This is a genomic window from Pseudomonas sp. IT-P100 (genome assembly GCF_949767185.1).
GTDB lineage: Bacteria > Pseudomonadota > Gammaproteobacteria > Pseudomonadales > Pseudomonadaceae > Aquipseudomonas > Aquipseudomonas fluorescens_B.
On the sequence record NZ_CATKQK010000004.1, the window covers coordinates 55,080 to 167,857 of the forward strand.

Here is a 112,778-nt window from a genome sequence, read left to right on the forward strand (position 1 = left end):
CCGAGCCACCGGTGGTGGTTTTCGAGCCGATGCCGGTGCCGGCGTTATCGGGTGTCTGGGTGTCGGGCATGTTCATGCCACCCTGACGGCCCGCGTCGTTTCCCTGGATCCGCGGATCGGTGCCCGTGGACGGCGGCAGGCTGCTATCGACACCGGAACCATTGGTATTGATGCCGGGTGCGCTTTGAATGGCGGGGGATTTGGGTTTTTCCACCGGGTCGGTCGGGCCGGTACCGGAGGCGGTGTTCGCGGCAAGGGCAGCAGAGGACAGCAGGGTAGCGAGAGCGAGGGCGGTCAGTCGGGACATGATCATGGTGTCGTCTCCATTTAATTAGAGTCCTTACCTGATATTGGTCCGCCCCCCATCGGGTTGGTGCCTGATGAACGACGAACGGTTCAGGCCTGCTGCGGCGTCTTGACCCTGAAGCGGCGCCAGAGCAAGCGGCCCACGGTGATCAGCCAGTTCAGCAGCGCGACGCAGAGAACGGTGAGCAACAGTGTGGTCATCCCGTATTCAACGATGATCTGTCCGGCCAGCAACGGAAAACCGAACACGCCGATGAAGTACGACAGGCTGAACAACAGCAACGATTGCGCAGTGGTGCCGCTCGGCGCTTCGTTCGCGGCCAGGCCGTTGATCACCGAATACGTCAGCCCGTAACCGACGCCCAGCATCACCGCGGCCAGCACGTAGCTGAAGCCGCTGTCGACCACGAAACCGAACATCACGATCGAGCCTGTCATCAGCCCCGACAACAGGCAGGATGTACGGAACGGATCGCGCTTGACCACCAACCCGGCAATCAACATCCGACTGCTGATCGCCGCGCCCATGAAACCGAAAAAGAACAGCGAGTAATCCAGAGAGCGAGACGCCGCGTAACTGGTTTGAAAACTCGACAGGCCACCGAACACGCAACCGCCAAGGCCGACCATGATGATCGGGAACACCGCTCTGGACGACAGCACTTGAACCGTTGCACGCCAGGAAATACGCGCGACCGAGGCGGTGGGCGAAGGTGCCTTTTTCAGTTGCGCATCCAGGCGCCAGAACAGTACAACGCCGATCAGGCTGGCGAGTGCTGCGAGGTAAAACGCCGCCGTCACCGGATAGCCGAGCGCACTGGCTGCGCGCCCCAGCAGAGGGCCACTGCCGATCCCGGTCATCATGCTGCCCGACAGCAGCGCAAAATATTTGGCACGCTGCGCGGGCGTCACCAGGCTCGCGACGATGATCGGCCCGAGCGTGTAGAAAACGCCCCAGCCCAACCCCAGCAGCAACCCGAACAGGAGCAGCAGAGGGCCGAAGCCCGGCGTCAGCGCAAAGCCCAGGCTGGCCGCTACCAGCAGCACGCCGAACAGCGCAATCGAACGCGCTGCCCCGAGTAGATCAGACAAATGCCCAGAGACAATCACCGCTGCAAACGTGCTGAGCATCGCCGTCGAAATCACGCTGCCGGCATCGTGTTCGTTGCCGCCACGGGAGCCGATCAGCAACGACAGCAAAAACGTCGCGCCGTAAGACAGCGACAGCAAATAGCTGGCGAGGCAAAACAGGCCGAACAGCTTGCTGGAGACTTGAGGTGGTGCGATGGACATGACGCGGTTCCTTGACCCGATAACGGTGAGTGTCATCTGTCTATCATGCGAGGCGCGGATGTTAGGTCCGAGGTTATCGATTTCAGGGTTAGTGCTGGCCGGAGTAATGCCTGTACATGATCGCCTTGTAGCTTTTGTGGCGAGGGAGCTTGCTCCCGCTGGGCTGTGAAGCAGCCCTAAAACAAGCGACGCGGTATTTCAGGCAGGCAGGGGTCGACCTGGGAAGGGACTGCTGCGCAGTCCAGCGGGAGCAAGCTCTCTCGCCACAGACTGCGAGCCGACTTAGTATGGCGTTTTCCACTTTTGACGAAGGCACGTCCATGACGATCGAAATCCGCCCGGCGACCCCCAGCGATGCACCGCAAATCCTCGGGTTCATCACTGAACTGGCCGATTATGAACGTGCCCGCCACGAAGTCATCGCCAGCGTCGCCGACATCGAGCGCAGTCTGTTCAGCGAAGGCGCCACGGCCCACGGACTGATCTGCCTGCGGGACGGTTTGCCGATTGGTTTTGCGGTGTTCTTCTTCAGCTACTCCACCTGGCTCGGCAGTAACTGCCTGTACCTCGAAGACCTCTACATCACCCCCGAACAGCGTGGCGGCGGCGCGGGAAAAACCTTGCTGCGCCACTTGGCGAAAATCGCCTGCGCCAATGATTGCGGTCGGTTCGAGTGGAGCGTGCTGGACTGGAACAAGCCGGCCATCGAATTCTATAAATCCCTGGGGGCGCAGCCGCAGGAAGAGTGGGTTCGGTACCGGATGGATGGCGCGGTATTAAGGGATTTTGCCGCGGGCAATTGAATCCTTAAAAGATCGCAGCCTTCGGCAGCGCCTACAGGTGTAGGTGCTATCGAGGCTGCGATCTTTTTTTGCCGTTATCCCAAAATATGGGATGTATATTTATATATTGAGATTTGTCCGCTTTCGGGTTTATAGTCCAGCTCACTCACTGCCAATAAACAAAACAGGTGAAGCGATGCTGGCGCAATTGATCGCGCTCGATTGGGGGACAACCTCATTACGTGCTTACAAACTCGCCGCGGGTGGCCAGGTGCTCGAACAGCGTTCGCTGTCATCGGGGATCATGCAGCTGCCCCGGACGCCGCGAATCATTAACGGTCAGGTATGCACAGACGGTTTTGAACTGGCCTTTGACGAGGCTTGCGGTGACTGGCTCGATGAACAACCCGCTTTGCCGGTGATTGCCTGCGGTATGGTTGGCAGCGCGCAGGGCTGGCGCGAAGCGGCCTACTGCGACACGCCGGCGAACGTCGCCAATCTCGGAACTTCCCTACAAACCATTCGCAGTCTTCGCGGTGTCGATGTGCACATCGTGCCGGGCGTGATTCAACGTTCGCGGCTGCCGAACGTGATGCGTGGTGAAGAAACCCAGGTACTCGGCGTGCTGCAAAACCTGCCGAGCGGGGTGGGCAGTGATCTGTTGATCGGCCTGCCGGGCAGTCATTCGAAATGGGTGGAAGTGGCCGACGGCTGCATCGTGCATTTCGATACCTTCATGACCGGTGAAGTCTTCGCCGTGCTCAGTGAACACAGCATTCTGGGACGCACTCAGCAGCGCGGCGCATCCTTCGATGGCGACGCGTTCGACCGGGGTGTGCAAGTGGCCCTGTCGGTGGACGGCGAGGTCGGCCCGTTATCGACGCTGTTCAGCGCCCGCAGCCTCGGGCTGACCGGCGAGTTGAGCGGCAGCGCGCAACCGGACTATCTGTCCGGCCTGTTGATCGGTCATGAGCTGTCGGCGCTGGCCACTGTTCAGCGGCGTCGGCGCAACAGCGTCCATCTGCCGGCAATCATCCTCATCGGTAACTCACAACTGTGTGCCCGCTACAGCCGGGCCCTCGACGCCTGCGGTTTTGCTCGCGTGACGCTGGCCGAACACGCCACCGAACGCGGGCTGTGGCAGTTGGCGCTCGCTGCCGGACTCGTCACCCCACATCCATCCCGTTAAACCTGACTGGAGGTCTGACATGCTCAAGCAAGCCCTGGCGCAAAACGGCCTGATCGCAATCCTGCGCGGCCTGCGCCCGCAGGAAGCGGCGGCTATCGGAGAAGTCCTTTACGCAGCCGGATTTCGCGTCATCGAAGTGCCGCTCAATTCCCCCGAACCGTACGAAAGCATCCGCATCCTGCGCAGTACTTTGCCCGCCGATTGCCTGATCGGTGCCGGCACGGTGCTGACGCCGGAGCAGGTCGAGCAAGTGAAAGCCGCCGGCGGGCAGGTGATCGTCATGCCCCACAGCGATCCCAAGGTGCTTCGTGCAGCGAAAGCGGCGGGGCTGTTCCTGTCGCCGGGCGTTGCGACACCGACCGAAGCTTTCGCCGCACTGGCCGAAGGGGCGGATGTGCTGAAGATGTTTCCGGCCGAGCAAATGGGGCCGGCGGTTGTAAAAGCCTGGCTGGCGGTGTTGCCTGCCGGAACCATTCTGGCGCCGGTGGGCGGGATCACCCCGGAGAATATGCAGGTGTTTATCGACGCCGGCGTCAAAGGCTTCGGTCTCGGGTCCGGGCTGTTCAAACCGGGCATGACGCCGGAGCAGGTGGCGTCCAACGCCAAAGCCTACGTTGCTGCATGGAACGCTCTGCGTTAAGACTTTTTTGGCGCCGAGCGCGCTGCATCTAACAAGAGAGAGAAGAGATGAAAATCACCAAACTCACCACTTTCATCGTTCCGCCGCGCTGGTGCTTCCTCAAGGTCGAAACCGACGAGGGCGTGACCGGTTGGGGCGAGCCCGTGGTCGAAGGCCGTGCCCACACCGTGGCAGCGGCCGTTGAAGAATTATCCGACTACCTGATTGGCAAAGACCCACGCAACATCGAAGACATCTGGACCGTGCTGTACCGCGGCGGCTTCTACCGGGGCGGCGCGATCCACATGAGTGCCCTGGCCGGTATCGATCAGGCGTTGTGGGACATCAAGGGCAAGGCGTTGGGTGTGTCGGTCAGCGATCTGCTCGGTGGTCAGGTGCGGGACAAGATTCGTGTCTATTCGTGGATCGGCGGTGACCGTCCGGCAGACACCGCGCGTGCAGCGAAAGAGGCGGTGGAGCGTGGTTTCACTGCGGTGAAAATGAACGGCACCGAAGAGCTGCAATTCCTCGATTCCTTCGAGAAAGTCGACCTCGCCCTGGCCAACGTCGCAGCCGTGCGTGACGCGGTCGGGCCGAACGTCGGCATCGGCGTGGACTTCCATGGCCGGGTGCACAAGCCTATGGCCAAGGTGCTGATGAAGGAGCTCGATCCGTACAAGCTGATGTTCATCGAAGAACCGGTACTCAGCGAAAACTACGAAGCGCTGAAAGAACTGGCGCCGCTGACCAGCACGCCGATCGCCCTGGGTGAGCGCCTGTTCTCGCGCTGGGATTTCAAGCGCGTGCTCAGCGAAGGTTACGTCGACATCATCCAGCCCGATGCTTCTCACGCTGGCGGCATCACCGAAACCCGCAAGATCGCCAACATGGCCGAAGCCTACGACGTCGCGCTGGCGCTGCATTGCCCGCTGGGCCCGATTGCCCTCGCGGCGTGTCTGCAACTGGATGCGGTTTGCTACAACGCGTTCATCCAGGAGCAGAGCCTGGGCATTCACTACAACGAGAGCAACGACCTGCTGGATTACGTCAAGGATCCGCGGGTGTTCGATTACGACAAAGGCTTCGTGAAGATTCCGAATGGTCCGGGCCTGGGCATCGAGATCAACGAGGAGTATGTGATCGAACGCGCGGCGGTCGGGCACCGCTGGCGCAACCCGATCTGGCGGCATGCCGATGGCAGTTTTGCCGAGTGGTGAGTTCTGTCTGACCCATCGCAAGCCCTGTGGGAGCCAGCCTGCTGGCGATTCGGTCAGCACATCCGGCATGGATGGTGACTGATACACCGCGATCGCCAGCAGGCTGGCTGGCTCCCACAGTTTGATCTCCATGGACACGGAGATCTGCAGTTTCACATCGACCTCAATAAACATAAGAAGAGGCAATCCCCATGCAACCGCAAACCCTCACCGGGCAGGCGTCGTTGGTGGCGCCCAGCCGCAAGCGTTTTTTCATCATGGTCCTGCTGTTCATCACCGTGGTGATCAACTACCTGGACCGCAGCAACCTGTCCATCGCCGCCCCGGCGCTGACCAGCGAACTGGGCATCGACCCGATCCACGTCGGGCTGATTTTCTCGGCGTTCGGCTGGACCTACGCCGCCATGCAGATCCCCGGCGGTTGGCTGGTGGATCGCGTCCCGCCGCGCATTCTCTACAGCGTCGCGTTGCTGCTGTGGTCGATCGCCACGGTGATGCTCGGTTTCGCCGCCAGCTTCATCGCGCTGTTCGTGTTGCGCATGGCAGTCGGTGCCCTGGAAGCCCCGGCGTATCCGATCAATAGCCGCGTGGTCACTACCTGGTTTCCCGAACGCGAACGCGCCACAGCCATTGGTTTCTACACCTCCGGCCAGTTCGTTGGCCTGGCGTTCCTTACCCCGGTACTCGCGTGGTTGCAGCATGAGTTTGGCTGGCACATGGTGTTTGTCAGCACCGGCGCGGTGGGCATTCTTTGGGCGGTGATCTGGTACTTGGTGTATCGCGAACCACGGGATTTCAAAGGTGCCAATGACGCTGAAATCGAGCTGATTCGCGAAGGCGGCGGGCTGGTGGATATCCAGGCTGAGCAAGCGAAGGTCAAGGCTAAATTCAGCTGGACTGACCTTGGCATCGTGCTGACCAAGCGCAAGTTGTGGGGCATCTACCTCGGTCAGTTCTGCCTCAACTCGACGTTGTGGTTTTTCCTGACGTGGTTCCCGACCTACCTGGTGAAATACCGCGGCATGGACTTCATCAAGTCCGGCCTGTTGGCGTCGCTGCCGTTTCTCGCGGCTTTCGTCGGCGTGCTCTGTTCCGGGTTTTTCTCCGACTTCCTGATCCGCCGCGGGTACACGGTGGGTTTCGCTCGCAAGTTGCCGATCATTGGCGGCTTGCTGATTTCCACCTCGATCATTGGCGCCAACTTCGTCGAGTCGACGCCGCTGGTAATTGCCTTCCTCGCACTGGCCTTCTTCGGCAATGGTCTGGCTTCGATCACTTGGTCGCTGGTCTCAACGCTGGCACCGGCACGGTTGTTGGGGCTGACCGGCGGCGTGTTTAATTTCATCGGCAACCTGTCGGCGATCACCACACCGATTGTCATCGGTTTCCTCGCCACCGGTGATTCGTTCGCCCCGGCGATCACCTACATCTCGGTTCTGGCGTTGATCGGTGCGCTTTCCTACATTCTGCTGGTCGGGAAGGTCGAGCGTATCAAGTTGTAGTCGCAGCCGTCGGGCGACCATAATGCCGCCCGTTCCCTCGCTCAACGGTAAAGGCTGGATATGCAGGAAGACGCCCCAAAAATCGCCAAGGACGCCGCCCCGACCGGCACCCAGACACTGCTTCGCGGTCTGGGTGTGGTTCAGGCCGTGGCCAGTGGCGCCCGCGATCTCAAGGAAATCGCCCGGCTGATCGGCACGACGCGCAGCACCACCCATCGTCTGGCCAGTTGCCTGGTGGACGAGCGTTATCTGCGCGTGGTGCCGCAAGTCGGGTATCTGTTGGGGCCGAAGTTGATTGAGTTGGGTTTTCAGGCTCGCGAGGAATTGCCGCTGGTGACGTTGGCCGGGCCATATCTGGATGAGTTGTCGGCGTTGACCGGCGACACCATCCACCTGGCGATTCGCGAGGGCGACGAGGTCCTGTACCTGCACAAGAATCCGGGGCGCAATGGCCCGGAAATGCGCTCGCGGGTCGGCCATCGCATGCCGTTGGCGCGCACCGGGATTGGCAAGGCCCTGATGCTCGATGACACGCAGGAAGAATGGCAACGGCTGTACGAAGTCAGTTTGCCTGCGGGTGGGAAAAATCAGTTCTGGCCGCAGCACCCGGAGCAGTCCTGGGAGCAATTTCAGCAGCGCATGGTCGAGTACGTGGCGGGCGGCTACGCCTTCGATCTGGAAGATAACGAACCGTCGATCCGCTGCGTGGCGGCACCGATTCGTGATGCCAGCAAGCGCATCGTTGCCGGCATCAGCATCGCCAGCACCGTGCCGTACATGCCGCTGGAAAAAATGGCCGAGCTGATTCCCCTGATCAAAGGGGTCACGGCCCGGCTCTCGGCAGAACTGGGTGCGAAGGTTTAGACCTTCAGCGTCGCCATGTCGATGACGAAACGGTACTTCACGTCACCGGCAATCATGCGGGCGTAAGCCTCGTTGATCTGGCGGATGTCGAGCATTTCGATGTCGCAGGTGATGTTGTGCTCTGCGCAGAAATCCAGCACTTCCTGGGTTTCGGCGATGCCGCCGATCAGCGAGCCGGCCAGTACGCGACGGCTCATCACCAGTTTGCCGGCGTGGACCGCTGGATCGACCGGTTCGATCAGCCCGACCAGAATGTGCACGCCGTCGAAACGTAGCGTGTCGAGGTAGGGATTGAGGTCGTGCTGCACCGGAATGGTGTCCAGCAGAAAGTCGAAATGGCCTGCTGCTGCCTTCATCTGCCCGGCGTCGGTGGACACGATCACATGGTCCGCACCCTGGCGACGACCTTCTTCAGCCTTGCTTGCCGAACGGGTGAACAGCGTCACTTCCGCGCCCATCGCCTTGGCAAACTTGATACCCATGTGGCCGAGGCCGCCCATGCCGAGAATCCCGACCTTGTCGCCGGCCTTGACGCCGTAGTGTTTGAGCGGCGAGTAGGTGGTGATGCCGGCGCAGAGAATCGGCGCGGCGCTGGCCAGATCGAGCTTTTCCGGAATGCGCACGACGAAGTGTTCACTGACGACGATGCTGTCGGAATAGCCGCCCATGGTGTTGCTGCCATCCACTCGGTCGGGTGTGGCGTAGGTCATGGTCGGACCTTCGAGGCAATATTGCTCGAGGTTGGCCTGGCAAGCTTCGCAGCTGCGGCAGGAATCGACCATGCAGCCGACGCCGACCAAGTCGCCGACTTTATGTCGGGTTACGTTCGCACCGATGGCGGTCACTTTGCCTACGATCTCGTGACCGGGCATCAGCGGGTAAACGGCAATGCCCCACTCGTTGCGTGCCTGGTGGATGTCGGAATGGCAGACGCCGCAATAGAGAATGTCGATCGCAACGTCGTCGGCGCGGGGGCTGCGGCGCTCGAATTTCATGGGGGCGAGGGGAGTGGTGGCTGATTGAGCGGCGTATCCGATGGCGGTGTACATGATGAACCTCGCAAAAGCGGTGACAGGTGAGGCGGCGCATTCTGGGCGCGGTGCCGGTCACCGGCCATGGCGATTCCTCCGGGTGTCATGCCTATTCCTCCGGCATCAGCGTTCGATGGATCAAATGCGCGATCAGACCTGCGATGATGTTTTCATCCCGATTTCCGCGACTTTTTTGTGAAGAGCTCCCATGTTGTTGACCCGTCATCTCGATGCCAATGCCACGCTGGTTTCGCTGATCCAGCCTTTGACCACTCGCGATGGTTTTGCGCCGACAGCATTGCCGGGCGTGCAGGTTTTGCGCGCCAGCTGTGATGTGGCACGCGGTCCGCAGATCTATGAACCGAGTCTGGTCATCATCGCCCAGGGCAGCAAACTGGCGTATCTGGGGGCTCGTACGCTGGAGTACGGTGCCGGGCATTACCTGATTCAGGCATTGCCGGTGCCTTTTGAGTGCGAGACTTTCTCGGCGCCTGATGGGCCGATGCTTGGGGTTTCGATTGCCATCGATCGGGTGCTGCTCGGTGAGTTGGTGTTGGCCATGGGGCTGGCACCGGGGCGCAATATTCCTGCGCAGACACCCGAGTCGATGACCTCGGCGGTGCTCGACGATGCGATGCGTGGTTGTGTGGAACGGCTGTTGCGTTGCCTGCACGATCCGCTGGAATGCCAGATCATGGGGCCGGCGCGGTTGCGGGAATTGTTGTTCGTCGCGTTGCGTGGTCCGCAAGCGGATGTGTTGCGCGCGCTGGTGGAACAACAGGGCCAATTCGCTCGGGTTGCCGCTTCGCTCAGTCATCTGCACGCGCATTACACCGAGCCATTGAACGTCGAGACCCTGGCCAGTTGCGCGAACATGAGTGCGTCGACCTTTCATGAGCATTTCAAGCGCAGCACCTTGTTGTCGCCGGTGCAGTACTTGAAGCGATTGCGTTTGCTGAAGGCGCAACAGTTGTTGCTCACCGAAGGGTTGGGTGTGGCGCAGGTGGCGCATCGAGTCGGGTATCAGAGCACGTCGCAGTTCAGTCGCGAGTACAAGCGCTACTTTGAGCGCAATCCCGGGGATGAGCGCGCCGCCTGATAAATCGTGGGCAACAAAAAAGGCCCCCATTTAGGGAGCCTTGTTGTTCACTTAAGAGTGTCTTGAATCAAAGGAAACTTGTGGCGAGGGAGCTTGCTCCCGCTTGAGTGCGTAGCACTCACAAAACTCGGCAATAGTTGTCAGATTTTTGGGGCCGCTACGCAGCCCAGCGCGAGCAAGCTCGCTCGCCACAAAGGTATGCACGATCCAAGAGCGCGCTTAAGTGAACAGCATTGCCCATTTAGGGAGCCTTGTTGTTCAGCGATTCGACTTACATGTTCGGGTAAGTCGGTCCGCCAGCACCTTCCGGTGCCACCCACGTGATGTTCTGTGCAGGGTCCTTGATGTCGCAGGTCTTGCAGTGAACGCAGTTCTGGGCGTTGATCTGGAAGCGCTTCTCGCCGTCTTCCTTGGTCACCACTTCGTACACGCCGGCCGGGCAGTAGCGCTGGGCAGGTTCATCGTACATCGGCAGGTTCTTGCTGATCGGGATGCTTGGATCGGTCAGCTTCAAGTGGCAAGGCTGTTCTTCTTCGTGGTTGGTCCCCGAGATGAACACCGAGCTGAGTTTGTCGAAGCTGATCTTGCCGTCCGGTTTCGGGTAGTCGATCTTCTTGCAGTCGGCCGCCAGCTTCAGGCAAGCGTAATCAGGCTTGGTGTCGTGCAAGGTGAACGGCAGTTTGCCGCCGAAGATGTTCTGGTCCAGCCAGTTGAAACCACCGCCGACGATGGCGCCGAATTTGTGGATCGCCGGGCCGAAGTTGCGGCTGGCGAACAGTTCGTCGTAGAGCCAGCTCTTCTTGAATGCGTCGACGTAAGTGGTCAGCTCTTCGGTGCCGTCTTTTTCGGCGAACAGTGCCTCGGCGACGGATTCAGCGGCGAGCATGCCGGACTTCATCGCGGTGTGGCTGCCTTTGATCTTGGCGAAGTTCAGGGTGCCGAGGTCGCAACCGATCAGTGCGCCGCCCTTGAAGACCATTTTCGGCAGCGAATTCAGGCCGCCTTTGCAGATGGCGCGGGCGCCGTAGCTGATGCGCTTGCCGCCTTCCAGGTACTGCTTGAGCACCGGGTGATGCTTGAGGCGCTGGAACTCGTCGAACGGCGACAGGTAGGTGTTGCTGTAGGAAAGATCGACGATCAGACCGACCACCACCTGGTTGTTTTCCAAGTGATAGAGGAAGGAGCCGCCGGTGTTCTCGGTGCCCATGATGTCCAGCGGCCAGCCGGCGGTGTGCACCACCAGGCCTGGCTGATGCTTGGCCGGGTCGATTTCCCAGATTTCCTTCAGGCCGATGCCGTAGTGCTGGGCGTCGGCTTCGCTGTCGAGGTTGAAGCGCTTGATCAACTGCTTGCCGATGTGGCCGCGGCAACCTTCGGCGAACAGCGTGTACTTGCCACGCAGTTCCATGCCCGGGGTGTACAGGCCTTCTTTCGGATGACCTTCGCGGTCAACGCCCAGGTCGCCGGTGATGATCCCGCGAACTACGCCGTTCTCGTCGAACAGCGCTTCTTGTGCGGCGAAGCCCGGGTAGATTTCCACGCCCAGGTTTTCGGCCTGCTGAGCCAGCCAGCGGCACAGGTTGCCCAGGGAGATGATGTAGTTGCCTTCGTTGTGCATGGTCTTGGGCACAAAGAGGTCAGGAATTTTCTGCGCACTGTCGGCGTTCTTGAGAACGAAGATGTCGTCGCGTGTCACCGGCGTGTTCAGCGGGGCGCCGAGTTCTTTCCAGTCCGGGAACAATTCGTTCAGGGCGCGTGGTTCGAACACGGCACCGGACAGGATGTGAGCACCGACTTCGGAGCCTTTTTCGACCACGCAGACGCTGATTTCCTTACCGGCTTCAGCAGCCTTCTGCTTCAAGCGGCAGGCGGCGGAAAGACCAGCGGGGCCGGCACCGACGATGACCACGTCGAATTCCATGTATTCGCGTTCCACAGGTTATCTCCTACTCAAGGCTCAACAGTTTTTTTTCTAATTGGAGGTTTGGTGTCGCATCCATGAATTCCTGCGTAATGCAGGAAGAGGACAATCGATGAACCACCTTTCTCTTTGGGTGGCGCATTATATCTACACCACTCCTAGCGTCCAATACAAACGTTTGTTTGAATCGGCTCAAAGCCAGAGAAATCAAAGTCACGCGGCTTATGACTGGCCATTTTGCCGTATTGACCGGAATAGGCGTTCCGGTCAAGATACGGTCGGTTTTGCGCTCGCCGTAGGCTGACTGTTGGTTTCAAGAGCACCTCTAAAGACAGGGCGATGGCAGTACAAGGTGATGCGCGGTGCAATGTTGGCGCGCAGTTTACACGCCGCGATATTGAATGACTTGTTGGTCACCACTGACGAACGGTCATCAACTTCATGAGCGATGGTCACTTGACACGTATGCCGGCGTTTTTAGAGGTGCCCTTGCGCCCGATGAGCATCAACCGCCAGGTTCGCCTAGGCGACTTTCTTTTCACCGGAGAGTAACGAGGAATCCATGAAGGTTCTTGTAGCTGTCAAACGCGTTGTGGATTACAACGTCAAGGTTCGCGTCAAGGCGGACAATTCCGGCGTCGACCTCGCTAACGTGAAGATGTCGATGAACCCATTCTGCGAAATCGCCGTGGAAGAAGCCGTACGCCTGAAAGAGAAAGGTGTTGCGACTGAAATCGTCGTCGTTTCCGTCGGCCCGTCCACCGCTCAAGAGCAGCTGCGCACCGCGCTGGCTCTGGGTGCCGACCGCGCCATCCTCGTCGAATCCGCTGAAGATCTGACTTCCCTGGCCGTTGCCAAATTGTTGAAAGCGGTTGTCGACAAGGAACAGCCTCAGCTGGTGATCCTTGGCAAACAGGCCATCGACAGCGACAACAACCAGACTGGCCAGATGCTCGCTGCACTGAGCGGTTACGGTCAGGGCACCTTCGCTTCGAAAGTCGAAGTGTCCGGCGACAGCGTTGCCGTGACCCGGGAAATCGACGGCGGCGCGCAGACCGTTTCCCTGAAACTGCCGGCCATCGTCACCACCGACCTGCGTTTGAACGAGCCGCGCTACGCGTCCCTGCCAAACATCATGAAAGCCAAGAAGAAGCCTCTGGAAGTGCTGACTCCGGACGCTTTGGGCGTTTCCACCGCCTCCACCAACAAGACCGTGAAAGTCGAAGCGCCGGCTGCACGCAGCGCGGGCATCAAGGTCAAGTCGGTGGCTGAACTGGTCGAGAAACTGAAAAACGAAGCGAAGGTAATCTAATCATGACTATCTTGGTAATCGCTGAACACGACAACAAAGTGCTGGCCCCGGCCACGCTGAACACCGTGGCCGCTGCTGCCAAAATCGGCGGCGACATCCACGTGCTGGTTGCCGGTCAAGGCGCTGGCGCCGTGGCTGAAGCCGCTGCGAAAATCGCTGGCGTGGCAAAAGTGCTGGTGGCCGACAACGCCGCCTACGCTCACCAACTGCCGGAAAACGTTGCGCCGCTGGTAGCCGAATTGGGCGCTGGCTACAGCCACATCCTGGCTGCCGCGACTTCCAACGGCAAAAACATCCTGCCGCGCGTTGCCGCCCAGCTGGACGTTGACCAGATCTCCGAGATCATCTCGGTCGAAAGCGCTGACACCTTCAAGCGCCCGATCTACGCCGGTAACGCCATCGCGACCGTTCAGTCGAACGCTGCGGTCAAAGTCATCACCGTTCGCGCCACCGGTTTCGATCCGGTCGCGGCTGAAGGTGGTTCGGCTGCCGTTGAAGCGGTTGCTGCTGCGCACAACGCCGGCACTTCCAGCTTCGTTGGTGAAGAACTGGCCAAGTCCGATCGTCCGGAGCTGACCGCTGCCAAAATCGTCGTTTCCGGCGGTCGCGGCATGCAGAACGGCGACAACTTCAAACACCTGTACGCCCTGGCCGACAAGCTGGGCGCTGCCGTTGGTGCTTCCCGCGCCGCGGTCGACGCAGGTTTCGTACCCAACGACATGCAGGTCGGTCAGACCGGCAAGATCGTTGCTCCACAGCTGTACATCGCCGTCGGTATCTCCGGCGCGATCCAGCACCTGGCCGGCATGAAAGACTCCAAAGTGATCGTTGCGATCAACAAGGATGAAGAAGCGCCGATCTTCCAGGTGGCCGATTACGGCCTGGTGGCGGACCTGTTCGAAGCCATCCCTGAGTTCGAGAAGCTGGTCTAATCCAGCGGCTTGACCTATAAAGAGCCCGACCTTTTGGTCGGGCTTTTTTTTGTTCCGGATTTGAGTGGGAGAGTGTCGCCATGGATTTGCGCCGAGTGTTCGGTTGGTCATTGCTGTTGGGCCTGACGGTGTTGCCAACACTGTCTGTCGCCGCGGGCAAGTGCGAACGCCTGGTGGTCACCGGCAGCCCGGATGCGCCGCCGTACCTGTGGCAAGACCCGCAAAATCCCAAGCACCTGATCGGCGCCAGTGCCGATTTGTTGCAGCACGTGGCAGGGGAGTTGGGCATCAAGGTCGAGTTGCTGTACGCCGGCAAACGCTCCCAGGCCCTCGATGAAGTGCGCAGCGGGCGCATGGACATGCTGGCGGATGCGCCGTTGACGGTCAGCGAACTGGAAACCCTGGATTACATTCATCCGCCGTTGCTGGAAAACGATTACCTGGTCTGGACCCGAAAGGATTCGCCACTGGTCTACAACGAAGCCCAGGACCTCCACGGTCATCCCGGCGCAGTGTCGGAAAAGTTTCGGATGACCACGGCATTTGGGACGTTCGCCGAGCAGCAATTGACCCTCATCCGTACACCAAACCTCACCCAAGCCCTTCAGAAACTGCTGTTGGGCGAGGTGGAATTTGTTCTCGCCGGACGCTACTCCGGCATGGCGGCCGCGCAGGCACTGAGCATGGCCAACGATCTGGTGGCGCGTCCACAACCGGTCGACAAACCCGGCCTGTACCTCGCGGTTTCCCATAACTCCGCCTGCAACGATCCGTGGTTGCGCGGACAGCTGGCCAAAAAGATGACAGAATTGCCCGCGTCCGGACTGACGGAAGCCGCGCTGCAACGCAACATCGAGCGTTGGAAAGCGCAGCAACAACAACCCGCCAGTACCCCAAAACAGTAGGGATTTTTAGTGAGTATTCGACCTCTTTTCGCAGCCCTGGCCGTTCTGGCTCTGGCGGGTTGTGCAGCCGATCCGGCGCCGAATGAACAAATTCGCCTGACCGAACAGGCCTTGATACAAGCCAAAGCCGTGGGTGCCACTGCCGACGAGGTGCCGGAACTGAAACTGGCCGAAGACAAGTTCAGCCGTGCCCAGGGCGACATGGCGGACGAGTCCTACAAGCATGCGCGGATGCGCGCTGAACAGGCCGAGCTGGATGCGCGTTTGGCCGAAGCCAAGGTCCTGACCCTTAAAAGCGAGGAGCAGTTGAACGTGCTCAATACCCGTATCACCCGTCTGCGCAAGCAAGTGGGAGATGCCCAATGAGCCTCAAGTCCCGCGCCATCGGCGGATTGATCCTGGCGGGTTGCGCCAGCCTGTATGGCTGCGCCGGCCAGCACAGCGAAACCGCATTGCAAAACGCCGGTGCCGACTTCCAGAAGGTCAAGGAAGATTCCAACGTGCTGCGAATCGCGCCGAAAGACGTGATTCGCGCCGGAGAGTCCCTGGCCCGCGCCGACCGCCTGTCCAGCTACTGGGGTAGCGGTTCGGACGTGGTCCATTACGCTTACCTGAGCCGGCGCTACAGCGAAATCGCCCGAGAGCACACCAATCAGGTGCTCAATGAGGAGCGCGCGGCGAAGCTCGAACTGGAGCGTCAACGCCTGCAACTGGCCTTGCGCGAGTCCAAGTTGCTCAGCGTGCAGCAACAGGGCAAGTGGCTCGAAGAACAGATTGTCGCGCTCGCCACGACCCAGACCGACCGTGGCCTGGTGATGACCCTGGGCGACGTGCTGTTCGATACCGGCGAAGCGGAGTTGAAAAACTCGGCGAACCGCGTGGTGTTGAAAATCGTGCAGTTCCTGCAGCTCAACCCCAAGCGCGTCGTACGCATCGAAGGCTACGCCGACAGTACCGGTGGCAAGCAGGAAAACCTCAAGTTGTCCCGTGACCGCGCGCAATCGGTGGCCGATGTGCTGATGGACCTGGGCATCGACGATAAACGCATCCAGGTCGAAGGGTATGGTGACGAATACCCGGTGGACGTGAACGCCTCCGAACGGGGCCGTGCGCAGAACCGGCGGGTGGAAATTGTGTTCTCCGACGAAAAAGGCCAGCTCGGCGCCACCCGGTAGGCGCTGGCAGCCCCTGCGATCTTTTGATCTTGCTCTTGATACTCAAGTGGGCCTGGAAAGATCGCAGCCTCGTTTCACTCGACAACACCTACAACCCGGCCTGCCCGTCAGCGCCGGTTTTTTTTTGCGTGCCGATTGCCGCACGCTTTCAGTAAAAAACAGTACAGTTTTTGCTGACACTGCACTGTACCGTCGACTATTGTGGCAACTGTCCCCGTACACTTCTAAACTGTTCCGGTATTGTTTCACACAAGAATAAAATGCCCGTGAAATCGAGTGCTGCGTCATGACCAATCTCTTGCTCTACCAACGTATTGCTCAGCAACTGGCCGAAGACATCCGTCGTGGTGTCTATCAACCGGGGGAGCGCGTGCCTTCGGTGCGCAAGATGAGCTCGCAGCTCAACGTCAGCCATGCCACGGTGTTGCAGGCCTACGCCAATCTCGAAGATCAGGGGCTGATCCGCGCCCGGCCGCAGTCGGGTTACTACGTGCACCAGACACCGGCCCTGACTGCGCCGACCCCGGACATCGCTCGGGTAGAGCGCCCCGGTCTGGTCACCCGCAGCAGCATCATTCAACAAGTATTGGTCGAGTCCCGCCGCGAGGGCGTGTTCCCCTTGGGCGCGGCCGTGCCGAGCGTCGATTACCTGCCGGTGCGGGCGTTGCATCAGCAACTGGCCAAGGTCACCCGTTTCCATAGCCCGCGCGCTTTCAGCTACATGTTCAGCCCCGGTTTCGAGCCGCTGCGCCGCCAGGTGGCCATTCGCATGCGCGACGCAGGTGTGGTGGTCGATCCGTCCGAAGTGGTGATCACCCACGGCTGTGTCGATGCCTTGCAGATGTCCCTGCGCGTGCTGACCCGGCCGGGGGACTTGATCGCCGCCGAGTCGCCGACCTATTACGGTTTGTTGCAACTGGCTGACCTGCTGGGCCTCAAAGTCATCGAGATCCCCAGCGATCCGGCCACTGGCATGAGCCTTGAAGCGCTGCAACTGGCAGCCAATCAATGGTCGATCAAGGCGCTGGTGCTGACCACACGCCTGAGCAACCCGCTCGGCGGCACCATGCCCGAAGAGCGGCAGAAACAACTGCTGCGCCTGGCCTCGGATTTCGACATCCAGGTGGTTGAGGACGATATCTACGGCGAACTGATGTTCGAACAGGGCCGCACCAAGTCACTCAAGGCTTACGACCGGCTGGATCGGGTGATCTATTGCTCAAGCTTCTCCAAGACCCTGTCGCCAGGCGTGCGGATCGGCTGGATGATCGCCGGCAAGTACCAGCAGGAAATCCAGCGCCTGCAGACCTTCAGTACGCATTCCGCTTGCAGCGTCACGCAGATGGGCATTGCGGCGTATCTGGAAAATGGTGGTTACGACCGACATCTGCGCTACATCCGGCAGGAATATCGCAAGAACCTCAGCGCTTTCCAGCTCGCGGTGCAGCAGTATTTCCCGGAAGGCACGCAGATGACCCGGCCGACCGGCGGTTTCATTCTGTGGGTGAGCCTGCCAGGCCGGGTCAACACGCAAGAACTGCATGTACGGGCTTTGCAGCAAGGCATCAGCATTGCGCCGGGGCTGATTTTCAGTAACACCGAGCAGTTCAATCACTGCATCCGGCTCAATTGCGGTACGCCGTGGAACCGCGAAGCCGAGCGTGCCTTGATGACTCTGGGGATGCTCGCCACGCAACTTTGCCAGGAGATGGCGGGCGGCATTTGAGGGTGCGTTTCCCACCCGAGCTTGTCATGTTGCGTCCAACAAGCGAGCATATGGCACTGCCGATAGTGCCGCTCGCTCCGTTGGGTCCATGAAACCGATTTTTTCCGCCGTCTGGCTTTCGATCTGCCTGTTGATGACCTTCCAAGCGGAAAGCATCATGGCGGCTTCCGTTCCGGAAAAAAACGCCGCAAGCACGGCTTCGAAAAAAGCCGCACCGGTCAAGAAAGCTGCTCCGGCCAAAAAGAACGTGGCCAAGGTGAAGAAGCGTCCGCCCATTGCGTCCAAGTCCAAGGCTGCCAGCGAGGTCGTGAAAACCCGACTGCCTTCGGCTGACCTGGATTTGAGTCTGCCCGAAGAGATGGCCGAAGAGTTAAAGCCGATCGGTACAGTTCCATTGCCCCGGCACGACGCCGTGTTGCCGCAAATGTTCGGTGACAAGGCCGGCAGCTCCCCCTTTCAGCTCAACGGGCGACTGATCAGCAACGAAATGAAGTTGCAACTGCGTAACGAAGAACGTCGTGACGTTGATGGTGCCGCGCTGGAGTTCGAGTTCAAACGATAATTTCTTTGCTCTGTGACCCATTCGCCAGACGCTTTGTCGGAGACTGGTCAGTCACGTTCGATCAAGCGTAAAAACCCTGCCTCCGGCAATTTAAAACAACTGTTTTAGCGGTTACTCTGTGCCCCGTCCTTTAACACATCGCCCTTCGCGAGGAGCTCGTCGTCATGAAATGCCGTGAAGGCTGTGGCGCCTGTTGCATTGCCCCTTCCATCAGTTCGCCGATTCCCGGCATGCCCAACGGCAAAGCCGCCGGAGAACGTTGCGTACAACTCTCTGTCGAAAACCTGTGCAGTATTTTCGGCCAACCGGAACGTCCTGCCGTGTGTTCGGCGTTCGAAGCCGACGTCGAAGTCTGCGGAAGCAGCAGTGACGAAGCGATCAGATTGCTGGGCTGGTGGGAGCAGATGACGGCTGCGTGATGTGTTCTACGAACGGAACTTCAACAACAAGGAATAAGACTATGGGTTCGCTGCATCGTATGGCTGTGTTGTGTGGTTTGACGGTGGTGTTGGCGACTTCCGCCGCACAGGCCGAAGACTGGAAGGTGGCCAAGAATGAAGACGGCATCAAGGTGTCCTTGAGCGAAGTGGCCGGCTCCGACTACAAGGCTTATCAGGGCGTTACCCTGATGAAAACCACCATGGCCAAACTGCGCGCACTCCAGGAAGACGTGGCAGGCGCCTGTACCTGGATTCACGAGTGCAAAATGCAGAAGCTGCTCAAGCACGAAGGTGACCAGAGCTGGACCTACACCCAGTTCAATACCCCATGGCCGGTGACTGCGCGTGATTCGGTGCTGCATATCACGACCACCGAAGGCCCCGATGGCAGCCTGACGCGCAAGCTCGAAGGGGTGCCGAAGTACATTCCCGAAGAGAAAGGTTTTGTGCGGGTTACCAAGGTTGAGGGGTTCTGGAGGTTGGTGCCCAAGGGGGATCAGGTCGAAGTGACTTATCAGGTTCACACTGAACCGGGTGGGAGCATTCCGTCGATGGTGGCCAACAAGTTTGTGGTTGATGCGCCGTTCAATACTTTGAAGGCGCTGAAGGAGCGGGCTGAGAAGTAATTGCCTTGGGGGGTGGGTGTACATATCCATTGCTGCGGCGGCGGCTATTGGTTCCGCCGTCACCAAAAAAACGGATATGCCCAAGGTAGAAAACACCTCCCAAGACAGCTACTCGCTGATCTTTTTTATGTTTCCGAATATGCGTTGCACGAAATTTTCACAAAGCCTCCAAGACAATTCGCCCGCGCCAGTCGTGCTGGTCAGTAATCAATGGCAATGCCGCGATTGATCGTGCAACATTTGCGCACCGCGCAAACCCCGGGGCCGATAACTGGCCGACAGAGGGCAGGGCGCAGCTTTATTTTGAAACTTCAACTTCCAATGGGTCCTAAAACGAAATGGCAATCCCGGACGCCCTGAGTCAGCAGCGAGCTTCTAGTCGCCTGCTGCAACCGACCGTCAAATCGCATCTGGCCTACACGTTGCTGTGTGCCCTGGTCATGATGGTCATGTTCAGCCTGCTGCGCGTGGCGCTGCTGCTCTACAACCGCGAGATGATCCTCGACACCCCGGCCTCGACCTTTTTGGAAGCGTTCGCCAACGGTCTGCGCTTCGACCTGCGCCTGGTGGTCTACCTCAGCATCCCGCTGTTGTTGGCTCTGTTCAGCGCCCGTGCCATGGCGGCCCGAGGGTTCTTCCGTTTCTGGCTGACCATCGCTTCGAGCATCGCGTTGTTCCTCGGCCTGATGGAGATGGACTTCTACCGCGAGTTCCACCAGCGCCTCAACGGCCTGGTCTTCCAGTATGTGAAGGAAGACCCGAAAACCGTGATGAGCATGCTCTGGTACGGTTTTCCGGTAGTTCGCTACCTGCTGGCCTGGGCCGTGGGCACCTTGATCCTGACCCTGGCGTTCAAGGGGGCCGACCGTGCAACCCGTCCTCGCGGCCCGTTCAGCGGCGGCAGCATCGGCACTCGCCAGATCGCCCCGTGGTACGCGCGCATTACAGTGTTTGTGGTGTGTTTGCTGGTCTGCGTGGTCGCGGCTCGCGGCACCCTGCGCCAGGGTCCGCCACTGCGCTGGGGTGACGTCTACACCACCGACTCGAACTTCGCCAACCAGTTGGGCCTGAACGGCACGCTCTCGCTGATTGCGGCAGCCAAGAGCCGGATGTCCGAAGAACGCGACAACATCTGGAAAGCCACACTGGAGCAGCCACTGGCCCAGCAGACTGTGCGTGACATGTTGCTGACGCCCAGCGATAAACTGGTCGATCCGGAAACGGCCGCTGTCCGCCGCAACTACACCCCGAATGCCGACAAGACCCTGCCGATCAAAAACGTCGTCGTGATCCTGATGGAAAGCTTCGCCGGTCACTCGGTGGGCGCGCTGGGGCGTCCGGGCAACGTCACGCCATACTTCGACAACCTGTCGAAAGAAGGCCTGTTGTTCGACCGCTTCTTCTCCAACGGCACGCACACCCACCAGGGTATGTTCGCCACCATGGCCTGCTTCCCGAACCTGCCGGGTTTCGAATACCTGATGCAAACGCCGGAAGGCAGCCACAAGCTGTCTGGCCTGCCGCAATTGCTCAGTGCCCGTGACTACGACGACGTGTATGTCTACAACGGCGACTTCGCCTGGGACAACCAGTCGGGCTTTTTCAGCAACCAGGGCATGACCAACTTCATCGGACGTAACGACTTCGTTAACCCGGTGTTCTCCGACCCGACCTGGGGCGTGTCCGACCAGGACATGTTCAACCGTGGCCTGGAAGAGTTGAAGGCCCGCGACGGCAAGGACAAAAAGCCCTTCTATGCCTTGCTGCAAACCTTGTCCAACCACACGCCATACGCTTTGCCGACTCCGTTGCCGGTCGAGCGCGTGACCGACCGTGGCAGCCTCAATGAACATTTGACCGCCATGCGTTACTCCGACTGGGCGCTCGGTCAGTTCTTCGAGAAGGCGCGCAAGGAGCCTTATTTCAAGGAAACCCTGTTCGTGATCGTCGGCGACCACGGCTTCGGCAATGAGCAGCAGATCACGGAAATGGACCTCGGCCGTTTCAACGTGCCGATGTTGCTGATCGGGCCGGGCGTGCAGGACAAGTTCGGCCAGGTCGACCACACCGTCGGCACCCAGATCGACATCGTGCCGACCATCATGGGCCGTATCGGTGGCGACGTGATCCACCAGTGCTGGGGCCGTGACTTGCTGAACCTGCCGGAAGGCGACAAGGGTTTCGGCGTGATCAAACCGTCGGGTAGCGATCAGACCGTAGCGTTGTTGACCGCAGACCGCGTGTTGGTACTGCCCAAAGAGATGCCGCCGAAGCTGTATCAATACGAACTCGGCGCCAATCCGAAAGGCGAATTGATCCCGGCGTCCGCTGACGAAGCGGCCCTTAAACAGAAACTCGAGTCGTTCATCCAGACGGCGACCAAAAGCCTGATCGACAACACCGCCGGTGTGGTTGACGGCAAGCCGGACTAAGTTTTCGGCGCAATAAAAAAGAGGCCCTTGAAGGGCCTCTTTTTTTTTGCCTGTTAACTTCTTATATCTTGCCGAGTAACAGCAGGATCAACAGCACCACCAATACCACGCCGATGATACCCGACGGGCCATAACCCCAACTTCTGGAGTGTGGGAATACCGGCAGGCCACCTACCAGCAGGAGGATCAGAATAATGATTAAAATTGTGCCCATGTCGATTTCCTTGTTGGAAGTGTTCTGGAATTACCTGGCTATAAACGTTCAGCTGGACTGCAATAAACCCAGGCTGCTTACAAAGTCCGACTGCCGTAGATGAAAGAAAATTCCAAGTTTTTTTAATGTTTTTCGAAGATAGGCTTATTTCGTTTGAGAGAGATTAAGTTGATCCGCCCGCTTGCACGGTTTGCTCAGGCCATTCAGCAATCTGATGGAGCGTGGGTTGGGCGATGTCCTTCGCTACACTCGACGCATCTTCCCCGGAACAACAAGGCTGTTTGCTATGCAAAATCGCATGATGATCACTGGCGCGGGCTCGGGCCTGGGTCGCGAAATCGCGCTGCGCTGGGCGCGTGAAGGCTGGCAACTGGCCTTGTCGGATGTCAGCGAGCCTGGTCTGCAGGAAACCCTGAAGCTGGTTCGCGAAGCCGGTGGCGACGGTTTCATCCAGCGCTGCGATGTGCGCGATTACAGTCAGCTCACCGCTTTCGCCCAGGCCTGTGAAGTCAAACTCGGTGGCATCGATGTCATCGTCAACAACGCTGGCGTTGCCTCGGGCGGGTTCTTCAGCGAACTGTCCCTGGAGGACTGGGACTGGCAGATCGCAATCAACCTGATGGGCGTGGTCAAGGGCTGCAAGGCGTTCCTGCCGCTGCTGGAAAAAAGCAAAGGCAAGATCATCAACATCGCGTCGATGGCTGCGTTGATGCAAGGCCCGGCCATGAGCAACTACAACGTGGCCAAGGCCGGCGTGGTGGCATTGTCGGAAAGCCTGCTGATCGAACTGGCGCAGCAGGAAATCGGTGTGCACGTGGTGTGTCCGTCCTTCTTCCAGACCAACCTGCTGGACTCCTTCCGCGGCCCGACGCCGGCCATGAAAGCCCAGGTCGGCAAATTGCTGGAAAGCTCGCCGATCACCGCGACCGACATTGCCGACTACATCTATCAGCATGTGGCCGCCGGCGAATTCATGATCCTGCCCCACGAACAGGGGCGCATGGCGTGGGCGCTCAAGCAGAAGAATCCGCAGCTGCTCTACGATGAGATGACCATCATGGCCGATAAAATGCGCGCCAAGGCCAAACAGACCGCAGGCTGAACTTGCCCGTTGGCACCGTGATCGCTAGGGTGGCCGCCATCGGTCATCCTCGCGGGACGCTTTGCATGCTCAATTACCTGTGGTTTTTTCTCGCCGCCCTGTTTGAAATCGCCGGCTGCTTTGCCTTCTGGATGTGGTTGCGCCAGGGTAAAAGCGTCTGGTGGGTTGTGCCGGCGTTGCTGAGCCTGACATTGTTCGCGCTGCTGCTGACCCGTGTCGAGGCGACTTACGCCGGACGCGCCTATGCCGCCTACGGTGGCATCTACATCATTGCGTCGATTGGCTGGCTGGCGGTGGTCGAACGGATTCGTCCGCTGGGTTCGGACTGGATTGGCGTGGCGCTGTGTGTGATCGGTGCGAGCGTCATCCTGTTCGGTCCGCGTTTCTCCGCAACCTGACGCAAACCCACAGTGTGTAAGACGTTTCCTTAAGGGGGTTCGTCTTGTGCTGTAGGGCAGGACTGTTTTGCGCTCGTCGCATTGAAGGCCTGTGGCGCGCCGGGCATCTTCAGGGTTCGATAACCTTGAAGGACGAATGCCATGCTTGTACTCAGCCGCGTTGTAGGCGAAATGATTTCCATCGGTGACGACATTTCAGTGCGTATTGTCGGCGTCAACGGCAACACGGTGCGCTTTGGCGTCGAAGCGCCGCAGAGCGTCAATGTGCACCGTGCCGAAGTCTACAAGCGCATCCAGGCCCAACTGGAAAAAAGCAAAGGACGATGAAACATCAATCGAACAGATGTTTGGGCACGTCGTGCTTGAGCATCAACTGGCACTGCTCGCTTTCCGGGTCGAAGACAATCAGCGCCTGGCCCTTGGTCAACGCCTGACGAACCCGCAATACGCGGGTCTCCAGCGGCGTGTCATCGCCGTTGTCGGTGCCGTCACGGGTCACGAAATCCTCGATCAGGCGGGTCAGGGTGTCGACTTCAAGTTGGTCGTGGGGAATCAGCATAGGCACCTCGGCTAAACAATGGGCGCGATGCTACGGCGAATGGACGGTTGCGGCTAGTCTGTGGTTATAGCGTCGCCTGGCGATCCACCAGGCGACCTGCAATCCGTATCAGCTCTCGGACCGCTGCCCCACCAGACTGTCCACCGAAGGCACCCTCGTATCGCTTTCCATCTGCGTGTCATGTTCGATTTGATGGCTGAACCGGTCCAACGAGCCCTTGGCCGGCTGCGCATCGCTGGCGAACACTGGCGGGCTGAGAATGTAGGCGCCGAGCAGGCGACTGAGTGCCGCGAGGCTGTCGATGTGCGTGCGTTCATAGCCATGAGTCGCGTCGCAGCCGAAGGCGAGCAGGGCGGTGCGGATGTCATGGCCGGCGGTGACCGCCGAATGCGCGTCGCTGAAGTAATAGCGGAACAGATCGCGGCGCACCGGCAACTCGTTATCGCTGGCCAGTCGCAGCAAGTGCCGGGACAAGTGATAGTCATAAGGCCCGCCGGAATCCTGCATCGCCACGCTGACCGCGTGTTCGCTGGAATGCTGGCCGGGCGCGACCGGCGCGATGTCGATGCCGACGAATTCGCTGACGTCCCAGGGTAACGCCGCCGCCGCGCCGCTGCCGGTTTCCTCGGTGATGGTGAACAGCGGATGGCAGTCGATCATCAGTTCTTCGCCGCTGTCGATGATAGCCTTCAAGGCCGCCAGCAAGGCGGCAACGCCGGCCTTGTCGTCAAGATGACGGGCGCTGATGTGGCCGCTTTCGGTGAATTCCGGCAAGGGGTCGAAAGCCACGAAATCGCCGACGCTGATCCCCAGGGAATCGCAATCGGCACGGGTGGCGCAATAGGCGTCCAGGCGCAGTTCGATGTGATCCCAACTGATTGGCATTTCATCCACCGCAGTGTTGAACGCGTGTCCGGAGGCCATCAGCGGCAACACACTGCCCCGAATGACGCCGTTGTCGGTAAACAGGCTGACGCGGCTGCCCTCGGCGAAACGGCTGGACCAGCAGCCGACCGGCGCCAGCGTCAGGCGGCCATTGTCTTTGATGGCGCGAACGGCCGCGCCGATGGTGTCGAGGTGGGCGGAAACGGCGCGGTCCGGGCTGTTTTTCTTGCCCTTGAGCGTGGCGCGGATCGTGCCGCGGCGGGTCATCTCGAACGGAATGCCCAGCTCTTCAAGCCGCTCGGCGACATAGCGCACGATGGTATCGGTGAATCCGGTGGGGCTGGGAATGGCGAGCATTTCCAACAGGACTTTTTGCAGGTAATTGAGATCTGGTTCGGGGATTTTGCTAGTCATGGAAACTCCTGATGAGTTGAGCGCATCGATGGTTTCGATGAGGAAGATTTGTGTCGACTGAACTGACGCCTTGGCGAGCAGGCTCGCTCCCACATTTGACCGCGTACCCCTGTGGGAGCGGGCTTGCCCGCGAAAGCGTCAGCCCAGATAACACATGATTAGGAAATGGCTGGCTGACTGTGCGGAAACAACAAATCCACAAACCGCTCGGCCGTCGGCTGCGGTTCATGGTTGGCCAGCCCGGCGCGTTCATTGGCTTCGATAAACACGTATTGCGCTTGATCCGCCGCGAGCACCATCAGGTCGAGCCCGACCATCGGAATGTCCAGCGCTCGCGCCGCGCGCACGGCTGCATCCACCAGTGTCGGATGCAGGATCGCCGTGACATCTTCAAGCACACCGCCGGTATGAAGATTGGCCGTACGCCGTACAAACAAATGTTCGCCCGCCGGCAGAATGCTGGTGTAGTCGTAACCCGCTGTCTGCACAGTGCGTTCGGTTTCGTGGTCCAGCGGGATTTTGCTTTCACCGCTGGTGGCCGCCTGACGTCTGCGACTCTGGGCTTCGATCAGCGCGCCGATGGAGTGCTGCCCATCGCCCACCACTTCCGCCGGCCGGCGAATCGCCGCGGCGACCACTTCAAAACCGATGACCAGAATCCGCAGGTCGAGGCCTTCGTGGAAGCTTTCCAGCAACACGCGGCTGTCGAACTGGCGGGCGGATTCGATGGCTTGCTGCACCTCTTCAATGGTCCGCAAATCCACCGCCACCCCTTGACCCTGCTCGCCATCCAGCGGTTTGACCACGACCCGTTCGTGCTCGTCGAGAAATGCCAGGTTGTCGTCGGCGTTGCCTGCAAGCAGTTGCGCCGGCAGGTTCAGGCCGGCATTTTTCAAGACCTTGTGGGTCAGGCTCTTGTCCTGGCACAACGTCATGCTGATGGCGCTGGTCAGGTCGCTCAGTGACTCACGGCAACGGACCCGCCGACTGCCATGGATCAGAGTGAACAGGCCCGATTCGGCATCATCGACCTGGACTTCGATGCCGCGCCGATGGGCTTCATCAACGATGATTCGCGCATAAGGATTGAACGCGGCTTCTGGACCAGGGCCCAGGAACAAAGGCTGATTGATCCCGTTCTTGCGCTTGATCGCAAAGGTCGACAGGTTGCGAAAGCCGAGTTTGGCGTAAAGACTTTTCGCCTGGCGGTTGTCATGCAGCACTGAGAGATCGAGGTAACTCAGTCCACGGCTCATGAAGTGTTCGATCAAATGCCGCACCAACACTTCACCGACGCCGGGTCGCGAACAGTGCGGATCGACCGCCAGGCACCAGAGGCTGCTGCCGTTTTCCGGATCGTTGAATGCCTTGTGATGATTGAGGCCCATGACGCTGCCGATGATCGCGCCGCTGTCCTCGTCTTCGGCAAGCCAATACACCGGGCCGCCCAAATGACGCGGAGTCAGCAGGCTGGCATCGATCGGCAACATACCGCGGGCCTGATACAACTGATTGATCGCCTGCCAGTCCGCATCGCTTTGTGCGCGACGAATGCGAAAACCGCGGAACACTCGGGTTGCCTGACGGTAATCGCTGAACCACAAGCGCAAGGTATCCGACGGATCAAGAAACAACTGTGCCGGCTCGAGCCCTAGTACTTGCTGGGGGGCGGCGACATACAGGGCGATGTCTCGCTCGCCCGGCTGCTCATTGAGCAATTCCTGGGCGAGGCTCGACGGATCGGGGAATGTATGGCCGATCAGCAACCGGCCCCAGCCGCAATGCACGGCAATCGGTGCGGCGCCCAGTTCACTGCCGTCTTCGGCCAGGCGCGCCTGCAAGCGTTCGTACGAGGGCGCCTGACCGCGCAACAGGCGTTGGCTGTACGCCGTGGCGTGAGGTTTCATCGATCAGATTCCTTGTTCACTGAGCCACAGGTTCAGTGCCGCCAATTGCCACAGCTTGGAGCCGCGCAAAGGGGTCAACTGGCCTTGTGGATCGGTTAGCAGGCGGTCCAGCATCGCCGGGTTGAACAGGCCGCGATCCTGGCTTGGATCCAGCAGCAATTCGCGCACCCAGTTCAGCGTGTCGCCTTGCAGATGCTTGAGGCCCGGCACCGGGAAGTAACCTTTCTTGCGGTCAATGACTTCGCTTGGAATCACCAGTCGTGCGGCTTCTTTCAGCACTTGCTTGCCGCCGTCCGGCAGTTTGAATTTGCCCGGCACCCGCGCTGACAACTCCACCAGGCGATAGTCGAGAAACGGCGTGCGGGCCTCCAGGCCCCAGGCCATGGTCATGTTGTCGACACGTTTGACCGGGTCGTCCACCAGCATCACCGTGCTGTCCAGACGCAACGCTTTATCCACCGCCGCATCGGCGCCAGGTTGTGCAAAATGCTCCTTCACAAAGTCGCCGGCGGCGTCATTCGCGGTCAGCCATTTCGGCTGTACGGTGGCGGCATAGTCCTCGTAGCTGCGGTCGAAAAACGCCTCGCGGTATGCCGCATACGGATCGGCCGCACCATCGACCTGCGGATACCAGTGATAACCGGCAAACAGTTCGTCGGCACCCTGGCCGCTTTGCACCACTTTGCAGTGCTTGGCCACTTCGCGGGACAGCAGGTAAAACGCAATGCAGTCATGGCTGACCATCGGCTCGCTCATGGCGCGGAATGCCGCCGGCAGTTGCTCGATGATCTCTTTTTCGTCAATGCGCAGTTGATGGTGCTGCGTGTTGTAGTGTTTGGCGATGAGGTCCGAATACTGGAACTCGTCACCGCGTTCGCCGCCGGCATCCTGGAAACCGATGGAGAAGGTCGAGAGGTTTTCCACGCCGACTTCACGCAACAGACCGACCAGCAGGCTCGAGTCGACACCGCCCGACAGCAGCACGCCGACATCCACCGCCGCCCGTTGACGGATCGCCACGGCGTCGCGGGTGCTGTCGAGGACACGGTCGCGCCAGTCTTCGAGGGTCAGGTTCATCTCATCGGCGCGTGGGCCGTAGGGCAGGGTCCACCAGGTTTTCTGCTCGGTACGGCCATCCGCTTCGATGCGCATCCAGGTGGCCGGTGGCAGCTTTTCAATGCCGGCCAGCAAGGTGCGCGGCGCCGGGACCACCGCGTGGAAGTTCAGGTAATGATTGAGCGCCACCGGATCGAGGATCGGGTTGATGTCGCCGCCCTTGAGCAATGCCGGCAAAGCGGAAGCGAAGCGCAGGCGTTGGCCGGTGCGCGACAGGTACAGCGGCTTCACGCCGAGACGGTCACGGGCGATGAACAGGCGCTTGGCGTCGCGCTCCCAGATGGCGAAGGCGAACATGCCATTGAGCTTGGGCAACAGCGCTTCGCCCCAGGCGTGATAGCCCTTGAGCAGCACTTCGGTGTCGCCGCCGGAGTAGAAGGCGTAACCGAGGCTTTCGAGCTCGGTGCGCAGTTCCGGAAAGTTGTAGATCGCGCCGTTGAAGGCCAGGGACAGGCCCAGTTGATTGTCGACCATCGGCTGCGCCGAGCCGTCCGACAGGTCCATGATTTTCAGGCGACGATGGCCCAGGGCAATCGGCCCCTGGCTGTGAAAGCCCCACGCGTCAGGGCCGCGAGGTGCCAGGTGATGGGTGATTCGTTCAACGGCTGCAAGGTCCGCAGGTTGATGATCAAAGCGTAACTCGCCAGCTAATCCGCACATAAAGTCCTTACCGGTTTTTCCGTTGGGGAGGGTCAATCGATACCCGGCCAAAACGACGGGTACTCAGAAACTGACCCGCTGGGATGGTGGGAGTTTTAGATCGATAAGTAATAAGCATCTGTGGCTGGGAACGACAGCCCTGGCAGAAATGCGCATTGCTGTGGTGGTAATTATTGAAGTGATGCATAGAAGTTGCTGTTGGGATGCACGCTCATTCGACCCGGTATTCGAATTATCAAATGCCTGTCGAGCTTCATAGACTGAAGGCCTCTCAACGCAATAAGGATATTGCTCATGCTGGCTACGACTTCCAAAACCGCCCCCGTGGCGGTGCCCATGACATCGGCACAGCGTCTCGAAGCGTTGTTGGAGCACACAGGCGACCTGGACAAGGCGCAAGTGCTGCAGGCGTCTATCCCACAATGGCTGGCGACGGCGGATCTGAATGAAGTGCAGGCGCTGAAGGCTGCGTTCGAACAGTCATTTGCTGCCCAAGGCAAGGTCATGGAGGTGCTCAAAAAACTCAAGCCGCTGGACGAGTTCTGCAAAGAGCAACTGACCGGGTTTCTCAAGGGCAAATGGACGATCGATTTCGACGTCGAGCGCGACACGCTGGACATCACCAAAATAATCTACACCTCAACGGGTGTGCTCCCGGTCCTTGGCGGCAAGAATAAAGAAACGACCACCTCACGCAGCCTGCTCCAGGCGGCCATGGAAAACTTCACTTCTGCGGAAGCGGCGGGCGGCGGCATTCCGCACTCGGTCGTACGAATCAATAGACAGGCGCAATCAGGCGCTGAAGCAACCCCTGAAAAGTTCGCTGCACTCTGTCGTGAACTCGACCTTGGCGCCCGCTATCAGCGCCATATCGAGCAGGTCCTGGCATTGCCGCCCAGACTCGCACGTGGTGTGCCTGTCGATGATCAGGCCTCCGCGGCGGACATCCGGCGGTTGAAGGTGTTGGACATGCAAGTCGCCCTCCACATGGCCTCCCTGAAAAAGAACATCACGCCCGCGGTCTACACGATGCTGCTGAGTGTGATCGATCAGGATCTCCCGGCTGCTCAAACCAGAGGCGCGCTGTTTGATGGCGGGCCGGTGCATTGGCAGGGCTTGATGATTCATGACGCCTGCATCTGTGGGGCACTGGTATTTACCAAAGTCTCCATCGATACCGAGCCGAAGGCCCGGTGTGTGGTTTATATGCCGAACGAACCCAGACGACCGCTGTATGAATACGCCTCGCTGGATGAATTCAAGGTCTACCTGACCCTCCATTTGCAAAGCAGACGCTACCGGAAGTCTTTCGCCGAGCAGTACCTGCACGGACACGATAAAACCGGGTTTTTTAGCCAGTTTGACAAGGGCAAGACCTTGGGCCCGCTCGCTGCCGCTCCGGCCGATACCTGCCTTGGCGATTTTTTCTTCAGTACTTTTGTCAGTACCACGCAAAAAGACGCACGAGTGCTTGCCGTGCCGACTGAAGATGTCGATGAACAACAGCGGGAAACAACCATTCAGGCAGTGCTCGATGGGGGGCTTCTGCTGTTGAACGTAGCTGCTTTTTTCGTCCCGGTGATCGGCCAATTCATGCTGACTGCGGCAGTCGTCGACATCGTCAGTGAGGTCTATGAAGGTGTGGAGGACTGGACGCACGGCGAACGGGCCCAGGCGCTGTCCCATTTGCTGAGTGTTGTGGAAAACGTCGCGCAGTTGGCAGCGTTTGCCGTCGGCGGAAAAATCATCGCGACAGCAATGGGCAAGGGCGCGAAGGAGCAGGAGGCATTTTTCGACGGTTTCGAAGCCATCACTCGCGCTGATGGCAAAGCAAGGTTATGGAAACCCGACCTCGAACCCTATAAACAGACCACAGCGTTGCCAGGCGACATGCAGCCTGATTCGCAAGGGCTTTACCGACATGGCGGACGGACGTCGATCGTCATGGCAGGAACACCCTATCGCACCACCCGTAACGCCGCAGGGTCGGCATGGACCCTCAATCATCCTGTGCGCACTGACGCCTTTGCGCCTGCCGTCGAGCGAAGTGTGGAAGGTGGCTGGCGGCATGCCTATGAGCATGCGCACGAGTGGCGCGACGGTGCTTACGCGCTGGGGCGCACGGATCCGCGCCTCGGCGATCTCGGCACTGATCTGGAAGCGATTGCCCGCATCACCGACATGACGCCTGACACGTTGCACCTGCTCCATGAAAGCAACCTCAAGCTACCGCAGCGACTGAATGATTGTGTCGAGCGCTTCAGGATTGACCGGCGCATCACCGCGATGGTCGCGGCAATGGAACGGGGAGAGACCGCGAACAAGGACTTCATTCAGGAGCAACTGCATACACTGCCGAGGCTGCCCGGCTGGCCGGCCGATCGCTTCATTGAAGTCCACGACGGGGCGGACCAGGTCGTCTCGCGCTTCCCCGAAACCGCCCCTCACGATGATGACGTGAGCAGCGTGCACGTCCTTCAGTCGGATCTGGACTCGGGGAAATTGCTCGATACCGTCATCAGTGGCCTCTATCCGGCAGAAGTGGAGGGCATCGTTGGTCGCGCGACGACTGAATCGAAATCGCAGCTGCTGGCAAAGAAGATCGCGACAACGCTCAAGAGCAATCGCCAGCCGCTGTTTCAGTGGCTCTATAAATCGTGGGACGGCACCGCCACCGGTGACGTTGCGACGCTGGGCGAACACGCCGCGGACCTTCCTGTCCGCGTGCGACAGGAATTGCTGGATAACGCTTCTGGCAGGGATCGCCGTTTTCTGCGTGAGCGCAAAATCCTTGGGATGGATCTCGCTCGGCAGGTCAGTGAGGCACAGGCGCTGATCAGGCAGGACCGTGCGCTCACCGGGTTGCATCTCCCGCACCTGGCCAATGCCGACACCGACAGACTGACGCTCGGGTTGATGGACAGGGTGCAAGGCTGGGATGACAGCTGCCGACTGGAAGTGCGACAGGGCTCAGTGACCGGCACCTTGCTGGACAGCGTGGGCGAAGCGGAAGCGCTGTCGCGCGGGGTGATTGTCAAGACATCCACCGGGTATCAGGTCACCCAAACCAACGGCAATGTGTCTTCCACGCTGACGAGCGAGACGCTGCTTCCATCGATAGTGGATGCCTTGCCTGACAGCGCCCGTACCCGTCTCACCGACGACGATACGCTGGATGTCCCGACGCTACGATCTCGGCTGTTGAGGGCCGCCGCCGGCGATCCGGCACGTACCGCGCGGGTGTTGCGGGGGGAAATCAGTGAAACACCCAAGCACCTTTTTGCCTGTGTCCAGGCCGATCCCCCCGCAGCGGGCACTTATGCCAGAGGCTTGATCCGTAAAGTCAGAAAGCTCTATCCACTGTTCACGGATGCCCAGGTTTCGTCGTTTCTCGACAACGCCGGCAGCACCCAGATGCAGCGGGTGAATCGAATCAAGGAGCTGCAGCAACAACTGAAAAAACTGCTCGGCGTGTTGCACACCTGGCGTGACGATGAAGTGCAAATGAAGAAGTTACCGGGGCAGATCGACGATATCCGCGCCGGCCGTCGTCAGGTGGCCGAAGCCATCGAAAACTGCTGGCGCCGGGTAGAACTGCGAAATCAGCCTTCTACATCGCTCGTGCTGGAGTGCAACCCCGTCGGTCCATTGCCATCGCTGACCGAACCGGATGTCGCCCATGTGCGCAGCCTTTCAATCAGAGACATGCAGGCCGGTGATGAACTGGCGTATTTCCTCGCGCCGTTCAAAGGGCTGGTCACTCTGGAGCTGGACCGCAATCAACTCACACGATTGCCTGAGGCGTTGTCGCATATGCCCGACCTCCAGCACTTGAGGCTGGAGGGTAATCAGCTTCAACTGACTGAATACACCCTGCGCAAACTGGCTGATATGCGCACTTTGCGCACGTTGGGGCTGAGCGGCAATCGCTTGGGAGCCACGATTGATGTCAGCAAAATGCGGGATCTGAAAGAACTGCTACTGCGCGATACTTACGCGACGGAACTGCCTGTCGGGCTGTCCCGCTTGCCGTATCTGGACTTCGTGGACTTGCGAGGAAATCAGATTAGGGAGTTGCCGCAATGGCTGTTCCAACTTCCTCAGCGATTCGCTTTGGCGATCAACCTGCGTCATAACCCCATATCCGAGACGAGTCGAACTGCGCTGGAGGCCTATCGGAGCCGTACGGGCATCGGGATGGGGCTGCTGCAGAATGAAACGGCGGTGCTCAATGATCAAAGGGCTCGAGACCTGTGGATGCCAAAACCGGTTGAAGAGACCTATGCCAGTCGTAATCGTGCATGGCTGGCGCTGAAGAACGAACCCCGGGCGAAAGAGTTCTTTGAACTGCTGGCGGAAGTCGGGAGCTCGGCGGATAGCCGTTTTGTGAACGAAGACATGACCCGGCGCGTCTGGAGTGTCATTGAGGCGACACGGACGGACTCGGCGTTATGCACTCAATTGCTGTCGATGGCAGTGAAAGCCAATTGCGCTGATGATGCGGCGACGATCTTCAGTAACCTCGAGGTCGCCGTCGAGATCGGCAGGGTGGTTCGACAGTCCGCCAATGCCCATGATCAGGCCGCTCGGTTGTTGAAACTGGGGCGAAGCCTGTTCCGTCTGGATTATCTTGGCAGAATTGCTCGGGAACAGGCCCAGGCCAATCCTGCGCTCGATGCGGTGGAAGTGGAGCTGGCTTATCGCACCGGCCTGGCTGACCGGCTCGAACTGATCGGCCAGCCCCGGCACATGCGTTATGCGTCGCTCAGTGGCGTAAAGGCTATTGATCTGGACGTTGCCTACAACAAGGTCATTGCCGCAGAAATCTCATCTGAACTTTCGACTTACATCAGTGGCCGCACGTTCTGGAGCGACTTTTTGCGACAGCATCATGGCCAACAGTTCACCGACCTGACGGCACCCTTTCACGTGCGGATGGAAACAGCCTTCGAAAATGAGGCGACGCTGGGCTCGGACTATCGTCCGCAGGTTGACGGCATCGCCGATGAGTTGAAGCAAGCCGAGACTGCGTTGCTGAAGCGTCTGACCGAGGCGGCCTTGATGGCTGACGAGTCAAGGACTTGCTTTGCGCTGGATTGAGCGCCTCAGGCCTTGCCCCGGATCAATCGGCGCAAGGCAAACCGGTTCGGATGGCACGCCTCGGCCACGGCTCTGGGCACTGGCAACGGTTCGTTATCCAGCCACGCCGCCAGCAACTCGCCTGACAACGGAGCGGTGATCAAGCCTCGGGAACCGTGGCCGCTGTTGACGTAAAAACCGTCCAGCCATGGACAAGGGATGTCCGGGGTTTGCCGGGCATCCTTGCTCAAGGCGCTGTAGGCGTCGACGAACGCCTGGCCGTCGGCCAATGGACCGACAATCGGCAAGTAATCCAGGCTGGTGCAGCGAAACGCTACGCGCCCTTCAAGTGCTTCAGGCTGCAATCCATTCGCGCCGAGCCGAGCGACCAGGTCTACGGAGATTTCTTCGAGCATCTGCAGATTGCCTGCATGTTCGGCAGCGGTCGGCGTCAGGTCGTCGGAGTTGAAATCAAAACTGGCGCCGAGGGTGTGTTCACCCAAACGAGCCGGCGCGACGTAACCTTCGGCGCAGACGACGGTGCTCAGCGCCTGGCTTTCAGAGGTCTGTGGCAGGCGAGTGATTTGCCCGCGAATGCGTTTGAGTGGCAGCTCGCTGCTGTAGGAGAAACGCTTGATCTCGGCAGCGCCGGCCAGTACCACCACCGGGGCTTCGGCCAGCAGGGTTTCGCCATCCAGGGCTTGCCAGTGTCCCTGCACTCGGCGCAACTCCAGCACATCGTGATGGGGCAGGATCTGTATGTTCGGGTGCGCAGCTTGCCATTGGCACAGGGCGGGCGGGTGCACCCAGCCGCCTTCGGGGTAGAACAGGCCACCCGATTGCAGCGCGATGCCGGCACGGATTTCGGCCTGCGTTTGATCGAGCGTGTGCAGCAAGTCCTCGGGAAACGCCGCGGCCAATTGCGCCTGACGCTCGGCTTCCTTGGCGTTGAAGGCCAGTTGCAGCACGCCACAATCGTCCCAGTCGAGACCTCGATGCAAATGCTCAAGCAAGCGTCGGGTGTGGCCGAACCCGCTGACGATCAATTGCGACAACGCGGTGCCATGTGCGGATAGCTTGAGGTACAAAACCCCTTGAGGATTGCCCGAGGCTTCCTGCGCCAGTGCTGCATGACGCTCCAGCAGACTGACCTGCCAACCCCGGGCCGCCAGGCTGGCGGCTGTCGCGCAACCGGCGAGACCGGCACCGATCACCAGGGCACGACGTTCGCTGGTCAAGGAGGCCGGACGGGCAAACCACGGTTTCGCCATGGCGGGCTTCGCGGCCTCCTCAGGCCAACCGAGAAACACCCCGCGCAGGATTTCCCATTTGTGGCCGATGCCGGGCGTGCGCTTCATCTTGAAGCCTGCAGCATTCAACAGACGACGCACCCACCCGGTGCTGGTGAAGGTGCTGATCGTCGAGCCGGGCGCCGCCAGTCGGGCCAGCTCGGCAAACAGTTCGGCGGTCCACATGTCGGGGTTTTTCGCCGGGGCGAAACCGTCGAGAAACCAGGCATCAATCTGCGCATCCAGTTGCGGTAACTGTTCCAGCGCATCGCCGATCAACAGCGTCAGGGTAATGCGTCCCTGGTCCAGAATCAGGCGCTGAAAGCCTTGATGGATTGCCACGTATTGCGCCAACAGTTGATCGGCAAACGGTTTGAGCTCTGGCCACAAGGCCAGCGCCCGCTGCAGATCGGGCAGGCTCAGCGGGTACTTTTCGACACTGACAAAATGCAATCGCGCACCGGCCACCGCGTGCTGCTCGAACAACTGCCAGGCGCACAGGAAATTCAGCCCGGTACCAAAGCCGGTCTCGCCAATCACCAGCCTCCCGCCCACCGGCAATGCGGCAAAGCGTTCACGCAGCGCGTTCTGTTCGAGGAAGACGTAACGGGTTTCGTCCAGCCCGGACAGGTCGGAAAAATACACGTCATCGAACACCCGCGAACGCGGGAGCCCTTGGTCGTCCCAGTCGAGCTGGGCGTGGGGCAATACAGGTTTCATGGCAGGCTCGGCAACGGCAAGGCGGCCATTCTAGCCGATCGCCGCCGACGTGCTTGATCCATGGCAAGGCTTGCCGATCTGGATCAGCGAAACTTCCAGGCCGGGAGGGGCGCTTTGTGGTGAGGGAGCTTGCTCCCGCTCGGCTGCGAAGCAGCTGTAAGCTGGATCTGCGTGTGCGTTTACTGATGTCGGGACGGCTTCGCCGTCCAGCGGGAGCAAGCTCCCTCGCCACAGTTTTCATCTCGGCCAACAAAGATGGATTTCTGCCACGCAGCAGAGGTCAATCCGCTAGTCTTGTTCAATCCTGGAAGGAGCCGTCCCATGTTCGAATCTGCTGAAATCGGTCACGTTATCGACAAAGAAACCTATGATGCCGAAGTGCCGGCTCTGCGTGAGGCACTGCTCGATGCGCAGTTCGAACTTCAGCAGCAAAAGCGTTTTCCGGTGATCATTCTGATCAACGGCATCGAAGGTGCCGGCAAGGGCGAGACGGTGAAACTGCTCAATGAGTGGATGGACCCGCGGCTGATCGAGGTCCGTACCTTCGATCAGCAGACCGACGAAGAACTGGCGAGGCCACCGGCCTGGCGTTACTGGCGGATGCTCCCGGCCAAGGGCCGCATGGGGGTTTTTTTCGGCAACTGGTACAGCCAGATGTTGCAGGCTCGGGTTCACGGCGTGATCAGGAGTCCCAGGCTCGATCAAAGCATCAACGGTGCTGAACGCCTGGAAAAGATGTTGTGCGATGAAGGTGCGCTGATCTTCAAGTTCTGGTTCCACCTCTCCAAGAAACAAATGAAAGACCGCCTCAAGGCCCTCGCCGACGACCCGCTGCACAGCTGGCGCATCAGCCCGCTGGACTGGCAGCAATCGGAGACTTACGACAGGTTCGTCAAGTATGGCGAACGCATTCTGCGTCGCACCAGTCGCGATTATGCACCGTGGCATGTCATCGCCGGGATGGACCCGCGCTATCGAAGCCTGGCGGTTGGCAAGATTTTGCTCGAGGGCCTGCAAGGTGCCTTGAAAAGACCGAAGATTCACCCGGACAAAGTCAGTGCCGCGCCCTTGGCCAGCAGCGTCGATCACGTCAACCTGCTCGACAGCCTCGACCTGTCCCTGCATCTGGACAAGGGCGATTACGAAGAGCAGCTGATCACCGAGCAGGCGCGGTTATCGGGATTGATGCGCGACAAACGCATGCGCCGCCACGCCTTGATTGCGGTATTCGAAGGCAACGACGCAGCCGGCAAGGGCGGGGCGATCCGCCGGGTTGCCGCAGCACTCGATCCCCGGCAATACAGCATCGTGCCGATTGCGGCTCCCACCGAGGAGGAGCGGGCACACCCGTACATGTGGCGTTTCTGGCGGCATATTCCGGCGCGGTCGAAATTCACCGTGTTCGACCGTTCCTGGTATGGCCGGGTGCTGGTGGAGCGCATCGAAGGCTTTTGCAGCCCGGCGGACTGGCTGCGCGCCTACAGTGAGATCAACGACTTCGAAGAGCAGATCGCCGATGCCGGGGTGATCGTGGTCAAGTTCTGGCTGGCCATCGATAAAGAAACGCAAATGGAGCGCTTCGAAGAGCGCGAGCAGATTCCTTTCAAACGCTTCAAGATCACCGAAGATGACTGGCGCAATCGCGAAAAGTGGGATGCCTACCGGGCTGCGGTCGGCGACATGGTCGACCGTACCAGCACTGAAATTTCACCTTGGACGCTGGTGGAAGCCAACGACAAGCGCTGGGCGCGGGTCAAGGTTTTGCGCACGCTCAACCTGGCGCTGGAAGCGGCGTTCGAAAAGTCCGACAAGCATGAGAAAAAGCTGAAAAAGCTGAAGACTTGAGCCGATGGCTGCGCATACGCGGGGTGAATGATTGTCGCGACCGGTCACGGGTGGACTTATGCTCGGTCCACTCTTCTCAACCGATAACAACAATGAGGTATGCCATGCGTGAAGTGGTGATCGTCGACAGCGTGCGGACCGGCCTGGCCAAGTCCTTTCGCGGCAAGTTCAACCAGACCCGTCCGGACGACATGGCGGCTCATTGCGTCAATGCACTGCTGACACGCTCGGGCATCGACCCGGCCAGCGTCGAGGATTGCATCGTCGGCGCCGGCTCCAACGAAGGTGCCCAGGGCTACAACATCGGCCGTAACGTCGCGGTGCTGTCGCGCCTGGGCACCGGCACCGCCGGAATGACCCTCAACCGCTTCTGCTCGTCGGGCTTGCAGGCGATTGCCATTGCGGCCAACCAGATTGCTTCGGGTTGCAGCGACATCATTGTCGCCGGTGGTGTCGAGTCCATCAGCCTGACGATGAAAAGCGTCAACACCGACAACCTGATCAACCCGCTGCTGAAAGAGCAGGTGCCGGGCATCTACTTCCCCATGGGCCAGACCGCCGAAATCGTCGCCCGTCGTTACAACGTCAGCCGCGAAGAACAGGACCTGTACGCCCTGCAAAGCCAGCAGCGTACCGCTCAGGCGCAGGCCGCCGGTTTGTTCGACGATGAAATTGTGCCGATGGCGGTGAAGTACCGCGTTGAAGACAAGGCCACCGGGCAGGTGCAGATCCTCGACGGTATCGTCGATCGTGACGACTGCAATCGTCCGGACACAACGCTGGAAAGCCTGGCGGGATTGAAACCGGTGTTTGCCGAAGACGGGTCGGTCACGGCGGGCAACTCGTCGCAGCTGTCCGACGGTGCTTCGATGACGCTGGTGATGAGTCTGGAAAAAGCGCTGGAACTGGGGCTGAAACCGAAAGCGTTCTTCCGTGGTTTCACCGTGGCAGGGTGTGAACCGGATGAAATGGGCATCGGCCCGGTGTTCTCGGTGCCAAAGTTGCTCAAGGCCAAGGGGTTGCAGGTGGCCGACATTGATCTGTGGGAGCTCAACGAAGCGTTCGCGTCGCAATGCCTGTACAGCCGCAACCGGCTGGGAATCGATAACGAGAAGTACAACGTCAATGGTGGGTCGATTTCCATCGGCCACCCGTTCGGCATGACGGGCTCGCGTCAGGTTGGGCATCTCGTGCGGGAATTGCAGCGGCGGAACTTGCGTTACGGCGTTGTGACCATGTGCGTTGGGGGCGGGATGGGGGCCACGGGGTTGTTTGAAGCGGTGCAGTAATTGCCTTGGTATTTGTAGGGACAGTTACATAGTCATCGTGGGCAAGTCGGATCGTCGTACCGCCGCTCCGACTTGCCCACGATGCAGGCGCCTCGGTCTATCGGCTGGCGCTCAAAAGCTGCATCCGCGCGACATAAGCCTCAATCTCCCGCGCCGCCGCCTCCGGGTTTTCAAACGGCCCCTCTTGCGTGTTTTCCCGGGTGCTGAAATACAATTCCCCGTTTACCCGACACATCCGGTCGCTGCGAAAGTGTGTGGCGGGGGCGTTGTCCTGGGCGCGCATGCCATACATGGCGGTCTCCTGAAGGTGGGTGGATCCAATGAGCTTATGCATGAACCGCTTACCGCGCCTGGCCAACCGATCGACGGCAAATCGCCAATTTATTGCTGCGACCCGCACAGTTTCATTTGCGTCTGCTTGCCAACTGTCCCTGTGTGCCAGGCGCCGCTGAGCCTAGAATGACGATTCTTGCCATCTGGCCTTGGGGTACGCATGCACATTTCATCCGGTCGCTGGGTTTACGGTCTGTTCCTGGCCTTGTTGACCGCGTTGTTGTGGGGAATCCTGCCGATCAAACTCAAGCAAGTGCTGCTGGTGATGGACCCGGTCACGGTGACCTGGTTTCGGCTGATGGTGTCCGGCGGATGCCTGTTCATTTACCTGGCCGCCACCAGGCGCCTGCCGAGCCGCAAAGTGCTCGGGCCGCGCGGTGGTTGGCTGGTGCTGATGGCGGTGCTCGGCCTGGTCGGCAACTACGTGTTGTATTTGATGGGACTGAACCTGCTCAGCCCCGGCACCGCGCAACTGGTGGTGCAGATGGGCCCGATCATGTTGCTGATCGCCAGCCTGTTTGTGTTCAAGGAACGCTTCAGCGTGGGGCAGGGGATTGGCCTGGTGGTGTTGCTGATTGGTTTCGGGCTGTTTTTCAATCAGCGCCTGGCCGAGTTGCTCACCTCGTTGACTGACTACACGGCGGGTGTGCTGCTGGTGTTGCTGGCGTCCACGGTCTGGACGTTCTACGCCCTGGGGCAGAAACAACTGCTGACGGTGTGGAATTCATTGCAGGTGATGATGGTGATCTATCTGTTCTGCGGGCTGTTGCTGACGCCGTGGGTGCATCCACTGGAAGCGTTGCAACTGACTCCGCTACAGGGCTGGCTGTTGCTGGCGTGCTGCATGAACACGCTGATTGCGTATGGCGCGTTTGCCGAAGCGCTGGCGCACTGGGAAGCCTCGCGGGTGAGTGCGACGCTGGCGATCACGCCGTTGGTGACGTTCGCTGCGGTGGCGACGGCGGCGTGGTTGTGGCCGGACTATGTGCAGGCCGAGACGATCAATGGTCTTGGGTATGGCGGGGCGGTGCTGGTGGTGCTGGGATCGGCGCTGGTGGCGTTGGGGCCGTCGTTGATTGCGGGGCTCAAGGCCCGGAAGGTTCGGATGGCGGCAGGGTAATCCGCGTCATCGTTCTTCGCGAGCAGGCTCGCTCCCACAGGAGTACTCGGTCAACTGTGGGAGCGAGCCTGCTCGCGATGACTGACTAAAGGCCGCCCAAAATCTTAACCCTTCGCCCCGGCCTCCAGCATATTCTCCGGCCTTACCCACGCATCAAACTGTTCATCCGTCAGGTACCCCAGCTGCAACGCCGCCTCCCGCAACGTCAGGCCCTCGGCGTAGGCTTTCTTGGCAATCTCCGCCGACTTGTCATACCCGATATGCGGGTTCAGCGCCGTCACCAGCATCAAACCACGCTCCAGATGTTCAGCCATCTTCTCGGCATCCGGTTCCAGTCCTGCGATGCAATGCTGCTGGAAGTTGCTGCAGCCGTCGGCCAGCAATCGGATTGATTGCAGCAGGTTGTGGATGATCACCGGTTTGAACACATTCAATTGCAAGTGCCCCTGACTGGCGGCGAAACCGATGGCAACGTCGTTGCCCAGCACCTGACACGCCAGCATCGACAGCGCTTCGCACTGGGTCGGGTTGACCTTGCCGGGCATGATCGAGCTGCCGGGTTCGTTGGCCGGCAATTTCACTTCGGCAAAACCGGCACGCGGCCCGGAGCCCAGCAGGCGCAGGTCGTTGGCGATTTTCATCAGGGTCACGGCCAGGGTTTTCAGCGCGCCGGACAAAGTGGTCAGTGGTTCATGGCCCGCCAGTGCGGCGAACTTGTTGGGGGCGGTGACAAACGGCAGACCGGAGAGCGCAGCCAGCTCGGAGGCGATCGCTTCGCCAAAACCGTGCGGTGAATTCAGCCCGGTGCCGACCGCGGTGCCGCCCTGGGCCAGTTCACACACGGCAGGCAGGGCGCTGCGGATCGCCCGTTCGGCGTAATCCAGTTGCGCGATGAACGCCGAGAGTTCCTGACCGAAGGTGATCGGCGTGGCATCCATCATGTGCGTCCGACCGGTCTTCACCAGTTTCATGTGACGTGCGGACAACTCGGCCAAACCTCCCGACAGCTCGCTGATCGCCGGTAGCAAATGGTGCTGCACCGCCTGCATGGCGGCGATGTGCATCGCAGTGGGGAAGCAGTCGTTGGAGCTCTGGGAGCGGTTGACGTGATCGTTGGGATGCACCGGCAACTTGCCGCCTCGCGGGTTGCCAGCCAGTTCGTTGGCGCGCCCGGCGATCACTTCGTTGACGTTCATGTTGCTCTGGGTGCCGCTGCCGGTCTGCCAGACCACCAACGGGAACTGGTCATCGTGGCTGCCGTCGAGCACTTCGTCGGCGGCCTGTTCGATCAGACGGGCGATGTCGGCGGGCAGATCCCCATTGCGGTCATTGACCCGCGCCGCGGCCTTCTTGATCAACGCCAGTCCATGCAGCACCGCCAGCGGCATACGCTCGTTGCCGATGGCGAAGTTAATCAGCGAGCGTTGCGTCTGAGCACCCCAGTAGGCCTCATCCGGCACTTCCACCTCGCCAAGGCTGTCGGTCTCGATACGGCTCATCATGCACACTCCTGTCAGTCTGATAGCGCAGTTTAGGCCGTGATCGCCGGCCGTGGTTCCATCGGTCTGGATTATGACCATTCAACCCCTCTAAATCAGGCCCGACAAGGCTTGGGGTTGAGCGACACACTTTTTTAGGCGCAGAATGGATGCCCTTGGGGTTTGACCTCGCCTGCTAGAAAAGGAAACTCGATGACTCGTCTTCGTGCCATCTGTACCGCGGTTGCACTGGTTTGCGCCAGCGGCCCTGTTTTTGCCGATACCGCCAGCCACAACGCCAGTGCCGAAGCTTTCCTGACCCTGGCGCACGCTGACAAATTGGGCACTCCGGTGTACATGCAAGTGCAGCAAATGTTCGCTCAGCGCTTTGAACAGACCAAAGCCCCTGAATCGAAAAAAGCCTTGCTGGAAACCTACCAGGCCAAGGCCAACGCCGCCCTGGACGCAGCCATTGGCTGGAAAAAGCTGAAGCCGGACATGGTCAAGCTCTACACCACCAACTTCAGCGAATCCGAGCTCAAGGACCTGGTCGCGTTCTACCAGTCGCCACTGGGCAAGAAAGTCCTGGAAAAAATGCCGCAGCTGACCCAGCAATCGGCCCAGATGACCCAGGCCAAGCTGGAAAGCGCGGTGCCTGTGGTCAACAAATTGCTGGCTGACATGACCAACGAGCTGGACCCTAAAGCCGGTGCTGCTGCTCCTGCTGTCAAGAAAAAGCCTTAAGCGGAGCCCGGTATGACCATGCAACAACGCATCGAATCGACGCTGGGCCTGTTACAGCCCGAGCACCTGCAAGTGCTGGATGAAAGCCATATGCACAGTCGTGGGTTGCAAACCCATTACAAGGCCGTGGTGGTCAGCCAGCAGTTCGAGGGGCTCAACCGCGTCAAGCGTCACCAGAAAGTCTACGGCACGCTCGGTGAGCTGATGGGCGAGTTCCATGCGTTGGCGCTGCATACCTACACGCCAGAGGAATGGGCACAGATCGACGCGGCCCCGGCCTCGCCGACCTGTGCTGGCGGTAGCAAACATTGATGTGAAAGGTTGATGGGCTGAAAACCTGAAGGTCAGAAGCGCAGAAGCGCAGAAGGGCAGAAGGGCAGAAGGGCTGTTGTGGCGAGGGAGCTTGCTCCCGTTCGGCTGCGCAGCAGTCGTAATGCTGGCGACTCCACTCTTTCAGACAGAACCCTGTTGCAGGTTTTGGGACTGCTTCGCAGTCCAGCGGGAGCAAGCTCCCTCGCCACAAGGCAACTTGCAGTCCTAAAACCACACCGTTTTTGCTAGAATCCGCAACGCGCCGCTTACCCGGCGCGTTTTTTTTCGCATCCGGTTCACCCCTTACGAGGGTAGCCACCTGGAGAATCACCCATGACACAACAGATTGTCGTGGCGGCACTGTATAAGTTCGTCACCCTGGAAAATTACGTCGACCTGCGCGAGCCACTGTTGCAGGCGATGGTCGACAACGGCATCAAAGGCACGTTGCTGATCGCCGAAGAAGGCATCAACGGCACCGTCTCCGGCAGCCGCGAAGGCATCGACGGGCTGATGGCGTGGCTCAAGAACGACCCGCGCATGGACGACATCGACCACAAAGAGTCGTATTGCGACGAGCAGCCGTTCTATCGCACCAAAGTCAAACTCAAGAAAGAAATCGTCACCCTCGGCGTCGAAGGCGTGGACCCGAACAAAAAGGTCGGCACCTACGTTGATCCAGAGAACTGGAACGCGCTGATCAGCGATCCGGAAGTGCTGTTGATCGACACGCGTAACGACTACGAAGTCTCGATCGGCACTTTCGAAGGCGCCATCGATCCGAAGACCACCAGCTTTCGTGAATTCCCCGATTACATCAAAGCCAATTTCGACCCGGCCGTGCACAAGAAAGTCGCGATGTTCTGCACCGGTGGCATTCGCTGCGAAAAGGCCTCGAGCTACATGCTCAGCCAGGGTTTCGACGAGGTCTATCACCTCAAGGGCGGCATTCTGAAATACCTCGAAGAGGTGCCGCAGGAAGAAACCAAGTGGCAGGGCGACTGCTTCGTCTTCGATAACCGCGTGACCGTGCGCCATGACCTGAGCGAAGGCGACTACGATCAGTGCCACGCCTGTCGTACGCCGGTGAGTGTCGAAGACCGCGCGTCCGAGCACTACGTGGCTGGCATCAGCTGTCCGCATTGCTGGGATAAGCTGAGCGAGAAGACCCGTCGCAGCGCCATCGATCGGCAAAAACAGATCGAACTGGCCAAGGCTCGCAACATGCCGCACCCGATCGGCTACAACTACAAGCAAACCCCTTCCGAGGCTTGAACCATGTCTGCTCGCCGCCTGCTCTATGTGATGGACCCGATGTGTTCCTGGTGCTGGGGTTTTGCGCCAGTGGCCAATGCGCTGGTCGAACAGGCGCAGGCGGCGGGTGTGGACGTGCATTTGGTGGTGGGTGGCTTGCGCACTGGCAGTGGTTCGGCGCTGGAGCCGACCACCCGGCGTTACATTCTTGAACACTGGCAAGCCGTCACCGAGGCCACCGGCCAACCCTTCAAGACCGAAGGCGCGCTGCCCGAAGGCTTTGTGTACGACACCGAACCCGCCTGTCGGGCGTTGGTGACGGCGCGCAGCCTGGCACCGGATTGCGCATGGAAACTGCTCGGTCTGATCCAGCATGCGTTTTATGCAGAAGGCCGCGATGTCACCCACGCCAGTGTACTGGTGGAACTGGCGGAGCAGGCCGGTTTGCCACGCATCGAGTTCGCGGCCGCGTTTGACCGCGCCGATCAACATGCCGCGACAGCGGCCGATTTCACTTGGGTGCAGGACCTCGGCATCGCCGGTTTCCCCACCTTGCTGGCGGAGCGTGATGGTCAATTGGCGTTGTTGACCAATGGCTATCAGCCTCTAAGCGTTCTGTCACCGCTGCTCGGCCGTTGGCTGGAGCGCGCTGCCTGTGCATGACCAGCCTGACGACACCGCAACCGCTACACGTGTCGACCGTCTGAGCTGGGCGGAAATCCGCCGACTGGCCCTGCATCACAAGAAAGCCCTGTGGATCGCCAACGGCGTGGCCGTACTGGCAACGTTGTGCAGCGTGCCGATTCCCTTGCTCTTGCCGTTGCTGGTCGATGAAGTGCTGCTGGGGCATGGCGACTCTGCGCTGAAGATCATGAACCACGCGCTGCCCGAAGGCTGGCAGAAAGCGGCGGGGTACATCGGCCTGATGCTGCTGGTGACCTTGTTGCTGCGCTGTGGTGCCTTGCTGTTCAACGTGGTGCAGGCAAAGTTGTTTGCGGCACTGGCCAAAGACATCGTCTACCGCATCCGCATAAGGCTGATCGAACGGCTCAAGCGCATCTCGCTGGGCGAGTACGAAAGCCTGGGCAGCGGCACGGTCACCACGCACCTGGTCACTGACCTGGATACCGTGGACAAATTCGTCGGTGAAACCCTCAGCCGTTTCCTCGTCGCCATGCTGACCCTGGTCGGTACGGCGAGCATCCTGATCTGGATGCACTGGAAACTGGCGCTGCTGATCATGCTGTTCAACCCGTTGGTGATCTACGCCACGGTGCTACTGGGCAAGCGGGTCAAACACCTGAAGAAACTCGAGAACGACAGTACCTCGCGCTTCACCCAGGCGCTCACCGAAACCCTCGATTCCATCCAGGAAGTGCGCGCTGGCAACCGTCAGGGCTTCTTCCTCGGGCGCCTCGGCCAGAGAGCTCGCGAAGTACGTGATTACGCGGTGACTTCGCAGTGGAAAACCGATGCCTCGAACCGGGCCAGCGGTTTGCTGTTCCAGTTCGGCATCGATATTTTTCGCGCCGCGGCGATGCTTACGGTGTTGTTTTCCGACCTGTCCATCGGCCAGATGCTCGCGGTGTTCAGCTACCTGTGGTTCATGATCGGTCCGGTGGAACAGCTGTTGAATCTGCAATACGCCTACTACGCCGCCGGTGGCGCGTTGTCGCGGATCAACGAACTGTTGGCCCGTGCCGATGAGCCGGAATACCCGGGCGGGGTCGACCCGTTCAACGGTCGTGAAACCGTGGGTATCGAAGTCACGGGATTGAGTTTCGGTTACGGCGACGAGCTGGTGCTGAACCAGATGAACCTGTCCATCGCTCCCGGTGAAAAAGTCGCGATTGTCGGCGCCAGCGGGGGCGGCAAAAGTACGTTGGTGCAGTTGCTGCTGGGTCTTTATACGCCACAGGCAGGAACCATCCGCTTCGGTGGTTCGACCCAGCAGGAGATCGGACTGGAAACGGTTCGCGAGAATGTCGCGGTGGTCCTGCAACATCCGGCGCTGTTCAACGACACCATCCGCGCCAACCTGACCATGGGCCGTGAGCGCAGTGACGAAGCCTGCTGGCAAGCACTGGAAATTGCACAACTGCACAACACGGTTCGGGAATTGCCCAACGGCCTGGACAGTATCGTCGGGCGTTCCGGCGTGCGCTTGTCCGGCGGCCAGCGCCAACGCCTGGCGATTGCACGGATGGTGCTGGCCGAACCGAAAGTGGTGATCCTCGACGAGGCCACTTCAGCGCTGGATGCCGCCACCGAATACAACCTGCACCAGGCATTGGCGCGGTTCCTCAGCCACCGCACCACCCTGATCATTGCGCACCGCTTGTCAGCCGTGAAGCAGGCCGACCGAGTGCTGGTGTTCGACGGCGGGCAGATTGCCGAAGATGGCGACCATCAGCAACTGATTGCCGAGGGTGGTTTGTACGCCAAGCTGTATGGGCATTTGCAACAACATTAGATCAGTGCCACAGGACGTTCAGCGCATTTTCACCGCCGTCGAAACCGAATTCCTTGATAACAACCGAACAGGATTCGCAGGGTGGCATGGTCGTGGCGACGTTAACCGTTTCGATCGATCCGGGATCGGGGTACTTTTCGCGAATCACGCTGATCAGCTTGCTTTCACTGTCCAGTGAGGTGGGTTTGTGAGTCAGTATCGGGGTATAGCTTTCAATATCTTTTATTGTCGCCGGCACCGCGAGTAATTTGCCTTCATCCGATACTCGGAGTGATGTGCTGGGAAAAACTTCGTTCATATCAACATTGAAGTAGGTCGCTGCACCCACCTTGACCTGAGAGGCGCCAAGATTACTTCTGAACAAAGGCAGATATCCCGTCGTTCCCTGTGCTCCCGAAACGCTTACATAAACTTCCCGCGTCCCGGTGGCGGTGACGACTTCGGCATAAGCGATGTTTCTGGGGCTGAACGAGCGCTGGTGACGAGGGATAAGCTTGTGAAGCTTTTTCATCGTGCCGTCGATCCTCAATGCGTTGTCGGCATTTTTCAGCACGATGCTCGGCTCAAGGAACAATGTATCGAAAATTTCCACTGTTCTTTGACGCAGGGCTTCTGATGCGACCTTGCTGCGCGACCAGCTTGTTGCACCTTTGGGCAGCTGGGTGACGATCATTCGCGTCGAGTGATCGAACAGGACCGCCTCGCCTGGGCTGGTATCGACCTTGATCAATCTGAGCGTATCGGGTGGATTGGCATGGCCGCCTATGGGTATGGCGATCTCTTCCATCGTTTTTAGCGCGCGCTCAACCCGATCCACACCATAAATATTCGCTATGTTGTTGGCATTCAACGAGCCGGTGTACACCACCATCAACTCGCGCCGCAGTTCGGCGGACAAGGTTGACGCCTGCTTGAAGACCAATGCCTCACGCAGGTTTTGCCCTTTCGCCAGCTCGGCAACGTAAAAATCCCCTGCATCGAGACGTGTGAAAACATACTGTTTCGATCCGTCGACCGAGTCGGCGATGACGGCTCCGGAGTGGAAGGTATCGGTCACACCCTTTTCAGTGAGGTTGACTTTGACCCGTCCGTACATGCCTTTGCGGAATTCCATCGTCGCGTCGAGTGTTGTGTGAGTGGCCAACGAAACCCTTGTCAGGGGCGCGTCGGCAGCGCCCGGTGTGTAAATGCTGTCGCCGAACCAGGTGGCCCAGCCCCTGGTTTCATCGAACGTGCCCTCCGCGGGTATCGGGGCCGGGTCTCGCATGACATAACGGGTTGTGCACACGTCTCCCGGGGCGCGTCGCGGTCGGCAAGGGATCGATTTCAGCCAATCGCTCGGGTCAATCAAGTCAGCACGATACAGCGTGTCGCCTTTCAGTCGATACGGTACGTCATCGATGAACAGCGTGGTTCGGCCGTCCACTTCAAGTACTTCGCGTACGTGGCGAGTGTTGGCTAGCTCCACAACCGATTGCTGATTGCCGCTTTCCAGGGGGCTGTAGTGCGATTGTCCTGGCGAGAAATCACTGGCGCGGGTGTTTAACGAAGGGCCGTAGGGCTTTGAGGACAATGGATCGACCAAGCGCATGTCCGTCTTGCCAGAGGCGCCGATGTTGCGTATTGGCACATCGTGCAGGCCTTTAATGCTGGCTAACTGATCAACCCGCGTTGCAGGCATCCAGCGTCCGGCGTCGCTCAACTGAGGCAAGCTGCGCACGTACTCGTAGTAGCGGATTTTTCCCGCAAGTTGGTTGAATCTGAACGTGACGCCTTTGTAAGTGTACTGCGCCGTTTTTCCCAAACCTTTGAGCAGCGCGGGAACAATCTCAAGCGGGTTCAACGCTCGTAGCGTCGATACCAACAGCGTTTTTGTCAGCGTGGTGAATGAAGGAAGCGTTGCTCGAGTGGCCAGCTGGCCCGCGTTGCTGATCAGTCTTATCGATCCCGTGGCGAATTTGCCAATGGGGATCACAAACGAAATCACGTCGAAAAACAGGCCGACTATTCCCAACGCGATGCGGTTCTTATCGTCTGACATCAAGTCTTCGACTGGCCCCCAGAACGGCACAAACATCTTTGCGATCATCAATATCTTTCTGCGTTGAGCGTCTTCCCGTTCAAACTTGGTCTGACCCTTCGCAAACGTGCGCAACGCTTGCGGGTCAACGAACAGGAGTTCGGTGGCTATATGTCGGCTGATTGCCGCTGAGCGGCTGGAAGACAGGGTCAACGGGGCGCGTTGATGATTCTCGGTGACCTCGGAAACTGCGCTGAGCGCCGGTGGCAGTTGATCGATTATGGCCTCGCAGAAGGCCGATGCCTTAGGCTGGGTGCCGTTTGAGTGCGCGTCCCAGTCGAAGGGTAAATGCCTGTCGCGGATGACATCCATATAGGCACCACTGGAGGTGGTTGCCATTGCCCCGATCCGGGGAGTCAACAACGTCGCATCAAAGTTTTCGAGACGACGTATCACACCGGCTTTTGGGAGAAGCTCGTAAAAAGTGGTCGCGCCAACCGCGGCTTCGTCCCCGATGGGTTCTTTTATTTGGGTCGCTTGCAGTATCACGCCGTTGCGCGCTCTGAGCGGCAAGGTTATTTCGGGCGTCTCGTCCTTGGCGGCGACTTTCCTGGTTTCCTTGCGCAGGCTGTAAATCTTCACTTCGCCCACCTCCAGGGCCAGGCGGTCGGCATATGGAAGTGAGGTTAACAGCGTTCTAATCAATGTTTGATAGGCCGCCGTGATTGTTTCCAGATGCTGCTTGAAGGCTTCGTCAAACAGCGCAGGAACATCGGGAATTTTGCTCCACGGTGACAGAACTGGCCGAAGGCGGTTTTCCCAGTTGCGACCGGGAACCGGCCACGGCCCCTCGGTTTTTACATACCGGTCCCCGTCCATCCTGATCCATTGTTTGCTTAAGGTCACGCCGTCGGCCTTAGTCACAAACCAACGTTGCCGATCGTCGAACATGCCGGACGCCAACACATCGGCGAACGAGTAATATTTGTATTCCTTGCCCCTGAGTGGCGGTGGGTCGCGAAAGCCGATCGAAGCCAACTCGTCATACCTGGCCAGTTTGCGTCCATCGGTAGTGAAGGCTTCGTTTCCGAACAGCGTTTGTATTTCAGCCTTGGCAATGGACAGGCGTTTGGGTGGCTCCTCATTGATGCGCAGAACCGCTTGATTGACCTCTTTCGAGTGTTTTTCCAGTTCGGAGCAGGCTCGTTCGATGTCGGCTTGCGTGTAGTCCTTGAGGGGCTTTTGCGCAATGAAACCGAGGGTGGTGGCCCAATCCAGCGTGGGAGGCAGCCTCGTGAGACTGATGAGATTCAATTCTTCCGTCGTTGCCACTTCGGTCCGGTGCATGGGCACGTTGACCAACTGCTGGAAGCTCAGCCTGTCCAGTAATTCAGGTGAGACGGCGTTTACGAAATTGACTCCATTGACGAAGTTGACCCAGACGGCCGAACTCCGATATGCAAGATCTTCCGGAATATCCCTGACGCGAAACTCGATCGGAAACCGGGGTAAAAAAAGTTGGGCCATGACGATTGTTTCTTTTACCGTGGCTGCCAATTTTGCAGTGCGCAAATGGGTTTCAAATTCGTTGCGGATAGCCTTGTATCCCTTTCCCCAATTGGCGCGGGACTGCAGGTCATAACCGGCGATCAAAGCGGGGTTGTCCTGGGTCTGTGCAGAAAGCCAATACTGCAGCGCGTTGGCGACCAGTCTGGTCCGGATGAATGGAGAGGTCTGCTCGTCCGCTTCTCCGCCGTACCACTTCATTGTGCTCAGTAAGATGTCGGCCAGCTTTTCAGCCTCAGGGCTTCGCAGGATTTTTTCCAGATAAACAGTCGGTGTCGCGCGGACTTGCCCGATCGTTTCCGAGGAAAGAATGCTTTTGGCTAAATAGTGCAGTAGTAACGGTTCGTTCTCAGGAAGAAACAGATTAACTGCGTCAATTATTTCGGCGCGAACCTGATCGTTATGGAGTAGTTGCACATCGAGTGGAGTGTCAGGAGACGCTTGCTGGAGAAGCTGAAATTTTTCCCGATCCTGTACCGTGAGCGGGCGCTTTAGATCGAGCGCGTCGAAATCGTATTCCAGCCTCAAGCGGTGGATGGCGATTTTTTCTTCAAGGGCTGCGATAGCAGCGGGATGTTCCTGCGGATGTAGCCGCCTCCACGGGGTAAGCCCGTAAAACTGGCATATCCTCTCCATAGTGATATAGCGGTTAGAGTGTATCGCTCCTCCCAGTAACGTCGCGGCCCGTTCGATCCGGACCTTCAGCGCCTGCCATTTTGAAAACTCCGTCAATGCCAAAGAAACTCGGTTGCCATCGGTATCCCAGGCTTGATAGATAAAGTTGCCATCATTGAAGCTAGCGTAAAGATCAGAGTGCTGAAGCTTGAGCTTTATACACATAGCTATGTAGTCGTTATCGCGCAGTAATTGCCACAACGCGTTGTACCCGTCCTCGCTCACTCTATGTAGCGGTGAAAAACGCCGAATCGGTATTGAGTTGTGCAGATTGACGTCACGCATCGCCGTCAGCATGAGTTCGTAATCTTCTAACTGGCCTTTATGCATTTGAGCATGTGAGGGTGAGGAGGGATGTGTCGCGCTTGGAGTGGCTGTTGGCATTAGTGGGCTTTCTCTTGATTATTAGTGGGGCGGTGCATCGCTCGACAGCGATGTAGACGTGGTCCGATTTCAAGAGAAAATGAGCAAGAGGGAGCGGTACATAGTTATGTGATGGCGTTTTTTTTCGGGGAACTGGTGCGCGTGGTGTGTCTGCATCTCACTGAAAACAGTTATTTACTGACAGTTGCCCATAGAAAGGGCTGCCCGCTTGCCGGGATCGAAAACGCACCCTAGTCTAGCTGTAGCGATCACGTTGGATGATGATCGGGCAGTGCTAAAACAAGGGACCTCATGAATCGAACGCGGACTCTCGGAACGCCCCGGTTGTTGGGCATTGTCTGGCCATTTATCGCCGTCGTGCTGTTTCAGGCCTTGCTGGGCGGCGTCAGCCTTTATGTACTTTCGGCGGTGCGCGGCTACGTCGCTGGCGAAAGCCTCTGGTCCAAGGGCCAGAAAGACGCCATCTATTACCTGAACCTCTACGCGGACAGCCGCGACGAGAGGATATTCCTCAAATACCAGAACTCCATCGCCGTGCCTCAGGGCGGCCACGAGTTGCGTCTGGCGCTGGACCATCAGCCTCCGGACATTGAAGCGGCACGCCAGGGGGTTCTCAAGGGTGGGAACCACCCGGACGACGTGTCCAGCGTGATCTGGCTGTACCTCAATTTCCGGCACTTCAGTTACCACGAGAAAGCCATTGACCTCTGGAGGGTAGGCGACGCGTATCTGGTGCAACTCGATGACATTGCGCGGGAAATGCATCAGCGCATCACTACCGGACGGGCCACCGATGCCGATATCAAGCGCTGGAAAGATCAGATATTCGTCATCAACGAAAGTGTGACACCGGCGGCGAAGGCCTTCAGCGATGCCTTGGGTGAAGGCTCGCGGATGATCCTGCGGCTGTTGCTGGTGACCAACCTTGCTACGGCGCTGGGCTTGATTGTCCTGGCCCTGATGCGCACGCACAAACTGCTAAAGCAGCGCCATGCCTTCGCCGACGCGCTGCAGCTGGAAAAAGAACGCGCGCAGATCACTCTGCAATCGATTGGCGATGGCGTGATCACCACCAATGTCGACGGCGCAATTGCCTACATGAACCCGGCCGCCGAAGCGTTGACGCACTGGAAGGCCGAGCAGGCGACAGGGTTGCCCTTGGCAGCGCTGTTCAATCTGCTGGACGAAAACGCCCAGGCCGACGGCTTTACGCTGATCGAACACATCCTGAGCGGCCAGCTCAGCGGCGGCAGCGAACACTCCAAACTGATTCAACGCCTGGATGGCAGCACAGTGTCGGTCACGCTGGTTGGCGCGCCGATCCGTAATGCCGGCAAGGTCAGCGGAACCGTGCTGGTCTTGCACGACATGACCCAGGAGCGGCAGTACATTGCCAATCTGTCCTGGCAGGCGACCCATGATGCCCTGACCGGTCTCGCCAACCGCCGCGAATTCGAGTATCGGCTGGAGCAGGTGCTGCATAACCTGACGCGGCAGGTGGGGCGCCATGCCCTGATGTTCCTCGACCTGGATCAGTTCAAACTGGTCAACGACACCTGCGGCCACGCGGCGGGAGACGAGTTGTTGCGGCATATCTGCGCGTTGCTGCAATCGGGGCTGCGCGAAGGCGATACCCTGGCCCGCCTGGGCGGCGACGAGTTTGGCATCCTGCTGGAGAGTTGTGCGCCGGAAGCCGCAGAGAAAATCGCCGAGGGCCTGCGCCAGACCGTGCAGAACCTGCACTTCGTCTGGAAAGGCCGGCCGTTCGTGACCACCGTGAGCATCGGGCTGGTGCATATCAATCAGCACCCGACCACCCTCGAAACGTCGCTGCGCGCCGCCGACATGGCCTGCTACATGGCCAAGGAAAAGGGCCGCAACCGGGTCCAGGTCTATCACGCCGATGACTCTGAACTGTCCCTGCGCTTTGGCGAAATGGCCTGGGTGCAGCGCTTGCACATGGCGCTGGAAGAGAACCGCTTTTGTCTGTATGCCCAGGAAATCGCCACATTGGGTCATGTCGAACAGGGTGGCGGTCATATCGAAATCCTGTTGCGCCTGCATGATGAAGCCGGGCGCATGATATTGCCCGACAGCTTTATTCCGGCGGCGGAACGTTATGGCCTGATGACTTCGCTTGATCGTTGGGTTGTGCAGAATGTTTTCAAGATCATTGCCCAATGTATAGCGGAGAAACATAAAGGGCCGTTGGCGATGTGTGCGATTAATCTGTCAGGCACAACTATCGGAGATGAGGCATTCCTGGACTTCCTGCGTCAACAGTTCATTACTTACTCCATACCGCCTGAAATGATTTGTTTTGAAATTACTGAAACCAGCGCTATTTCCAATCTTGGAAGTGCAATTAGATTTATTAATGAACTCAAAGGCTTAGGTTGTCTCTTTTCGTTGGACGACTTTTGCGCCGGTATGTCCTCATTCGCCTACTTGAAACATTTGCCTGTAGACTTCCTGAAGATCGACGGGAGTTTCGTAAAGGATATGCTGGACGACCCGATTAACCGCGCCATGGTCGAAGTGATCAATCACATCGGGCATGTCATGGGTAAGCGTACGATTGCCGAGTTTGTTGAAACACCCCAGATCGAGCAGGCATTGCTTGAGATCGGGGTGGATTACGCTCAAGGGTATGTGATTGAGCGCCCGCATCTGTTTACCTGCGATAGTTTGCAAAGTCGTCCTGCCAGGCGACAGCCGTTGTTATTCAAGGCGCCTGGCACGTTCCGTTGAAATCTCTTGCTGATCCTTACAATCACAATCAAAAGGAACCCGACAGTGATCGACACATTCAACAGAACCGGCCCCCTCATGGAAGCTGCAAGTTACCCCGCCTGGGCTCAGCAACTGATCCAGGATTGCAGCGAGAGTAAACGCCGGGTTGTCGAACACGAACTGTACAGGCGCATGCGAGACAATAAACTCAGCGCCAAAACCATGCGTCACTACCTGATTGGTGGTTGGCCGGTGGTCGAACAGTTCGCGTTATATATGGCCCAGAACCTGACCAAGACCCGTTTTGCCCGCCACCCCGGCGAGGATATGGCGCGCCGCTGGTTGATGCGCAACATCCGTGTGGAATTGAACCACGCCGATTACTGGGTGCACTGGAGCCGCGCTCACGGTGTCAGCCTGGAAGATCTGCAGGCGCAACAGGTTGCCCCGGAACTTCATGCCTTGAGCCACTGGTGCTGGCACACCAGTTCGGCAGATTCGCTGATCGTTGCCATTGCTGCCACCAACTACGCCATTGAAGGCGCGACAGGTGAGTGGTCGGCGCTCGTCTGCTCCAGTGGTGTCTATGCGGCAGCGTTCCCCGAGGAAGATCGCAAGCGGGCCATGAAGTGGCTGAAGATGCATGCCCAGTACGACGACGCCCATCCATGGGAGGCGCTGGAAATCATCTGCACGCTGGCAGGATTGAATCCGAGCAAGTCCTTGCAGGCGGAGTTGCGTCAGGCGGTGTGCAAAAGCTACGACTACATGTTCCTGTTCCTGGAACGCTGCATGCAGCTTGAACCTGTGGAGAAGGCTCCGGTCGCGGCGCGTGAGCGCAGGGTGCTGGCTGAAAGCTGATCGGTTTTTCATGTCGGTGAAAAAGCCCGCTCCCCCGGTATTGCCGGGGGAGCGGGCTTTTTATGAGCCGGCAATGGCTAGGTGCTGACTTTCAATCCAATCAACCCGGCAATGATCAACGCCACACTGGCGAGCCGGAACAGCGCCATGGACTCACCAAACAGAATGATCCCGGCGATGACCGTGCCGACCGCACCCACGCCGGTCCAGATCGCATAAGCGGTGCCCAGCGGCAGTTCCTTCATGGCAAGGCCGAGCAGGCCAAGGCTGATGGCCATGGCGGCAACGGTCAATGCGGTGGGAAGAGGGCGGCTGAAACCATCGGTGTATTTCAGGCCGACAGCCCAGCCTACTTCGAACAGTCCGGCGAAAAACAGAATGACCCAGGACATGAGAGACCTCCATCGATTGACGGGGTCGTCCCCAGATTAATGACTCGATCGAGCCGCGAGGTCGTCCTCGCGTTGCGCAATATAGTGCCCATCATTAAACCGGGGATCAAGCTGGTCGCTTATTCGGTTGCTTGTCGAGCTGCTGTCTCTCGATCTTCTTTCTCGCTCATCCGGCGGAAATACGTCGAGAGAAGTGCTCCGGAAATGTTGTGCCACACACTGAACAACGCACTCGGCACCGCCGCCAGCGGTGAGAAATGCGCGCTGGCCAGCGCGGCGCCCAAACCGGAGTTCTGCATGCCGACCTCCAGTGCCAGGGATTTGCGCTGGGCCAAGGGCAGCTTGAACAGACGCCCGGTGAAGTACCCGAGCAAGTAACCAAAGCTGTTGTGCAGCATGACCACGGCCATGATCAGCAGGCCGGACTCTGCGATTTTCGCCTGGCTGGCAGCGACGACAGCGGTGACGATGATCACGATGCTGACCACGGAAACCAGCGGCAACACTTCCACCGCGTGGCGAACCCGAGCGCCGAGCAGGCGCTGAGCGACCACGCCGAGCACGATGGGCAACAACACCACTTGCAGGATCGACCAGAACAGCTCCATGAACGACACCGGCAACCAGGCCGAAGCCAGCAGCCAGATCAATGCAGGGGTCAGCAGCGGAGCGAGGAGGGTGGTCACGGCGGCGATGGCAACCGACAATGCCAGATCTCCACGCGCCAGCCAGGTCATCACGTTCGACGAGGTGCCGCTCGGGCAGCAGCCGACGAGAATCACGCCAACGGCGATTTCCGGCGGCAAGTGGAAAACCTGGCAGAGCAACCATGCCACACCGGGCATGATCACGAAATGTGCAACGACGCCCAGGGCCACACGCCACGGATGGCGGGCGACTTCAGCGAAGTCTTCGAGTTTGAGGGTCAGGCCCATGCCGAACATCACCAGCCCCAGCAACGGGACGATGGCGCCTTTCAGGCCGATGAACCACGTCGGTTGCAAGAAGGCCACGACGGCGAAAATCAGAACCCAGTAAGCGAAGGTGTTGCCGACAAAACGACTCAATGCAGCCAGTGCACGCATGGCCTGATCCTTATTGTAAGAAAGCGTTAGGGAGCTAAGCATACGCCGCTGGCAAAAAAAGATCGCAGCCTGCAGCAGCGCCTACAGGGAAACGCATTCCCATGTAGGCGCTGCTGCAGGCTGCGATCTTTTACAGGCGCCGCCGATTTGTAGAATCAGATGCCTTGAGGTGTCTCTTCCCCACCCAACGCCTCAACCAGCGCCGGCAGGAAATCACCAAAGGTCAGCATCATCAAGGTGAAGCTGGCATCCAGTTGGCCGAGGGCTTCTTCGCCGCCGTCCTGTTCCGCCTGATCCTGCAGCAGATCCTCGAACTTCAGGCGCTTGACCACCATCTTGTCGTCGAGGACGAAAGACAGTTTGTCTTGCCACGCCAGCGACAGCTGGGTGACCACTTTGCCAGTGCTCAAGTGCAACTGGATTTCTTCGCTGGTCAGGTCCTGACGCTTGCAGCGCACGATGCCGCCGTCTTCGTGGGTGTCGCGCAGTTCGCATTCGTCCAGCACGAAGAAATCGTCCGCGGCTTTCTGGGTTGTGACCCATTCAGTCATGGTGGCGGTCGGGGACATTTTCACGGTCAGTGGACGCACCGGCAGTGTGCCAATGACTTCGCGCAGGGTGGACAGCAGGTCCTCGGCGCGTTTCGGGCTGGCCGAGTTGACCAGAATCAGACCTTGTTTCGGTGCGATGGCTGCGAAGGTCGACGAACGGCGGATAAAGGCGCGAGGCAGGAAGGCCTGGATGATTTCATCCTTGATCTGGTCGCGTTCCTTTTTGTAGACCTTGCGCATTTGTTCGGCTTCGATCTCTTCGACCTTTTCCTTCACGGCGTCGCGCACGACGCTGCCCGGCAGGATGCGCTCTTCTTTACGCGCGGAGATCAGCAGGAAGTCGCCGCTGACGTGCACCAGAGGTGCATCTTCGCCCTTGCCGAATGGCGCGACGAAACCGTAGGTGGTCAACTCCTGGCTTGCACAAGGACGCGCCAGTTTGGTGGCCAGTGCAGTTTCCAACGCCTCGGCATCAAAAGGCAGATCTTGGGTCAGGCGATAGATAAGCAGGTTTTTGAACCACATGGGGCGAGTCTCTCCTTTATACAAAGTGGGGCATTATTCTCTTCGTGGCGCCATAGGCCAACCCTTCTCTAAGCCTTTGGAAGGCCTGAAAAAATTATTTAAAAAAGTGCTTGCCAGAGGTGAGGTCGCTCCGTAGAATGCGCGCCACACCGAAAGTGAAGGGTGATTAGCTCAGCTGGGAGAGCGTCTGCCTTACAAGCAGAATGTCGGCGGTTCGATCCCGTCATCACCCACCATTCGCTTCAAGTGTTACGCGCAGCGGTAGTTCAGTCGGTTAGAATACCGGCCTGTCACGCCGGGGGTCGCGGGTTCGAGTCCCGTCCGCTGCGCCATATTCGGTAACCTGGAACGCTGAACGCCAGGTCACCACGGAAAAGCCCGCTAACGCGGGTTTTTTTCTGCCTGAAGTTCCTGCAGGATGCGTCGTTTCACCGGTTTTCAGATTTTTTTGAGTTATTTATCAATTAAATCAACACGTTATGAAAATCTGTGGCACAATGCGCCCCGCAACGAAGGTAAAGGGTGATTAGCTCAGCTGGGAGAGCGTCTGCCTTACAAGCAGAATGTCGGCGGTTCGATCCCGTCATCACCCACCACTTACTTTCAACGCTACGCGCAGCGGTAGTTCAGTCGGTTAGAATACCGGCCTGTCACGCCGGGGGTCGCGGGTTCGAGTCCCGTCCGCTGCGCCATATTCGGTAATCTGGAACGCTGAACGCCAGGTCACCACGGAAAGCCCGCTCAATGCGGGCTTTTTGCTGTCTGGAGTTTGGCTTTGCTGGCTTCCATTGAAAAAGCGACCCGCGGGTCGCTTTTTTCGTTTCTGCTTACTGCTCGGCGTTTCGACTGTGCCGGTAGTCGCTGACCGCTTCGTACACGGCTTTGCGCAGCCGGTTGATACCGCCAATCGGACGATGAGCCTCCAGGCCGAACCATGGATTGAATGACAGGTTGTCGCATTGCAGATTTTGCGCCGGGGTGTCGAAGTCCTGAGGGGGCAGGGTGATCCGGGCCACGGTTTCGAACGGCGCATCCTGCTCGCGCCACTCGATGCTGGTGTCTTCGATCGGCATGAACCTGTTCGCATCCTGGCGCTGGATCTGCAAGACAAAACACGCCGGCACCCGGTCCGTGGACAACTGTTGAGTCAGGGCGCTGCGCAGGAAGTTCGGCAGATCCTGGTTCTGCTTGGGCAAGGTGTAGGCCGGGCAGTTGTCCGAATCCGGCATCACCCGGAACTTGGCGTTGGCCTCGCCGAATTTATACGGCGATACCGAAAAATAAGTGGTGCGTGTCGGGCTTTCCGGCGGCGGGGACAGTGTCGCCAGGGCGATGAACAAATGACGGACCTGCCAGGTGCGCGGATCCCAGCCAGGAAAAAACGCCATGATCTTTTTTCCGTCAGCCTGAGCCGCGACATTCTGACGGTACTCGGCGACATCGCTGACAAAGAAGTTCGGATGGCTGAACATCACAAAGTCCTGCTCGTGTTGCCCTTGGCGATCGCCCAGCAGTGGCTTGCCCGGCACATCCAACAATTTGATCGCCATGCCCCGGGCATCCCGAATGCTGTCGAACTGCGGATAAGCGTTGCCGTTGGACAGGCGCATGGTCGCCTGCCAGCGCTTGCCCGGTTCGCTGAAGACGCCGCGGCGCAGGTCCTGCGCCAGTTCCGGCAACACCTGTACCTCGGCTTTCACGCAGCCATGGGCCTTGGCGTGGGCGTCGCGCAGGTAGCGGGTGCTTTCACGGTGCTGGTCGACAATGCGCACGGCAGTCTGAATCACATCCCGGGTCATGGCGGCTTCGCCCTCCGGAATCTGCTCCAGTGCCGAGACCGGGCCGCGGTGCTGCCAGGCATACCAGGCAGTGACCAGCGCCCATCCGAGCAGGCCGACGCACAGCAGAATCAGCAGGGTTTTGCCGAGCAGGCGGCCCAGCCACAACCAGAATCGGGCGAGCATCGGCAAATCCTTTTTGAAGGTGGTCATGATCATGGCAGTTGCGCCTCCAGCGGGCCGCCCAACACTTTCAGGTACTCCAACAGCGCCCAGCGCTCCTCGGGTTGCAACAACCGGCCGATCACTCCGTTGCCACGCTCACCGGCGCGGAATTCGTGGCCACTGTTGTGGTTGCCGGTCAAGCGCGTGTCGAAGAGGAATGCGTTGGTGAAGGCTTCGGTGCGATAGCCCAGGTGTCGCGGGTCGTAGTCGAACGTGCCTTTGTAGAAAGTGGTCGCGCGTTCATCCTGGGGCGATAGCAGTTGGTAAATGCTCGGCACCGAACCGTTATGCAGAAACGGCGCCGTCGCCCACACGCCCGCCAGTGGCCGCGCCTTGTAGGCCACTTTTTCTCGAACGCCGATCGGCAGGCCGAAACCGTCGAGCTTGGGTTTCTCCTCCGCTGTGACCTTGGCCTCACGGTAAGCGCGGTTTTCTACGAACGCAGTGACGTAGGCCAGGCCCTTGGCCACTGACAGCTGGCTCAGATCCAGCGGTTCCTTGGGTTCGGGGTGCAACTTGACGTCCATTTGCGCAAGCTCCGCCGGGTCCCATTGCAGAGCCGTCAGATCGAAACGGTGGTTGGCGATGTTGTTCGCGGCAGTCGGATCGGTGCCGATGACGTCGACGGGCAGCATGTGCAAATGCTGTACCCAGCGTTCGCCTTCCTGGGTCGCCCGCGGAACGTGGCAACCGGCGCAGTTCTCTGCAAACAGCGCACGCCCCTTGGCCGCCAGCGGTTTGTCGATGGCACCCAGCAGGGCTTCCGGCCAGGCCGGCGGCTTGAGTCGCTGCAGGGTTTCTTCGATCTGGTGTAAATCGCGCACCCGGACGCTGGACGGGTAGCGATTGTCGCCCTTGAGGGGCTGCCCGTTGCTGTCGAAGAAGTTCAGCGTGGCGCCTACCCCCAGGGCCTCACCGATATTGCGCGCCATAGGCTGCTGTGCCGAGCCGTTCCACTGGACCCAGTCAAAGGTCCACATGTCCCACAGTTGTGGATAGTCGACCGGCGCGTTGGCTACCCGATAGTTGGTGGGTGATATCGCGTCACCGAAACTGGCGTTGGCAATGCGTCCGAACGCGTCGGTACGGCCAGGGCCTTCCTCGGTCGGGTAGAGCCCGCGGTGGGTGTCGTTCCAGGCGACTTTCAGGAAGGTGTCGAGAGAGGTCTTGAAGTCTTTACGCAGTTGTTGATGCCGGGCGTCGTAGTCCTGGCCCAGCACGTTGCGAGCGAAACGTTCGAATTTCCATGGGTTGTAGTATGTCGAAGCGAGACTGGCGACCAGTGCCTGTCCGAAACTGCCACCGCGCAGTGTCGGAACGCTGGAAGGCAAGACGTGCTGTGCCGAACCACCATCGATGCGGATAGCCTGGCCGTTGAAACGCAACTCGCCGGTGTGGCAGGCGGCACAGGTAATGTCCAGAAACTGATCCGGGCTGCCTGGGTTTTGATGACGGGCAAAGCCCACGGGCAGGTTGCCGGGGTTATTGGGCGTGGCTTTCTGCGCGGGATCGACCAGAAAACCGAAGCGTGCGAGGTATTCCGGAGCGGCAAAGCGCTGTTGCGAAAAAGGCAGTTCGAGCGCGTTGAACCAGTCGTAGCGCAAGCCTTTGACTTGGGTGCCTTGAGGCGTGAAGTAGTAGGTCTGGCGGTCCGTCGCGCTCCACTGCTCGAGATAATGCACCTGCTGCGCAGGTGTCCAGGTCGGCAATTTCGGGTTGGCGACGTAATACAGAATCACGGCCAGGCACACGCCCAGCAACAGTACGATCAGAACCAGCAAGCGATAAAAGAGGCGCAAGATAAACATCCTTGTCGATTTGTCGCTCTCTTATGCCTCAGCTACAGGCGTGCGGCAAGTGGCCATTACGCCAGATGTTGTGGGACTGCTCAGTTGTGTCTGTGAGGCGAAGATGACAGAGGCTTCATCATCTGATTCCGGAAATGCGTTAAAACACCTGAACTTATCAGAAGTTTCCTGCTCTCATGCCGGTAGCCATTGGTCGTGGCCGCCTGATAAGCTCGCGGCTTTACTCGATTGCCCTTTAGGCGCATGAACAAGGAAATAGCATGAAACAGCATCGGTTGGCGGCGGCGGTGGCCCTGGTTAGCCTGGTACTTGCGGGTTGTGATTCGCAGACCAGCGTAGAGCTGAAAACCCCGGCGCAAAAAGCTTCCTACGGGATTGGCCTGAACATGGGCAAGAGCCTGGCTCAGGAAGGCATGGATGACCTGGATTCCAAAGCCGTAGCCCAGGGCATCGAAGATGCCGTCGGCAAGAAAGAACAGAAGCTGAAGGACGAAGAACTCGTCGAAGCCTTCGCCGCGCTGCAAAAGCGCGCTGAAGAGCGCATGGCCAAAATGAGTGAAGAGTCGGCAGCCGCCGGCAAGAAATTCCTCGAAGACAACGCCAAGAAAGCCGGTGTCACCACCACTGCTTCGGGCCTGCAATACGAAGTGATCAAAAAAGCGGATGGCCCACAGCCTAAGCCGACTGACGTGGTGACTGTTCACTACACCGGCACCCTGACCAACGGCACCGTCTTCGACAGCTCCGTCGAGCGCGGCAGTCCGATCGATCTGCCGGTTAGCGGCGTGATTCCGGGTTGGGTCGAAGGCCTGCAACTGATGCACGTTGGCGAGAAGTACAAACTGTACATCCCTAGCGAACTGGCTTACGGCGCCCAAAGCCCAAGCCCGGCGATTCCAGCCAACTCGGTGCTGGTATTCGACCTGGAACTGCTGGCGATCAAGGATCCAGCCAAGCAAGACGACGCCGCGAAGTAATCAGCGTCTGCTCTGACAACAACGCCTCGCTTATGCGGGGCGTTGTTGCATCTGGCGGTTGGTGAGGGTAAACAAAGCGAACGGACGCGGTACGCTGGAGTCATAGCCATTGAGGACGCCCGCGCTAACCGCGTCAGAGCGCCAAGTCAATGAAATCTTGGGTTTTTTTATGTGAGTAAAAAACGCCCGATCTGAGCAAAGCCCTTATGAAACGGGGCTTTCAGCCGTGAAATGCAGGTCTGTTCACAAGGTTATCCACAATTTGTGTGGATAACATTTCAGTGGGAGGAATGATGAAAGCACCCTGGAATTTCGCTCGTTTCCTGCCATTGGCCGGCCGCCTGCTCGCCCGCGGACGATTGCCGACGCTGTTGTTCGCGGTGGCCAGCAAAGGCGCCAGCCAGGGCAACCGATTGGGCAAGCTCAAAGACGACCTGCGCCTGCTGCAGGCGCTGTGCCTGGCGTACTGGCGTGGCGAGTACCGCGCCATCAGCCCGAAAGCGCTGATCTCGGTGGTGGCAGGCCTGATGTACTTCCTGAGCCCGGTGGATGCGATTCCGGATTTCATCCCGGTGTTCGGCATGCTCGATGACATCGCCGTGCTCGCCTGGCTGATGAAAGTCCTCGATGACGAACTCAATGCTTTCCGTGCATGGCGCAACCGCCAGTTGCCGGAAAAACTCGCGGTGGTCGAGCGACTGCCCGACACCCCGGAGCAACTTCAGCTTCAGGGACCGAAAAAAAACTGAGCCGATTCAGGATCATCCCTATATTCATACCCCCCGCGACCTTGGCCGCTGTTAGGATTACACTTCTAGGGAAAAGCGCCGACTCGCTAAGTGTCGTTGTCCTACGGGGAAGTCATGGATATTCAGATAATCACACGCGAAGGCGAGCCCGAATATGCGGTTCTGCCGTGGGCTCAGTATCAGGCTCTACTGAAAGCAGCAGGCATCAATGAACAACCGGCACCTGACGCGCCAGTGCGTCACGCCGCAGCACCAGACCAGATTCTTCCAGGTCTGGATCAACTACGCAGTTTGCGCGAAGGGAAGGGCATCGCCATTGAGGCGCTCGCCCGCACGGTAGGCATCAGCCCGTCTTATCTGGCCTTGATCGAAAGTGGTGAGCGTCAACCCGACGCTGCGATTCGCCGCAGCCTGGCCTGGGAATTGACGGTGCCAGGGTGGAGGGAAGAATCGTGAGCGTACGCATCAGTCGTCAACATTGGGACGGGTTGCTGGGCGAGCTGGATCAGGCGCGCCGCCAGCGCCATTTATTGACCTATCGAGCGCTGCTCGAGCGTTTGCAATTGCCCACGCCGGCAATGCAAACCCTGACCGCCGCCCTTGAACACCTGGCCGCACTGGACGCCAAGGCCGAGCAGCCATTGCGCAGCTCGCTGGTGATCAGTCAGGGCGCCAGTCGCCTGCCGCGCACTGGGTTCTTCGAATGTGTCGAGCGCCTGGGGCGTTTCTCCGGGCCGTCCGATGGTGTTGCTGCCGCCTCGTGGCATGCCTCGGAAGTGGTGCGAGTCTTCGAATACGAATACCCCGAATCGGCGGAAGCCTGAGTGTTTTTAAAGCTCAAGGCGCGAGCCGGTTACTGGTTGGCCCGCAGGTTGTTTCATTGGACATGGTTCGTGCGCCAGCCCCGTGGCTGGCGCTGGCTCGAAGGCCAGTTCGCACGCATGGCCAATCTGGGTGACGTCAGTGCTCAAAGCTTCTATGGCCACATCCTGGCCTTTCGCGGCGTTGGCCTGGGGGCTCGTGAGGAAGGCGTTCGCTTGCTGCGCCTGGCGGCGTTGGCGGGGGATGGCAAGGCGGCGTATCAGGTGGGCGTGATCTGCCTGGCCGGGACGGCGAGCAAGGCGCCGGATCCGGTTGAAGCGGCGCGATTTTGGGAAATGGCCGCGAAGGCCGGGCATCCGTTGGCTGAGATGAAGCTGAAAGAGTTGGCGTCTCGCGGTTAAGGGTGAACCTCTTGATCTGAGTCGGCCGGTCTGACGCCTTCGCGGGCAAGCCACGCTCCCACAGTTCTTGTGTCGATGGTGAATGTTGCGTTCGACACCAAACCCTGTGGGAGCGAGCTTGCCCGCGAAGGCTTACGCCCAGTCATCGCTGCCCCATCAGCACTTCATCCTCTCGCGCAGGCAGCGCCAAACTGTCAATCACATGCACGCTGTACCCCGGCACATTCTTCGCGTGATGCTTGGCCTGCGACGCCATTTCCGCCAACTGGCTCGCATCGAGTTGTCCACAGGCCTGTGGATGTAAATGCACCACGCCGATCGACAGTGACAGCAGCGCAAATTCCTGCCGTACTCCCTGGCGGTTCGGGGCGATGAAGCAGCCTGCCTCCAGATGTTCACTGCGGTAGAAGCGCCGGCACTGGCTCTGGAAATCGTCTAGCAACTGGTTCAAGCGTTTACGCCAGTCTTCCGGGCCGAGCACCAGCAGGAAATCATCGCCGCCGATATGGCCGACAAAGTCGCGGGAAGGGTCGACGCGATCATTCAGGCATTGCGCCAGGCACAGCAGGACTTCATCCCCACGACCGTAGCCGTAGATGTCGTTGAAGGGCTTGAAACTGTCAATGTCCACATAGCAGATCACCGATTCCCGTTGCTGTTGCAGCAGGCGCGTCAGGCACTGCTGGATCGGTACGTTGCCCGGTAGCAGGGTCAGCGGATTGGCGTAGCGGGCCTGCTGGATCTTCAGTTCGGTAATCAGCTTCAGTACGTCGATCACCCGACCCAACCCCAGATACCCGCCGTTCAGGGTAATGATGAAGTCTTCTTCAATGCGTTGTCGGGCGCGGCTGGTGATCAGGCGGCTGACCTGTTGCAGCGACTGGCTCATCTCGACGGCGAGAAAGTCATCGTTCATCAAGCGGCTGATGGGCTTGCGGGCGAACAGGTCGGTGGCAAAGGGTTTGAGCAGGGCGTCCGAGAGCGAATGCCTGTGAACGATGCCACAGGGATGGCCGTGTTCGTCGAGCACCGCCAGCGAGTTCAGGTTGGCCTGGCGACGGAAGGCTTCCAGTACCGTCGCGGTCGGCGTATCCCGCGCGACCGCTGGCTGATCCTTCAAAAGGGCACTGAGGTCACTGCCTTCGTCATTCAGCGCCACGGCGGAGCTGTCCTGCTTGGGCATCAGGCTTCGAGCATCCCGGGGCGGATGTTCCTGGGGCCGACAGAGCAAATAGCCCTGGACCAGATCGACGCCCATATCGGTCAATATGGCCAGTTCCTCAGGCAGTTCGATACCTTCGGCAATCACTTGCGCCCGGGAGGCTTTGGCGATTTGCATGATTGATCCGACAAATTCGCGCTTGAGTGCATCCTGATGAATACCGTCGATGAAGTGCCGATCGATCTTCACATAGTCAGGCCGCAGCTCGGACCACAGGCGCAAGCTCGAATAACCCGCCCCCAAATCATCCAGTGCAATGGAGAAACCCATTGCCCGATAGTGGTGCAGCGCGTTTTGCAGCAGCTGGAAATCATCGATCGGGGTCTGTTCGGTGAGTTCGATAATCACCTGGCTGGGCGGTATGCCGAAATCCTGTAGCAGTTGCAGGGTTCGACCCGGCTGGTGGGCGGCTTCGAGCAGGGATTCCGGCGATACGTTGAGAAACAGTTTGCCGGGCAGTTGCTGTTCATTGAACCGTCGGCAAGCGCTCTCGCGACAGGCAATTTCCAGCTCGTTCAAACGGCCGGCCTGGCGGGCGACGGCGAACAAGGCGACAGGCGAGTGCAACGGGCTGTTGGAGGGGCCGCGGCTGAGGGCTTCGTAGCCGATAATTCGTCGTTCAGAGAGCGAAATGATTGGCTGGAACAGGCTGTGCAAACCGCTTTGAGTCAGTATTGAACTCAACGCACCCAGCTGTTCGGTAGTGGTCATGGCGATCTCTGGCGATAAAAAAAGGACTGGGAGCGCTCTTGGATAAAAAGAGGCTCCCAGTCCTTTATTTCACGACAGAATGATGACTGTTTGATGACGCTACGGGAGCGTCAGCATTAAATTGCCATCATCTTGCTTGTCACCACTCAGTGCTTGGCGACCGCGGTATTGAGTTTCAGGTAGTCCAACAGAATCCGACCCGTCTCGCTCAGGTAGGCATCGTCTTCTGGTTTGGTCTTGTCCGGCTCGGCCGCGAGTGCGTCTTCGTCCTCTTTCTTCAGCTCTTTGAGCGGCTCTTCGCCTTTGGCCTTGCGACGGATATTTTCCATCACCAGCTGCTTGGCTTCGATATCGGTATGTTGTGCACGACGATCGGCTTCATTGAGGCTGACGGTTTTTTCCGCCATCAGTTTCTGCGCCAGGGCGAGTTTGTCGCGGATGAACACGAACTCCGCATCCTTGGCCGTGCGCACGTCATGCTCGGATTTGAGCTGGGTGATGTACGGTTTGAACGGATCGCTCGCCGGCTTGATCGCCGCGCGGATGGTGTCCCACGGCATGGCTTCCGGCAGGGCGCTTTCGCCGATTTCCTTGGTGTCGATGATCGACGGGTAATCGATGTCCGGCAGAACGCCTTGATGCTGTGTGCTCTGACCGGAAACCCGATAGAACTTGGCCAGGGTCAGTTTCAGTTCGCCATGGTTCAGCGGCTGAATGGTCTGCACGGTGCCTTTGCCGAAGGTCTGGCCGCCAATGATCAGCGCGCGGTGGTAGTCCTGCATGGCGCCGGCAAAAATCTCCGAAGCCGAGGCGGACAAGCGGTTGACCAGCAACGCCATCGGGCCTTTGTAGAACGCGCCCGGGTTTTCATCTTCCAGCACATCGACCCGGCCGTCGGCGTTACGCACGAGAACGGTCGGACCTTTGTCGATGAACAGGCTGGTCAGCTCGGTGGCTTCCTGCAGGGAACCGCCGCCGTTGTTGCGCAGGTCGATGACCACGCCGTCGACTTTGTCCTTCTGCAGCTCGGTCAGCAGTTTCTTGACGTCGCGCGTGGTGCTCTTGTAGTCAGGATCGCCGGCACGGAAGGCCTTGAAGTCCAGGTAGAAGGCCGGTATCTCGATGACGCCGAGCTTGTAGTCCTTGCCGTCCTGTTTCAGGTTGAGGACCGACTTCTTGACAGCCTGGTCTTCAAGCTTCACCGCTTCGCGGGTGATCGGCACGATCTTGGAGGTCTGGTCGTTCGGCGCATTGCTGGCCGGGATGACTTCCAGTCGCACCACGGTGCCTTTCGGACCACGGATCAGCTTGACCACTTCGTCGAGGCGCCAGCCAACCACGTCGACCATCTCTTTGTTGCCCTGGGCAACGCCGATGATCTTGTCGGCCGGTGCGACCTGCTTGGTCTTGTCGGCCGGGCCCGCAGGCACCAGGCGCACGACTTTCACCTGATCGTTGTCGCTCTGCAACACGGCGCCGATGCCCTCGAGGGACAGGCTCATGTTGATGTCGAAGTTTTCCGCGTTATCCGGCGACAGATAATTGGTGTGCGGGTCGTAGGACATGGCGAAAGTGTTGATGTAGGCCTGGAAGATGTCTTCCGCGCGGGTCTGGTCCAGACGTGCCAATTGGTTCTTGTAGCGCTTGGTCAGGGTTTCCTGGATCTGCTTGGAGTCCTTGCCCGCGATCTTCTGCCGCAAAACCTCGTCCTTGACGCGTTTGCGCCACAGGTCGTCGAGCTCTGCGGTGGACTTGAGCCAAGGAGCGTCCTTGCGGTCGATCAGCAAGGTTTCCTTGGCGGTGAAGTCGATCTTGTCGACGCCCTTGTTCAGCTCTGCAAGGGCAAAGTCCAGACGCGCTTTTACGCGGTCCAGGTAGCGCTTGTAGATGGTGAAACCGGCATTGAGGTCGCCGCTTTTGAGGAAGTCGTCAAACTGGGTTTTCCATTTGTCGAATTCGGCAATGTCGCTGGCCATGAAGTAGCTGCGCGACGGATCCAGCAGCTTGAGGTAGCTGTCGTAGATGATCACGGAGCGTGCGTCATCGAGCGGGGGCTTGCTGTAGTGGTGGCGCTTGAGCAACTCGACGACATTCAGGCTGGCGATCACTTCGTCACGATCAGGCTGAAGCTTGTCCCAACTATTGGCTGCGAACGTATTGCTCGACATCGGCATCAGGCCGATACCAATAAATAGGGCGAGGGCGGTGCTGGGGAACAGATGCTTCATGCTGATTCGACGCGGGGACAATTGATAACGCATATTAGGCCGTCTTTGAAGTCGCCGGTTCCACAAGGGCCGGTCGCATAATGCAAAAAGCCCGGCGATACAGCTTCGGGCTCAGTCCAGACTCACTATGGAGGCACTGTGAAAGCATTGCAAGGCGTGGAAGGTCAAGTGGAGTGGCTTGATGAGCCCAGTCCTACATGTGATGTAGGGCAAGTTCGCATTCGGGTGGCGGCAGCGGGCCTCAATCGCGCCGATTTGTTACAGAAGGCGGGACTTTACCCGCCACCGCCGGGGGCCAGTCAGGTACTGGGTCTGGAGTGTTCCGGGGTGATCAGCGAGGTCGGCCCGGGGTCGTCATGGCAGGTGGGTGATCGGGTCTGCGCCTTGCTGGCCGGGGGTGGGATGGCCGAAGAGGTGGTTGTCGACGGACGGCATGTGCTGGCAGTGCCCGAAGGATTGTCCTTGGTAGAGGCGGCAGCGCTACCCGAAGTCTATGCGACCGTTTGGTTAAATTTATTTCATCTGGCGGGGCTCAAGCCCGGTGAGAAAGTTCTGCTGCACGCCGGAGCAAGTGGAATCGGTTCAGCCGCCATTCAGTTGTGCAAGGCGTTCGGTAGCCCGTGCTGGGTCAGCGTCGGTTCTGCCGAGCGGCTGGCTTACTGTGAAGCGCTGGGTGCCCAAGGGGGCGCGGTACGCACCGACGAACTTGAAAGCTTGAGCGACCTGGGGCCGTTCGATGTGATTCTCGACCCGGTCGGCGGTAACTACGCCGCACTGAACCTGAAACTGCTGGCCCGCGATGGCCGTTGGGTGCTGATCGGCTTGATGGGTGGCCGTGAAGCGAAGCTGGATCTGGCGCAGGTGCTGGCCAAGCGTGTGCAGCTGCTGGGTTCGACTTTGCGCAGTCGTGACGATCAGTTCAAGGCGGATCTGTTCAGCGATTTGAGCCAGCATGTCTGGCCGCTGTTTGCCGAAGGGCGGTTGAGTCCGCAGTTGGCGAAGACTTTTCCGATCAAGGATGCGGAAGCGGCGTTTGCCGAGTTGGCGACCAATCAGGTGGCGGGGAAGTTGGTGCTGGTGATCGACGAAAGCCTGACCTGAGATCGGGGATGCTTTGAAAAGATCGCAGCCTTCGGCAGCTCCTACAGGATGTTCGTCATTCAAGTGTAGGCGCTGCTGCGGGCTGCGATCTTTTGCTTTTATTTCCAGGTATGGATCGGCCAGCCAGCCTTTTCAGCGTGCTCAAGCAACACCGGATCGGGGTTCACCACGTGTGGGAATTCTACTTTCAGCAACAACGGCAAATCATTGCGTGAATCCGAATAGAAACTCGCGCCTTCCAGGTTTTCCTCTTCCGCATCCAGCCATTCCAGCAAGCGCGTGATCTTGCCTTCGCGGTAGGTCAGCGTGCCAACGGTGTGGCCGCTGTAAACCCCATGCAGCACCTCCAGTTCGATACCCAGAATCTCGTCGATGCCCAAGCGATCGGCAATCGGCCTGACCAGGTGCGTACCCGACGCCGAGATCACCAGAATCCGGTCACCCGCCTTACGGTGCGCAGCGATGGCCTTGGTGGCGTCGCTGAAGATGATCGGTTCGATGAAGTCTTCCACCCACGGCCCCACCAGATGGTCGATCTCTTCCGGCGTGCGTCCGATCATCGGCTCGAGGCTGAAGGTCATGTATTCCTCCATGCGCAGCTTGCCGTGGCTGTAAGCGTCCATCAATTCGTTGTTCTGCCGCATGAACGACTCGGGATCGACCCAGCCCAGGCGGCCCATTTGCTCGCTCCAGAGGGTGGCGCAGTCGCCGTGGATCAGGGTTTCGTCCAGATCAAAAATTGCCAGGGCCATCAGTGCAGTTCTCTCTTCAACATCAGCAAAGGCATCAGGCTACCTTACACAGGGCCGTCGGATCGATGGAAAGCGCCAGACGCTGACCATCGGGATGCAGATCGGCCGCCGAGCGGTTGAGCACATCCACCACCAGTTCCACGCCACGGGCCTCGACCCGGTAGCGGATCACGTTCCCCAGCAGGCTGTGGCTGCGTATTTGTGCATCGAGTTCGCCATTCAGGCTCAGTTCGATGGCTTCCGGGCGAATCGCGATGCGATGCGCGATCGGTCGTTGCAGCAGTTTCGTGGCGCTGTCGGCGTCCAGCAGGTTGTAGTTACCGATGAAACCGGCGGCAAAAACATCCACGGGCGCGGTGTACAGGGTTTCGGCGTCGCCGCTCTGTACGATCTTTCCCTGATTCATCAGGAAAATCCGGTCAGACATGGTCAGCGCTTCTTCCTGATCGTGTGTGACGAAGATCGTGGTCAGGCCGAGTTCGCGCTGGATCTGACGGATCTGTTCGCGCAAGTGCTTGCGAATTCGCGCATCGAGCGCTGACAGCGGTTCATCGAGCAACAACAGACGTGGGCGAGTCACCAATGAGCGGGCGAGGGCGACACGCTGGCATTGCCCCCCCGACAACTGATGGGGATAACGCGCAGCAAAGTCATTCAGCTCCACCAGTTTCAACACGTCGGCAACGCGCTTCTGGCTGTCGTCGCTGTTGACCTTTTGCATGCGCAAACCGAAGGCGACGTTTTGCTCAACGGTCATGTTGGGGAACAGGGCATAGCTCTGGAATACCATGCCGATCCCGCGCTTCTGCGGGCTCAGCGGTACGAGATCGTGTCCATCGAGCAGGATCTTGCCGCCATCCACCGATGTCAGGCCGGCGATGCAACGCAGAAGCGTGGATTTGCCACAACCGGACGGGCCGAGGAGGGTGACGAATTCACCCTTCTGGATTTCGCAGTTGATGTCGCTGAACACCGTGGTGCCGGCGTAGTTTTTCTGCAGATGTTGGACGCTGACATAGCTCATTCGCTTTTGTCCTTGTTCAAGATATTGGCCGCCCAGGTCAGAACCAGCACAAAGAAGAAGTAGGAAATCACCACCGCACTGGTGAAGTGGCCGCTGCTGTTACGCATGTTGTTGAGGTAGACCTGCAGGGTTTCGTAGCGGGTGCCGACGAGGATGTTGGCGAACACGAACTCACCGAACAGGAACGAGAACGACAGCAGCAACGCCACCATCAAACCCTTGCGCAGGTTCGGCAATACGACCAGGAACGCTGCTTGCCAGGTGCTGGCACCGAGCAGTTGGGCAGCGTCCATCAGGTCGTGCAGGTTGATGGCTTGCAGGTTGTTGGTAATGGCCCGGTACATGAACGGCAGCGCCACAGTGAAATAGCAGCCGATCAGAATCCAGGGCGTGCCGACCATCGCGAACGGCCCCGACCCGTAAAGCTGCAATAACCCCACCGACGACACCACCGGCGGCACCGCGAAGGGCAGCAGGATCAGGATGTTCATCCACGCGTCGAGTTTCGGGAAGTGGTAATGCACCACGAATAGCAGCGGCAAAATCAGCACCACCGCCAGGATCAGCGAACCGACGCAGACCAGCAGCGATTGACCGAAAGCACTCAGGAAACGCGGATCGCTCCACAACTGCACGTACCATTTGAAGCTGAAACCGCTGGGCAGAATGGTTGCCGACCAACTGCTGGAAATCGAGTAGATAAAGGTGCCGACCAGCGGCAGTAACAGAATGGCAAACAGCAGGTACACCACGACGCGGTGATAAACACCGGCCGGGCCCAATTCAGCGCGAGACATGGTAGCTCCTCTTCAACAGCAACTGATGCACGACGGTCACCAGCGTCATCAACGCCACCAGTACCACGGCCAGAGCGCTGGCCAGGTTCGGGTCCAGGGAAATGTCGCCCGAGACCATCGCCGCAATACGGATCGTCATCACGTTGAAGTTGCCGGTGGTGAGGGCGTACACGGTGGCGTAGGCGCCGAGGGCGTTCGCCAGCAGGATCACGAACGTGCCGAGCAGCGCAGGCGTCAGCACCGGCAAACCGATGTGTCGCCAGAATTGCCAGCCGTTGGCGCCAAGCAGTTCGGCGGACTCGCGCCAGTCTTCACGCAGGGCGTCGAAGGCCGGGTAAAGCAGCAGCACCCCCAGGGGAATCTGGAAGTAGGTGTAAAGAATGATCAGCCCGGTTTTCGAGTACAGGTTGAAGTCCTGAATGATCCCGGCCTGCTTGAGCATGAGGGTGATGCTGCCGTTGAAACCCAGCAGGATAATGAACGCGAAAGCCAGGGGCACGCCGGAGAAATTACTGGTCATGTTGGCGAAGGCGTTGACGAAGTTGCGCAGTTTCGAGTCGACCCGACGCAGGGAATACGCACCAAGCACCGCGATGATGATCCCGAACACGCTGGACCAGAAGCTGATCTCGAGGCTGTACTGGATCGCCTGCAAGTAGAACTTCGAGCTGAAGATCCGGGTGAAGTTGGCCAGGCCCCAGCCGGACTCTTCCGATTCAAGGCTGTTGATCATCACCCAGACGAGCGGGGCGATCTCGAACACGATAAAGAACAGTGCGAAAGGCACCAGGCACAAGGCTGCCAGCCATTTGCCGCGAGTCATGGCGTTCACTTGAGCAGCTCCCGGCACACAGGTTTGTCGTGGGTCACACCCAGCAGTTCGCAGACGGTGCCGCAGATCTCGGTTTGCCTGGGCGCAGCGCTGGTGTTGAAACTGAACGCATCACCGAGCACGAACAGCGGTACTTCGCGTTCTTCGGGCAGCAGGCCGTTGTGGGAGCGATCGTTGTTCATGCCGTGGTCGGCGGTGACCAGCACCTGGTAACCGGCGTCGAGCCAGCCTTGCAGGTAGTCCGCGAGGAGGATGTCCGCCGAACGGGCACTGTTACGGTATTGCTGGGTGTCGAGGCCGTGCTTGTGCCCGGCGTCGTCGATGTTCATGGGGTGTACCAGGAGGAAATTCGGTGCATGCCGCAGGCGCAGGTTTTCCGCGTCGGCGAACAGGTGCGAATCCGGGTAATGGTCGTTCCAGTAGAAATGTCCGTGCTGGATCGGCATTTCGGGATCGTCGGTGTGACGGTCCCGGGCGGCTACGAACGGCGAACGGTTATACAGCTCGCTCACCCAGTGATAGGCCGCGGCGGCAGTTTTAAGACCGGCATCGGTGGCGTAGTGATAGATGCTGCGCTGACTGGACAGGCGCGAGACGTTGTTGTGGACGATGCCACTGTCGATCGGCGTGACGCCGGTCAGGATGCATTCATACAGTGGGCGGGACAGGGCCGGCAGTTCGCACTCCAGTTTGTAGAGCGCCGCGCGTCCTGCGCCAACGTAAGCCTGCAAGTGCCCCATGGCGTGGCGCGCAACCTCGTAATTGAGGCCGTCGAGCACGACAAGGATGACGTTGTGCTTCATAGGGCGGAACTCCGCGAAACAGGTGGATCGATAAAATGTGTAGCAGCCGGCTTGCTGGCGATCCATACGCCGCGGTCTGACGGAGCACCGCAGTGATGCAATCGCCGGCAAGCCGGCTCCTGCAGCTTTATTTCATCTCGACGATGACTTCTTCGTTCCACTTCTGCGGCAGGGCCTTGGAGGTCTTCTCCCACGCGTCCGCGTCCTTGATCGGAGTCACTTTTTTGTACTGCTCGTTAGGCAGCAACTGAGCCTGAACATCGGCCGGCAATGTCAGGTGTTCGGCACGGATCGGACGAGCGTTGCCGCGCGCCAGGTTGATCTGGCCGGCGTCGCTGAAGATGTATTCGCGGGCCAGTTTGGCGGCGTTCGGGTGCTTGGCGTATTTGTTGATGATGGTGGTGTAACCGGAAATCACCGAGCCGTCGGATGGAATCAGTACGGTGTAGTCATCCGGATTCGCCATCTTCGCCTTGTAGCTCAGACCGTTGAAGTCCCAGACCACACCAACTTCGATTTCGCCCTTTTCCATCGTGGCGATGGTCGGGTTGGACATGGACAGACGACCTTGCTTGGCGATGTCGGCGAACAGCAACAGTGCGGGCTGGAGGTTTTTCTCGTCGCCGCCGTTGGCCAGAGCAGCAGCCAGCACACCGTTGGCAGCTTGGGCCGCAGTGCTCACGTCGCCGATGGAGACCTTGTACTTACCGTCTTTCAAGTCAGCCCATTTGGTTGGCGCATCGGAGCCGTGCAACAATTTTTTGTTGATGATGAAGGCGATGGTGCCGGTGTAGGCCAGTGCCCAGTTACCATCCTTGTCCTTCGCCCAGTCAGGAACCTGAGCCCATGTGCTTGGCTTGTACGGTTGGACCACGCCTTGCTTGACTGCAATCGGGCCGAATGCTGCACCGACGTCGCCGATGTCGGCGCTGGCGTTGTCTTTTTCAGCGGCGAACTTGGCGATTTCCTGGGCCGAGCTCATGTCGGTGTCGATGTGTTTCAGGCCGTAGTTCTTGGCCAGGTCATCCCAGGTGCCTTTCCAGTTGGCCCAGTTGTCGGGCATGCCGACGCTGTTGACCTCACCTTCCGCTTTCGCAGCGGCTTCCAGGGTTTTCAGATCGGTATCAGCCGCCATGGCGGCGGTGCACAGGGCAATGGTCGAGCCTAACAGTGATGCCAGGAAAAGCTGTTTCATTCCGAAGCTCCTTTGGTCGTTATCAACGCTGCGATTGCGGTGGTGTTGGTCTAGGTCAGCAATACCTGAGCCAATTTAGGCGCCTCTGATGACATTTTGATGTCGATCAGCGGTCCGCCTCCATTTTTTGTGCAACAGCGCTCAGGCTTCGGGATAAGCGTAGACCATGGCTAAAGAGCTGATATGAAAGGACTTGGCCATGAAATTGCAGGCACCTGACAGCACCGTTCAGCGCCTTTGTCATCTGTCAGTCATCTGGAGTGCCTAGGCTTGCTGATAGTTGAAGGAGCCGTTTCCAATGACGGTTTCGCCCCGAAACAGTGCTGGTCTAGTCCAGATAGGTAACGTTGATGCGCATCGAGACAACCAAAGCGGTGACAGCTATCGGGCAGGTTCTTCAGGAACAACTCGATCACGGGCTGCTGGCGCCCGGCAGCAAGTTACCGGCGGAGCGCAAGCTCAGTGAGTTATTCGGCACCACACGCATAACCGTGCGCGAAGCATTGTTGCAGTTGGAAGCCCAAGGGCAGATTTATCGCGAGGAGCGTCGGGGCTGGTTCGTGTCGCCGCCGCGCCTGGCTTATAACCTGATGCAGCGCAGTCACTTTCACGCGATGGTCAGCGCTCAGGGGCGGGTGCCGTCCACCGAAGTGATTTCGGCACGGCTGCAACCGGCGTCGGCAGCGGTCTGTGCCTGGCTGCAGTTGCCGGCGTTGTCGAGTGTGATTCAGGTCTGCCGGGCTCGGCGGATTGATGAGCGGCTGGTGCTGTATGTGGAGCACTACCTCAATCCGCAGTATTTTCCGGGGATCCTGGAGTTTGATTTGAATCAGTCGATTACCGAGTTGTACGCGCGGCATTACGACTTGCACTACGGGCGGGTGCGTTTCGAGATCGTGCCGACGGCGCTGTCGGCGGATGCCGCTGCGGCGCTACGGGTGTCGGTCGGGAGTCCGGGATTGCGCATCGCCCGGGTCAATTACGACCAGCATGAGCGGCTGATCGATTGTGACCTGGAGTTTTGGCGGCACGATGCGATTCATGTCGGCGTTGATGTGGTCTGAGCCTGGCCGCCGCAGGTTCTTTCATTATCCGAAGCGGTAAATGTCCATGCCCAGGGCACCCATGGTGAACCCCTTATGGCTGACGCTGAAAGTCCCGCCAGCACCACGGGCGAAGTACAGCGGCAACAAATGCTCATCACTCGGGTGGTTGCGCACAGCGTTTGGTGCTTGCTGACGATAGTCATGCAACGCGGCTTCATCGTTCGCTTCGAGTTTTTCGATCATCCAGTCGCGGAATTCCCTGGCCCACGGTTCGACGCTTTCGGGACCCGCATGCCAGTCCAGTTCGCGCAGGTTATGGGTGATGCTGCCGGAGCCGATCAACAGAACGCCCTGTTCGCGCAGGCTGGCCAGTGCGTGCCCGACGCGGGTTTGCAGGGCAGGGCCGCCGCGTGTAGGCAGCGAGACTTGCACCACCGGAATGTCGGCTTGCGGGTACATCAACGACAAAGGCACCCATACGCCATGGTCGAAAGGTCGTTCGGTGTCGATGCGGGCGGGCAAGTCACTGCGCTTCAGCAACTGGACAACCTCTGCGGCCAACTGTGGATCGCCGGGTGCCGGGTATTGCACCTCGAACAATGCCTTGGGAAAGCCACCAAAGTCATGCCAGGTTTCAGGTTGCGGATTGCCGCTGACCAACAGTTCATTGTTTTCCCAGTGGGCGGAAACAATCACGATGGCCCTGGGTTTTGGCAACTCGCCAGCCAGGCGCGCGAGAGCCGGCCCACTAGCGCCGGGTTCCAGGGCCAGCATGGGTGAGCCATGGGATATATACAGGCTGGGCAACATGAATGAGCTCCTGAGAGTTAAGATGGGCGTCATCTTCAGTCAGATCATTGATCTAAATCTAATATAAGTTTTAGGGTGTTTTGATCGAATTTTCGGAGATATTTATGCAGCCGGAGTTTTGGCACAAGCGGTGGACGTCGAATCAGATCGGCTTTCATCTGCCGGAAGTGAATCCATATCTGCAACGGTACTGGCCTCAGTTGGGCCTGGAGGACGGGACGCGCGTACTGGTGCCGTTATGTGGGAAAAGCCTGGATTTGCTATGGCTGGCGAAATGCGGTCACGAAGTGTTGGGTGTCGAGTTGTCGGAAAAAGCGGTGGAAGACTTTTTCCACGAGCACCAATTTGATCCGGATGTCAGCGATCAAGGGCCTTTTACGGTGTATCGGGCGGGGTCGATCGAGATCTGGTGTGGTGATTTCTTCGCCCTGACTGCCGGCGATGTTGCCGATTGCAGCGCTCTGTACGACCGCGCAGCGTTGATAGCCTTGCCACCGAAGATGCGAGAGCAATATGCGGCTCATCTGAACCGGATTCTGCCGAAAGACACTTTGGGGCTTTTGATCACGCTGGATTACGACCAGGCGCAAAAAGACGGGCCGCCGTTTGCCGTGCCTGATGATGAAGTGCAACGGTTGTTCGGCGCGGTGTGGTCGCTGAAGATTCTGGAAGACCAGGATGTCCTGGGTGAGAGCTGGAAGTTCATCGAGAGCGGCGTGACGCGGCTTGAGGAACGGGTTTATCGGGTTTCCAGTCATTAAGTTGTGTTGATTGTGCTTGCCGGCGATGAGGCCAGTGTCAGCACCACACAATTCAGACAGACAAAAAAGGCCCGCATCACTGCGGGCCTTTTCTTTATTGCGGAACCGCTCAGCCCCGACGACGCAGTGCGTCGATACGCTCTTCAAGCGGCGGGTGGCTCATGAACATGCGAGCCAACCCTTGTTTGATGCCACCGTTGATACCAAACGCGCTCAGGGTGTCCGGCATATGCACCGGCAGGCCTTGTTCAGCGCGCAGGCGTTGCAGCGCGCCGATCATCGCGTTGGTGCCCGCCAGGCGAGCACCGGCTTCATCTGCACGGAATTCACGTTTACGCGAGAACCACATGACGATGGCGCTGGCGAGAATGCCCAAGACCAGTTCGGCGAAAATGGTCGCCACGTAGTAGGCGATGCCCTGGCCTTCTTCGTTCTTGAAGATCACCTTGTCGACAAAGTTGCCGATGATCCGTGCGAAGAACATGACGAAGGTGTTCACCACGCCCTGAATCAGTGCCAGGGTGACCATGTCACCGTTGGCCACGTGACCGATTTCGTGGGCCAGAACGGCTTTCACCTCATCCGGCGAGAATCGTTCGAGCAAGCCCTGGCTGACCGCGACCAGTGCGTCGTTCTTGTTCCAGCCAGTGGCGAAGGCGTTCGCCTCGTAGGCCGGGAAAATCCCGACTTCCGGCATCTTGATCCCGGCTTCGCGGGACAGTTGCTCGACCGTTTGCAGCAGCCATTGCTCATGACGTGTGCGCGGCTGGGTAATGATCTGGGTGCTGGTACTCATTTTCGCCATCCACTTGGAGATGAACAGCGAGAACAACGAACCGGCGAAACCAAAGACCGCACAGAAAATCAGCAGCTGATTGAGGTTGAGATCAACCCCATTGGCCGCCATGAACCCGTTGAAGCCGAAAAGGCTCAGGGTGATGCTGGCAATCAGCACGACCGCCAGGTTAGTGGCCAAAAACAGCAGGATGCGCATCATGGTTGTAGAAATCTCCTTTTGCTAAAGATGTAGCGTACTGCGGGGTATATAAGGTGCTGCACCGGGCTATTCAACCGGGTGACTATTTCAAACTGTGTCCTACAGCAAGAGTCTAGCCGCTTGCAGGACATTTCCGACGTGGATACGGGAAGCGATTGTCAGCCGATTCGCATCGCAAGCCCCGCCATTGTTGGACACAGCCACGAAACATGAAGTCGGTGAACAATTGAAGCGGGGATGCCCGGCAAGGGGTAAAGATATGTTGCTGAATTGATCCTCGTGCGACTTTCGTTAAAAAGTCGCACGCGGCCAGTCCGATTACTGGCGATAGGATTTGAGGAAGTTGCCAATCCGTCCGATGGCCATGTCCAGGTCGTCGACGCGCGGCAAGGTCACCACGCGGAAGTGGTCCGGCCATGGCCAGTTGAAGGCGGTGCCCTGTACGACCAGCAGCTTTTCCGACAGCAGCAGGTCGAGCACGAATTTTTCGTCGTTGTGGATCGGGCAGACTTTCGGGTCAATGCGCGGGAACGCATACAGTGCACCCATCGGCTTGACGCAGCTCACGCCGGGAATGTCATTGAGCAATTCCCAGGTTCGATTGCGTTGTTCCAGCAGGCGCCCTTGCGGCAGCACCAGGTCATTGATGCTCTGGTAGCCGCCGAGGGCGGTCTGGATCGCGTGCTGGCTCGGCACGTTGGCGCAAAGACGCATGTTCGCCAGCATGTCGATGCCTTCGATGTAGCTTTGTGCGTGATGTTTCGGCCCGGAGATGGCAATCCAGCCGGAACGGAAACCGGCGACGCGATAGGACTTGGACAGGCCGTTGAAGGTCAGGCACAGCAAGTCCGGCGCCAGCGAAGCGGTGCAGATGTGCACGGCGTCGTCGTACAGGATCTTGTCGTAGATCTCATCGGAGAACACCACCAGATTGTGCTGACGGGCCAGCTCCAGCATGCCCAGCAGCACTTCCTTGGAATACACCGCGCCGGTCGGGTTGTTCGGGTTGATGATCACCAGCGCCTTGGTATTCGGGGTGATCTTGGCCTTGATGTCGGCCAGGTCCGGCCACCAGTTGGCCTGTTCGTCACACAGGTAATGCACCGGGTTGCCGCCGGACAGGCTCACGGCGGCAGTCCACAGCGGATAGTCGGGAGCCGGCACCAGCACTTCGTCGCCGTTGTTGAGCAGGGCCTGCATCGACATCACGATCAGTTCGGAAACGCCGTTGCCCAGGTAGATGTCTTCAATGCCGACGCCTTCTACCTGCTTCTGCTGGTAGTACTGCATGACGGCTTTACGCGCACTGAACAGGCCCTTGGAGTCGCTGTAGCCCTGGGCCGTCGGCAGGTTGCGGATCACGTCCTGGAGGATTTCGTCCGGCGCTTCGAAACCAAAAGGCGCCGGGTTGCCGATGTTCAGCTTGAGGATGCGATGGCCTTCCTCTTCCAGGCGTTTGGCGTGCTTGAGCACTGGGCCGCGAATGTCGTAGCAGACGTTGGCGAGCTTGTTCGATTTGCTGACCTGCATGGCGATGTGTTCCCGAAAATGAACGATCCAGGCGGCGTCTGAACCACCGTACTGGGAATCCTGCGTATTCACACAGGCTGACGCCTTGAGAGGCAGCACTCATAAATCCGTTTGAATGCGCGTGGTCTGGCTGCCAGACTGGCGTTTGACGAGGCGCAATCATACGTGCCGCCCGATCCGTGGAAAAGGTACAGATCGGGCTTTTTCAGCTGCCGAGGTGTGATGATGGAAAAGTTGGAAAAAACCCTGGAAGAATGGCGGGCGATGCTCGATCCGGAGCAATACAACGTTTGCCGCCTCAAGGGCACCGAACGCCCGTTTTCCGGCAAATACAATGACAGCAAGATCGACGGTATTTACCACTGCATCTGCTGCAACGAGCCGCTTTTCGACTCCAAGACCAAATTTGATTCCGGTTGCGGCTGGCCGAGCTTCTATGCCCCGATCGGCGACAGCGCCATGGTCGAGATCCGTGACGTCAGCCACGGCATGATCCGCACCGAAGTGGTCTGCGCCAAATGCGATGCGCACCTGGGGCACGTATTCCCGGACGGTCCGCCGCCGACAGGCTTGCGTTATTGCATCAACTCGGTGTGCCTGGACCTGGTGCCGCGCTCGTAATGCGACCCCTGTAGGAGCTGCCGAAGGCTGCGATCTCCTGATCTTGGTTTTCTCGCGATTGCCGAAGATCAAGATCAAAAGATCGCAGCCTTCGGCAGCTCCTGCGCCAACTGTCGTTCAGTGATCCGTCATACCTATTAATTAAATTGCACACAATTCAATTGCTCGCTATGTTTGCCTCATATTCCTTCACATCAGAGCGCACATCATGAGCGACAACCTGCTGAGCATCCCGTGCACCACCATCAAGGGTGAGCAAAAGACCCTGGCTGACTTCGCCGGCAAAGCGGTGCTGGTGGTCAACACCGCGAGCAAATGCGGCTTTACTCCGCAATACAAAGGCCTCGAGGAGCTGTGGCAGACCTACAAGGACCAGGGCCTGGTGGTGCTCGGTTTTCCCTGCAACCAGTTCGGCAAGCAGGAGCCGGGTAACGAAGGGGCGATCTCCGAGTTCTGCGAGCTGAACTACGGTGTCAGTTTCCCGTTGTTCAAAAAGATCGACGTTAACGGCACCGACGCCCATCCACTGTTCGTGCAGTTGAAAAAACGTGCGCCGGGTGTGCTGGGTTCCCAAGGCATCAAGTGGAACTTCACCAAGTTCCTGATCGGCAAGGACGGCCAGCTGGTCAAGCGTTTCGCTCCGGCGACCAAGCCGCAGGACCTGAGCCGCGAGATCGAAGCCCTGCTCAAATGAACACCTTGTCCGTCGATTCCCTGAAGCTCGACAGCCAACTCTGCTTCAAACTGTACGCCGCCTCGCGGGCGGTGATCCGTGCCTACAAGCCAATGCTTGATCAGCTCGGCCTGACCTATCCGCAATACCTGGCGATGCTGGTGTTGTGGGAATGGCAGGAGGCAGCACCTGATCAACCTACGGTAAAGGCGCTGGGCGAGCGTTTGGCGCTGGACTCCGGCACGTTGACGCCGCTGCTCAAGCGACTTGAGCAGTTGCAACTGGTTCAGCGCCAACGTTCGGCGCGGGATGAGCGCGAGGTGCACCTGAGCCTGTCGCCAACCGGCAAGGCATTGCGTGATCAGGTCGGACCGCTCAAGGCCCGCTTGCTGTGCGACAGCGGCGTCGATCTGGACCGGCTCAATGACTTGCGCGATGGTCTCGATCACCTGCTGGGGCAGATCAGGTCGTTGTCGTAGTCGGCATCCATAAATCCAGTAGCGCAGCCAGTTCTTCGCGCCGGAAGGGTTTGGCCAGGTAATCGCTCATGCCCGCCGCACGGCAGCGTTCGCGCTCTTCGGACATGGCGTTGGCGGTCAGGGCGACGATGGGCAACTGCGGCCAGCGCCCGCTGCGACGGATTTGCCGACTGGCTTCGTAGCCATCCATCACCGGCATGTTGCAGTCCATCAGCACCAGATCGAACTCACTGTGTTCCAGTTGATCCAGCGCTTCACCGCCGTGAGCCGCGACAATCACCTCGCAGCCGAGTTTTCCGAGCATGCCCTTGGCCACCAACTGATTCACCGGATTGTCCTCCACGAGCAGTACCCGACCGCGTCGCTGAGGTGAGAGGGCTTCCAGGCGTGCATCGTTGAGGATGTTGACTTCCGGTTGCAGGATTCGCCGCAGTGTCTGGTAAAGCGCATTACGTGCCAACGGCCGCGCCTGTTGTTGCAGGGGGGCCAGGGCGCTGGCCTGTTCGCTGGGCATGAAACTGCCATAAGCGGTCACCAGCAAAATGGGCGCGGTGCAGTTGGGGCGCAGGCCAAACAGGCATTCCGGACAATCGGTGATCACCATGTCGGGCTTCAGACCAATCATTGAGTCATCGATCGAGCGTTGCTGGTAATCGAGTCCCCATCCCGGCAACAGGCTTTTCAACAGCTCTGCCAGGCCGCTGCTGGCAGCGGTAATCGCGATGACCTTGCCGCGCAGTGTCGCCGGTGGCAGGGCGCGGGTGTGGCAGGGCAGTGGCAGATCGGCGCAGAACTGGCTGCCGAAACCCGCTTCCGAGCTGATGGTGAGGCGCCCCTCCATGGCTTCGCAAAGGTTGTAGGTCAACGCCAGCCCCAGCCCGGTGCCGCCGAATTGTCGGGTAATACCCGCCCCGGCCTGGGTAAAGGGCTGGAAGATCTTCACCTGAGCGTCCTGGGCGATACCGATGCCGGTATCGCAGACTTCGATTCTGACGCCTTCTTCGAAGGTCGACAGGCGCACATCGACCCGACCGAACCGGGTGAACTTGAGCGCGTTGGACAAGAGATTGCTGACGATCTGCCGCACGCGAGTCGGATCGCCGAGCACCAGCGCCGGAAAAGCCGGATCGATCAGGCACGTCAGCTCGACGCTGGGCGCCGCGTTCTGCGACAGCAGGTTGGCGGTGTCCTCGATCATTGAGCCGAGGTCGAACGGAATGTGTTCGAGCTCGAGCTGGCCGGCATCGAATTTCGACAGGTCGAGAATATCGTTGAGCAATTCCACCAGCACTTTGCCCGAGTCATGGGCGATGGACAGTTGTTGCTGTTGCTCGGCATTCAGCGGGCCGTCGAGGGAAAGGGCGATCATCCCCAGCAATCCATTGAGGGGCGTGCGGATTTCGTGGCTCATGTTGGCGAGGAACACCGAGCGTGCTTCCGCCATGTCCAGGGCCGTGCTGCGTGCGACTTCCAGTTCCTGATTGGACTGGCTGAGCCGGGTGTTGATCGCCTTGAGTTCTGCGGTGCGCGCAGACACGATGTTTTCCAGTTGCCCAAGGTAGTCGGTCAGGCGGTTTTCGGCGTTACGTCGCTGCTGGATTTCGGTAGCGATGTTTTCAAACTGCTGGTTTGCAACTTTGACCAGCACACCGATCTCATCGTTTTCATGGCCCGCCGGGTACTCCAGCCAGGTCGGTTCGACGCTGCGCGGATCGCGGCTGCTGAGTTCGCGGATGACTCGCACCAGCGGTTTGGTCAGCATCACGTAGAACAACGCCAGCAGGATGCCGGTCAGGAGCAGGCTGCGGGCGAACCCATTGAGCAGGGTGATTTCGGCCCGGCGCAGGAACCGGTTGCCAAATGAATAGGTGTCGACATCCAGACGCAGTGTGCCGAGGGATTCGCTCGGCAAGTGATCCAGATACAGACGGTCTTCGAACGCGCGGTCGGCTCCGAACAGGAAGTCACTGATCACCCGATAGCCGCTCTGCACGCCAGGCCGCTTGACGCTGGCCAGCACGGTGCCGTTGTTGTCGGTCAGTTGCGCGCCGATGATCGCCGGTGAGCGCAGCAGGCCCAAGGTCAGTTCCTGGGCGAGTTCGGCGTCGATGTTGTAGGCAATGCGCGAGGCGGGGTTATGGCTGATTTCCAGTAAAGACAGTATTTCCCGGTTGATGGAGGCGTCTTCACTGGCATAATCGATGCCTATTTGCAGCAGGCTGAGCAGCGTGCCCAGAATGAAACCGACCAGCACGGTAAGCCGGGCTTGTTTGTAGGACAGCCGGTTGGTGAACTTGATATCCATGGGGTGTTGAACCACTTCCGTTTCCCTTCGCTGCTCAAGCATAGTCGATCATGCATGGATACCGATGTTCTCGCGAGCCCTTGTGCAACAAGGGATGACCCGGGCACCGACCGCCGTGTTTCGTCGCTGTAGCGCCATCATTACTGTGAACGTGCCCGAGGAGAAGACGTGGATTCCCGATTGAATGCTTTTCTTGAACGCGCCGATGCCGTTCTGGCTCGAATCGAACCGTTGCTGCCTGCACCTCGACAATCCATCGACTGGACGCAATGCCTGGCTGCACGTTGGCAACGCGAGGGTCGCAGCGGTTTTCTGTTGCCGCTGCACGTCAGCCTCGACATGCGTTTGTCCGACCTGATCGGCGTCGACCGGCAACTGGAACAGCTGGGGCGCAATACCCAACAGTTCATCGACGGCATGCCGGCCAACCACGCCTTGCTCTGGGGCTCGCGTGGCACCGGTAAATCGTCGCTGGTGCGTGCCTTGCTGGCCGAGCATGCCAAGGCCGGTTTGCGGCTGATCGAAATCGAGCGCGACCACCTGGCGGACCTGCCACGGGTGGTCGAACAGATTGCCAGGTTGCCCCAGCGCTTCGTGCTGTTCTGCGATGACCTGTCGTTCGAATCGGGCGAAGGTGATTATCGCGTGCTCAAGAGCGTGCTCGACGGTTCCCTCGAGCAGGCACCGGATAACGTTTTGTTGTACGCCACCTCCAACCGTCGCCATCTGGTGCCGGAAAAGGAAAGCGACAACGAGAACTGGAAACGGGTCGACGGCGAGCTGCATCCCAGCGAAGCCGTGGAAGACAAGATCGCCCTGTCGGACCGTTTCGGCCTGTGGCTGTCGTTCTATCCGTTTACCCAGGAACACTTCCTCAATGTGGTCGAGCACTGGATCGGTCAGTTGGCCGACAAGGCCGGCCTGAAATGGCAGCGTGACGAAGAGCTGGACATCCTCGCGGTGCGTTGGGCTACCGGCCGGGGCAATCGCAACGGACGTTGCGCCTATCAATTTGCCCGCTATTGGGTCGGGCTCAAGCTGTTGGAGCACAAGGCATGATCGATTTACAACAAAGCGGCCAGGGCCTCGAAGGCTACGGCATGCTGCACGCTCAGCTGGAATCCTTGCTGGCGGACGAGCGGGACTTCATCGCCAACGCCGCCCAGTTTTCCGCGTTTCTGTATAACCAACTGGATGACCTGAACTGGGCCGGTTTCTACCTCAATCGCAACGAAGAGCTGGTGCTCGGTCCGTTCCAGGGGCAAATCGCCTGTGTGCGCATCCCGTTCGGTCGCGGTGTGTGTGGCACGGCGGCGGCGACATTGCAGACGCAGTTGGTCGAAGACGTGCACGCTTTCCCCGGACATATCGCCTGCGACAGCGCGTCGAACAGCGAGCTGGTCGTGCCGCTGGTCAAGGACGGTCGCCTGATCGGCGTGCTGGACCTCGACAGCCCGAAGCTCGCGCGGTTTACCGCTGACGATCAAGCCGGCATTGAAAAACTGGCGGCCATTTTCCTGCGCCTGACCGATTGCTGATCATGCCTTGAGGCCAGCCTTGGCCAGCAGGCCTTCCGGATCCACGGCGTCGATCTGCTGTGGATCAAGGAATCGGTCGGCGTACTGCTGATAGATCCCGGCGTTGATGAACAGCCCGAACAATTCAGGGTCAATGTGGGCATCCCGGCACATGGTGGCCATGATGCCCAGCGCTTCGCTCAAGGATTTGGCTTTCTTGTAGGGGCGATCAGCGGCGGTCAGCGCTTCGAAGATATCGGCAATCGCCATCATCCGCGCCGGCAGGCTCATTTCTTCACGCTTCAGCTGCTTGGGATAACCGGTGCCGTCCATTTTTTCGTGGTGGCCGCCAGCGATTTCCGCAACGTTGTTGAGGTGGGCGGGGAAGGGCAGGTGGCTGAGCATCAGGATCGTCTGCACCATGTGGTGGTTTATGATGTAACGTTCCTCGCGAGTCAAGGTGCCCCGGGCAATGCTCAGGTTGTAGAGTTCGCCCCGGTTGTACTTGTAGCGCGGCACGTCGAGTTTGAAACCCCACGGATTGTCTTCCGGAATCAGTTCGGCCTCGGCGCGTTCGAACAGGTGCTCGGGTTTGTCCGCCAGCAACGGCTCGCTGGCCGGCAGCGTCGGTGCCGGTGTTTGCGCCTGGCGCCGATTCTCTTCCCAGGAAACACCCAATCGGTCATCCAGGGTTCGGGTCCAGGTCCGTTGAGCCAGGCTGCGCAGACGTTGCAGATCGGCATCGGCCATCGCCTCGCCGCCCAGATTGCAACGGGCTATAAACGCGAAGTCATCGTCGAGCCCTACCAGAGTTGCGTCGCGCAGTTCAGCCAGGTGCTGCTCGTTACCGCCCAGGGCAATGGCCTGCCAGTAACTGACCCAGGCATCGCGCTTGAGCACTTCGAAACGGGTGCGGATTTCGTGAATGCGATCGTTCAGGGTTTCCAGCTTCGTGGCTTTATCGACGACGTATTCCGGCGTCGTGACCTTGCCGCAGTCATGCAGCCATGCAGCGATGTGCAGCGCCTCCCACTCGTCTTCGGTGGGTTGATAACCGCTGAAGGCGGGGTCCTGACTGGTCGCGGCAGCCTGGGCGAGCATCAAGGTCAGCGCCGGGACGCGCTGGCAGTGACCGCCAGTGTAGGGGCTTTTGGCATCAATCGCGCCGGCCAGCAGTTGAATGAAGGCGTCCAGCAACTGTTTCTGTTTGGCTTGCAGGCGTTGACTTTCGATACTCACGGCAGCCGCGCCGGACACGGCCTGAAGGAACGCAATGCGGTCCGGACGAAGCTTCTCGAGATCGCTTTGGTGGCCGCTATCCTCGAGCAACAGGATCAGCAGGCCCACGGTTTCGTTATGACGATTGTGCAGACGGATACCGATCAGGTGCACCCGCGGACACCCCATCGCCAGCAGCACTTTCTGCAAATCCCCCGCCTGTTCGAAACCGAGATTGATCACCACATTGTCGGCATTCGACAGTTGCAGCATCCAAGCGGGGCTTTGCGGGCCGCCAGGCTCGTGGCCGCGAATGTTGAACGCCGGCAATGCCTGTGAAATATCGTCGATGACCAGGCCGTGAGGCTCCATGCGATCACCGTCATTTTCCCGGAGGTAGATCAGACCGGCCTGGGCCTGGCCGATTTTCACGGTTTCGAACAAAACCCGCTCCAGCAAGGGCGCAAACCGGGTCTCGGCGCTCAGGCTGTCGGTGATCTGGAAAAAACTTGCCAGGGTATCTTTCATGCGGGTCATCGATACGCTCAGTTGGTCGACTTCGAGCACCGGCGAGCGACGGGAGACCGGAAAATTGAAATTGAAACTGCGAATGGCATCGGCTTCCTGCACCAATTTGCGCAGGGGTTTGACCAGGATTCTCGAGGTCAGCCAGCCCAGCGGCAGGCACAACAGCAATGTGGTCAACGTAATCAACGCCCCTTGCCAGCGCATGCGGTAGGCATCGGCGAGCAATTCGTCTTCCGGCACCAGCAGCGCCAGTTGCAATCCCTGGGGACCACCCTCCTGCATGCGGCTGCGGGCAACGATCCATTGACGGCCAGCGGCTTTCAGCCGATTGCCTGTTGGCGGATTGCTCAGCAGTGCGCCGAGGCTGGGGCTCAGGTCGGCGGCCTTGCTCAGGCGGGCGGTCTGGTCGTCGACGATCAGCTTGCTGCTGTCGGGGTAAGCGATGGCATTGCCTTCGGCATCGAACAGGACGATTTCGGTACTGGGGGTGACGACATGTTTGGCCAGCGTCGCGGACAGTTCTGCCAGCGTCAGGTCCGCGCCCAGGATTGCGTGAGCACCGCTGCGGCGGGCCAGGGTGGTGCCGACGTTATGAGTGGAGAAAAAGAGGTAGGGTTCGGTGATGATCTGATCGCTGTCGCGGCGGGCATTGGAAAACCAGTTACGTGTTCGCGGATCGTAGGTGTCGTCGGGGTTGTCCTGCCGACTGACGAGGTTCAGGTCCTGATCGAAAAACAGTGACTGGGAATGCACCGGGCCGCCGTTTCGCTCGATGCTCCACACTTGATACACCGCATTGCCCGGGGCGTTGAGCAGGGTTTTCAGGGCGGCGGTTCGCAAGGGGCGAACCATGAAGAAATCCCCGTTATCGTAGCCCAGGTACAGCGAGGCCAGGTCAGGGTTGTCCTTGAGCGACTGGCTGAAAGGGCCGAGCAGCGCCAGGCGTTGTTCCAGGCTCGTAGCCTGCGCCGCCGGGTTGTATACCAGCAGGCTCAACAGATGATGGATGGGCTCATAGGTGGCGTGCAGGTCCAGCCGGACGTCCTGCTCGATGCGCTCGAAGAGCTTTTCACTGCTGGAAAGAATGATCTGCGTGGTTTGCCGATAGTTGAAAATGCCCAGCACCACGCCGGTCAGGAGCAACAGCAGGGTAAACATCACACTGATATGCACGTGCAACGGAAACCGGCGTTGGTCCGGGCGCAGTGGGCTGGGCATTGCAGGTCACTCCATGCGGTTTAACACACTGCTCAGCGACAAAGCATAGTTAAGGCTCCATCATTCTGCTTTTGTCGTTTTGACCAATTTGTTGCAGTAATGCCTGCTCCAGTTCGAGCATCGCGCCTTCGACGGCCTTCCTGCATTCGGCGACGTTGTCATGATGAAAAACTTCATGGCAGACCCGTTCGAGCGCTTCGCAGCGGTCGATCAAGCGGGTGGCCTGGACAATTCGGGCTGCTCCCTTGATTTTGTGAGCGATATCAAGAAACGACTGCGGGTCATTTGACCGGGATAACGCCTGCAGCGCCTGTCGGTCCAGACGGTTGCTGCTGAGCAGTTCGGTCAACAGTCGCAGGTCCATTGCCGGGTTACCTCCCGTCAACAAGTGCAGCCCTTTCAGGCTGAAAGCGGGAGAGCGATCGGTCGGTTCGATGTCTGCGATCCATTGACTCAACGCGGACAGCGTCAGCGGCTTGAACAGGCAGTCATCCATTCCTGCTTGTTTGCAGCGCTGTCGCTCTTCCGGTTGTGCGTTGGCGGTAAAACCCAGAACGGTGCACGGGGAACGATCGGATTGCTGTTCATGGTCGCGGATGGCGTGAGTGAGTTCATAGCCATTCATGACCGGCATGTTGCAGTCGACGATCACCAGATCGAACAGCCCTGATTTCCACGCTTCGAACCCTGCTTCGCCATCCTCGGCAACGCTGAATCGATGCCCCAGAAACTCCAGCTGTTGGCACATCAACAAGCGATTGGCCGGGTGATCGTCAATCACCAGCACGTTCAAGGGTGCCGTGGACGTGTGGATCGGTGTTTCGGTGGTTTTCGACATCTGCTCGAGTGGCAGGGTGGACAGCAGCAGAGAAACCTGGACCTGCGTGCCGACTCCCGGTTGGCTATCCAATCGCAGGCTGCCGCCCATCATTTCGCACAGGCTCCGACTGATCACCAGACCCAGGCCGGCGCCGCCTCTGCCTGACTGCCCAGTGCCATTGGCCTGGGCGAAGGGTTCGAACAGTCGCCGTTGATCCTGTTCGCTGATCCCGATGCCGCTGTCCTCAACCTGCAACAGCATCCGGACTTGCTCGGGTTCAGGCGTCGCAAGCAATTCGACGGTGATCCTGACCTGGCCCTGTTCCGTGAATTTGATAGCGTTGCTGACCAGGTTCGACAACACCTGTTTGAAACGCATCGGGTCCAGCAGGACATCGATCGCCGGATTGGCCGGGTTGAGTTCCAGCAGCAGTTCAAGGTTTTTCTGACGAGCCAGACCCTCGAAGATCCGCACGACCGACCCCACGATTTCACTTGGATTCACTCTTTCCGGGCTCAGGCTCAGACGCCCGGACTCGATCCGGGCAATGTCGAGAATGTCGCCGATCAGTTCCAGCAGGTCCCTGGCCGAGTTGTAGGCCACGTCAATGGCCGGACGATCTGGATGGTTGCTCTCAATGCGCTTCAGCGTCAGTTCGAGCATGCCGATGACCGCATTCATCGGCGTGCGGATCTCATGGCTCATGGTCGCCAGGAATGTGCTTTTGGCGCGGTTGGCTTCATCGGCGCGCTCCTTCGCGCAGCGCAGCTCCTCGAACAGTTGGCGCCGCTCGATCAATTGATCGTTCAGCGCGCGCTCGGCCGCCTGACGCTGTTTGATCTGGCGACGCATATAAGCATTCCAGGCAGCGGAAAGCAGGAGCAGCACGCCGGCCCCGATCACGATCTGATAGAACAATCGCTGGTAATTGCGCCAGGTGCTTTGCGAGGACGCCGAATAGCCACGCCAGCGGCTGTTGATGATGCCCAGTTCTTCCGGGGCGATGCTCAGGAGTGCCTTGTTGAGGATGGCGTTCAGCTCTTTGGCCTCTCGTCCGGTCGCCAGGGAAAATGCGGCCTGCCGGGTGCCAATGGTGGTCCGGATCTGAAGTGTGTGCTCGAAAAGCCGTGATGAAATGAAGTAGTTGGCGATGACCAGTGAGTTCACCGCACCTTCTGCCTTGCCTTCGGCGAGCAATTCCACCGCGCTGAACGTGTCCGGGGTTTCAATCAACCTGATTCGCGGGAACTCGCGGCGCAGGTAATCCACCAGTGGGCTGCCCTGGGCGATGGTCAGGCGTTTGCCCGCCAGCTGCTCAAGGTTTGCCGGGCTGTCGGCGGCTTTGCGAGTCAGAAGGACAAAGGAGTTTTGCAGATAGGGGCGGGTGAAATTCAGTGCTGTATCACGTTCGGCGCTGGGGAGCAGGGCGGCGATTACATCGGCTTTATTGTCCTTGATCTGTTCGATCATCTCGTCGTCGTTTCGGCTTCGACGGATGTCGAAACGCAGGCCGGTGCGCAATCTGATCAGTTCAAGCAGGTCTGCGGTGACACCGCGAAAATTGCCATTGCTGTCGAAAAACGACAGCGGCGCAAGCGCCTCGTTGACCACCACGCGCACGATCGGATGTTGCGCCAGCCACTGTTCTTCGGGGTCGGTGAGTTGTAACTTCTGGTCGGTAAGAAGAATGTCACTGCCGGCACTCCAGCGCTCGGCGATGTTCTGCCGTTCGCTGGCGGGGATGGCCATGAGCATGGCATTGATGATCCCGAGCAATTCCGGGTTGTGCCTGTGCACGGCAAAGCTGAAACCGTGGGCTTCGTGTTTGCCGAAGTTAGCCATGCGGATGTTGTTCAGGTAACCCTTGTTGATCATGTAATGGGTCGAGATGGTGTCGCCCAGGAAGACATCGGCCTGATCGAATGCCACCGCATTAATCGCATTCTGGTAGGACGGATAGGACGTAATGGTTGCCTTGGGATACAAGGCCCTGACTTCCTCCAGTGGCAAGTAGTGATACACCATGCTCAGCCGCAAGCCGGCGAGGCCTTCGGTCAGGGATCGGGTTTCTCCTTCCCGTGTCACCAGGACCGGCTGGTCCACGGCATAGGGCGTGGAAAGCGCGATATCGGCATTGTGAGCCTCGAACCCATTGGCTGTGCCGAGCAGATCGACCTCGCCTTTTTCAAGTGCCTTGATGGCAGCTCCGCGGGACGCAAAGCGTTGGACCTTGACTGGTAAACCGAGGGTTTTGCCGAGGATGCCAGCGTAATCGGCGGTGAAACCTTCGTAGTCCTTGCCGCTGACGGTCAGGTCGAAAGGAGGATAGTCCGGGGCCGACGTACCCAGGATCAGTTCGCGCTTACTTGTTATCCATTGCCGTTGTGATGGATCCAGTTGGACGTCCAGATGCCGGAGGGTCGATCGACTGAGCAGGGTGAAGTGTTCGCTGGCAATCTGCGAGGCAGGTACTGAAGTGCTCAGGCATAAACCTGCAGCCACTGAAATCAGATAATCCTTAATGCGACGGGGCATCCTGTGTCTCACACTAATGCGTTACGTTTTGCCATCTCGATGAGTTCAACCAGGGATTTGGCTTTGAGTTTCTGCATCAGTCGTTTTTTATAGGTGCTGACAGTCTTGTTGCTTAGAAACATGCCTTTGGCAATTTCCTTGTTGGTACGGCCTTGTGCAAAAAGTTGCAGTACCATCAATTCTCTATCATTGACTGACTTGAACAGTTCCAGCTCGGCGCAACGCACGTCATCACCACGGACAGGATTCAAGGCCTCACTGGGGAAGTAGTTGTAACCTGACAATACCGCTTTTATGGCGCTGACCAGTTCACTCAGATCCTCCTGTTTGCAGACATAACCTGATGCGCCGGATTGCATGCAGCGAATACCGAACAGTGTCGGGCACTGCGCAGTCAATACCAGTGTTTTCAGCGGTGTACTCATTGCGTTGAAACGCGCGAGAACTTCAAGGCCATCCAGTTTTGGAATGCTTATATCGAGAATGACCAGGTCTGGCATGCATTCACGCACCATCTGCATGGCATCGACCCCATTATCGGATTCGCCGACAACTTTGTAACCTTCGTGCTCCAGTAACATTCGGACGGCAAGGCGGATAACAGGGTGATCGTCGACAATAAAAACGGAGTTCATAATCAAATCCCATGCGAGCTCAGATAAAGCGCGCACCTTAGCTCAGATAGTTGATGGGACGCATGAACTGACGGACCTCAAGCAGCAATATAGGAATAGTCCTACAAACGAACAGGAAAGGGGCTACGAATCAACTAGGTTTCGCATGAGGACGGGCAGAGTTGTTGGGGGCGGTATTTCAAGGTTTTTAAGCGTAAGTTACAAGTAGTGCCTGGCTGGATCGTGTCGAAATTCATTTTTTATAATTGAATTGAACTCAACAGGTTTCTGAATTCGAATTGTTTCAATGGTTTTATCAAGTAGCCAAGTAGAGGCAGTCCGTGTGCATTTGCGGTTTTTTCAAGTCCATCAAGTTCTGTGCGCGTCAGGCTGCTTAATAGTATTGCCTGTTTTATCATCCCGCGATGACTGGCGAATTTGACCAGATCCAGCCCGGGAAGATCGGGTAAACATTGGTCGCATAACAGGATGTCAAATGGTCGCACCGCCGCCAGCATTTGCTGCAAGGCATCTTGGGCACTGTCGGAGGTCGTCAGTTGGGTGAAACCATAACTTTCAAGCAGGTACTGAGTCGCCCTTAGTTGGAAGGGATGATCTTCCACCAACAGGATGCGCAATTCGTCTTCGAACTTGGGATTACTCACGCTTTCTCTCTCATACAGAGGGGCCTTTCATTATTTCGCGAGAAGGGCGAGCAATCGATCAGTTTGCTCGGTGTGAGGTGTAGGGGAATTCGGCGAATGCTGAACGCACTTGGGCTTTCAGTGGCTGATCAGCCATTCCTGATGGCGTAATGGCTGATCAGACGGGTTTCGTCAGTGGCTCGAACGGCCAGTCATCTCCAGCGCCATGTCGCTGGCATAGCTGTCGGTCATGCCGGCGATGAAATCAATCATGCGCAGGAACGAAGTGTGTAGCGGGCCGTGAGGGTCGGGCGCATTGTTGCCCAGCAGATCAAGGATGCGACGGCTCTTGAAGGACGGTGTCCGACCGTTGTGCTGTTCCAGCGCTGCGCCGCAGAACGCGTTCAGCAGGATTTCCAGCGTGGTATAGGCGCCGATCTCGTGCAGGGTCTTGCGCTTGTCCTGGAAGATCTTTTTGCGTGCCATGTCTTTGGCATTCAATACGCAGCGTTTGGCGGGACCGTGCATGTGTTCCACCAGATCGCCAGGCAGCGTGCCGGCCAGCAACGCGTCCTGTTGCTCGACAAAGGCGCGGGCCGCGGCGTTGGTCAGATGCTCGATGGCTTTGCCCCGCAGGATTGCCAGTTTGCGCCGACGTGAATCCCGCGGGCCGAGCTGACGATAGGTCTCCGGCAAATCGTCGCCCACCAGGTCCAGCAACAGGGACTCGACTTCGGCGTACTCCAGCAGCTCCATTTCCAGGCCATCTTCGAGGTCGATCAGCGCATAGCAGATGTCATCCGCGGCCTCCATCAAATACACCAGGGGATGGCGTGCCCAGCGTTGTTCTTCAAGTTGCGGCAGGCCGAGTTTATGAGCGATCTGCTCCAGCAGCGGGAGTTCGCTCTGATAACAGCCGAACTTGTGTTTCTTGTAACCCAGTGAGTCGGCGTGCTTGGCCGTCCATGGATATTTCAGGTAGGTGCCCAGCGTCGCGTAGGTCAGCCGGGTGCCGCCATCGAACTGGTGATATTCGAGCTGGGTGAGCACCCGGAAGCCCTGGGCATTGCCTTCGAAGTTGAGGAAGTCATTACGTTCGACTTCGCTCATTGCCTCCAGCCATCCACGGCCGGCGGCTTGCTGGAACCAGTGACGGATCGCGTCTTCACCGGAGTGACCGAAGGGTGGATTGCCAATGTCGTGAGCCAGGCAAGCCGATTGCACCACCATGCCCAGGTCGCTGGGTTCGCACCAGTCAGGCAGCGCGCTGCGGATGGTTTCGCCGACGCGCATACCCAGCGAACGGCCAACGCAGCTGACCTCCAGTGAGTGGGTCAGGCGCGTGTGGATATGATCGTTGCTCGTGACGGGATGGACTTGGGTCTTGCGCCCGAGGCGGCGAAAGGCGCCTGAGAAAATGATGCGGTCGTGGTCTTTGTGGAAAGGGCTGCGGCCGAGTTCTTCCGGGCTGTGCAGAGGCTTTCCGAGGCGTTCGCGGGTGAGCAGGGTTTGCCAATCCAAGGCTGGTTCTCTCCGTCAGGTGACTGAGCGCCTAGCTTCCCGTTTCACACCGACACCTGCAAGCGGAACTACAGCCCGGCGGCATCGATATCGATGAGCAGCAGTCGCTCGCCGTTGTTGAAAAACTGTCCGGCCGTGAGGCAGTACTGGTTGCTGGTGGCGTCACGGTAGGTGTTGGAAAGCGTCAGCCGGCGCTCATCCCAACCCTCTGCCAACAAATGATAGAAGTACGGACGCCATGACCAGTTGTGTCCCAGGTAGCGATCGTCGGCTACCCAGCCATTGTTGCGCCATTCAAGGTTTGGCGTCAGTTGCGTGCCGTGACGGTCGCATTGATAGAAGCGCAGCAGCCAGGGAAAGGCGTCCAGCTGTGGCAGGGCACTGAGCGGCGCGCATGCCTGGGCCCACGTTTGCAGAATCGCCATCAGCTCGCAGAGTTGCTGACGCATGATCATCAGTCGGCCGCGCTCAGCGAGTTTTTGTTGGACATAGCGCTGACGCAATTGGGCAAAGCGCTCCACAAAAGCATCGGTGGCAAAGAAGTCGGCTTGCGCGCGAGCGAACAGGAAACCCTGCACGTAGCGTGAACCACACTCCAGGGCAAAATTCAGCTGCGCTTCGGTTTCAACGCCTTCGGCAATGATCCAGCACCCGGTTTTTTCCGCCATTTGCGCAAGGGCCTTGACCACATCACTGCTGGGTCCGCCCAACGCAGCGGCCTGGAACAACCGCATATCCAGCTTTAGGATGTCCGGTTGCAGAGCGAGCACACGATCGAGTTGTGAGTAACCGGCACCGAAATCATCGATGGCGATCCGCGCACCGACTTGCCGATATCGCGCAACCACGTCTGCCAGGCGCTGGATGTCGCCGCCCAGTTCGGTGATTTCGAAAACGATGCGCTGTGGGTCGACGCCATGCCGGTTCAATTGCTTGAGGCTGGGCAGCGCCTGGTCCGCGCGCAAACGACTGATCCAGCGAGGCGACATGTTCAGACTGAGGAACCAGTCGGCGGGCGCTTCGTGCAAACGGCTCAGGGCGTTATCACGAATCTGGCGATCCAGGCGGCGGAGTGCGATGGCCGGAGTGCGCGGGTCGGCAAACAGCGGCCCCACGGAGGCCAGTTGACCGTCGGTCTGTCGCAGTCGACCCAATGCCTCTACGCCGGCGATACGGCCGGTGGCGGTATCGATGAACGGTTGAAAGCAGGCAAGCGGTTGCCCGTCGATCACGAGGCCTCCTTAGTAGGTCTTGTTTTTGGATGACACCCGATGGCTGGGTAGGCACGCAGGTCTGAACCTCTCGATAAAGAGGCTCATCCCGGTGATGTTGCAAGAATGCAGCCAGATAGTGGCCTAGTGTTTAGGCGCAGAGCCTTGCATGACCAACTTGATCAAAGGCCCCAGCGTAGTGCCCAGGCGTACCAGCCGAGTCAGGCTGCTCACGCCGCCGCTCCTGGTGCCCTTGCCGGTCAAAAAACCCAACAGGGTCACGGCCGCCACGCCCCAGAGCGGGGCATGCTTGATGCCGAAACCGTCATGCAGGTTTTGCGTCAATCCGCGCACCCGCTGCAAGGGTTGCAGCAGTTGCGCGGATTCGTGGCGAATTTCCTGGCGATGCATTTCCATACGCAGGCGAATCAGCGCCTTGCGCATTTCCGTGCGCGAGCTGTTGTGAGGCAGTTCAGGCAGGTTCATGGCAGCAGGCGCTCCCTATCATTGGCCAATTCTTCCAGGGTGCCGTGGAAGGGTGAGGATTCATCAAAAATCGCCGCCCTCAGACGCATCCCGCAGAAGATGCACGCAAGGGTGTAGAACACGCAGAGCCCGATGATGGCAGGCAGGCGATAAGTGTCCCAGAACAGGATCAGCACCAGCGTCGATAACCCCACCAGCAACAGCAAGGCAAACACCAGCGCCAGGCCTGCGAACAGCAACAGGCTGACGGTGCGGGCTTTTTGTTCCTGCAATTCGATGCCGAACAATTCGACATGGCTGTGCAGCAATCCAAGGAATGCGGCACCCAGGCGCCGCGGTGAAGAGCTTGGGCCCGTCGCGGACGAGCCGGATTCGCCGATCGTCATAATCAGCGCCGGGTTGCCAGCAGGCCGATCAGGAAGCCCACACCGGCCGCGATCCCGACCGATTGCCATGGGTTGGCCTGAACATAGTCTTCGGTGGCGGTAACGGCGGCTTTACTGCGTTCGCGCAGGGAGTCTTCGGTCAGTTTCAAGGTTTCGCGTGCACGCAGCAGACTGTCGTGGATTTGCTCGCGCAGCTCGTCAGCCTGATCGCCAGCCAATGTCGCGGTATGTTCCAGCAACCGTTCAGTGTCGCTGACCAGTGTCTGAAAGTCGTTCATCAGGATTTCTTGAGCAGTCTTTGCCTTGATGCTGGCCATTGGTGATCTCCGTAAGTGGCTTCTGTTGCGTTCGAGTATGAGCCTTGGGTGAAGGTTCAGTGCAAATCACTGGTACAACTTTTGCTGTGTCGTGGTGCGCCGGCCCGTGTGACTGCGCTGTTGCCGGGCAGGAATCGAGCAAAACCTTATCTCAAATAATGAAAACCCGCGCAAAGCTTCCCGCCTTATGCGCCAAAGCGGCACATCAGGATCAATGTGTAGATCCTGGAAGGTTGCAATTTGGTGCATGAATTGTCTGCGCGAACTGCTTTGGTGCTTTTTTAGCCTTCAGGTCTGCCAACATCATGGAAAATCTGCAAAGCGCTGTGGACAGTCTGGTCCATAGCTCCAACACGTTGTTCATCCTGATTGGTGCTGTCATGGTTTTGGCCATGCATGCCGGTTTTGCCTTTCTCGAAGTCGGTACGGTTCGACAGAAGAACCAGGTCAACGCGTTGTCGAAGATCCTCAGCGACTTCGCCATTTCGACCCTGGCCTACTTCTTTATAGGCTATTGGATTTCCTATGGGGTGACCTTTCTGCAACCGGCGGCAGTGATCAATGCCGATCATGGTTATGGCCTGGTGAAGTTTTTCTTTCTGCTGACGTTCGCGGCAGCGATACCTGCGATCATTTCCGGCGGCATCGCCGAGCGCGCGCGGTTCGTACCACAGTTGTGTGCGACGGCGCTGATCGTGGCGTTCATCTATCCGTTTTTCGAAGGCATGATCTGGAACGGTAACTTTGGCCTGCAAGCCTGGTTGCTGGAACGCTTTGGCGCAGGTTTCCACGATTTCGCCGGCTCGGTGGTGGTTCACGCCATGGGCGGCTGGCTGGCGCTGGCGGCGGTGTTGTTGCTCGGGCCAAGACAAGGTCGCTATCGCGACGGAAAGCTGGTGGCGTTTGCACCCTCGAGCATCCCGTTCCTGGCGTTGGGGTCGTGGATCCTGATCGTTGGCTGGTTCGGTTTCAACGTGATGAGTGCGCAAACCTTGCAAGGGGTCAGCGGGCTGGTGGCGGTGAACTCGCTGATGGCCATGGTCGGCGGCACCGTGGCGGCGCTGATTGTCGGGCGCAATGACCCGGGCTTTCTGCATAACGGCCCGCTGGCCGGGCTGGTGGCAATCTGCGCCGGTTCCGATCTGATGCATCCGGTAGGGGCGCTGGCCACAGGCGCCATCGCCGGGGCGCTGTTTGTCTGGTGCTTTACTGCTGCCCAAGGCAAATGGCACATCGATGACGTATTGGGGGTCTGGCCGTTGCATGGCCTGTGCGGGGTCTGGGGTGGAGTCGCTTGCGGTATCTTTGGCCAAAGTGCATTGGGTGGTCTGGGCGGTGTGAGCCTGATCAGCCAGTTGATCGGAACCACGCTGGGCGTGGTCGTGGCGCTGGCCGGTGGCTTCGCGGTGTATGGTGTGATCAAGGCGCTTCATGGCCTGCGTCTGAGCCAGGAAGAAGAGTATTACGGCGCAGACCTGTCGGTGCACAAGATCGGCGCCGTGAGCCAGGATTGAGTCAGTTCTCTTCATCGTTGGCGCCGGGATACAAACCGTGCAACAGGCGATAGCGGTCATGTCGTATCTGGTCGGCCCGCTCCTGGACCTGATGCGCGGGTAAACCCAGCATGATCAACGCGTGGGAGGCTAGCATCAGGCTCGACTCCAGTAATTCGGGTACGACTTCGCTGGCGCCGGCAGCTTTCAACTCGGCCAGTTGGCTGTCGTCGCGAGTACGTACCAGGATGGGAACGGTCGAGTTTAATCGGCGCGCCTCCTTGAGAATCAGCAACGCGATATCGGCCTGGTCCACGGCTATCACCAGCAGCCTCGCGCGGGCCAGCCCTACCGCCAGTAGCAGTTCACCGCGCCGTGAGTCGCCATAGTGCACACAGGTTTCACCCACGGCGGCTTCCTGGACACGCACCGGATCGGTGTCCAGCGCGATATAGGGCTGCATCGCGTTACGCAGCGCTCGCCCGATGGACTGGCCTACGCGACCGTAGCCACAGATCACCACATGGCTGTGCAATCCGGCGTTAAGCGTGCTTATTTCCTCGAGTTTGGCTTCTTCGTTGGGCTTGCGGTGCAGGCGTGTGGCGATGTGAGGCGCCGCGCGCAGCAACAGTGGCGTTAGCAGCATCGAGCAGAAGGTCGCGGCCAGCAACAGCCCGCCGAGGTCGGCGGGCATCATCTTGTTCTGTTGCATCTGAGCCATCAATGCGAAGCAGAACTCGCCACCCTGGGCCAGTGCCAGACCGCTGCGCCAGGCCGTTTCAACATCGTTTCCGCGCCATTTGACCAGCAAGGCGACCACGCAACCCTTGATCAGCAGCAACCCCAGGGTCAGCCCGAGGATCAGCAAGCCGTGGCTGAGGAACAACTGCAAATCGATGAGCATGCCAATGCTGACGAAGAACACCCCGAGCAGAATGTCGCGGAACGGCCGGATATCGGCTTCGATCTGATGGCGGTAGTGGCTTTCTCCGAGCAACATTCCGGCGAGAAAGGCGCCCAGGGCAGGGGAGAGCCCGAGCAAGTGAGTGAGCCAGGCCGTGAGCAGAACAATCACCAGTGCCAACAGTACAAACAGTTCCGCGGAACGGGCGGCCGCCACTTCATGAAACAGCCGTGGCAACAACCAGCGACTGGCCATCAGCAGGCCGACGAAGAGCAAAACGGTCTTGCCGAGCGTCACAGGTAACGCCCAGTACCAGGCCTGATCGCTGTTGCCGGCGAACACCGGCACGAGAGTCAGCAGCAACACTGCCACGATGTCCTGGAACAGCAATACGGCGATGGCATTTTGTCCGTGGCTGCTGAAAATCTCGCCCAGACTGCCCAGTTCCTTGCTGACAATGGCCGTGGAAGACAGCGACAGGCCGGCTCCGAGCAGCATCGCAGGTGTCGCCGACATGCCGAACAGCATCAGCAACCCCCCCAGCAGTACCGCAGTTATCAGTACTTGCTGGCTGCCGAGCCTGAACACGACTTTGCGCAAGGCGAGCATTTTCGACAGGGAAAATTCCAGCCCGAGGGAGAACAGCAGGAACACCACCCCGAGCTCGGCGAGGTCGGGCAGGTCTTCGCTTTCATTGACCCAGTTGAACGCCGTCGGGCCGATCATCAGCCCCACGCACAGGTAACCCAGCACCGGTGGCAGGCGCAGGCGCTGGAACAGTGCAATCACCACCAGGGAGGAGGCGAGAATGATCAGAAGGTTGGCGAACACGAAAACTCCAATGACAAGCGCTGGCTACTCAAGCGTAGAGGCAAAAAAGCGGCAAGGGTCGCGTAAATGACATCCAGTCCGAATGATTTGAGTCAGGAGTTTGCCGAAATTCTTTGAATTCAACCTTCTCCGGTCGCGTTGGGCAGTGACTCGACTGCTTTTGATCGCAGGCCTAGAATGTACGTCTACTTTGCCGGGTCCTGTGCTCATGCCTCCTGAATGTCAGCTTTTCGGCACCATTGGGTGCCATCTTTGTGAAGTGGCCGAAGCCATGCTGATGGCATTTGTCGAGCACGGTCTGCTGGTTGAACTGGTGGATATTGCTGAGGACGAATCATGGTTCGAAGCCTACAGTTTGCGCATTCCGGTGCTGCGACGTTGCGATAACGGCGCCGAACTTGCCTGGCCCTTTGATTCCGAGCAGGTTGTGGCATTCCTGCGCTGAGCTGGACACCTTTTGCGAGCCCCATCCGTCGCGGTCTTCGTTCCGGTCATTGGCGAAATTCAGGTTATTCGGTTACTGTATGTTCATACAGTTGCTCGGATTGCCTGTCATGTCTGCCCTGTTGGGGATTGGGCAGGTGATCCCGGAAGTCAGAGGGAAGAATCGTGGTCAATGTCGAACAATTGAAGAACAGCGTGAACCGGATGTCGGTGGACGTGGTGCGTGAAGCCGTCCTCGAGTTGCAACTGGATGGTCTGGTCACGGAAGGGAAAACTCCGTTCAACAAGCTGCATTTCAATACCTGTTTCGCCGAAATCGAGGCACTTTTCCAGCGTGCGGGTTATCACCGCCAACTGGATGTCGTGGGCTATCAGGGGTTGTTGTACGCACTTTATGATCCGGGGCGCTGGGAAGCGGTCGATGTGTTGCGCTGGCTCAAGGAGTTCACTGAAGCGGCGGCACGCTCGCAGTCGATTCCGGCCTGAGGATTCTCTTCTAGGTTCGTTCCGGCCACTGCTGGATAATGCCGCCCTGTATCGAGAGTCAGAGCGTTCGTATGTCCACTTCATCTTTTTCTGCTGCACACAACCAGGCCAGCACACTCTACTTGCCGCCTGGGCCGTGGCAGACCGTGCTCGATTGCCTGAGTGAACACTTCAGCGCCATCGGTCGTGAACAATGGCTGGACAGAATTGCTCGTGGCCGCGTCCTTGACGGGGATGGCGCGCCAATCGCCGCCGATCTTGCCTACAAGGAAGGTCTGCGAATTCACTATTTTCGGGAAGTACCGGACGAAAAGCCGATCCCTGTGATCGAGTCGATCCTGTATGCCGACGAGCATCTGGTGGTGGCAGACAAGCCACATTTTTTGCCGGTGACGCCGGCGGGCGAATACGTCGAGCAGACGCTACTACGGAGGCTGATTCGCCGACTCGATAACCCGCACCTCGTGCCTTTGCATCGGATTGACCGGCATACGGCAGGGCTGGTGCTGTTTTCAGCCAATCCTCAGAGCCGTTCCGCCTACCAGTCGTTGTTTCCCACGCGGCAAATCGAAAAACGTTATGAAGCCATTGCCAGGGCATTGCCCGAACGGGCCTTCCCCCTGGTCCACAAGAGTCGGCTCATCGATGGCGAGCCTTTCTTCCGCATGCAGGAAGGACCGGGCGTCAGCAACACCGAGACGGCTGTCGAAGTCAGGGAGAAGAACGGTGATCTCTGGCGCTACGGGCTTTACCCGGTGACGGGCAAGAAGCACCAGCTGCGGGTACACATGACGGCACTGGGCGCCAGCATCTGCAATGACCCGTTCTATCCGCACGTGCTCAAGGATGTCGTAGACGACTATGCCAACCCGTTGAAGCTTCTGGCACAGGGATTGCGGTTTGTGGACCCGGTTACCGGTGAGCGAAGAGACTTTGAAAGTGCCATCACCCTGCAATGGTGATAGCCGTTTTTCAGCCACGAAAAAGCCCGCTTAAAGCGGGCTTTTCTGTATCCGGTATCGCCGCAAGAATTACAACTCTTTAACGGTACGAACCTGATCCTTGTTCACGCGGGTTTGCTTGCCGTCCAACTGTTCGAACTCGTAGAAACCTGCTTCGTCGTCATACTTTGGCGTGTCGACGGCCTGGATTTCGCGACCGTCATTCAAGGTGATCACAGTAGGCGATGCGCAACCGGCAAGGGTCGCGAGGCCCAAGGCGAGCATGAAAGTGGCGAGGGTCCGTTGTGTCATGAGTGTGTCTCCGAATAGGAATTCTTTTAGTTACTGAGCGTGAGACGTATACAACGCGTGCAAGTTCCTTGGCTAGTGTCAATCTGACACGTTGTTGTGAGCGCTCAGCAACTCCGGGGTATTAAGGTTGGCCAGGCGAGGATCGTTTTCAGGGCATTGCAGAGCAATCGCGCCCAGTTTTCGCATCAGGCGGCCCGGGCTGCGTTCGCCTTCCTGCCAGGCCTTTTCGAATGCTTCGCCCAGGGCTACGGGGATGATGCACAGCAAGGGTTCCCAGTGCTCTCCATGACGCAACATCAGGGGGGTGTCCGGATGCTGGCTGGCCGCTTCGCGCATGCTGTGGAGCAGGGCGGCATCGATGCGTGGTACATCGCACGGCAAAACCATCAGAGATTCATGGCGGGCGGCCTTCAGGCCTGCACGAATACCGGCCAAGGGCCCGGGAAAGTCACCTTCGTCATCATGGACCAACTGGTCGGCGTAGGGCGCGTACTTTTCCAGGTTCCTGTTGCAGGAGATGATCAGGTCGTCACTCAGCGAGCGGGTTATGCGATGAAGATGCGCAATCAGCGGCTCACCGTGCCACTCGATCAAGCCCTTGTCCTGACCGCCCATACGTTGGCCGCGACCACCTGCGAGGAGCAAAATGGAGCAGGATGGCAACTGTGTATTCAAGGTCATGGCAGGGCTCCATGGGGGCAGTAAAAAAAGAGAGCGCTGTGATATAACACCGGGCTGTTTCTCCTACAACTGGACGAGCCTATGAAAGCCAAGGCTGATGTACCTTTCGCGCCGCTCAACATTGCGGTGCTGACGGTCAGCGACACCCGTACCCTGGAAACCGACACGTCAGGCCAGGTCTTTGTTGACCGCTTGAGCGCTGCCGGCCATAACCTGGCCTTCCGGGTTTTGCTCAAAGATGATCTCTACAAAATTCGCGCGCAAGTTGCCAACTGGATTGCCGACGATGTCGTGCAGGTCGTGTTGATCACCGGCGGCACTGGCTTCACGGGGCGAGACAGCACCCCCGAAGCGGTCAGCTGCCTGCTCGACAAGCAGGTCGACGGCTTTGGTGAGCTGTTCCGCCAGATATCGGTGGCGGATATTGGCACCTCCACTGTGCAATCCCGTGCCCTGGCCGGTCTCGCCAACGGCACGTTGGTGTGCTGCTTGCCGGGCTCGACCAACGCCGTGCGCACCGGCTGGGATGGCATTCTTGCCGAACAACTGGACTCCCGGCACCGCCCGTGCAATTTCGTTGCTCATCTGAAACAGGCGGCACCCTGTGAATCCCGCGGGTAAGCCAGGCAAGACAGGCAGCCTGATGGCTGTCGAGGTGGCGCTGGCGCGCTTGCTGGAAATGGCCGAAGCCACGCCGATTGCCGCGCGTGAACGCTTGCCGTTGGCGCAGGTTCAAGGTCGTGTGTTGGCCGCTGACCTAGTCTCGACACTTGATCTGCCGCCGTGGCCCAACAGTGCGATGGACGGATACGCCTTGCGCATGGCCGACTGGACGGGAGAGCCGTTGTCCGTCAGCCAGAAGATTTTTGCAGGTAACGCTCCGGAACCATTGAAGCCCGGCACCTGCGCACGAATTTTCACCGGTGCGCCTGTTCCTGCGGGTGCAGACTGCGTCGAGATGCAGGAAAACGCCGAGGTACTGGCGGATGAGCGAGTACGTTTCCTCGAGGTCCTCACGTCAGGACAAAACATCCGCCCCAAAGGCCAGGAAACCACCGTCGGTGAGTTGATTCTGGCTGCGGGCACACGCCTTGGCCCGATCGAGCAGGGGCTCGCTGCATCACTGGGATGCGCCGAGCTGGATGTGATTCGCAAGGTCCGCGTTGCGGTACTCTCCACCGGCGATGAACTGATTGAACCGGGTCAGGCGCTTGGGCCGGGCCAGATCTACAACAGCAACCGAGTGTTGCTCTGCAGCTGGTTGCAGCGCTTGGGCTGTGAAGTGATCGACGCCGGAATTCTTGCGGATAACCTTGAGACGACGCGTGCTCGCCTTGGCGAGTTGAAGGATGTCGACCTGATACTGTCGACCGGTGGCGTATCGGTAGGTGAAGCCGATTTTCTGGGCATTGCCCTGCGGGAAGAGGGCGAGCTCACGTTGTGGAAGCTCGCAATCAAACCGGGCAAGCCACTGACGTTCGGGCATTTTCGTGGGGTTCCGGTGATCGGGCTACCCGGTAACCCGGCGTCGACTCTGGTGACCTTCGCCCTGTTGGCGAGGCCCTATCTCTTGCGCCGTCAGGGTGTAAAAGACGTTGACCCCTTGAAGGTGCAGGTGCCTGCAGGATTTGTATGGCCCAAGGCAGGCAATCGACGCGAGTATTTGCGAGGACGTCTGGAGAACGGCCGGGCAATCATTTACAAGAATCAGAGTTCGGGTGTGTTGCGCAGCGCAGCGTGGGCCGATGGTCTGGTCGAAGTGCGAGAAGATCGCACATTGGTGGAAGGTGACAGCGTAGGCTTCATTCCGCTGAGCGAAGTCCTGGGCTGATACCTGCCGCATCTGTCATACAAACCCGGTTCATCGAACCGGGTTTTGCGTTCATGGCGTCCTCTTATCGAGCGAGAAGTGCCACCAACTGGTCGAACCGACTGTTGGCGATCCACCCCAGAAGCCCGAGAACCACGGCTGTGCCGCCGGCCGAATAGGCGAGCCTGTGTTTGATGGACCTGACGTCACCCCGGACTTCTTCCATGTCTCTGCGGATGTATTCGAGGTGTGTTTCCAGTTCAACGACTCGAGGTTCCATTTCAACTTCTCCAGTGGTTTTGGCGCACTTATTGAATTCGGTTTGATAGCTGGCCCGCCTTTCTGCGAGCGGTGTGACCGGAGTAACCGGCATCCTGATGTCATGGCTTTGCATGATACGTCCCTGTAGTTCCTGCTGATGACGGATAAACCGTACCGCCAAGTTGTACCAATCAGGGTTGAGGGTCAATTGAGCCGATTCCTCAGGTTTTGTAAGAAAAAATCCCACCTTGTAGGACCTCAATACGGTTCGACTTGAAATAATTCATTTTTTTGCGACTTTTATGGGGCGCAGTGAGGTCACATTTCCCATACGGAATTCAATCATGGGAGTGACCACAATGGGCGAACGCAAGGCACTGTTGATTCTGCACGGCAAGCAGGCGCTCAACGAGGAGGTCCGGGCAGCCGTCGAAGAAAAGCGCTCACAAGGCTGGGAATTGGCTGTCCGACTGACCTGGGAGGCCGGCGACGCACAGCGGTTGGTAGACGAAGCGCTGGCGGCGGGCTACAAGCAGCTCATCGCCGGCGGTGGCGACGGGACGTTGCGCGATATTGCCGAGGCAATGGCCGCGCATTCGACGCAGGCCAGTCTGGTGCTGATGCCATTGGGAACCGCCAACGATTTCGCCCGCGCCGCGGGTGTGCCGCTGGAACCTGATCAAGCCTTGAAACTTCTGGACGCTGAACCCCGTGCCATCGATTTGGGCGAGGTCGGCGGTCAGGTGTTCCTGAACATGGCCACGGGCGGCTTCGGTAGCCAGGTCACGGCGAACACCTCTGAAGACTTGAAAAAAGTACTGGGTGGCGCGGCTTATCTGTTCACCGGTTTATCACGCTTCAGTGAATTGCATGCGGCCTATGGTGAGCTGCATGGCCCGGATTTTCAGTGGAGTGGCGAGTTGCTGGCGTTGGGCATCGGCAATGGCCGTCAGGCGGGCGGCGGTCATATGCTGTGCCCGCACGCACTGGCAGACGACGGTCTGCTGGATATCAGCATTCTGCCTGCACCGCAGGAAGTGGTCGGAACATTGAAAAGCTTGCTTGCCGATGGTTTCGGTATCGACAACATGTTTGTGCGCGCGCGCTTGCCATGGGTCGAGATCAAGGTCTCGGAGGGCCTCTACATCAACCTTGATGGCGAACCGCTGGAAGGCGAAAGCCTGCGCTTCTCGGCGCGCCCGGCGGCACTGCGGGTGCATTTGCCCGAGCATTCGCCACTGCTGAGTGTCCCGGCAGCGATCAATCGTCCAGGCTGATGATTTGCTCACGCACGGCGAAGAGGACCAGGCCCGCCACATCGTAGATCTGCAAGCGCTTCATGATCTGCGAGCGATGGGTTTCAACCGTCTTGATGCTCAGGCCCAGGCCGTTGGCGATTTCCCGGGTGGATTTTCCGCGAACGATCAGTCGCAGGATTTCCAGCTGGCGCGCGGTCAGGTTGTGCGAGTCGGCGGGTTCCGGCTGGTGTTTCTGGTTGCGGGTCAGCGCCTGGTTGATGACGGTATGGGCAATGGCCGGGCTCAGGTAGCGCTCGTTGTTGCGCAGGGCATCCAGCGCATGTTCGAGTTCGGTGGCGGTTGTGTCCTTGAGCAGGTAGCCGTGAGCGCCAGATTCCAGTGCCTGCATGATGAGCGCCGGGTCAGTGTGCATCGACAGGATCAACACTTTGCTTTGCGGGTGTACTCGCTTGAGTCGCTGCAAAGCTTCAAGGCCTCCGGTTTCCTTCATGGAAATATCCAGCAGCACGATGTCCGGGGACAGTCGCTCGACCATCTCGAGCAACTGCGAGCCGTCATTGGCCTCGCCGATTACCGCGTAGCCGGGAATATCCAGCACCAGAGCGCGCACGCCAGCTCTGATCAGCGAGTGGTCATCCACCAAAAGTAAGTTACAAGTCAATGCAAAACCTTATTCGTACTGGCCCGTTCCAGCGCACGTGGCGCCCACGGGAAGAGAGCTTCGATTTGAGTGCCTTTGCCCGGCTCGCTGGTCACGCACAGCGTACCGCCCAACTGGTCGATCCGTTCCGACATCCCGGCCATTCCACGTTGTCCCTCACGGCCGGGATCTGTCGCCGGCGCGAAACCCAGGCCGTCATCGCTGATCAACAGCGTCAGGCCTTGAGGCTGGCGTTGCAGGCGAACCAACAGATTTTTCGCTTCGGCGTGGCGCAATATATTGGTCACCGCTTCCTGGGTGATTCGAAAGGCGGCGACGGCCATTTCTTCCGGGATGCCGGTCAATCGTGAGTGGCATTCCAGGCTCCAGTGCACCTGCGTATTAGCCAGTGTCTTGAGCAAATGTGCACGCAGACTGGCTTCCAGCCCAAGGCTGGTCAGCTGCCTGGGATTGAGAATGGCCGACACGTCACGAACTTTGGTCAGGGTTTCTTCCAGCGTGTCGCAGAGCGTTGAGCATTGATCTTGCAGCTCTTCGGGCATTCGACGTTTCAGCCATTCACTTTGAAGTTTTGCCGCAGTCAGTAACTGGCCGATATCGTCATGCAGTTCCCGACTGAGTCGGTGCCGTTCGTTTTCCTGAACCTTCAATAATCGGTCGGCCAGCTCTTGTGGTTCGAACTTTATAGACTTGCGCGAGAGGCAATGCTGCGCCAGGACGCAAGCCAGCGCCGCCATATTCAGCAGCAGCAGACTGAGTGGCAGGCGAGTGGACAGGCTATAGATCGCCAGACTGCCGAGCGCCGAGCAGGTACACAGCAATAGCGTGAACCGGCGCGCGTTTTCTCGGGAGGGTGGCCACGTGGTGATTGACTTGAGGCTGGCGTACATAGCGGATGGAGCCAATGGATGTTCGCTGCGGGCAGACCGGTCATGTTGACTGACGGGTCTCTGTCTGAGTCACTCTGCCATTAATTGACGTCAACTAATGGTCGGCATAATACCACTTAAGATACCGTTGGTCGCGTTTGTATATATGTCCGTACAGTCAGGAAATAAAGAGTCTGGACTTGAGTTCCACAATGGAAAAAGTTTGCCGGCAGGGAAGGATATTTGTAATGAGCTGTCGTTGACAGATATGAAGTATTCAATTGCGACATGAGCGTGCGCAAGTTACAGAGTGGCCGCATGACAATAAGAATACGTGTGATCGCGTAGTTATCGGGAGAGTTAAGCCTGGCGTTCCGAGAAAGAAACGAGCGTGAACGGTTTTGAATGAGCGGGTGGCTGAAACTGGCTTTGTCCGACCTGGAAGGCAAAGGCCTCGATCAGCGATGCCTGTTCGCTGTCATCCAGGCTGAGCTGGCCGGTTTTCTGATCGATCAGTTCAAGCTGCCACGCCATCAATGTGAAACAGTCTTTCAGCGCGCTCAATGCCTGGTCATGCAGGTCTACATGATTCTGGGCATGATTCAGCAGGCCATGAATGTGCAGCGAAAACTCCGAAACCGCGACCAACGCGAGGGCATCGGCCTTGCTGGCCAGTTTGAGGAGGGTGCTCATCATGCATTCGATGGCATCCTTGTCATTACTGATCAGTTGCAAATGACTCAGACATTCCTCGGATTTGGCCAGGAGCGTTTCAGCCTCGACCAGAAACACCGGAAGCCGTTGGGCCCACTCTTTACGGTTCGGCATGCTTATCTCCACAACGTCATGTCAAATGAGGGAATGTCGTGTGTGTCGGCCAGGACCATCAGGGGCCCGGCGTTGCAGTGCCGTTGTGAGATCGCGCTCCGGCCGGCGCGGATGCAGGCGGGGGGATTCGTGAGGGTGGATGGCCACTGACCTGCGATCGCACACAAAAGCCTGACTCCGTTCATGCAATGAGAATGGCGTCACATTAATGGCTATTGGATATTGCGAATATCAGGTTGGGCCTGATTGTTACTAGGGGAATCCCTTACGCAGGGGAACCTAACGTGCGAACTGTTGTCGCGCCGCCGGGATTGAAGCAGATGAATTGAGGGGTTCAGTAAACCATGATGTTAATGTGACATCAATGCCTGGGCGTGGCATTTTGTATGGGGGTCAAGGTCCGGCAAAAACAGCCGATAACCTTCTTTAGTGAATTCATCAGAACAAGCTCAGGAGTCATTGATGGCCGGCATTCTCGACACGGTAGACCAACGCACGCAACTGGTGGGTGAGAATCGCCTGGAAATTCTCATGTTCCGGCTGGCTGGGCGACAATTGTTCGCGATCAACGTTTTCAAGGTGCAGGAAGTGTTGCAGCTGCCGAAGCTGACCCTCATGCCGCAGCGCCATCCGTTTGTCTGCGGTGTGGTGAACCTGCGTGGCCAGACGCTGCCGGTGATTGACCTGTCCCAGGCCATCGGTATGCGTCCGCTGGTGCCAAGTCCGACCAGTACGATCATCGTCACCGAGTACAACCGCTCGGTGCAGGCGTTCCTGGTTGGCGGCGTGGACCGCATTGTCAACATGAACTGGGAAGCCATTCTGCCACCACCGACCAGCGCCGGCCGCCAGCATTACCTGACCGCCATCAGCAAGGTCGACGATCAGTTGGTGGAAATCATTGACGTCGAGAAAGTTCTCGCCGAAATCGTCCCGTACAACGCCAAGGTGTCCCGCGAGAAGCTCGACGATCCGGTCCTGGAACGCGCCCGTGGCCGTGAAGTGCTGCTGGTAGACGACTCCAACGTGGCGCTCTCGCAATTGCGCGACACCCTTGGCCAGTTGGGCGTGAAGATGCACATTGCCAGCGACGGCTTGAAAGCGCTGAACATGCTCAAGGGCTGGGCCGATACGGGCGTGAACATGACCGACAAACTGCTGATGGTCTTCACCGACGCGGAAATGCCGGAAATGGACGGCTATCGCCTGACCACCGAAATCCGTAACGACCCGCGCCTGCGTGGCCTCTACGTGGTGCTGCACACGTCGCTGTCCGGCAGCTTCAACGACTCGATGGTGAAGAAGGTAGGCTGCGACAACTTCCTCTCCAAATTCCAGCCGGACAAACTGGTCGACGTGGTGCGCCAGCGTCTGATGCTCGACGAAGTGCCTGCCTGATACTGCGTCAAAGGCTGCAAACAACCGACCTGTGGGGTGGGCAACGTTCAGCCTTTGATTCAATGAGAAAGCTCGTATAGGGTGGCATTTTTTGCCCACCAGGGAGCTGGCCATGCTGCGTCTGAGCGCGCTTTATCGTTATCCGTTGAAATCCTGCAAGGCCGAGCCCTTGCAACAGGTCGGCCTCGACAGACTGGGACTGGACGGGGATCGTCGCTGGATGCTGGTGGACGAGGCCAGCGGGCGCTTCCTGACCCAGCGTGTCGTCGGGCAGATGAGCCAGCTGTCGGCGTTGTGGAATGCTGAAGGTGGCTTGACCCTGAGCGCCCCAGGCCACATGCCAATCAATATCGCCTTGCCTGCCGGCGACGCTGAACTGCGCGGCGTGACCATCTTCAAAGACAGTTTGCGCGTGCCTGATGCCGGTGATGAGGCGGGTGCCTGGGTCAGCGAATTCATTGGCAAACCTACTCGACTGGTGCAAATCCCTCTTGATCGTGCGCGCACCACTCAGGCAGGTTACGGCAAGGATGACGATCAGGTGGCTTTCGCCGATGGTTTCCCGTTGTTGCTGATCGGGCAAGCGTCGTTGGAAGACTTGTCGCAGAAAGTCGGCCGCCCCCTGGAAATGCTGCGCTTTCGACCGAATCTGGTCATCGAGGGCAGCGAGGCGTACGCCGAGGATGGCTGGAAGCGTATCCGCATCGGCGATGTCGAGTTCCGCGTCGTCAAACCGTGTTCACGCTGCATTCTGACCACCATCGATCCGCAAACCGGATTGCGCAGCGATGATCGGGAACCGCTCGCGACCTTGCAGAAATACCGTGCTCAGGAAGAGGGCGCGATGTTCGGCCAGAATCTGGTCAACGATGGCAATGGCCAGCTCGAAGTCGGCATGCCGGTCACGGTGCTGGAATAAACGACCCTGAATGAAAAATGCCCGTGTCCAGTGACACGGGCATTTTTTTTGTACGGTGAAAACCTGGGGGGTTAGCCGCGGTATTCGCACAGGTAAGCGGTGTCGACGGCCACTTTCAGCTGGAACTTGCTGTTGGCTGGCACGTTGAACTGGCTGCCGGCTTCGAAGGTTTCCCAGTCGGTGCTATCCGGCAGTTTGACGGTCAGGGCGCCGGTCACTACGTGCATGATTTCACGCTGGCTGGTGCCGAATTCGTATTCGCCCGGAGCCATGACGCCGATGGTCGCAGGACCTTCAGCGGTGCCAAAGGCGATCGACTTGACGGTGCCGTCGAAGTACTCGTTGACTTTAAACATGGGCGATTCCTCGAAAAGGGCTAAAAAGGGCCGGCCAGTATGCACAAGGCCTTTGGCGGCGTCACCTCTCTAGAGGGGCAGAATCAGCGGTAACAGACGCGCTGTATTGCGCGCATCCTCCAGCGCCCGGTGCTGCTGGCCGGTGAACTGCATGCCCGCCAGTTGCAGCGCACCGTTGAGCCCCAATGGACGATCCAGGCGTCGGGCCTTGGCAAAGCGCTGTTTGAGGTTCATGTGCGGTACTCGGCTGAGTTCGCTGTCGAGTTGCAGCGTCTGCCATTCCTGCAGCAGTTGCTTGCGATCGTAATCGCCCCAACTCGCCCAGCCTTCCAAGCGCGAATGATGTTGGCCGAGCCAGCGCTCGAAGGCTGGCCAGACCTCGGTTAGCGGTTGTGCGCTGTCGATACTGGCCTGGGTGATGCGGGTCAGCTCGCGGCAAAACGGCGTGAGCAGGGGCCGGCGCAACGGGCGCACGAAACGCTGGAAATGATCCAGCTCCCGACCCTGGCGGTCCACCAGCGTGGCACCGATTTCGATGATTTCCATTTCCGTAACCGGCCAACCCCCTTCATCGGTGGTGGCTTCCAGATCAATGACCAGCCAGTGAGGCATTGCAGGGTTCCTGGTATCCGCATCCTGATAGGGTTTGAGCGTAGCCAAACCCGGCGGATCCGCCTAGCGGGTTATTCGACCTCCAACAAAATCTGACGATTTTTCACCTGGTCGCCGACCCTGACCTGCAGCCGC

General features: G+C 58.9%; 103 protein-coding genes and 4 tRNA genes (2 of these 107 cut by a window edge). 58 read left to right on the top strand and 49 right to left on the bottom strand.

The features are described from left to right. A protein-coding gene (locus tag ACM6IQ_RS03280; RefSeq protein ID WP_017340089.1) for a hypothetical protein crosses the window boundary here: on the bottom strand, positions 1-313 show its 5' portion. 26 nt of this gene lie to the left of the window's left edge; only the first 313 of its 339 coding nucleotides appear in the window; it begins with the start codon at positions 311-313; its stop codon lies beyond the left edge, outside the window. A gap of 83 nt (positions 314-396) precedes the next feature. Next, complete coding sequence (locus ACM6IQ_RS03285; protein WP_414878065.1) at positions 397-1,599, bottom strand: MFS transporter; 1,203 nt, start codon at positions 1,597-1,599, stop codon at positions 397-399. 320 nt (positions 1,600-1,919) lie between these two features. Here ACM6IQ_RS03285 and ACM6IQ_RS03290 point away from each other — a divergent pair, with 320 nt between their 5' ends. The 6 genes from ACM6IQ_RS03290 (at position 1,920) to ACM6IQ_RS03315 (ending at position 7,772) form a co-directional block, all read left to right on the top strand. Then, the gene (locus tag ACM6IQ_RS03290; protein WP_031319060.1) at positions 1,920-2,402 is read left to right on the top strand and encodes a GNAT family N-acetyltransferase; all 483 of its coding nucleotides are present in this window, start codon (positions 1,920-1,922) and stop codon (positions 2,400-2,402) included. Between the two features lie 175 nt (positions 2,403-2,577). After that, positions 2,578-3,570 carry a 2-dehydro-3-deoxygalactonokinase gene (locus ACM6IQ_RS03295; protein WP_414878066.1) on the top strand — a complete coding sequence of 331 codons (993 nt, stop codon included), beginning with the start codon at positions 2,578-2,580 and terminating at the stop codon, positions 3,568-3,570. Between the two features lie 19 nt (positions 3,571-3,589). Next, positions 3,590-4,210 (top strand): 2-dehydro-3-deoxy-6-phosphogalactonate aldolase, encoded by a 621-nt coding sequence (locus ACM6IQ_RS03300; protein ID WP_017340085.1) that lies wholly within the window; start codon positions 3,590-3,592, stop codon positions 4,208-4,210. 47 nt (positions 4,211-4,257) lie between these two features. Next, entirely contained in the window at positions 4,258-5,406 is a 1,149-nt protein-coding gene (gene dgoD / locus ACM6IQ_RS03305) for a galactonate dehydratase (protein ID WP_008152275.1), read from the top strand. A 191-nt stretch (positions 5,407-5,597) separates the two neighbouring features. Then, a complete protein-coding gene (locus tag ACM6IQ_RS03310; RefSeq protein WP_017340084.1) occupies positions 5,598-6,908 on the top strand; it encodes an MFS transporter in 1,311 nt (436 codons plus the stop codon). Between the two features lie 60 nt (positions 6,909-6,968). Then, complete coding sequence (locus tag ACM6IQ_RS03315) at positions 6,969-7,772, top strand: IclR family transcriptional regulator (protein WP_008152270.1); 804 nt, start codon at positions 6,969-6,971, stop codon at positions 7,770-7,772. Here ACM6IQ_RS03315 and ACM6IQ_RS03320 read toward each other — a convergent pair. Next, positions 7,769-8,821, bottom strand: a complete 1,053-nt coding sequence (locus tag ACM6IQ_RS03320; protein WP_414878067.1) for an NAD(P)-dependent alcohol dehydrogenase — start codon at positions 8,819-8,821, stop codon at positions 7,769-7,771. The two genes, ACM6IQ_RS03315 and ACM6IQ_RS03320, sit on opposite strands and share 4 nt — an antisense overlap. 190 nt (positions 8,822-9,011) lie before the next feature. Here ACM6IQ_RS03320 and ACM6IQ_RS03325 point away from each other — a divergent pair, with 190 nt between their 5' ends. Beyond that, complete coding sequence (locus ACM6IQ_RS03325) at positions 9,012-9,902, top strand: AraC family transcriptional regulator (protein ID WP_017340082.1); 891 nt, start codon at positions 9,012-9,014, stop codon at positions 9,900-9,902. Between the two features lie 271 nt (positions 9,903-10,173). Here ACM6IQ_RS03325 and ACM6IQ_RS03330 read toward each other — a convergent pair whose 3' ends face one another. Beyond that, a complete protein-coding gene (locus ACM6IQ_RS03330) occupies positions 10,174-11,838 on the bottom strand; it encodes an electron transfer flavoprotein-ubiquinone oxidoreductase (protein ID WP_414878068.1) in 1,665 nt (554 codons plus the stop codon). Between the two features lie 547 nt (positions 11,839-12,385). Here ACM6IQ_RS03330 and ACM6IQ_RS03335 point away from each other — a divergent pair. The 11 genes from ACM6IQ_RS03335 (at position 12,386) to ACM6IQ_RS03385 (ending at position 21,933) form a co-directional block, all read left to right on the top strand. Beyond that, the gene (locus tag ACM6IQ_RS03335; protein WP_017340080.1) at positions 12,386-13,135 is read left to right on the top strand and encodes an electron transfer flavoprotein subunit beta/FixA family protein; all 750 of its coding nucleotides are present in this window, start codon (positions 12,386-12,388) and stop codon (positions 13,133-13,135) included. Between the two features lie 2 nt (positions 13,136-13,137). Continuing rightward, on the top strand, positions 13,138-14,067 hold the full coding sequence (locus ACM6IQ_RS03340) for an electron transfer flavoprotein subunit alpha/FixB family protein (RefSeq protein WP_017340079.1): 930 nt from the start codon (positions 13,138-13,140) through the stop codon (positions 14,065-14,067). Between the two features lie 80 nt (positions 14,068-14,147). Further along, positions 14,148-14,972, top strand: a complete 825-nt coding sequence (locus ACM6IQ_RS03345; RefSeq protein ID WP_017340078.1) for a substrate-binding periplasmic protein — start codon at positions 14,148-14,150, stop codon at positions 14,970-14,972. 9 nt (positions 14,973-14,981) lie between these two features. Then, positions 14,982-15,338, top strand: coding sequence for a DUF4398 domain-containing protein (locus ACM6IQ_RS03350; RefSeq protein ID WP_017340077.1), 357 nt, complete (start codon positions 14,982-14,984; stop codon positions 15,336-15,338). Continuing rightward, positions 15,335-16,147: an OmpA family protein gene (locus ACM6IQ_RS03355; protein WP_052909718.1), complete on the top strand. Its 813-nt coding sequence runs from the start codon at positions 15,335-15,337 to the stop codon at positions 16,145-16,147. The genes ACM6IQ_RS03350 and ACM6IQ_RS03355 overlap by 4 nt, the downstream gene beginning before the upstream one ends. Before the next feature lie 286 nt (positions 16,148-16,433). Next, a complete protein-coding gene (locus tag ACM6IQ_RS03360; protein ID WP_017340075.1) occupies positions 16,434-17,873 on the top strand; it encodes a PLP-dependent aminotransferase family protein in 1,440 nt (479 codons plus the stop codon). Positions 17,874-17,961: 88 nt separating this feature from the next. Next, positions 17,962-18,435 (top strand): translation initiation factor 2, encoded by a 474-nt coding sequence (locus tag ACM6IQ_RS03365; RefSeq protein ID WP_414878069.1) that lies wholly within the window; start codon positions 17,962-17,964, stop codon positions 18,433-18,435. Positions 18,436-18,599: 164 nt separating this feature from the next. Further along, positions 18,600-18,854 carry a YkgJ family cysteine cluster protein gene (locus tag ACM6IQ_RS03370; RefSeq protein ID WP_017340073.1) on the top strand — a complete coding sequence of 85 codons (255 nt, stop codon included), beginning with the start codon at positions 18,600-18,602 and terminating at the stop codon, positions 18,852-18,854. A 41-nt stretch (positions 18,855-18,895) separates the two neighbouring features. Continuing rightward, positions 18,896-19,501, top strand: a complete 606-nt coding sequence (locus ACM6IQ_RS03375; RefSeq protein ID WP_414878070.1) for an START domain-containing protein — start codon at positions 18,896-18,898, stop codon at positions 19,499-19,501. A gap of 16 nt (positions 19,502-19,517) precedes the next feature. Beyond that, positions 19,518-19,730 carry a hypothetical protein gene (locus tag ACM6IQ_RS03380; protein WP_414878071.1) on the top strand — a complete coding sequence of 71 codons (213 nt, stop codon included), beginning with the start codon at positions 19,518-19,520 and terminating at the stop codon, positions 19,728-19,730. Positions 19,731-19,839: 109 nt separating this feature from the next. Beyond that, the gene (locus tag ACM6IQ_RS03385; RefSeq protein ID WP_017340070.1) at positions 19,840-21,933 is read left to right on the top strand and encodes an LTA synthase family protein; all 2,094 of its coding nucleotides are present in this window, start codon (positions 19,840-19,842) and stop codon (positions 21,931-21,933) included. Between the two features lie 61 nt (positions 21,934-21,994). Here ACM6IQ_RS03385 and ACM6IQ_RS03390 read toward each other — a convergent pair whose 3' ends face one another. Beyond that, positions 21,995-22,153 (bottom strand): DUF3309 family protein, encoded by a 159-nt coding sequence (locus tag ACM6IQ_RS03390; RefSeq protein ID WP_174602692.1) that lies wholly within the window; start codon positions 22,151-22,153, stop codon positions 21,995-21,997. A gap of 280 nt (positions 22,154-22,433) precedes the next feature. Here ACM6IQ_RS03390 and ACM6IQ_RS03395 point away from each other — a divergent pair, with 280 nt between their 5' ends. The 3 genes from ACM6IQ_RS03395 to csrA all read left to right on the top strand — a co-directional run bounded on the left by ACM6IQ_RS03395 (position 22,434) and on the right by csrA (position 23,974). Continuing rightward, positions 22,434-23,249 (top strand): SDR family oxidoreductase, encoded by an 816-nt coding sequence (locus tag ACM6IQ_RS03395; protein WP_017340069.1) that lies wholly within the window; start codon positions 22,434-22,436, stop codon positions 23,247-23,249. Positions 23,250-23,314: 65 nt separating this feature from the next. Next, positions 23,315-23,647 (top strand): YnfA family protein, encoded by a 333-nt coding sequence (locus ACM6IQ_RS03400; protein WP_017340068.1) that lies wholly within the window; start codon positions 23,315-23,317, stop codon positions 23,645-23,647. Between the two features lie 141 nt (positions 23,648-23,788). Next, the gene (gene csrA, locus ACM6IQ_RS03405; protein WP_017340067.1) at positions 23,789-23,974 is read left to right on the top strand and encodes a carbon storage regulator CsrA; all 186 of its coding nucleotides are present in this window, start codon (positions 23,789-23,791) and stop codon (positions 23,972-23,974) included. Positions 23,975-23,978: 4 nt separating this feature from the next. Here the strand turns inward: csrA and ACM6IQ_RS03410 are convergent, their stop codons facing one another. The 4 genes from ACM6IQ_RS03410 to ACM6IQ_RS03425 form a co-directional block, all read right to left on the bottom strand. Beyond that, the gene (locus ACM6IQ_RS03410) at positions 23,979-24,206 is read right to left on the bottom strand and encodes a YheU family protein (RefSeq protein ID WP_003199186.1); all 228 of its coding nucleotides are present in this window, start codon (positions 24,204-24,206) and stop codon (positions 23,979-23,981) included. A 108-nt stretch (positions 24,207-24,314) separates the two neighbouring features. Continuing rightward, positions 24,315-25,505, bottom strand: a complete 1,191-nt coding sequence (locus ACM6IQ_RS03415) for an osmoprotectant NAGGN system M42 family peptidase (RefSeq protein ID WP_017340066.1) — start codon at positions 25,503-25,505, stop codon at positions 24,315-24,317. 158 nt (positions 25,506-25,663) lie between these two features. Beyond that, on the bottom strand, positions 25,664-27,412 hold the full coding sequence (gene ngg / locus ACM6IQ_RS03420) for an N-acetylglutaminylglutamine synthetase (RefSeq protein WP_017340065.1): 1,749 nt from the start codon (positions 27,410-27,412) through the stop codon (positions 25,664-25,666). 3 nt (positions 27,413-27,415) lie between these two features. After that, a complete protein-coding gene (locus ACM6IQ_RS03425) occupies positions 27,416-29,188 on the bottom strand; it encodes an N-acetylglutaminylglutamine amidotransferase (protein WP_414878072.1) in 1,773 nt (590 codons plus the stop codon). 450 nt (positions 29,189-29,638) lie between these two features. Between ACM6IQ_RS03425 and ACM6IQ_RS03430 the strand changes: the two genes are divergently transcribed. Beyond that, positions 29,639-34,288: an NEL-type E3 ubiquitin ligase domain-containing protein gene (locus tag ACM6IQ_RS03430; protein WP_414878073.1), complete on the top strand. Its 4,650-nt coding sequence runs from the start codon at positions 29,639-29,641 to the stop codon at positions 34,286-34,288. 5 nt (positions 34,289-34,293) lie between these two features. Here the strand turns inward: ACM6IQ_RS03430 and mnmC are convergent, their stop codons facing one another. Continuing rightward, complete coding sequence (gene mnmC / locus ACM6IQ_RS03435; protein ID WP_414878074.1) at positions 34,294-36,276, bottom strand: bifunctional tRNA (5-methylaminomethyl-2-thiouridine)(34)-methyltransferase MnmD/FAD-dependent 5-carboxymethylaminomethyl-2-thiouridine(34) oxidoreductase MnmC; 1,983 nt, start codon at positions 36,274-36,276, stop codon at positions 34,294-34,296. 321 nt (positions 36,277-36,597) lie between these two features. On the opposite strand from mnmC, the gene pap reads away from it, so the two are divergent. Together pap and ACM6IQ_RS03445 are read left to right on the top strand one after the other, a co-directional pair. Further along, positions 36,598-38,121 (top strand): polyphosphate:AMP phosphotransferase, encoded by a 1,524-nt coding sequence (gene pap, locus ACM6IQ_RS03440; protein WP_414878075.1) that lies wholly within the window; start codon positions 36,598-36,600, stop codon positions 38,119-38,121. 104 nt (positions 38,122-38,225) lie between these two features. After that, the gene (locus ACM6IQ_RS03445) at positions 38,226-39,410 is read left to right on the top strand and encodes a thiolase family protein (RefSeq protein ID WP_414878076.1); all 1,185 of its coding nucleotides are present in this window, start codon (positions 38,226-38,228) and stop codon (positions 39,408-39,410) included. Positions 39,411-39,507: 97 nt separating this feature from the next. Here ACM6IQ_RS03445 and ACM6IQ_RS03450 read toward each other — a convergent pair whose 3' ends face one another. Then, on the bottom strand, positions 39,508-39,702 hold the full coding sequence (locus tag ACM6IQ_RS03450) for a DUF6316 family protein (RefSeq protein WP_017340059.1): 195 nt from the start codon (positions 39,700-39,702) through the stop codon (positions 39,508-39,510). 201 nt (positions 39,703-39,903) lie between these two features. On the opposite strand from ACM6IQ_RS03450, the gene ACM6IQ_RS03455 reads away from it, so the two are divergent. Further along, entirely contained in the window at positions 39,904-40,863 is a 960-nt protein-coding gene (locus tag ACM6IQ_RS03455) for a DMT family transporter (RefSeq protein ID WP_017340058.1), read from the top strand. A 104-nt stretch (positions 40,864-40,967) separates the two neighbouring features. Here the strand turns inward: ACM6IQ_RS03455 and ACM6IQ_RS03460 are convergent, their stop codons facing one another. Then, positions 40,968-42,362: a class II fumarate hydratase gene (locus ACM6IQ_RS03460; RefSeq protein WP_414878105.1), complete on the bottom strand. Its 1,395-nt coding sequence runs from the start codon at positions 42,360-42,362 to the stop codon at positions 40,968-40,970. 192 nt (positions 42,363-42,554) lie between these two features. Between ACM6IQ_RS03460 and ACM6IQ_RS03465 the strand changes: the two genes are divergently transcribed. The 5 genes from ACM6IQ_RS03465 (at position 42,555) to ACM6IQ_RS03485 (ending at position 47,124) form a co-directional block, all read left to right on the top strand. Then, positions 42,555-43,085 (top strand): DUF2059 domain-containing protein, encoded by a 531-nt coding sequence (locus ACM6IQ_RS03465; protein WP_017340056.1) that lies wholly within the window; start codon positions 42,555-42,557, stop codon positions 43,083-43,085. A gap of 12 nt (positions 43,086-43,097) precedes the next feature. Then, positions 43,098-43,397: a BolA family protein gene (locus tag ACM6IQ_RS03470; RefSeq protein WP_017340055.1), complete on the top strand. Its 300-nt coding sequence runs from the start codon at positions 43,098-43,100 to the stop codon at positions 43,395-43,397. 333 nt (positions 43,398-43,730) lie between these two features. After that, positions 43,731-44,672, top strand: a complete 942-nt coding sequence (locus ACM6IQ_RS03475; RefSeq protein ID WP_017340054.1) for a rhodanese-related sulfurtransferase — start codon at positions 43,731-43,733, stop codon at positions 44,670-44,672. Between the two features lie 3 nt (positions 44,673-44,675). Beyond that, complete coding sequence (locus ACM6IQ_RS03480) at positions 44,676-45,314, top strand: DsbA family protein (RefSeq protein ID WP_214377598.1); 639 nt, start codon at positions 44,676-44,678, stop codon at positions 45,312-45,314. Continuing rightward, positions 45,307-47,124 (top strand): ABC transporter ATP-binding protein, encoded by a 1,818-nt coding sequence (locus ACM6IQ_RS03485; RefSeq protein ID WP_017340052.1) that lies wholly within the window; start codon positions 45,307-45,309, stop codon positions 47,122-47,124. The genes ACM6IQ_RS03480 and ACM6IQ_RS03485 overlap by 8 nt, the downstream gene beginning before the upstream one ends. A 1-nt stretch (position 47,125) precedes the next feature. Here the strand turns inward: ACM6IQ_RS03485 and ACM6IQ_RS03490 are convergent, their stop codons facing one another. After that, entirely contained in the window at positions 47,126-51,715 is a 4,590-nt protein-coding gene (locus ACM6IQ_RS03490) for a hypothetical protein (RefSeq protein ID WP_414878077.1), read from the bottom strand. 345 nt (positions 51,716-52,060) lie between these two features. Here ACM6IQ_RS03490 and ACM6IQ_RS03495 point away from each other — a divergent pair, with 345 nt between their 5' ends. Both ACM6IQ_RS03495 and ACM6IQ_RS03500 read left to right on the top strand, forming a co-directional pair. After that, positions 52,061-54,520 (top strand): EAL domain-containing protein, encoded by a 2,460-nt coding sequence (locus ACM6IQ_RS03495; RefSeq protein WP_017340050.1) that lies wholly within the window; start codon positions 52,061-52,063, stop codon positions 54,518-54,520. Positions 54,521-54,598: 78 nt separating this feature from the next. Beyond that, complete coding sequence (locus tag ACM6IQ_RS03500) at positions 54,599-55,363, top strand: TenA family transcriptional regulator (protein WP_414878078.1); 765 nt, start codon at positions 54,599-54,601, stop codon at positions 55,361-55,363. 77 nt (positions 55,364-55,440) lie between these two features. Here the strand turns inward: ACM6IQ_RS03500 and sugE are convergent, their stop codons facing one another. The 3 genes from sugE to rdgC form a co-directional block, all read right to left on the bottom strand. Further along, positions 55,441-55,755 (bottom strand): quaternary ammonium compound efflux SMR transporter SugE, encoded by a 315-nt coding sequence (sugE, locus tag ACM6IQ_RS03505; RefSeq protein WP_017340048.1) that lies wholly within the window; start codon positions 55,753-55,755, stop codon positions 55,441-55,443. A gap of 119 nt (positions 55,756-55,874) precedes the next feature. Then, positions 55,875-56,840 (bottom strand): bile acid:sodium symporter family protein, encoded by a 966-nt coding sequence (locus tag ACM6IQ_RS03510; protein WP_017340047.1) that lies wholly within the window; start codon positions 56,838-56,840, stop codon positions 55,875-55,877. A 155-nt stretch (positions 56,841-56,995) separates the two neighbouring features. Continuing rightward, positions 56,996-57,916, bottom strand: a complete 921-nt coding sequence (gene rdgC, locus ACM6IQ_RS03515) for a recombination-associated protein RdgC (protein ID WP_017340046.1) — start codon at positions 57,914-57,916, stop codon at positions 56,996-56,998. 160 nt (positions 57,917-58,076) lie between these two features. Between rdgC and ACM6IQ_RS03520 the strand changes: the two genes are divergently transcribed. The 4 genes from ACM6IQ_RS03520 to ACM6IQ_RS03535 all read left to right on the top strand — a co-directional run bounded on the left by ACM6IQ_RS03520 (position 58,077) and on the right by ACM6IQ_RS03535 (position 58,608). Further along, a tRNA-Val gene (locus tag ACM6IQ_RS03520) sits at positions 58,077-58,152 on the top strand. A 19-nt stretch (positions 58,153-58,171) separates the two neighbouring features. After that, positions 58,172-58,248: transfer RNA gene (locus ACM6IQ_RS03525), tRNA-Asp, on the top strand. 188 nt (positions 58,249-58,436) lie between these two features. Further along, a tRNA-Val gene (locus ACM6IQ_RS03530) sits at positions 58,437-58,512 on the top strand. A gap of 19 nt (positions 58,513-58,531) precedes the next feature. Continuing rightward, positions 58,532-58,608, top strand: a tRNA-Asp gene (locus ACM6IQ_RS03535). Positions 58,609-58,743: 135 nt separating this feature from the next. On the opposite strand, the gene ACM6IQ_RS03540 is transcribed toward ACM6IQ_RS03535, so the two are convergent. After that, positions 58,744-59,880, bottom strand: a complete 1,137-nt coding sequence (locus ACM6IQ_RS03540) for a catalase family protein (RefSeq protein ID WP_031318580.1) — start codon at positions 59,878-59,880, stop codon at positions 58,744-58,746. A gap of 29 nt (positions 59,881-59,909) precedes the next feature. After that, the gene (locus ACM6IQ_RS03545; RefSeq protein ID WP_414878079.1) at positions 59,910-61,718 is read right to left on the bottom strand and encodes a di-heme-cytochrome C peroxidase; all 1,809 of its coding nucleotides are present in this window, start codon (positions 61,716-61,718) and stop codon (positions 59,910-59,912) included. 269 nt (positions 61,719-61,987) lie between these two features. Here ACM6IQ_RS03545 and ACM6IQ_RS03550 point away from each other — a divergent pair, with 269 nt between their 5' ends. From ACM6IQ_RS03550 to ACM6IQ_RS03570, 5 genes are all read left to right on the top strand, one after another. Next, positions 61,988-62,704, top strand: a complete 717-nt coding sequence (locus ACM6IQ_RS03550) for an FKBP-type peptidyl-prolyl cis-trans isomerase (RefSeq protein WP_017337365.1) — start codon at positions 61,988-61,990, stop codon at positions 62,702-62,704. A gap of 293 nt (positions 62,705-62,997) precedes the next feature. Next, positions 62,998-63,453 (top strand): YkvA family protein, encoded by a 456-nt coding sequence (locus tag ACM6IQ_RS03555; protein ID WP_017337366.1) that lies wholly within the window; start codon positions 62,998-63,000, stop codon positions 63,451-63,453. A 114-nt stretch (positions 63,454-63,567) separates the two neighbouring features. Next, entirely contained in the window at positions 63,568-63,909 is a 342-nt protein-coding gene (locus tag ACM6IQ_RS03560) for a helix-turn-helix domain-containing protein (RefSeq protein WP_017337367.1), read from the top strand. Next, positions 63,906-64,277 (top strand): hypothetical protein, encoded by a 372-nt coding sequence (locus ACM6IQ_RS03565; protein WP_003223109.1) that lies wholly within the window; start codon positions 63,906-63,908, stop codon positions 64,275-64,277. The genes ACM6IQ_RS03560 and ACM6IQ_RS03565 overlap by 4 nt, the downstream gene beginning before the upstream one ends. Then, positions 64,278-64,676: a hypothetical protein gene (locus ACM6IQ_RS03570; protein ID WP_017337368.1), complete on the top strand. Its 399-nt coding sequence runs from the start codon at positions 64,278-64,280 to the stop codon at positions 64,674-64,676. 142 nt (positions 64,677-64,818) lie between these two features. Here ACM6IQ_RS03570 and ACM6IQ_RS03575 read toward each other — a convergent pair whose 3' ends face one another. Together ACM6IQ_RS03575 and ACM6IQ_RS03580 are read right to left on the bottom strand one after the other, a co-directional pair. Continuing rightward, a complete protein-coding gene (locus ACM6IQ_RS03575; protein WP_017337369.1) occupies positions 64,819-66,609 on the bottom strand; it encodes a bifunctional diguanylate cyclase/phosphodiesterase in 1,791 nt (596 codons plus the stop codon). A gap of 146 nt (positions 66,610-66,755) precedes the next feature. Beyond that, the gene (locus ACM6IQ_RS03580) at positions 66,756-68,837 is read right to left on the bottom strand and encodes a carboxy terminal-processing peptidase (RefSeq protein ID WP_162491070.1); all 2,082 of its coding nucleotides are present in this window, start codon (positions 68,835-68,837) and stop codon (positions 66,756-66,758) included. A 138-nt stretch (positions 68,838-68,975) separates the two neighbouring features. Between ACM6IQ_RS03580 and ACM6IQ_RS03585 the strand changes: the two genes are divergently transcribed. Further along, positions 68,976-69,938: a zinc-binding dehydrogenase gene (locus ACM6IQ_RS03585; protein WP_414878080.1), complete on the top strand. Its 963-nt coding sequence runs from the start codon at positions 68,976-68,978 to the stop codon at positions 69,936-69,938. 98 nt (positions 69,939-70,036) lie between these two features. On the opposite strand, the gene ACM6IQ_RS03590 is transcribed toward ACM6IQ_RS03585, so the two are convergent. The 6 genes from ACM6IQ_RS03590 to ACM6IQ_RS03615 all read right to left on the bottom strand — a co-directional run bounded on the left by ACM6IQ_RS03590 (position 70,037) and on the right by ACM6IQ_RS03615 (position 75,341). Beyond that, on the bottom strand, positions 70,037-70,690 hold the full coding sequence (locus tag ACM6IQ_RS03590; protein WP_017337372.1) for an HAD family hydrolase: 654 nt from the start codon (positions 70,688-70,690) through the stop codon (positions 70,037-70,039). Between the two features lie 34 nt (positions 70,691-70,724). Further along, positions 70,725-71,714, bottom strand: a complete 990-nt coding sequence (locus ACM6IQ_RS03595) for an ABC transporter ATP-binding protein (protein ID WP_017337373.1) — start codon at positions 71,712-71,714, stop codon at positions 70,725-70,727. Beyond that, entirely contained in the window at positions 71,711-72,511 is an 801-nt protein-coding gene (locus ACM6IQ_RS03600) for an ABC transporter permease (protein WP_017337374.1), read from the bottom strand. The genes ACM6IQ_RS03595 and ACM6IQ_RS03600 overlap by 4 nt, the downstream gene beginning before the upstream one ends. After that, positions 72,498-73,334: an ABC transporter permease gene (locus ACM6IQ_RS03605; protein WP_162491084.1), complete on the bottom strand. Its 837-nt coding sequence runs from the start codon at positions 73,332-73,334 to the stop codon at positions 72,498-72,500. The genes ACM6IQ_RS03600 and ACM6IQ_RS03605 overlap by 14 nt, the downstream gene beginning before the upstream one ends. A 5-nt stretch (positions 73,335-73,339) precedes the next feature. Further along, positions 73,340-74,146, bottom strand: coding sequence for an alkaline phosphatase family protein (locus tag ACM6IQ_RS03610; protein WP_017337376.1), 807 nt, complete (start codon positions 74,144-74,146; stop codon positions 73,340-73,342). 127 nt (positions 74,147-74,273) lie between these two features. Next, positions 74,274-75,341 carry an ABC transporter substrate-binding protein gene (locus ACM6IQ_RS03615; protein WP_414878081.1) on the bottom strand — a complete coding sequence of 356 codons (1,068 nt, stop codon included), beginning with the start codon at positions 75,339-75,341 and terminating at the stop codon, positions 74,274-74,276. A gap of 350 nt (positions 75,342-75,691) precedes the next feature. Here ACM6IQ_RS03615 and ACM6IQ_RS03620 point away from each other — a divergent pair, with 350 nt between their 5' ends. After that, the gene (locus ACM6IQ_RS03620; RefSeq protein WP_017337378.1) at positions 75,692-76,405 is read left to right on the top strand and encodes a UTRA domain-containing protein; all 714 of its coding nucleotides are present in this window, start codon (positions 75,692-75,694) and stop codon (positions 76,403-76,405) included. 24 nt (positions 76,406-76,429) lie between these two features. Here ACM6IQ_RS03620 and ACM6IQ_RS03625 read toward each other — a convergent pair whose 3' ends face one another. After that, on the bottom strand, positions 76,430-77,197 hold the full coding sequence (locus ACM6IQ_RS03625) for a DODA-type extradiol aromatic ring-opening family dioxygenase (RefSeq protein ID WP_414878082.1): 768 nt from the start codon (positions 77,195-77,197) through the stop codon (positions 76,430-76,432). Positions 77,198-77,301: 104 nt separating this feature from the next. On the opposite strand from ACM6IQ_RS03625, the gene ACM6IQ_RS03630 reads away from it, so the two are divergent. Then, positions 77,302-77,958 carry a thiopurine S-methyltransferase gene (locus ACM6IQ_RS03630; protein WP_017337380.1) on the top strand — a complete coding sequence of 219 codons (657 nt, stop codon included), beginning with the start codon at positions 77,302-77,304 and terminating at the stop codon, positions 77,956-77,958. 109 nt (positions 77,959-78,067) lie between these two features. On the opposite strand, the gene htpX is transcribed toward ACM6IQ_RS03630, so the two are convergent. Continuing rightward, on the bottom strand, positions 78,068-78,955 hold the full coding sequence (gene htpX / locus ACM6IQ_RS03635; RefSeq protein ID WP_017337381.1) for a protease HtpX: 888 nt from the start codon (positions 78,953-78,955) through the stop codon (positions 78,068-78,070). A gap of 318 nt (positions 78,956-79,273) precedes the next feature. Further along, entirely contained in the window at positions 79,274-80,485 is a 1,212-nt protein-coding gene (locus ACM6IQ_RS03640) for a pyridoxal phosphate-dependent aminotransferase (protein WP_008030363.1), read from the bottom strand. Between the two features lie 225 nt (positions 80,486-80,710). Here ACM6IQ_RS03640 and msrB point away from each other — a divergent pair, with 225 nt between their 5' ends. From msrB to ACM6IQ_RS03655, 3 genes are all read left to right on the top strand, one after another. After that, complete coding sequence (msrB, locus tag ACM6IQ_RS03645; protein WP_031318585.1) at positions 80,711-81,106, top strand: peptide-methionine (R)-S-oxide reductase MsrB; 396 nt, start codon at positions 80,711-80,713, stop codon at positions 81,104-81,106. A 208-nt stretch (positions 81,107-81,314) separates the two neighbouring features. After that, positions 81,315-81,800 (top strand): glutathione peroxidase, encoded by a 486-nt coding sequence (locus ACM6IQ_RS03650; protein ID WP_017337384.1) that lies wholly within the window; start codon positions 81,315-81,317, stop codon positions 81,798-81,800. After that, complete coding sequence (locus tag ACM6IQ_RS03655; protein ID WP_017337385.1) at positions 81,797-82,258, top strand: MarR family winged helix-turn-helix transcriptional regulator; 462 nt, start codon at positions 81,797-81,799, stop codon at positions 82,256-82,258. The genes ACM6IQ_RS03650 and ACM6IQ_RS03655 overlap by 4 nt, the downstream gene beginning before the upstream one ends. On the opposite strand, the gene ACM6IQ_RS03660 is transcribed toward ACM6IQ_RS03655, so the two are convergent. After that, positions 82,242-84,563 (bottom strand): response regulator, encoded by a 2,322-nt coding sequence (locus ACM6IQ_RS03660; protein WP_414878083.1) that lies wholly within the window; start codon positions 84,561-84,563, stop codon positions 82,242-82,244. The two genes, ACM6IQ_RS03655 and ACM6IQ_RS03660, sit on opposite strands and share 17 nt — an antisense overlap. 168 nt (positions 84,564-84,731) lie before the next feature. Between ACM6IQ_RS03660 and ACM6IQ_RS03665 the strand changes: the two genes are divergently transcribed. Next, the gene (locus ACM6IQ_RS03665) at positions 84,732-85,622 is read left to right on the top strand and encodes an ATP-binding protein (protein ID WP_017337387.1); all 891 of its coding nucleotides are present in this window, start codon (positions 84,732-84,734) and stop codon (positions 85,620-85,622) included. After that, positions 85,619-86,101, top strand: a complete 483-nt coding sequence (locus tag ACM6IQ_RS03670) for a GAF domain-containing protein (protein ID WP_017337388.1) — start codon at positions 85,619-85,621, stop codon at positions 86,099-86,101. Before ACM6IQ_RS03665 ends, ACM6IQ_RS03670 begins: the two co-directional genes overlap by 4 nt. Here ACM6IQ_RS03670 and ACM6IQ_RS03675 read toward each other — a convergent pair whose 3' ends face one another. From ACM6IQ_RS03675 to ACM6IQ_RS03715, 9 genes are all read right to left on the bottom strand, one after another. Further along, a complete protein-coding gene (locus ACM6IQ_RS03675; protein WP_414878084.1) occupies positions 86,102-89,044 on the bottom strand; it encodes an HD domain-containing phosphohydrolase in 2,943 nt (980 codons plus the stop codon). It abuts the gene before it with no gap. A gap of 49 nt (positions 89,045-89,093) precedes the next feature. After that, complete coding sequence (locus ACM6IQ_RS03680) at positions 89,094-92,399, bottom strand: transporter substrate-binding domain-containing protein (protein ID WP_414878085.1); 3,306 nt, start codon at positions 92,397-92,399, stop codon at positions 89,094-89,096. Positions 92,400-92,407: 8 nt separating this feature from the next. Next, positions 92,408-93,034, bottom strand: a complete 627-nt coding sequence (locus tag ACM6IQ_RS03685; RefSeq protein WP_414878086.1) for a response regulator — start codon at positions 93,032-93,034, stop codon at positions 92,408-92,410. A 239-nt stretch (positions 93,035-93,273) separates the two neighbouring features. Next, positions 93,274-93,678 carry a response regulator gene (locus ACM6IQ_RS03690; protein WP_414878087.1) on the bottom strand — a complete coding sequence of 135 codons (405 nt, stop codon included), beginning with the start codon at positions 93,676-93,678 and terminating at the stop codon, positions 93,274-93,276. 171 nt (positions 93,679-93,849) lie between these two features. Next, a complete protein-coding gene (locus ACM6IQ_RS03695) occupies positions 93,850-95,178 on the bottom strand; it encodes a deoxyguanosinetriphosphate triphosphohydrolase (protein WP_017340004.1) in 1,329 nt (442 codons plus the stop codon). Positions 95,179-95,246: 68 nt separating this feature from the next. Continuing rightward, on the bottom strand, positions 95,247-96,410 hold the full coding sequence (locus tag ACM6IQ_RS03700; protein WP_017340003.1) for an EAL domain-containing protein: 1,164 nt from the start codon (positions 96,408-96,410) through the stop codon (positions 95,247-95,249). Positions 96,411-96,533: 123 nt separating this feature from the next. Then, on the bottom strand, positions 96,534-96,875 hold the full coding sequence (locus ACM6IQ_RS03705) for a hypothetical protein (RefSeq protein ID WP_414878088.1): 342 nt from the start codon (positions 96,873-96,875) through the stop codon (positions 96,534-96,536). Beyond that, positions 96,872-97,261 (bottom strand): phage holin family protein, encoded by a 390-nt coding sequence (locus tag ACM6IQ_RS03710; RefSeq protein WP_017340001.1) that lies wholly within the window; start codon positions 97,259-97,261, stop codon positions 96,872-96,874. Before ACM6IQ_RS03710 ends, ACM6IQ_RS03705 begins: the two co-directional genes overlap by 4 nt. A gap of 2 nt (positions 97,262-97,263) precedes the next feature. Beyond that, on the bottom strand, positions 97,264-97,578 hold the full coding sequence (locus ACM6IQ_RS03715; RefSeq protein WP_017340000.1) for a DUF883 family protein: 315 nt from the start codon (positions 97,576-97,578) through the stop codon (positions 97,264-97,266). A gap of 305 nt (positions 97,579-97,883) precedes the next feature. On the opposite strand from ACM6IQ_RS03715, the gene ACM6IQ_RS03720 reads away from it, so the two are divergent. After that, the gene (locus ACM6IQ_RS03720; RefSeq protein ID WP_017339999.1) at positions 97,884-99,092 is read left to right on the top strand and encodes an ammonium transporter; all 1,209 of its coding nucleotides are present in this window, start codon (positions 97,884-97,886) and stop codon (positions 99,090-99,092) included. 1 nt (position 99,093) lies between these two features. On the opposite strand, the gene ACM6IQ_RS03725 is transcribed toward ACM6IQ_RS03720, so the two are convergent. Next, positions 99,094-100,806 (bottom strand): cation:proton antiporter, encoded by a 1,713-nt coding sequence (locus tag ACM6IQ_RS03725; protein WP_414878089.1) that lies wholly within the window; start codon positions 100,804-100,806, stop codon positions 99,094-99,096. Positions 100,807-101,014: 208 nt separating this feature from the next. Here ACM6IQ_RS03725 and ACM6IQ_RS03730 point away from each other — a divergent pair, with 208 nt between their 5' ends. The 3 genes from ACM6IQ_RS03730 (at position 101,015) to ACM6IQ_RS03740 (ending at position 102,698) form a co-directional block, all read left to right on the top strand. Then, entirely contained in the window at positions 101,015-101,251 is a 237-nt protein-coding gene (locus tag ACM6IQ_RS03730) for a glutaredoxin family protein (RefSeq protein ID WP_017339997.1), read from the top strand. A gap of 164 nt (positions 101,252-101,415) precedes the next feature. Beyond that, positions 101,416-101,736, top strand: coding sequence for a transcriptional regulator (locus ACM6IQ_RS03735; RefSeq protein ID WP_017339996.1), 321 nt, complete (start codon positions 101,416-101,418; stop codon positions 101,734-101,736). Positions 101,737-101,807: 71 nt separating this feature from the next. Beyond that, positions 101,808-102,698: a pseudouridine synthase gene (locus tag ACM6IQ_RS03740; RefSeq protein WP_414878090.1), complete on the top strand. Its 891-nt coding sequence runs from the start codon at positions 101,808-101,810 to the stop codon at positions 102,696-102,698. 69 nt (positions 102,699-102,767) lie between these two features. Here the strand turns inward: ACM6IQ_RS03740 and ACM6IQ_RS03745 are convergent, their stop codons facing one another. Then, the gene (locus ACM6IQ_RS03745) at positions 102,768-102,989 is read right to left on the bottom strand and encodes a YgdI/YgdR family lipoprotein (RefSeq protein ID WP_017339994.1); all 222 of its coding nucleotides are present in this window, start codon (positions 102,987-102,989) and stop codon (positions 102,768-102,770) included. Positions 102,990-103,067: 78 nt separating this feature from the next. Beyond that, positions 103,068-103,670 (bottom strand): molybdenum cofactor guanylyltransferase MobA, encoded by a 603-nt coding sequence (mobA, locus tag ACM6IQ_RS03750; protein WP_414878091.1) that lies wholly within the window; start codon positions 103,668-103,670, stop codon positions 103,068-103,070. Between the two features lie 81 nt (positions 103,671-103,751). Between mobA and moaB the strand changes: the two genes are divergently transcribed. Next, positions 103,752-104,291: a molybdenum cofactor biosynthesis protein B gene (gene moaB, locus ACM6IQ_RS03755; RefSeq protein WP_017339992.1), complete on the top strand. Its 540-nt coding sequence runs from the start codon at positions 103,752-103,754 to the stop codon at positions 104,289-104,291. Continuing rightward, a complete protein-coding gene (gene glp, locus ACM6IQ_RS03760) occupies positions 104,275-105,501 on the top strand; it encodes a gephyrin-like molybdotransferase Glp (RefSeq protein WP_017339991.1) in 1,227 nt (408 codons plus the stop codon). The genes moaB and glp overlap by 17 nt, the downstream gene beginning before the upstream one ends. A 64-nt stretch (positions 105,502-105,565) precedes the next feature. Here the strand turns inward: glp and ACM6IQ_RS03765 are convergent, their stop codons facing one another. Then, a complete protein-coding gene (locus tag ACM6IQ_RS03765; protein WP_414878106.1) occupies positions 105,566-105,874 on the bottom strand; it encodes a hypothetical protein in 309 nt (102 codons plus the stop codon). Between the two features lie 226 nt (positions 105,875-106,100). Between ACM6IQ_RS03765 and yegS the strand changes: the two genes are divergently transcribed. After that, positions 106,101-107,018: a lipid kinase YegS gene (gene yegS, locus ACM6IQ_RS03770; protein ID WP_017339989.1), complete on the top strand. Its 918-nt coding sequence runs from the start codon at positions 106,101-106,103 to the stop codon at positions 107,016-107,018. On the opposite strand, the gene ACM6IQ_RS03775 is transcribed toward yegS, so the two are convergent. The 3 genes from ACM6IQ_RS03775 to ACM6IQ_RS03785 all read right to left on the bottom strand — a co-directional run bounded on the left by ACM6IQ_RS03775 (position 107,002) and on the right by ACM6IQ_RS03785 (position 109,358). Next, positions 107,002-107,661, bottom strand: a complete 660-nt coding sequence (locus tag ACM6IQ_RS03775; RefSeq protein WP_017339988.1) for a response regulator transcription factor — start codon at positions 107,659-107,661, stop codon at positions 107,002-107,004. The two genes, yegS and ACM6IQ_RS03775, sit on opposite strands and share 17 nt — an antisense overlap. Further along, positions 107,658-108,551 carry a sensor histidine kinase gene (locus ACM6IQ_RS03780; protein WP_017339987.1) on the bottom strand — a complete coding sequence of 298 codons (894 nt, stop codon included), beginning with the start codon at positions 108,549-108,551 and terminating at the stop codon, positions 107,658-107,660. The genes ACM6IQ_RS03775 and ACM6IQ_RS03780 overlap by 4 nt, the downstream gene beginning before the upstream one ends. 339 nt (positions 108,552-108,890) lie before the next feature. Then, positions 108,891-109,358: a hypothetical protein gene (locus tag ACM6IQ_RS03785; protein ID WP_017339986.1), complete on the bottom strand. Its 468-nt coding sequence runs from the start codon at positions 109,356-109,358 to the stop codon at positions 108,891-108,893. Between the two features lie 462 nt (positions 109,359-109,820). On the opposite strand from ACM6IQ_RS03785, the gene ACM6IQ_RS03790 reads away from it, so the two are divergent. Next, positions 109,821-110,756 (top strand): chemotaxis protein CheV, encoded by a 936-nt coding sequence (locus tag ACM6IQ_RS03790; protein WP_017339985.1) that lies wholly within the window; start codon positions 109,821-109,823, stop codon positions 110,754-110,756. Between the two features lie 112 nt (positions 110,757-110,868). Next, positions 110,869-111,675, top strand: coding sequence for an MOSC domain-containing protein (locus ACM6IQ_RS03795; protein ID WP_017339984.1), 807 nt, complete (start codon positions 110,869-110,871; stop codon positions 111,673-111,675). Between the two features lie 71 nt (positions 111,676-111,746). Here ACM6IQ_RS03795 and ACM6IQ_RS03800 read toward each other — a convergent pair whose 3' ends face one another. The 3 genes from ACM6IQ_RS03800 to ACM6IQ_RS03810 all read right to left on the bottom strand — a co-directional run. After that, a complete protein-coding gene (locus ACM6IQ_RS03800; protein WP_017339983.1) occupies positions 111,747-112,031 on the bottom strand; it encodes a pyrimidine/purine nucleoside phosphorylase in 285 nt (94 codons plus the stop codon). Between the two features lie 69 nt (positions 112,032-112,100). Further along, complete coding sequence (locus ACM6IQ_RS03805; RefSeq protein ID WP_017339982.1) at positions 112,101-112,643, bottom strand: exonuclease domain-containing protein; 543 nt, start codon at positions 112,641-112,643, stop codon at positions 112,101-112,103. 71 nt (positions 112,644-112,714) lie between these two features. Beyond that, positions 112,715-112,778, bottom strand: partial view of an acetyl/propionyl/methylcrotonyl-CoA carboxylase subunit alpha gene (locus tag ACM6IQ_RS03810; protein WP_414878092.1) — the 3' portion only. It continues 1,898 nt past the right edge of the window; 64 of the gene's 1,962 nt are visible here — the last part of the coding sequence; its start codon lies beyond the right edge, outside the window; the stop codon is at positions 112,715-112,717.

What these genes read in the sequence shown, in the direction of transcription:
- ACM6IQ_RS03780 (WP_017339987.1), bottom strand. Translation starts at nt 108,551, where the DNA reads ATGTACGCCAGCCTCAAGTCAATCACCACGTGGCCACCCTCCCGAGAA.
- ACM6IQ_RS03580 (WP_162491070.1), bottom strand. Translation starts at nt 68,837, where the DNA reads ATGAAGCATCTGTTCCCCAGCACCGCCCTCGCCCTATTTATTGGTATC.
- ACM6IQ_RS03315 (WP_008152270.1), top strand. Translation starts at nt 6,969, where the DNA reads ATGCAGGAAGACGCCCCAAAAATCGCCAAGGACGCCGCCCCGACCGGC.
- ACM6IQ_RS03790 (WP_017339985.1), top strand. Translation starts at nt 109,821, where the DNA reads ATGGCCGGCATTCTCGACACGGTAGACCAACGCACGCAACTGGTGGGT.
- ACM6IQ_RS03620 (WP_017337378.1), top strand. Translation starts at nt 75,692, where the DNA reads ATGCGCATCGAGACAACCAAAGCGGTGACAGCTATCGGGCAGGTTCTT.
- ACM6IQ_RS03410 (WP_003199186.1), bottom strand. Translation starts at nt 24,206, where the DNA reads ATGCTGATTCCCCACGACCAACTTGAAGTCGACACCCTGACCCGCCTG.
- ACM6IQ_RS03660 (WP_414878083.1), bottom strand. Translation starts at nt 84,563, where the DNA reads ATGGATATCAAGTTCACCAACCGGCTGTCCTACAAACAAGCCCGGCTT.
- ACM6IQ_RS03310 (WP_017340084.1), top strand. Translation starts at nt 5,598, where the DNA reads ATGCAACCGCAAACCCTCACCGGGCAGGCGTCGTTGGTGGCGCCCAGC.
- pap (WP_414878075.1), top strand. Translation starts at nt 36,598, where the DNA reads ATGTTCGAATCTGCTGAAATCGGTCACGTTATCGACAAAGAAACCTAT.
- ACM6IQ_RS03720 (WP_017339999.1), top strand. Translation starts at nt 97,884, where the DNA reads ATGGAAAATCTGCAAAGCGCTGTGGACAGTCTGGTCCATAGCTCCAAC.
- ACM6IQ_RS03550 (WP_017337365.1), top strand. Translation starts at nt 61,988, where the DNA reads ATGAAACAGCATCGGTTGGCGGCGGCGGTGGCCCTGGTTAGCCTGGTA.
- ACM6IQ_RS03805 (WP_017339982.1), bottom strand. Translation starts at nt 112,643, where the DNA reads ATGCCTCACTGGCTGGTCATTGATCTGGAAGCCACCACCGATGAAGGG.
- ACM6IQ_RS03625 (WP_414878082.1), bottom strand. Translation starts at nt 77,197, where the DNA reads ATGTTGCCCAGCCTGTATATATCCCATGGCTCACCCATGCTGGCCCTG.
- ACM6IQ_RS03555 (WP_017337366.1), top strand. Translation starts at nt 62,998, where the DNA reads ATGAAAGCACCCTGGAATTTCGCTCGTTTCCTGCCATTGGCCGGCCGC.
- moaB (WP_017339992.1), top strand. Translation starts at nt 103,752, where the DNA reads ATGAAAGCCAAGGCTGATGTACCTTTCGCGCCGCTCAACATTGCGGTG.
- ACM6IQ_RS03320 (WP_414878067.1), bottom strand. Translation starts at nt 8,821, where the DNA reads ATGTACACCGCCATCGGATACGCCGCTCAATCAGCCACCACTCCCCTC.
- htpX (WP_017337381.1), bottom strand. Translation starts at nt 78,955, where the DNA reads ATGATGCGCATCCTGCTGTTTTTGGCCACTAACCTGGCGGTCGTGCTG.
- ACM6IQ_RS03640 (WP_008030363.1), bottom strand. Translation starts at nt 80,485, where the DNA reads ATGCAGGTCAGCAAATCGAACAAGCTCGCCAACGTCTGCTACGACATT.
- dgoD (WP_008152275.1), top strand. Translation starts at nt 4,258, where the DNA reads ATGAAAATCACCAAACTCACCACTTTCATCGTTCCGCCGCGCTGGTGC.
- ACM6IQ_RS03730 (WP_017339997.1), top strand. Translation starts at nt 101,015, where the DNA reads ATGCCTCCTGAATGTCAGCTTTTCGGCACCATTGGGTGCCATCTTTGT.
- ACM6IQ_RS03295 (WP_414878066.1), top strand. Translation starts at nt 2,578, where the DNA reads ATGCTGGCGCAATTGATCGCGCTCGATTGGGGGACAACCTCATTACGT.
- ACM6IQ_RS03425 (WP_414878072.1), bottom strand. Translation starts at nt 29,188, where the DNA reads ATGTGCGGATTAGCTGGCGAGTTACGCTTTGATCATCAACCTGCGGAC.
- ACM6IQ_RS03470 (WP_017340055.1), top strand. Translation starts at nt 43,098, where the DNA reads ATGACCATGCAACAACGCATCGAATCGACGCTGGGCCTGTTACAGCCC.
- ACM6IQ_RS03680 (WP_414878085.1), bottom strand. Translation starts at nt 92,399, where the DNA reads ATGCCCCGTCGCATTAAGGATTATCTGATTTCAGTGGCTGCAGGTTTA.
- ACM6IQ_RS03595 (WP_017337373.1), bottom strand. Translation starts at nt 71,714, where the DNA reads ATGAGCTATGTCAGCGTCCAACATCTGCAGAAAAACTACGCCGGCACC.
- ACM6IQ_RS03360 (WP_017340075.1), top strand. Translation starts at nt 16,434, where the DNA reads ATGACCAATCTCTTGCTCTACCAACGTATTGCTCAGCAACTGGCCGAA.
- ACM6IQ_RS03600 (WP_017337374.1), bottom strand. Translation starts at nt 72,511, where the DNA reads ATGTCTCGCGCTGAATTGGGCCCGGCCGGTGTTTATCACCGCGTCGTG.
- msrB (WP_031318585.1), top strand. Translation starts at nt 80,711, where the DNA reads ATGGAAAAGTTGGAAAAAACCCTGGAAGAATGGCGGGCGATGCTCGAT.
- ACM6IQ_RS03300 (WP_017340085.1), top strand. Translation starts at nt 3,590, where the DNA reads ATGCTCAAGCAAGCCCTGGCGCAAAACGGCCTGATCGCAATCCTGCGC.
- ACM6IQ_RS03510 (WP_017340047.1), bottom strand. Translation starts at nt 56,840, where the DNA reads ATGCGTGCACTGGCTGCATTGAGTCGTTTTGTCGGCAACACCTTCGCT.
- ACM6IQ_RS03450 (WP_017340059.1), bottom strand. Translation starts at nt 39,702, where the DNA reads ATGTATGGCATGCGCGCCCAGGACAACGCCCCCGCCACACACTTTCGC.
- csrA (WP_017340067.1), top strand. Translation starts at nt 23,789, where the DNA reads ATGCTTGTACTCAGCCGCGTTGTAGGCGAAATGATTTCCATCGGTGAC.
- ACM6IQ_RS03395 (WP_017340069.1), top strand. Translation starts at nt 22,434, where the DNA reads ATGCAAAATCGCATGATGATCACTGGCGCGGGCTCGGGCCTGGGTCGC.
- mnmC (WP_414878074.1), bottom strand. Translation starts at nt 36,276, where the DNA reads ATGAAACCTGTATTGCCCCACGCCCAGCTCGACTGGGACGACCAAGGG.
- ACM6IQ_RS03740 (WP_414878090.1), top strand. Translation starts at nt 101,808, where the DNA reads ATGTCCACTTCATCTTTTTCTGCTGCACACAACCAGGCCAGCACACTC.
- ACM6IQ_RS03630 (WP_017337380.1), top strand. Translation starts at nt 77,302, where the DNA reads ATGCAGCCGGAGTTTTGGCACAAGCGGTGGACGTCGAATCAGATCGGC.
- ACM6IQ_RS03385 (WP_017340070.1), top strand. Translation starts at nt 19,840, where the DNA reads ATGGCAATCCCGGACGCCCTGAGTCAGCAGCGAGCTTCTAGTCGCCTG.
- ACM6IQ_RS03785 (WP_017339986.1), bottom strand. Translation starts at nt 109,358, where the DNA reads ATGCCGAACCGTAAAGAGTGGGCCCAACGGCTTCCGGTGTTTCTGGTC.
- ACM6IQ_RS03285 (WP_414878065.1), bottom strand. Translation starts at nt 1,599, where the DNA reads ATGTCCATCGCACCACCTCAAGTCTCCAGCAAGCTGTTCGGCCTGTTT.
- ACM6IQ_RS03795 (WP_017339984.1), top strand. Translation starts at nt 110,869, where the DNA reads ATGCTGCGTCTGAGCGCGCTTTATCGTTATCCGTTGAAATCCTGCAAG.
- ACM6IQ_RS03400 (WP_017340068.1), top strand. Translation starts at nt 23,315, where the DNA reads ATGCTCAATTACCTGTGGTTTTTTCTCGCCGCCCTGTTTGAAATCGCC.
- ACM6IQ_RS03715 (WP_017340000.1), bottom strand. Translation starts at nt 97,578, where the DNA reads ATGGCCAGCATCAAGGCAAAGACTGCTCAAGAAATCCTGATGAACGAC.
- ACM6IQ_RS03325 (WP_017340082.1), top strand. Translation starts at nt 9,012, where the DNA reads ATGTTGTTGACCCGTCATCTCGATGCCAATGCCACGCTGGTTTCGCTG.
- ACM6IQ_RS03560 (WP_017337367.1), top strand. Translation starts at nt 63,568, where the DNA reads ATGGATATTCAGATAATCACACGCGAAGGCGAGCCCGAATATGCGGTT.
- ACM6IQ_RS03705 (WP_414878088.1), bottom strand. Translation starts at nt 96,875, where the DNA reads ATGAACCTGCCTGAACTGCCTCACAACAGCTCGCGCACGGAAATGCGC.
- ACM6IQ_RS03675 (WP_414878084.1), bottom strand. Translation starts at nt 89,044, where the DNA reads ATGCCCAGCCCACTGCGCCCGGACCAACGCCGGTTTCCGTTGCACGTG.
- ACM6IQ_RS03685 (WP_414878086.1), bottom strand. Translation starts at nt 93,034, where the DNA reads ATGAACTCCGTTTTTATTGTCGACGATCACCCTGTTATCCGCCTTGCC.
- yegS (WP_017339989.1), top strand. Translation starts at nt 106,101, where the DNA reads ATGGGCGAACGCAAGGCACTGTTGATTCTGCACGGCAAGCAGGCGCTC.
- rdgC (WP_017340046.1), bottom strand. Translation starts at nt 57,916, where the DNA reads ATGTGGTTCAAAAACCTGCTTATCTATCGCCTGACCCAAGATCTGCCT.
- ACM6IQ_RS03415 (WP_017340066.1), bottom strand. Translation starts at nt 25,505, where the DNA reads ATGACTAGCAAAATCCCCGAACCAGATCTCAATTACCTGCAAAAAGTC.
- ACM6IQ_RS03765 (WP_414878106.1), bottom strand. Translation starts at nt 105,874, where the DNA reads ATGCAAAGCCATGACATCAGGATGCCGGTTACTCCGGTCACACCGCTC.
- ACM6IQ_RS03655 (WP_017337385.1), top strand. Translation starts at nt 81,797, where the DNA reads ATGAACACCTTGTCCGTCGATTCCCTGAAGCTCGACAGCCAACTCTGC.
- mobA (WP_414878091.1), bottom strand. Translation starts at nt 103,670, where the DNA reads ATGACCTTGAATACACAGTTGCCATCCTGCTCCATTTTGCTCCTCGCA.
- ACM6IQ_RS03365 (WP_414878069.1), top strand. Translation starts at nt 17,962, where the DNA reads ATGAAACCGATTTTTTCCGCCGTCTGGCTTTCGATCTGCCTGTTGATG.
- ACM6IQ_RS03290 (WP_031319060.1), top strand. Translation starts at nt 1,920, where the DNA reads ATGACGATCGAAATCCGCCCGGCGACCCCCAGCGATGCACCGCAAATC.
- ACM6IQ_RS03460 (WP_414878105.1), bottom strand. Translation starts at nt 42,362, where the DNA reads ATGAGCCGTATCGAGACCGACAGCCTTGGCGAGGTGGAAGTGCCGGAT.
- ACM6IQ_RS03490 (WP_414878077.1), bottom strand. Translation starts at nt 51,715, where the DNA reads ATGCATAAAGGCCAGTTAGAAGATTACGAACTCATGCTGACGGCGATG.
- ACM6IQ_RS03650 (WP_017337384.1), top strand. Translation starts at nt 81,315, where the DNA reads ATGAGCGACAACCTGCTGAGCATCCCGTGCACCACCATCAAGGGTGAG.
- ACM6IQ_RS03710 (WP_017340001.1), bottom strand. Translation starts at nt 97,261, where the DNA reads ATGACGATCGGCGAATCCGGCTCGTCCGCGACGGGCCCAAGCTCTTCA.
- ACM6IQ_RS03590 (WP_017337372.1), bottom strand. Translation starts at nt 70,690, where the DNA reads ATGGCCCTGGCAATTTTTGATCTGGACGAAACCCTGATCCACGGCGAC.
- ACM6IQ_RS03500 (WP_414878078.1), top strand. Translation starts at nt 54,599, where the DNA reads ATGGAAGCTGCAAGTTACCCCGCCTGGGCTCAGCAACTGATCCAGGAT.
- ACM6IQ_RS03475 (WP_017340054.1), top strand. Translation starts at nt 43,731, where the DNA reads ATGACACAACAGATTGTCGTGGCGGCACTGTATAAGTTCGTCACCCTG.
- ACM6IQ_RS03445 (WP_414878076.1), top strand. Translation starts at nt 38,226, where the DNA reads ATGCGTGAAGTGGTGATCGTCGACAGCGTGCGGACCGGCCTGGCCAAG.
- ACM6IQ_RS03375 (WP_414878070.1), top strand. Translation starts at nt 18,896, where the DNA reads ATGGGTTCGCTGCATCGTATGGCTGTGTTGTGTGGTTTGACGGTGGTG.
- ACM6IQ_RS03540 (WP_031318580.1), bottom strand. Translation starts at nt 59,880, where the DNA reads ATGCTCGCCCGATTCTGGTTGTGGCTGGGCCGCCTGCTCGGCAAAACC.
- ACM6IQ_RS03355 (WP_052909718.1), top strand. Translation starts at nt 15,335, where the DNA reads ATGAGCCTCAAGTCCCGCGCCATCGGCGGATTGATCCTGGCGGGTTGC.
- ACM6IQ_RS03745 (WP_017339994.1), bottom strand. Translation starts at nt 102,989, where the DNA reads ATGACACAACGGACCCTCGCCACTTTCATGCTCGCCTTGGGCCTCGCG.
- ACM6IQ_RS03610 (WP_017337376.1), bottom strand. Translation starts at nt 74,146, where the DNA reads ATGAAGCACAACGTCATCCTTGTCGTGCTCGACGGCCTCAATTACGAG.
- ACM6IQ_RS03370 (WP_017340073.1), top strand. Translation starts at nt 18,600, where the DNA reads ATGAAATGCCGTGAAGGCTGTGGCGCCTGTTGCATTGCCCCTTCCATC.
- sugE (WP_017340048.1), bottom strand. Translation starts at nt 55,755, where the DNA reads ATGTCCTGGGTCATTCTGTTTTTCGCCGGACTGTTCGAAGTAGGCTGG.
- ACM6IQ_RS03345 (WP_017340078.1), top strand. Translation starts at nt 14,148, where the DNA reads ATGGATTTGCGCCGAGTGTTCGGTTGGTCATTGCTGTTGGGCCTGACG.
- ACM6IQ_RS03495 (WP_017340050.1), top strand. Translation starts at nt 52,061, where the DNA reads ATGAATCGAACGCGGACTCTCGGAACGCCCCGGTTGTTGGGCATTGTC.
- ngg (WP_017340065.1), bottom strand. Translation starts at nt 27,412, where the DNA reads ATGAAACCTCACGCCACGGCGTACAGCCAACGCCTGTTGCGCGGTCAG.
- ACM6IQ_RS03465 (WP_017340056.1), top strand. Translation starts at nt 42,555, where the DNA reads ATGACTCGTCTTCGTGCCATCTGTACCGCGGTTGCACTGGTTTGCGCC.
- ACM6IQ_RS03455 (WP_017340058.1), top strand. Translation starts at nt 39,904, where the DNA reads ATGCACATTTCATCCGGTCGCTGGGTTTACGGTCTGTTCCTGGCCTTG.
- ACM6IQ_RS03615 (WP_414878081.1), bottom strand. Translation starts at nt 75,341, where the DNA reads ATGAAACAGCTTTTCCTGGCATCACTGTTAGGCTCGACCATTGCCCTG.
- ACM6IQ_RS03340 (WP_017340079.1), top strand. Translation starts at nt 13,138, where the DNA reads ATGACTATCTTGGTAATCGCTGAACACGACAACAAAGTGCTGGCCCCG.
- ACM6IQ_RS03605 (WP_162491084.1), bottom strand. Translation starts at nt 73,334, where the DNA reads ATGACTCGCGGCAAATGGCTGGCAGCCTTGTGCCTGGTGCCTTTCGCA.
- ACM6IQ_RS03800 (WP_017339983.1), bottom strand. Translation starts at nt 112,031, where the DNA reads ATGTTTAAAGTCAACGAGTACTTCGACGGCACCGTCAAGTCGATCGCC.
- ACM6IQ_RS03670 (WP_017337388.1), top strand. Translation starts at nt 85,619, where the DNA reads ATGATCGATTTACAACAAAGCGGCCAGGGCCTCGAAGGCTACGGCATG.
- ACM6IQ_RS03480 (WP_214377598.1), top strand. Translation starts at nt 44,676, where the DNA reads ATGTCTGCTCGCCGCCTGCTCTATGTGATGGACCCGATGTGTTCCTGG.
- ACM6IQ_RS03575 (WP_017337369.1), bottom strand. Translation starts at nt 66,609, where the DNA reads ATGACCACTACCGAACAGCTGGGTGCGTTGAGTTCAATACTGACTCAA.
- ACM6IQ_RS03335 (WP_017340080.1), top strand. Translation starts at nt 12,386, where the DNA reads ATGAAGGTTCTTGTAGCTGTCAAACGCGTTGTGGATTACAACGTCAAG.